Annotated in this window: 123 protein-coding genes (2 of these 123 cut by a window edge); 32 read left to right on the top strand and 91 right to left on the bottom strand. The window is 35.3% G+C overall.

Features of this window, described 5'->3' with window-relative positions:
- From JM79_RS10275 to JM79_RS10250, 6 genes are all read right to left on the bottom strand, one after another.
- Positions 1 to 63, bottom strand: partial view of a carboxypeptidase-like regulatory domain-containing protein gene (locus JM79_RS10275; protein ID WP_141878064.1) — the 5' end (the start) only. 777 nt of this gene lie to the left of the window's left edge; only the first 63 of its 840 coding nucleotides appear in the window; it begins with the start codon at positions 61 to 63; its stop codon lies off the left edge, out of view.
- 179 nt (positions 64 to 242) lie between these two features.
- Entirely contained in the window at positions 243 to 977 is a 735-nt protein-coding gene (locus JM79_RS10270; RefSeq protein WP_141878063.1) for a TraB/GumN family protein, read from the bottom strand.
- Between the two features lie 145 nt (positions 978 to 1,122).
- Positions 1,123 to 1,662 (bottom strand): hypothetical protein, encoded by a 540-nt coding sequence (locus tag JM79_RS10265; protein ID WP_141878062.1) that lies wholly within the window; start codon positions 1,660 to 1,662, stop codon positions 1,123 to 1,125.
- A 219-nt stretch (positions 1,663 to 1,881) separates the two neighbouring features.
- Positions 1,882 to 2,415 carry a hypothetical protein gene (locus JM79_RS10260; RefSeq protein ID WP_141878061.1) on the bottom strand — a complete coding sequence of 178 codons (534 nt, stop codon included), beginning with the start codon at positions 2,413 to 2,415 and terminating at the stop codon, positions 1,882 to 1,884.
- A 149-nt stretch (positions 2,416 to 2,564) separates the two neighbouring features.
- Positions 2,565 to 3,242: a hypothetical protein gene (locus JM79_RS10255; RefSeq protein WP_221625449.1), complete on the bottom strand. Its 678-nt coding sequence runs from the start codon at positions 3,240 to 3,242 to the stop codon at positions 2,565 to 2,567.
- 141 nt (positions 3,243 to 3,383) lie between these two features.
- Positions 3,384 to 4,148, bottom strand: coding sequence for an HNH endonuclease (locus tag JM79_RS10250; protein WP_141878059.1), 765 nt, complete (start codon positions 4,146 to 4,148; stop codon positions 3,384 to 3,386).
- Positions 4,149 to 4,389: 241 nt separating this feature from the next.
- Here JM79_RS10250 and JM79_RS10245 point away from each other — a divergent pair, with 241 nt between their 5' ends.
- Entirely contained in the window at positions 4,390 to 5,376 is a 987-nt protein-coding gene (locus tag JM79_RS10245; RefSeq protein ID WP_141878058.1) for an IS110 family transposase, read from the top strand.
- A 167-nt stretch (positions 5,377 to 5,543) separates the two neighbouring features.
- Here JM79_RS10245 and JM79_RS10240 read toward each other — a convergent pair whose 3' ends face one another.
- Positions 5,544 to 6,263 (bottom strand): hypothetical protein, encoded by a 720-nt coding sequence (locus JM79_RS10240; protein ID WP_141878057.1) that lies wholly within the window; start codon positions 6,261 to 6,263, stop codon positions 5,544 to 5,546.
- Positions 6,264 to 6,564: 301 nt separating this feature from the next.
- Between JM79_RS10240 and JM79_RS10235 the strand changes: the two genes are divergently transcribed.
- Complete coding sequence (locus JM79_RS10235; protein WP_141878056.1) at positions 6,565 to 7,023, top strand: hypothetical protein; 459 nt, start codon at positions 6,565 to 6,567, stop codon at positions 7,021 to 7,023.
- A 194-nt stretch (positions 7,024 to 7,217) separates the two neighbouring features.
- On the opposite strand, the gene JM79_RS10230 is transcribed toward JM79_RS10235, so the two are convergent.
- The 51 genes from JM79_RS10230 to JM79_RS09975 form a co-directional block, all read right to left on the bottom strand.
- Positions 7,218 to 8,090: a hypothetical protein gene (locus JM79_RS10230; RefSeq protein ID WP_141878055.1), complete on the bottom strand. Its 873-nt coding sequence runs from the start codon at positions 8,088 to 8,090 to the stop codon at positions 7,218 to 7,220.
- Between the two features lie 158 nt (positions 8,091 to 8,248).
- Positions 8,249 to 8,728, bottom strand: a complete 480-nt coding sequence (locus JM79_RS10225; RefSeq protein WP_141878054.1) for a hypothetical protein — start codon at positions 8,726 to 8,728, stop codon at positions 8,249 to 8,251.
- Positions 8,729 to 8,974: 246 nt separating this feature from the next.
- Positions 8,975 to 10,213 (bottom strand): MFS transporter, encoded by a 1,239-nt coding sequence (locus JM79_RS10220; RefSeq protein WP_141878053.1) that lies wholly within the window; start codon positions 10,211 to 10,213, stop codon positions 8,975 to 8,977.
- A 246-nt stretch (positions 10,214 to 10,459) separates the two neighbouring features.
- Positions 10,460 to 11,062 (bottom strand): short chain dehydrogenase, encoded by a 603-nt coding sequence (locus JM79_RS10210; protein WP_141878052.1) that lies wholly within the window; start codon positions 11,060 to 11,062, stop codon positions 10,460 to 10,462.
- Positions 11,063 to 11,114: 52 nt separating this feature from the next.
- On the bottom strand, positions 11,115 to 11,903 hold the full coding sequence (locus tag JM79_RS10205; RefSeq protein WP_141878051.1) for a PhzF family phenazine biosynthesis protein: 789 nt from the start codon (positions 11,901 to 11,903) through the stop codon (positions 11,115 to 11,117).
- 101 nt (positions 11,904 to 12,004) lie between these two features.
- Complete coding sequence (locus tag JM79_RS10200; RefSeq protein WP_141878050.1) at positions 12,005 to 12,307, bottom strand: ArsR family transcriptional regulator; 303 nt, start codon at positions 12,305 to 12,307, stop codon at positions 12,005 to 12,007.
- A gap of 259 nt (positions 12,308 to 12,566) precedes the next feature.
- Positions 12,567 to 13,256 (bottom strand): DUF4145 domain-containing protein, encoded by a 690-nt coding sequence (locus tag JM79_RS10195; RefSeq protein ID WP_221625448.1) that lies wholly within the window; start codon positions 13,254 to 13,256, stop codon positions 12,567 to 12,569.
- Between the two features lie 170 nt (positions 13,257 to 13,426).
- Positions 13,427 to 14,380, bottom strand: coding sequence for a DUF4062 domain-containing protein (locus JM79_RS10190; RefSeq protein WP_141878049.1), 954 nt, complete (start codon positions 14,378 to 14,380; stop codon positions 13,427 to 13,429).
- 135 nt (positions 14,381 to 14,515) lie between these two features.
- A complete protein-coding gene (locus tag JM79_RS10185) occupies positions 14,516 to 16,174 on the bottom strand; it encodes a DNA mismatch repair protein MutS (RefSeq protein ID WP_141878048.1) in 1,659 nt (552 codons plus the stop codon).
- Between the two features lie 178 nt (positions 16,175 to 16,352).
- Positions 16,353 to 17,180 (bottom strand): VOC family protein, encoded by an 828-nt coding sequence (locus JM79_RS10180; RefSeq protein WP_141878047.1) that lies wholly within the window; start codon positions 17,178 to 17,180, stop codon positions 16,353 to 16,355.
- 97 nt (positions 17,181 to 17,277) lie between these two features.
- Entirely contained in the window at positions 17,278 to 18,105 is an 828-nt protein-coding gene (locus JM79_RS10175; RefSeq protein ID WP_141878046.1) for a type II CAAX endopeptidase family protein, read from the bottom strand.
- A gap of 152 nt (positions 18,106 to 18,257) precedes the next feature.
- Positions 18,258 to 19,553 (bottom strand): erythromycin esterase family protein, encoded by a 1,296-nt coding sequence (locus JM79_RS10170; RefSeq protein ID WP_141878045.1) that lies wholly within the window; start codon positions 19,551 to 19,553, stop codon positions 18,258 to 18,260.
- A 737-nt stretch (positions 19,554 to 20,290) separates the two neighbouring features.
- Positions 20,291 to 20,818, bottom strand: a complete 528-nt coding sequence (locus tag JM79_RS10165; RefSeq protein ID WP_141878044.1) for a hypothetical protein — start codon at positions 20,816 to 20,818, stop codon at positions 20,291 to 20,293.
- A gap of 435 nt (positions 20,819 to 21,253) precedes the next feature.
- Entirely contained in the window at positions 21,254 to 21,694 is a 441-nt protein-coding gene (locus JM79_RS10160; RefSeq protein ID WP_141878043.1) for a hypothetical protein, read from the bottom strand.
- A gap of 156 nt (positions 21,695 to 21,850) precedes the next feature.
- The gene (locus JM79_RS10155; RefSeq protein WP_141878042.1) at positions 21,851 to 22,537 is read right to left on the bottom strand and encodes a hypothetical protein; all 687 of its coding nucleotides are present in this window, start codon (positions 22,535 to 22,537) and stop codon (positions 21,851 to 21,853) included.
- A gap of 163 nt (positions 22,538 to 22,700) precedes the next feature.
- The gene (locus JM79_RS10150; RefSeq protein WP_141878041.1) at positions 22,701 to 23,372 is read right to left on the bottom strand and encodes a hypothetical protein; all 672 of its coding nucleotides are present in this window, start codon (positions 23,370 to 23,372) and stop codon (positions 22,701 to 22,703) included.
- A 155-nt stretch (positions 23,373 to 23,527) separates the two neighbouring features.
- Positions 23,528 to 24,127, bottom strand: coding sequence for a hypothetical protein (locus JM79_RS10145; protein WP_141878040.1), 600 nt, complete (start codon positions 24,125 to 24,127; stop codon positions 23,528 to 23,530).
- A gap of 279 nt (positions 24,128 to 24,406) precedes the next feature.
- Positions 24,407 to 25,210, bottom strand: a complete 804-nt coding sequence (locus JM79_RS10140) for a DUF2971 domain-containing protein (protein ID WP_141878039.1) — start codon at positions 25,208 to 25,210, stop codon at positions 24,407 to 24,409.
- A 103-nt stretch (positions 25,211 to 25,313) separates the two neighbouring features.
- Entirely contained in the window at positions 25,314 to 26,357 is a 1,044-nt protein-coding gene (locus JM79_RS10135) for a hypothetical protein (protein WP_141878038.1), read from the bottom strand.
- Between the two features lie 175 nt (positions 26,358 to 26,532).
- Positions 26,533 to 27,231 carry a barstar family protein gene (locus JM79_RS10130; protein WP_141878037.1) on the bottom strand — a complete coding sequence of 233 codons (699 nt, stop codon included), beginning with the start codon at positions 27,229 to 27,231 and terminating at the stop codon, positions 26,533 to 26,535.
- Positions 27,232 to 27,401: 170 nt separating this feature from the next.
- A complete protein-coding gene (locus tag JM79_RS10125; protein ID WP_141878036.1) occupies positions 27,402 to 28,493 on the bottom strand; it encodes a serine hydrolase domain-containing protein in 1,092 nt (363 codons plus the stop codon).
- A 180-nt stretch (positions 28,494 to 28,673) separates the two neighbouring features.
- Positions 28,674 to 29,417 (bottom strand): hypothetical protein, encoded by a 744-nt coding sequence (locus JM79_RS10120; RefSeq protein ID WP_141878035.1) that lies wholly within the window; start codon positions 29,415 to 29,417, stop codon positions 28,674 to 28,676.
- Between the two features lie 162 nt (positions 29,418 to 29,579).
- The gene (locus JM79_RS10115; RefSeq protein ID WP_185739482.1) at positions 29,580 to 30,416 is read right to left on the bottom strand and encodes a tetratricopeptide repeat protein; all 837 of its coding nucleotides are present in this window, start codon (positions 30,414 to 30,416) and stop codon (positions 29,580 to 29,582) included.
- A 163-nt stretch (positions 30,417 to 30,579) separates the two neighbouring features.
- A complete protein-coding gene (locus JM79_RS10110) occupies positions 30,580 to 31,254 on the bottom strand; it encodes a hypothetical protein (protein WP_141878034.1) in 675 nt (224 codons plus the stop codon).
- 142 nt (positions 31,255 to 31,396) lie between these two features.
- Complete coding sequence (locus tag JM79_RS10105) at positions 31,397 to 32,206, bottom strand: DUF4393 domain-containing protein (RefSeq protein WP_141878033.1); 810 nt, start codon at positions 32,204 to 32,206, stop codon at positions 31,397 to 31,399.
- Between the two features lie 174 nt (positions 32,207 to 32,380).
- Entirely contained in the window at positions 32,381 to 32,884 is a 504-nt protein-coding gene (locus JM79_RS10100; protein ID WP_141878032.1) for a DUF2306 domain-containing protein, read from the bottom strand.
- A 335-nt stretch (positions 32,885 to 33,219) separates the two neighbouring features.
- Entirely contained in the window at positions 33,220 to 34,323 is a 1,104-nt protein-coding gene (locus JM79_RS10095) for a hypothetical protein (RefSeq protein ID WP_141878031.1), read from the bottom strand.
- On the bottom strand, positions 34,323 to 35,258 hold the full coding sequence (locus JM79_RS10090; RefSeq protein ID WP_141878030.1) for a hypothetical protein: 936 nt from the start codon (positions 35,256 to 35,258) through the stop codon (positions 34,323 to 34,325). Before JM79_RS10090 ends, JM79_RS10095 begins: the two co-directional genes overlap by 1 nt.
- Before the next feature lie 790 nt (positions 35,259 to 36,048).
- The gene (locus tag JM79_RS10085; protein ID WP_185739481.1) at positions 36,049 to 36,582 is read right to left on the bottom strand and encodes a hypothetical protein; all 534 of its coding nucleotides are present in this window, start codon (positions 36,580 to 36,582) and stop codon (positions 36,049 to 36,051) included.
- A 172-nt stretch (positions 36,583 to 36,754) separates the two neighbouring features.
- Positions 36,755 to 37,666 (bottom strand): DUF6438 domain-containing protein, encoded by a 912-nt coding sequence (locus JM79_RS10080; RefSeq protein ID WP_141878028.1) that lies wholly within the window; start codon positions 37,664 to 37,666, stop codon positions 36,755 to 36,757.
- 150 nt (positions 37,667 to 37,816) lie between these two features.
- Positions 37,817 to 38,629, bottom strand: a complete 813-nt coding sequence (locus JM79_RS10075; protein WP_185739479.1) for a tetratricopeptide repeat protein — start codon at positions 38,627 to 38,629, stop codon at positions 37,817 to 37,819.
- 17 nt (positions 38,630 to 38,646) lie between these two features.
- Complete coding sequence (locus JM79_RS10070; RefSeq protein ID WP_141878026.1) at positions 38,647 to 39,771, bottom strand: hypothetical protein; 1,125 nt, start codon at positions 39,769 to 39,771, stop codon at positions 38,647 to 38,649.
- A gap of 218 nt (positions 39,772 to 39,989) precedes the next feature.
- A complete protein-coding gene (locus JM79_RS10065) occupies positions 39,990 to 40,490 on the bottom strand; it encodes a DUF1648 domain-containing protein (protein ID WP_141878025.1) in 501 nt (166 codons plus the stop codon).
- 175 nt (positions 40,491 to 40,665) lie between these two features.
- Positions 40,666 to 41,103: a hypothetical protein gene (locus JM79_RS10060; RefSeq protein WP_141878024.1), complete on the bottom strand. Its 438-nt coding sequence runs from the start codon at positions 41,101 to 41,103 to the stop codon at positions 40,666 to 40,668.
- Between the two features lie 166 nt (positions 41,104 to 41,269).
- Positions 41,270 to 43,180, bottom strand: a complete 1,911-nt coding sequence (locus JM79_RS10055) for an ATP-binding protein (RefSeq protein WP_141878023.1) — start codon at positions 43,178 to 43,180, stop codon at positions 41,270 to 41,272.
- Between the two features lie 163 nt (positions 43,181 to 43,343).
- Positions 43,344 to 43,805, bottom strand: a complete 462-nt coding sequence (locus tag JM79_RS10050) for a hypothetical protein (protein WP_141878022.1) — start codon at positions 43,803 to 43,805, stop codon at positions 43,344 to 43,346.
- Between the two features lie 177 nt (positions 43,806 to 43,982).
- Positions 43,983 to 44,546 (bottom strand): DUF4240 domain-containing protein, encoded by a 564-nt coding sequence (locus JM79_RS10045; protein ID WP_141878021.1) that lies wholly within the window; start codon positions 44,544 to 44,546, stop codon positions 43,983 to 43,985.
- Positions 44,547 to 44,772: 226 nt separating this feature from the next.
- Positions 44,773 to 45,528 (bottom strand): DUF2321 domain-containing protein, encoded by a 756-nt coding sequence (locus JM79_RS10040; protein ID WP_141878020.1) that lies wholly within the window; start codon positions 45,526 to 45,528, stop codon positions 44,773 to 44,775.
- Between the two features lie 155 nt (positions 45,529 to 45,683).
- Positions 45,684 to 47,855 (bottom strand): hypothetical protein, encoded by a 2,172-nt coding sequence (locus JM79_RS10035; protein WP_141878019.1) that lies wholly within the window; start codon positions 47,853 to 47,855, stop codon positions 45,684 to 45,686.
- Positions 47,856 to 48,019: 164 nt separating this feature from the next.
- Positions 48,020 to 48,706: a hypothetical protein gene (locus tag JM79_RS10030; RefSeq protein ID WP_141878018.1), complete on the bottom strand. Its 687-nt coding sequence runs from the start codon at positions 48,704 to 48,706 to the stop codon at positions 48,020 to 48,022.
- A 154-nt stretch (positions 48,707 to 48,860) separates the two neighbouring features.
- Positions 48,861 to 49,760 (bottom strand): tetratricopeptide repeat protein, encoded by a 900-nt coding sequence (locus JM79_RS10025; RefSeq protein WP_141878017.1) that lies wholly within the window; start codon positions 49,758 to 49,760, stop codon positions 48,861 to 48,863.
- Between the two features lie 666 nt (positions 49,761 to 50,426).
- A complete protein-coding gene (locus JM79_RS10020; RefSeq protein WP_141878016.1) occupies positions 50,427 to 51,368 on the bottom strand; it encodes a retropepsin-like aspartic protease in 942 nt (313 codons plus the stop codon).
- A 181-nt stretch (positions 51,369 to 51,549) separates the two neighbouring features.
- Positions 51,550 to 52,215: a hypothetical protein gene (locus tag JM79_RS10015; protein WP_141878015.1), complete on the bottom strand. Its 666-nt coding sequence runs from the start codon at positions 52,213 to 52,215 to the stop codon at positions 51,550 to 51,552.
- Between the two features lie 435 nt (positions 52,216 to 52,650).
- On the bottom strand, positions 52,651 to 52,995 hold the full coding sequence (locus JM79_RS10010) for a hypothetical protein (protein ID WP_141878014.1): 345 nt from the start codon (positions 52,993 to 52,995) through the stop codon (positions 52,651 to 52,653).
- Between the two features lie 150 nt (positions 52,996 to 53,145).
- The gene (locus JM79_RS10005; RefSeq protein ID WP_141878013.1) at positions 53,146 to 53,397 is read right to left on the bottom strand and encodes a hypothetical protein; all 252 of its coding nucleotides are present in this window, start codon (positions 53,395 to 53,397) and stop codon (positions 53,146 to 53,148) included.
- A gap of 22 nt (positions 53,398 to 53,419) precedes the next feature.
- On the bottom strand, positions 53,420 to 53,647 hold the full coding sequence (locus JM79_RS10000) for a PLD nuclease N-terminal domain-containing protein (protein WP_141878012.1): 228 nt from the start codon (positions 53,645 to 53,647) through the stop codon (positions 53,420 to 53,422).
- Between the two features lie 175 nt (positions 53,648 to 53,822).
- On the bottom strand, positions 53,823 to 56,990 hold the full coding sequence (locus tag JM79_RS09995) for an SIR2 family protein (RefSeq protein WP_141878011.1): 3,168 nt from the start codon (positions 56,988 to 56,990) through the stop codon (positions 53,823 to 53,825).
- 255 nt (positions 56,991 to 57,245) lie between these two features.
- A complete protein-coding gene (locus JM79_RS09990) occupies positions 57,246 to 57,944 on the bottom strand; it encodes a hypothetical protein (protein ID WP_141878010.1) in 699 nt (232 codons plus the stop codon).
- A 145-nt stretch (positions 57,945 to 58,089) separates the two neighbouring features.
- Positions 58,090 to 58,617, bottom strand: coding sequence for a hypothetical protein (locus tag JM79_RS09985; protein ID WP_141878009.1), 528 nt, complete (start codon positions 58,615 to 58,617; stop codon positions 58,090 to 58,092).
- Positions 58,618 to 58,627: 10 nt separating this feature from the next.
- Positions 58,628 to 59,785 (bottom strand): site-specific tyrosine recombinase/integron integrase, encoded by a 1,158-nt coding sequence (xerA, locus tag JM79_RS09980; protein ID WP_141878008.1) that lies wholly within the window; start codon positions 59,783 to 59,785, stop codon positions 58,628 to 58,630.
- Positions 59,786 to 59,953: 168 nt separating this feature from the next.
- Positions 59,954 to 61,336, bottom strand: coding sequence for an NAD-dependent succinate-semialdehyde dehydrogenase (locus tag JM79_RS09975; protein ID WP_141878007.1), 1,383 nt, complete (start codon positions 61,334 to 61,336; stop codon positions 59,954 to 59,956).
- A 246-nt stretch (positions 61,337 to 61,582) separates the two neighbouring features.
- Between JM79_RS09975 and JM79_RS09970 the strand changes: the two genes are divergently transcribed.
- The 10 genes from JM79_RS09970 to JM79_RS09925 all read left to right on the top strand — a co-directional run bounded on the left by JM79_RS09970 (position 61,583) and on the right by JM79_RS09925 (position 69,854).
- Positions 61,583 to 62,215 carry a Crp/Fnr family transcriptional regulator gene (locus JM79_RS09970; RefSeq protein ID WP_141878006.1) on the top strand — a complete coding sequence of 211 codons (633 nt, stop codon included), beginning with the start codon at positions 61,583 to 61,585 and terminating at the stop codon, positions 62,213 to 62,215.
- Between the two features lie 69 nt (positions 62,216 to 62,284).
- Positions 62,285 to 63,085, top strand: coding sequence for a sulfite exporter TauE/SafE family protein (locus JM79_RS09965; protein WP_141878005.1), 801 nt, complete (start codon positions 62,285 to 62,287; stop codon positions 63,083 to 63,085).
- Between the two features lie 197 nt (positions 63,086 to 63,282).
- A complete protein-coding gene (locus JM79_RS09960) occupies positions 63,283 to 64,584 on the top strand; it encodes a cytochrome ubiquinol oxidase subunit I (protein WP_141878004.1) in 1,302 nt (433 codons plus the stop codon).
- Between the two features lie 2 nt (positions 64,585 to 64,586).
- The gene (locus tag JM79_RS09955) at positions 64,587 to 65,630 is read left to right on the top strand and encodes a cytochrome d ubiquinol oxidase subunit II (RefSeq protein ID WP_141878003.1); all 1,044 of its coding nucleotides are present in this window, start codon (positions 64,587 to 64,589) and stop codon (positions 65,628 to 65,630) included.
- A 77-nt stretch (positions 65,631 to 65,707) separates the two neighbouring features.
- Entirely contained in the window at positions 65,708 to 66,022 is a 315-nt protein-coding gene (locus JM79_RS09950; protein WP_141878002.1) for a hypothetical protein, read from the top strand.
- Positions 66,022 to 66,510 (top strand): DUF2231 domain-containing protein, encoded by a 489-nt coding sequence (locus JM79_RS09945; RefSeq protein ID WP_141878001.1) that lies wholly within the window; start codon positions 66,022 to 66,024, stop codon positions 66,508 to 66,510. The genes JM79_RS09950 and JM79_RS09945 overlap by 1 nt, the downstream gene beginning before the upstream one ends.
- 2 nt (positions 66,511 to 66,512) lie before the next feature.
- Positions 66,513 to 67,124, top strand: a complete 612-nt coding sequence (locus JM79_RS09940; RefSeq protein ID WP_141878000.1) for a class I SAM-dependent methyltransferase — start codon at positions 66,513 to 66,515, stop codon at positions 67,122 to 67,124.
- Positions 67,125 to 67,196: 72 nt separating this feature from the next.
- Positions 67,197 to 68,603, top strand: a complete 1,407-nt coding sequence (locus JM79_RS09935; RefSeq protein ID WP_141877999.1) for a coniferyl aldehyde dehydrogenase — start codon at positions 67,197 to 67,199, stop codon at positions 68,601 to 68,603.
- Between the two features lie 7 nt (positions 68,604 to 68,610).
- Positions 68,611 to 69,312, top strand: a complete 702-nt coding sequence (locus tag JM79_RS09930) for a nitroreductase family protein (RefSeq protein WP_141877998.1) — start codon at positions 68,611 to 68,613, stop codon at positions 69,310 to 69,312.
- 131 nt (positions 69,313 to 69,443) lie between these two features.
- The gene (locus JM79_RS09925; RefSeq protein WP_141877997.1) at positions 69,444 to 69,854 is read left to right on the top strand and encodes a hypothetical protein; all 411 of its coding nucleotides are present in this window, start codon (positions 69,444 to 69,446) and stop codon (positions 69,852 to 69,854) included.
- A 30-nt stretch (positions 69,855 to 69,884) separates the two neighbouring features.
- On the opposite strand, the gene JM79_RS09920 is transcribed toward JM79_RS09925, so the two are convergent.
- Positions 69,885 to 70,883, bottom strand: coding sequence for an aldo/keto reductase (locus tag JM79_RS09920; RefSeq protein ID WP_260443416.1), 999 nt, complete (start codon positions 70,881 to 70,883; stop codon positions 69,885 to 69,887).
- 168 nt (positions 70,884 to 71,051) lie between these two features.
- Here JM79_RS09920 and JM79_RS09915 point away from each other — a divergent pair, with 168 nt between their 5' ends.
- The 8 genes from JM79_RS09915 to JM79_RS09880 all read left to right on the top strand — a co-directional run bounded on the left by JM79_RS09915 (position 71,052) and on the right by JM79_RS09880 (position 79,043).
- On the top strand, positions 71,052 to 71,924 hold the full coding sequence (locus JM79_RS09915) for a sterol desaturase family protein (RefSeq protein ID WP_141879224.1): 873 nt from the start codon (positions 71,052 to 71,054) through the stop codon (positions 71,922 to 71,924).
- 30 nt (positions 71,925 to 71,954) lie between these two features.
- Entirely contained in the window at positions 71,955 to 73,295 is a 1,341-nt protein-coding gene (locus JM79_RS09910; protein ID WP_141877995.1) for an MBL fold metallo-hydrolase, read from the top strand.
- 211 nt (positions 73,296 to 73,506) lie between these two features.
- Positions 73,507 to 73,992 (top strand): acetyl-CoA carboxylase biotin carboxyl carrier protein subunit, encoded by a 486-nt coding sequence (locus JM79_RS09905; protein ID WP_141877994.1) that lies wholly within the window; start codon positions 73,507 to 73,509, stop codon positions 73,990 to 73,992.
- Between the two features lie 31 nt (positions 73,993 to 74,023).
- The gene (gene accC / locus JM79_RS09900; protein ID WP_141877993.1) at positions 74,024 to 75,466 is read left to right on the top strand and encodes an acetyl-CoA carboxylase biotin carboxylase subunit; all 1,443 of its coding nucleotides are present in this window, start codon (positions 74,024 to 74,026) and stop codon (positions 75,464 to 75,466) included.
- Between the two features lie 25 nt (positions 75,467 to 75,491).
- On the top strand, positions 75,492 to 77,033 hold the full coding sequence (locus tag JM79_RS09895) for an acyl-CoA carboxylase subunit beta (protein ID WP_141877992.1): 1,542 nt from the start codon (positions 75,492 to 75,494) through the stop codon (positions 77,031 to 77,033).
- 68 nt (positions 77,034 to 77,101) lie between these two features.
- Complete coding sequence (locus JM79_RS09890; RefSeq protein ID WP_141877991.1) at positions 77,102 to 78,004, top strand: NAD(P)-dependent oxidoreductase; 903 nt, start codon at positions 77,102 to 77,104, stop codon at positions 78,002 to 78,004.
- A 64-nt stretch (positions 78,005 to 78,068) separates the two neighbouring features.
- Complete coding sequence (locus tag JM79_RS09885; protein WP_141877990.1) at positions 78,069 to 78,626, top strand: YeeE/YedE thiosulfate transporter family protein; 558 nt, start codon at positions 78,069 to 78,071, stop codon at positions 78,624 to 78,626.
- Between the two features lie 3 nt (positions 78,627 to 78,629).
- Positions 78,630 to 79,043, top strand: a complete 414-nt coding sequence (locus JM79_RS09880; RefSeq protein ID WP_141877989.1) for a DUF6691 family protein — start codon at positions 78,630 to 78,632, stop codon at positions 79,041 to 79,043.
- Positions 79,044 to 79,182: 139 nt separating this feature from the next.
- On the opposite strand, the gene JM79_RS09875 is transcribed toward JM79_RS09880, so the two are convergent.
- The 4 genes from JM79_RS09875 to JM79_RS09860 all read right to left on the bottom strand — a co-directional run bounded on the left by JM79_RS09875 (position 79,183) and on the right by JM79_RS09860 (position 82,027).
- Entirely contained in the window at positions 79,183 to 79,707 is a 525-nt protein-coding gene (locus JM79_RS09875; protein WP_141877988.1) for a nuclear transport factor 2 family protein, read from the bottom strand.
- A 4-nt stretch (positions 79,708 to 79,711) separates the two neighbouring features.
- Complete coding sequence (locus JM79_RS09870) at positions 79,712 to 80,479, bottom strand: hypothetical protein (protein WP_141877987.1); 768 nt, start codon at positions 80,477 to 80,479, stop codon at positions 79,712 to 79,714.
- A 155-nt stretch (positions 80,480 to 80,634) separates the two neighbouring features.
- Positions 80,635 to 81,327 (bottom strand): response regulator transcription factor, encoded by a 693-nt coding sequence (locus tag JM79_RS09865; protein WP_141877986.1) that lies wholly within the window; start codon positions 81,325 to 81,327, stop codon positions 80,635 to 80,637.
- 61 nt (positions 81,328 to 81,388) lie between these two features.
- Positions 81,389 to 82,027 (bottom strand): trimeric intracellular cation channel family protein, encoded by a 639-nt coding sequence (locus JM79_RS09860; protein WP_141877985.1) that lies wholly within the window; start codon positions 82,025 to 82,027, stop codon positions 81,389 to 81,391.
- Positions 82,028 to 82,182: 155 nt separating this feature from the next.
- On the opposite strand from JM79_RS09860, the gene trxB reads away from it, so the two are divergent.
- The gene (gene trxB / locus JM79_RS09855; protein ID WP_141877984.1) at positions 82,183 to 83,175 is read left to right on the top strand and encodes a thioredoxin-disulfide reductase; all 993 of its coding nucleotides are present in this window, start codon (positions 82,183 to 82,185) and stop codon (positions 83,173 to 83,175) included.
- Between the two features lie 68 nt (positions 83,176 to 83,243).
- Here trxB and JM79_RS09850 read toward each other — a convergent pair whose 3' ends face one another.
- The 7 genes from JM79_RS09850 to JM79_RS16235 all read right to left on the bottom strand — a co-directional run bounded on the left by JM79_RS09850 (position 83,244) and on the right by JM79_RS16235 (position 87,624).
- Entirely contained in the window at positions 83,244 to 83,546 is a 303-nt protein-coding gene (locus tag JM79_RS09850) for a hypothetical protein (protein WP_141877983.1), read from the bottom strand.
- Positions 83,547 to 83,623: 77 nt separating this feature from the next.
- Positions 83,624 to 84,466: a DUF2807 domain-containing protein gene (locus tag JM79_RS09845; protein ID WP_141877982.1), complete on the bottom strand. Its 843-nt coding sequence runs from the start codon at positions 84,464 to 84,466 to the stop codon at positions 83,624 to 83,626.
- A gap of 213 nt (positions 84,467 to 84,679) precedes the next feature.
- A complete protein-coding gene (locus JM79_RS16135) occupies positions 84,680 to 84,835 on the bottom strand; it encodes a hypothetical protein (RefSeq protein WP_185739478.1) in 156 nt (51 codons plus the stop codon).
- 1 nt (position 84,836) lies between these two features.
- Positions 84,837 to 86,609: a PspC domain-containing protein gene (locus JM79_RS09840; protein ID WP_141877981.1), complete on the bottom strand. Its 1,773-nt coding sequence runs from the start codon at positions 86,607 to 86,609 to the stop codon at positions 84,837 to 84,839.
- Positions 86,602 to 86,946 (bottom strand): PadR family transcriptional regulator, encoded by a 345-nt coding sequence (locus tag JM79_RS09835; RefSeq protein WP_026915958.1) that lies wholly within the window; start codon positions 86,944 to 86,946, stop codon positions 86,602 to 86,604. Before JM79_RS09835 ends, JM79_RS09840 begins: the two co-directional genes overlap by 8 nt.
- Positions 86,943 to 87,479 carry a DUF4870 domain-containing protein gene (locus JM79_RS09830; RefSeq protein ID WP_141877980.1) on the bottom strand — a complete coding sequence of 179 codons (537 nt, stop codon included), beginning with the start codon at positions 87,477 to 87,479 and terminating at the stop codon, positions 86,943 to 86,945. The genes JM79_RS09835 and JM79_RS09830 overlap by 4 nt, the downstream gene beginning before the upstream one ends.
- Positions 87,480 to 87,498: 19 nt before the next feature.
- A complete protein-coding gene (locus JM79_RS16235) occupies positions 87,499 to 87,624 on the bottom strand; it encodes a hypothetical protein (protein ID WP_260443415.1) in 126 nt (41 codons plus the stop codon).
- Between the two features lie 165 nt (positions 87,625 to 87,789).
- Between JM79_RS16235 and JM79_RS09825 the strand changes: the two genes are divergently transcribed.
- The 3 genes from JM79_RS09825 to JM79_RS09815 all read left to right on the top strand — a co-directional run bounded on the left by JM79_RS09825 (position 87,790) and on the right by JM79_RS09815 (position 89,444).
- The gene (locus JM79_RS09825) at positions 87,790 to 88,251 is read left to right on the top strand and encodes a DUF4442 domain-containing protein (protein ID WP_141877979.1); all 462 of its coding nucleotides are present in this window, start codon (positions 87,790 to 87,792) and stop codon (positions 88,249 to 88,251) included.
- 60 nt (positions 88,252 to 88,311) lie between these two features.
- Positions 88,312 to 89,112, top strand: coding sequence for a TIGR00266 family protein (locus JM79_RS09820; RefSeq protein WP_141877978.1), 801 nt, complete (start codon positions 88,312 to 88,314; stop codon positions 89,110 to 89,112).
- A gap of 134 nt (positions 89,113 to 89,246) precedes the next feature.
- The gene (locus JM79_RS09815; protein WP_141877977.1) at positions 89,247 to 89,444 is read left to right on the top strand and encodes a hypothetical protein; all 198 of its coding nucleotides are present in this window, start codon (positions 89,247 to 89,249) and stop codon (positions 89,442 to 89,444) included.
- A 27-nt stretch (positions 89,445 to 89,471) separates the two neighbouring features.
- Here JM79_RS09815 and JM79_RS09810 read toward each other — a convergent pair whose 3' ends face one another.
- The 8 genes from JM79_RS09810 to JM79_RS09775 form a co-directional block, all read right to left on the bottom strand.
- On the bottom strand, positions 89,472 to 90,431 hold the full coding sequence (locus tag JM79_RS09810) for a hydrogen peroxide-inducible genes activator (RefSeq protein ID WP_141877976.1): 960 nt from the start codon (positions 90,429 to 90,431) through the stop codon (positions 89,472 to 89,474).
- A gap of 117 nt (positions 90,432 to 90,548) precedes the next feature.
- Positions 90,549 to 90,962, bottom strand: coding sequence for a DUF2141 domain-containing protein (locus tag JM79_RS09805; RefSeq protein ID WP_141877975.1), 414 nt, complete (start codon positions 90,960 to 90,962; stop codon positions 90,549 to 90,551).
- 94 nt (positions 90,963 to 91,056) lie between these two features.
- The gene (locus JM79_RS09800) at positions 91,057 to 92,391 is read right to left on the bottom strand and encodes a DUF58 domain-containing protein (protein ID WP_141877974.1); all 1,335 of its coding nucleotides are present in this window, start codon (positions 92,389 to 92,391) and stop codon (positions 91,057 to 91,059) included.
- Positions 92,391 to 93,395: a MoxR family ATPase gene (locus JM79_RS09795; protein ID WP_141877973.1), complete on the bottom strand. Its 1,005-nt coding sequence runs from the start codon at positions 93,393 to 93,395 to the stop codon at positions 92,391 to 92,393. The genes JM79_RS09800 and JM79_RS09795 overlap by 1 nt, the downstream gene beginning before the upstream one ends.
- The gene (locus JM79_RS09790) at positions 93,373 to 94,578 is read right to left on the bottom strand and encodes a DUF4350 domain-containing protein (protein ID WP_141877972.1); all 1,206 of its coding nucleotides are present in this window, start codon (positions 94,576 to 94,578) and stop codon (positions 93,373 to 93,375) included. Before JM79_RS09790 ends, JM79_RS09795 begins: the two co-directional genes overlap by 23 nt.
- Positions 94,571 to 95,392 (bottom strand): DUF4129 domain-containing protein, encoded by an 822-nt coding sequence (locus JM79_RS09785; RefSeq protein WP_141877971.1) that lies wholly within the window; start codon positions 95,390 to 95,392, stop codon positions 94,571 to 94,573. Before JM79_RS09785 ends, JM79_RS09790 begins: the two co-directional genes overlap by 8 nt.
- Entirely contained in the window at positions 95,331 to 96,191 is an 861-nt protein-coding gene (locus JM79_RS09780; protein ID WP_141877970.1) for a hypothetical protein, read from the bottom strand. The genes JM79_RS09785 and JM79_RS09780 overlap by 62 nt, the downstream gene beginning before the upstream one ends.
- Positions 96,184 to 97,146 (bottom strand): stage II sporulation protein M, encoded by a 963-nt coding sequence (locus JM79_RS09775; protein ID WP_141877969.1) that lies wholly within the window; start codon positions 97,144 to 97,146, stop codon positions 96,184 to 96,186. Before JM79_RS09775 ends, JM79_RS09780 begins: the two co-directional genes overlap by 8 nt.
- A 34-nt stretch (positions 97,147 to 97,180) precedes the next feature.
- Between JM79_RS09775 and JM79_RS09770 the strand changes: the two genes are divergently transcribed.
- Complete coding sequence (locus JM79_RS09770) at positions 97,181 to 97,894, top strand: RDD family protein (protein WP_141877968.1); 714 nt, start codon at positions 97,181 to 97,183, stop codon at positions 97,892 to 97,894.
- Here the strand turns inward: JM79_RS09770 and JM79_RS09765 are convergent, their stop codons facing one another.
- A complete protein-coding gene (locus JM79_RS09765) occupies positions 97,895 to 98,668 on the bottom strand; it encodes a peptidylprolyl isomerase (RefSeq protein WP_141877967.1) in 774 nt (257 codons plus the stop codon). It abuts the gene before it with no gap.
- On the opposite strand from JM79_RS09765, the gene JM79_RS09760 reads away from it, so the two are divergent.
- Entirely contained in the window at positions 98,667 to 99,305 is a 639-nt protein-coding gene (locus tag JM79_RS09760) for a CoA pyrophosphatase (RefSeq protein ID WP_141877966.1), read from the top strand. The genes JM79_RS09765 and JM79_RS09760 overlap by 2 nt on opposite strands.
- 73 nt (positions 99,306 to 99,378) lie before the next feature.
- On the top strand, positions 99,379 to 100,182 hold the full coding sequence (locus JM79_RS09755; RefSeq protein ID WP_141877965.1) for a lysophospholipid acyltransferase family protein: 804 nt from the start codon (positions 99,379 to 99,381) through the stop codon (positions 100,180 to 100,182).
- 34 nt (positions 100,183 to 100,216) lie between these two features.
- On the opposite strand, the gene JM79_RS09750 is transcribed toward JM79_RS09755, so the two are convergent.
- Both JM79_RS09750 and JM79_RS09745 read right to left on the bottom strand, forming a co-directional pair.
- Positions 100,217 to 100,852 (bottom strand): hypothetical protein, encoded by a 636-nt coding sequence (locus JM79_RS09750; protein ID WP_141877964.1) that lies wholly within the window; start codon positions 100,850 to 100,852, stop codon positions 100,217 to 100,219.
- 6 nt (positions 100,853 to 100,858) lie between these two features.
- Positions 100,859 to 101,353, bottom strand: coding sequence for a sigma-70 family RNA polymerase sigma factor (locus JM79_RS09745; protein WP_141877963.1), 495 nt, complete (start codon positions 101,351 to 101,353; stop codon positions 100,859 to 100,861).
- A gap of 125 nt (positions 101,354 to 101,478) precedes the next feature.
- On the opposite strand from JM79_RS09745, the gene JM79_RS09740 reads away from it, so the two are divergent.
- Positions 101,479 to 102,786 (top strand): NAD(P)/FAD-dependent oxidoreductase, encoded by a 1,308-nt coding sequence (locus JM79_RS09740; protein WP_141877962.1) that lies wholly within the window; start codon positions 101,479 to 101,481, stop codon positions 102,784 to 102,786.
- 34 nt (positions 102,787 to 102,820) lie between these two features.
- On the opposite strand, the gene JM79_RS09735 is transcribed toward JM79_RS09740, so the two are convergent.
- On the bottom strand, positions 102,821 to 103,255 hold the full coding sequence (locus tag JM79_RS09735; RefSeq protein WP_141877961.1) for a hemerythrin domain-containing protein: 435 nt from the start codon (positions 103,253 to 103,255) through the stop codon (positions 102,821 to 102,823).
- A gap of 174 nt (positions 103,256 to 103,429) precedes the next feature.
- Here JM79_RS09735 and JM79_RS09730 point away from each other — a divergent pair, with 174 nt between their 5' ends.
- From JM79_RS09730 to JM79_RS09720, 3 genes are read left to right on the top strand one after another with little or no spacing between them, the layout of a single operon-like run.
- The gene (locus JM79_RS09730; RefSeq protein ID WP_141877960.1) at positions 103,430 to 104,755 is read left to right on the top strand and encodes a 2TM domain-containing protein; all 1,326 of its coding nucleotides are present in this window, start codon (positions 103,430 to 103,432) and stop codon (positions 104,753 to 104,755) included.
- Positions 104,755 to 105,069 (top strand): 2TM domain-containing protein, encoded by a 315-nt coding sequence (locus JM79_RS09725; protein ID WP_141877959.1) that lies wholly within the window; start codon positions 104,755 to 104,757, stop codon positions 105,067 to 105,069. The genes JM79_RS09730 and JM79_RS09725 overlap by 1 nt, the downstream gene beginning before the upstream one ends.
- 9 nt (positions 105,070 to 105,078) lie before the next feature.
- Positions 105,079 to 105,834, top strand: coding sequence for a LytTR family DNA-binding domain-containing protein (locus tag JM79_RS09720; protein WP_260443414.1), 756 nt, complete (start codon positions 105,079 to 105,081; stop codon positions 105,832 to 105,834).
- A gap of 312 nt (positions 105,835 to 106,146) precedes the next feature.
- Here JM79_RS09720 and JM79_RS09715 read toward each other — a convergent pair whose 3' ends face one another.
- From JM79_RS09715 to JM79_RS09675, 9 genes are all read right to left on the bottom strand, one after another.
- Positions 106,147 to 106,950 (bottom strand): anti-sigma factor, encoded by an 804-nt coding sequence (locus tag JM79_RS09715; protein WP_141877958.1) that lies wholly within the window; start codon positions 106,948 to 106,950, stop codon positions 106,147 to 106,149.
- Between the two features lie 2 nt (positions 106,951 to 106,952).
- Positions 106,953 to 107,483 carry a sigma-70 family RNA polymerase sigma factor gene (locus tag JM79_RS09710; RefSeq protein WP_141877957.1) on the bottom strand — a complete coding sequence of 177 codons (531 nt, stop codon included), beginning with the start codon at positions 107,481 to 107,483 and terminating at the stop codon, positions 106,953 to 106,955.
- Positions 107,484 to 107,572: 89 nt separating this feature from the next.
- Entirely contained in the window at positions 107,573 to 108,166 is a 594-nt protein-coding gene (locus JM79_RS09705) for a superoxide dismutase family protein (protein WP_141877956.1), read from the bottom strand.
- 102 nt (positions 108,167 to 108,268) lie between these two features.
- Complete coding sequence (locus JM79_RS09700) at positions 108,269 to 109,480, bottom strand: bifunctional alpha/beta hydrolase/OsmC family protein (protein ID WP_141877955.1); 1,212 nt, start codon at positions 109,478 to 109,480, stop codon at positions 108,269 to 108,271.
- Between the two features lie 80 nt (positions 109,481 to 109,560).
- Complete coding sequence (locus tag JM79_RS09695; protein ID WP_141877954.1) at positions 109,561 to 110,325, bottom strand: DUF1080 domain-containing protein; 765 nt, start codon at positions 110,323 to 110,325, stop codon at positions 109,561 to 109,563.
- 10 nt (positions 110,326 to 110,335) lie between these two features.
- Positions 110,336 to 111,388 (bottom strand): sugar phosphate isomerase/epimerase, encoded by a 1,053-nt coding sequence (locus tag JM79_RS09690; RefSeq protein WP_141879223.1) that lies wholly within the window; start codon positions 111,386 to 111,388, stop codon positions 110,336 to 110,338.
- A 4-nt stretch (positions 111,389 to 111,392) separates the two neighbouring features.
- The gene (locus tag JM79_RS09685) at positions 111,393 to 112,535 is read right to left on the bottom strand and encodes a Gfo/Idh/MocA family oxidoreductase (protein WP_221625457.1); all 1,143 of its coding nucleotides are present in this window, start codon (positions 112,533 to 112,535) and stop codon (positions 111,393 to 111,395) included.
- A 7-nt stretch (positions 112,536 to 112,542) separates the two neighbouring features.
- Positions 112,543 to 113,781 carry a nucleoside permease gene (locus JM79_RS09680; protein ID WP_141877952.1) on the bottom strand — a complete coding sequence of 413 codons (1,239 nt, stop codon included), beginning with the start codon at positions 113,779 to 113,781 and terminating at the stop codon, positions 112,543 to 112,545.
- 23 nt (positions 113,782 to 113,804) lie between these two features.
- Complete coding sequence (locus tag JM79_RS09675; protein WP_141877951.1) at positions 113,805 to 114,803, bottom strand: sugar phosphate isomerase/epimerase family protein; 999 nt, start codon at positions 114,801 to 114,803, stop codon at positions 113,805 to 113,807.
- 148 nt (positions 114,804 to 114,951) lie between these two features.
- Here JM79_RS09675 and JM79_RS09670 point away from each other — a divergent pair, with 148 nt between their 5' ends.
- On the top strand, positions 114,952 to 115,343 hold the start of the coding sequence (locus JM79_RS09670) for a GMC family oxidoreductase (protein ID WP_141877950.1). Its footprint extends 1,309 nt past the window's final position; 392 of the gene's 1,701 nt are visible here — the first part of the coding sequence; it begins with the start codon at positions 114,952 to 114,954; its stop codon lies off the right edge, out of view.

Here is a 115,343-nt window from a genome sequence, read left to right as displayed (position 1 = left end):
AGTTACGTACGAAATTAGAAATACGAAATAATATACGGATTTGATAAGTAGATTTTTCTTCATCTATTTGATAACTGCGTTTTCTAGTAAATTATTGCCAACGGTTACGGTTATCGCAAGTTGCGGGAGTAGGGACGCGGACTTGTCGGATTAAATATTTTCTTTCCTGGTTTCTAAAATTACACTTTTTCGACTAAACCCGTTATTTGCGATGAACCGATGTTAGGCATCGTATGTCTCACTTAAATTCGTTTTAATTTATAACCTTCTTTCTGAAGTAAATGTAAAACTCCTTTTTTTCCTGCTAAATGTCCAGCTCCAACGGCGATAAATGTTCTGTCTTTTTCAATAAGTGTTGCTATATTATCTATCCAATTTTCATTTCTATCATCCACCAATAATTTTGTGGTTTTATCTCCTGATTGAATTTTCATCTCTTCATATAATTTCTGAATTGATTCTGCTTCGTAAAGTTTTGACATTTTTTGATAATTATCTAGAATTTGTTCATCGGTTAAGTTTTTTTCATGGATTTTGACTCCTGAATTTTCTTTCATTATCAAATAAATCTCTTTGTTGGATTCCAAACCTGTCAAATGCATATTTGATTCTTTGGATATTTCAGTCAGTTCGTGTTCCATAAATGCAAGTTCATCTCCGTAATTTTCATTAATAACTCTATACCAATTTAATAAAGAATTCGGCGTTGTAATCTCATTAAACCTTTTTCGATCTGAATCGTTCATTATATCAGTTTCCAAAGCAAGCACGTTACATTTTTTTAGTTTTGAAATAACATTTTCTGAAATTTGGATATCACTACTTGAATACAAGTGAGCAGTTCCAAATATGAATGATACAATTCCACTTTTGGATTCGATTCTCCATAAATTTCCATATTCAAAATCTGTCTTTGAGTTTTGGCTACAAGAAAGAAATAGAAGTAAGATTATTATTGGAAGCAGGATTTTTTTCATATGATGCCTAACGTTCTCGGTTATCGCCAGTTGGCGGAGTAGGGGACGCGGATTTGTCGGCTTAGTATTGTTTTGTTGGTCAAGTTAATTATTTTCCTTCTAACGCTGCCGTCTATTGGCGATGAACCGTTGTTGGCAACTGGCTTTACCACTTTATAGTCAGATAATATTCAAATATTCTTAACCCAACAAAGATTCCAAATGCAATAAGAAATTTTAAAAATAGTTTTGTTTTAGTTTGTTTTATTTTTTTCTTTTCTAATAAAACCTTTAGAACTTTTTTAATTCTTTCTCTATTTAGCCATAAGATAATCAAGATAATTAATTGATACAAAATTGCCGCTCTTAAAGCTCCGATAGGTATTTCAAATATTATATCTTGAATTATAACATTGATAAGGATTGTAGAAGTAAATAGACATCCAATAAGTCTAGTTCGTCTAAATAAGATAAGTATTCCTCCAACTATTTCAAAAACTCCTAGAGTTAAAGCGAATGCTTTTGAATATCCATAAAAGGCCCACATTAGTTCCATTCCTTTTAATTCAGCAACAGTTTTATCAATTTCAGCAGCTCCATCAAATTGAAGTATTTTACCAAATCCATAAATAAACATTCCTAGTACAACTATCCAACTTATTGCGTTTTCAAAAATTACTACTTGATCTTTTTTATTAAAATTCATTTATTCAAAATTTTTCTGAAGCTTGTTGCCAACGGTTACGGTTATCGCAAGTTGCGGGAGTAGGGACGCGGACTTGTCGGATTAACTCTTTTTTTTCTTGGTTTCTAAAATTACACTTTTTCGACAATACCCGTTATTTGCGATTAACCGATGTTGCCTGCAGTTCTTTAGGATACTAAATATTATTAAAAAACTTAATAGTTAACTAGCCTTTACTTTTTACCAAAACTTCCACCAGGCTTTGTGATTTTTCTGTTCAAAGTCCTCACTTGGATGTATATCAATTATATGATTATAATTTTCAATATCTGTAGCGATCAATTCAAATTTTTCCTCAATTGAATCAAGGGCTTTTACTGAGCCTCCAAAATCAAAGACGTAGTTTCGATTAGAGCTATTCGTAATATGAACATTGTCATACTCTTTATCAGTCTTAGAAATGAAAACCATTATCCAATCGCCAATTTTAAAGTCGTAATCTTCATCAATCTGATCAGTTCTATAAAAACCCCGAGTAAATGGTGAGTGATTTTCAAGCCCTATTGGATATTCAATATAATTTACGAAGTAATTGAATCTTTCAATGTCAGGAGTATTGGTGAATAAGATTAAGAATGAATCAGTAGAACCTTTTTTTCTGAATAGCTCAATTCCTCTGACAAACTCTGTACTAGCATACAGATTTGCTAAATTCATCAACACTTTTTCAATGACGTCAGTTTGGATATTCTCCACTATTATATAACATTTCATTTTTCTTCGTTGTAATACTATTGGTGAATTGCAGGCAACGGTTACGGTTATCGCAAGTTGCGGGAGTAGGGACGCGGACTTGTCGGCTTAACCATTTTCTTTATTGGTTTCTAAAATTACACTTTTTCTACAATACCCGTTATTTGCGATTAACCGATGTTGGCAATAGTACTTTTTATTGTATTTCTAATTTTAGTAATTTTCTGTTTATTCTCATCCAATTCTTTAATACTAGATTCATATGTTTTAATTTTCTTCAAGTCTGGAAAGGATAATTTTTTATGAGAGAAAGATTTTGTGAAAATCAGGTTTGGATAATTTAGAAGCAGGATAATTAATTGAATTGTATCCATTTTTTGAACTTTGAAACCGATTTTATTCGCCGTTCTTTCGTTCAAAATATATGTAGTTCCTGTAATTTTTAAGTTTGGTTTTTCTATGTTTGATTCAATTATTTCGAGGATACCATTTAAATATTCTAAGAGAATTATATTTCTTCTTTTACTTCCCTTATCTTGATCGTTTAAAACAAAGTAATAGTCAAATAGCGATCCTCCGTGTATTTTTATTTGGTTGTTTTTTTCTTTTTCTGAAATTAAAAGCGATGATTCGTATTTCAATTTTCCATTTTTAATCATTGATGGTATATCGAAAAATGGAGCTGTAATTGAAAGTAGGATCCAGAAAATTAATGGTGCTAGAAAATAGATTTTGAAATAAAAAGAGAGTGCAAAAACGGGAATGAGAATCACTAAAATAATAGTAGTCAGATTTAGATAGAACTTCCTTTTTTCCTTTTGAGATAATTGGTAAAATCTATTTTGCAATTCAATTCGCTGTTTAAGTATTATTGCCAACGGTTACGGTTATCGCAAGTTGCGGGATTAATGACGCGGACTTGTCGGCTTAACTATTTTCTTTCTTGGTTTCTAAAATTACACTTTTTTGACAATACCCGTTATTTGCGATTAACCGATGTTGGTTGCTGTTTTTTTTCTAAAATGCTCTGGGTAAATTGTCTTTTCGTCAAATCTTTCTAGCCATTTCAAATTTCTATTTAACAGATTAATAATCATGGATATCCCTCCTAAATCATAATTGAATAATAAAATATCATCTGAAACCTCTTTAAATCTCAGTTTACACTTTATCTTTTTTAATCTGTATTTATCTAAAAATGTGGGAATACTTTTTGAACCTTCTAAAGATTTATCGGCGGTTATAAATACCCAATCCTTTGTATTTTGATTAGTAAGATATTCTTTTAACTCCTTGAAATCATATCTATAAAAAAGTTTCTTTTGAGATTTGTATATTGATTCAATTGCTACCATCAATAGAAATTTTGATACAGCATTTTCACTTTGGTCAAATGCTTTAACGTAAACTTGACCAATTCTGGTTTTAGGATTATAATTTTTAAAGTTTTCTTTATCTAATCCTTTAATGTCAACATGGTCTTTCTTGAAATCTTTATTTCCTTCTATTTCTAATTTGTCAACTTTTCCCTTAGCAGTTTTGCCTTTCTTAGTTTTTATTCCCAGTCGAGCTCTTTCCATAGCAAATACCGAATTTGACAATGCTTTATTCTCAAATTTGGAGAATAAATTATTGCACTTATCACAAAGTTCTCCTCTTTCTAGAGTATAATGTTGATTTCCTAGACTTTCTGGGATAATATGTTCAATCGAATTTGAATCATTTTTAGAATCACAAATAATACAATTAGTCATTAAATATTTATCTGTTTAAAAATTGCAACCAACGGTCTCCTTTACTTCGCTTATTAATAAATATACCTTTGAGATGAAGAAGGAGGAGAACTAAAACGGTCTCGAGATTACAGATCCAATAGCCGTAAGAGTCCTCCATTCTTCATACGGGCAGCAAGAACCATTTGGAATACCAGGTCTTATTATGGACCCGTTAAAGGAGTTAGTTAATGCGCCCTTCAAATAATAATTTTTTAAAAATATGAAAAATTACCAAGAAGTAATCGGAATTGATGTTTCAAAAAACAAGTTAGATGCCTATGCTTACAATCGTAGTTCCCATCGGGAGTTCAGTAATGATGTGAAGGGTTATAAAGCCTTGTTGCAATGGGCTAACGGTAAGGAACAAAAAGTGTTTTTCTGTTTTGAGAATACCGGTCATTATTCCTTGAAGTTAGCGTTGTATTTATCTTCAAAGAAGCAGGTATATGTACAGGAAAATCCTGTAGTAATCAAACGTTCTTCCGGAGTGATCAGAGAGAAGAATGACGTGGTAGATGCCATGATGATCGCCAGGTATGGCTGGCTTCACCGTGAGGAACTTTCACCGAGTGAGCTGAAAGATAATGAACTATTAGAAGTAGGCAGGTTGCTGGCTTTGCGTGATCAGCTGGTTCGTAGTCGTACGGGATTGAAGAATACCCTTTCAGAGCTGAAAAAGTTGCTCAGCAGCAGTTCTACAGATACCTGTTGTAAAACGCTTGTAAGCTCTATTACTCACCTGACTTCTCAAATAAATAAAATAGAGAAGCAACTAAAATCACTGATAAAGACTTCTGAGGCATTATCGCAAAATTATAAGTTGATCACTTCTTTAAAAGGTGTTGGTTTAGTTGTAGGCGCCCAGTTGCTTTATCACACCAATAATTTTGAACGCTTTAATAGCTGGCGCCAATTCTCCAGTTATTGTGGGACGGCTCCCTTTGGTCATAGTTCGGGAAGCAGTATTCACAAAAAGCGAAAATGCCACCCGATGGGAGATCGGCAAATGAAGAGCCTGCTTAGCATGGCGGCCTGTACAGCCATTCAATATGACAGTGAATTACGGCAATATTATAAGAAAAAGCGGGAGGAAGGTAAGTTAAAGATGATTGCGCTAAACAATGTCCGCAATAAACTGTTATCCAGAGTGTTTGCAGTGGTGAAGAGAGGAACGCCTTATGTGGAATTACAAAGATTTGCAGCCTGAAAAAATTAGCACAAAAGGCTTGGATTTAACCTTGGAATACGGTTATCGCCAGTTGGCGGAGTAAGGGACGCGGATTTGTCGGCTTAGTATTGTTTCGTTGGTCAAGATAATTATTTTCTTTCTTAACGCTGCCGCTTATTGGCGATTAACCGTTGTTGTGTGCAGTTTTACATTTCTATATTCTTTTTGAAAGAACTAATCAAAAAATCAAATTTGTCTGTATAATCACTGTCTTCAAATAATTCTGATGTCAAAATTGAGTGTAAAATTTTGCAAACTAATTGATATTGTGAATCATTGAAATTGTTCCAGTCAGTATCTAAATAATGCTCTGAATCATGAATATGTATTTTATTTCTTAATTTTCTAAGAGCATTTATACTACTGTAGTGTTGATAATTTTCTCCTAGTAGTTTTTTCTTCTCTACCTTTTTTGCCATTTGGTCAAATGACATTTGCATATCTTTTTCTGAATCAAGTTTTTCGTGAATAATAACCTCGTTTTTAAACTTCTTATTTTCTATTTGATATTCAGATGTATTTAATGCTCTGACCTTAGACCATTCAGTTTTGTTGGCTAGACCATTACACTTAACTAAATAATCAAATATTGATTCAATTACAGAAGCTCCTTGAATGACCAAAGCTTTTACATTTTGTGTCCATAAAACGGAGGTCAGATTAATATCTGAAATAACCTTTTTTATAAACTGAATATATTGAAGGGAGTACGATAAATTCTTAATTCTTGGATATAACTCATCATTTTTGACATTATCATTTTTCTTGATAAGGACCATAAAATGTTTATCTAAAAACTGAATACTATTTGGGTACCACTGGAAACCTTCCTCAGTTAATAAGAATAATTTGCTTTGATCTTTCATTTGTAAAATTGCATACAACGGTCTCGGTTATCGCCAGTTGGCGGAGTAGGGGACGCGGATTTGTCGGCTTAGTATTGGTTTGTTGGTCAAGATAAATATTTTCCTTCTAATGGTGCCGCTTATTGGCGATTAACCGTTGTTGTTGCCAGTTTTATCAACTACTAATATGAATTTACCTGATCATTAATTAAATTGAAATGTACTATTTTTAGACCATAACAGTTATAGTAATAGTTACTTTAGAAAGTTTTCTAGTAAACTCCGTTTTTAAGACGGGTATGAACCGATTTATTCCTCAAATATGAAGAGTCTAAAACCAATATTATTTATTTCATTTCTTATGTTTAGTATATCTATTCATGCTCAAATTAAAGACTCAGCTTTAAATACCAGTAATTTAAGTTCTGACATTTCTACTTCAAGTCCAACTTATTTCGCAAATAATCAAGATCTTTATAAGAGCAAGTATACTTTAGTATTATATAATAGTACAAAAAATTTATACGACACATATTCCGCGACTAGTGATGTATATAATTATAGTGGTTCTACTAATATATATAAACCAGAAACGAACTTTCTCACTACACTATTTTTGGAAGATGATTCTATCGGGGAAAGTGAAATGGTTTTGGAACATAGAAGCATGTTATTAGACGATGACGTTAGTTATAGAATACGTGACTCTTTTAATCCACATGGAGCTTCCAATATGTCCGAAGCTTTAGTCGGTGGAGTATTTGGTTTGCTATTCAATTAGCAACATTTGAAGCTTTATTCTTCTTGAGTTTTTCAAGTTACAATCCTGAATCCAAATATAAAATTGGCTACAACGGTCTCGGTTATCGCCAGTTGGCGGAGTAAGGGACGCGGATTTGTCGGCTTAGTATTAGTATGTTTGTCAAGTTAATTATTTTCTTACTAACGGTGCCGCTTATTGGCGATGAACCGATGTTAGAGGCTGTAATTTTTGTCGTAATTATCAGGTAAAGGCCAATCATAAATCTTGTTCATTACCCATAATGGTTGTAAACCTAAAGAATCTCTTCTTTTGTCAACGTTTTTCGGATCTTTCAAAGGAAACATATCATAGTTATGAGGGTACATTCCATAAAGCTGATATTTCTCATTGATAACATTTTCAAACTCTTCATATTGAACCCAGAAGCTTTTTCTGATTTTTCCTTTTTCAATTTCCTTATTTATGAAAGGCTTGAAATAATTCCAAACCCAATTTTGTTCCTTATAGGTTCCTCTTTGGTGCCATAGCAATAATTGTCCTTTATCTTGCCACCCATATTTTTTAGTGATTTCTATTAGACGAACAATGTTAGTTGAATCAGTTTTAACCATTTTTTCTGTAGAACTACCATCCGTGCGAACTTTTTGATCAGCATCTAGTAAACTATCAAGTTCTTTAAAAATTTCTGGGTGTTCTAAATTGGCATAAAATGTTTGAGTGTGTTTGGAAAAATTCTCATCTAATTCATTAAATATCGTTTTGTTTTTAAAAGGAACAAATTCTTTAAAATTGTTGAAATAATCTTGGTTTACATATGTATTTTCTAAAGCTGACCTGAGTATATTTTTGGCTTTTTTATCTTGGTTTAAATGAAAAGCAGCTGCGGCAGCATAGAAATATGATTTTTCATCTTCTTTAGGTAAAATATCTATGGCTTGTTCTAAATGATCTAAAGCACTTTTATATTCTTGATCTTTATATTCAATCAGTCCTTTATATAGTAAATCATCATATTCTACAAATCCTTTTTTTTGAGTTGAACAACTAATTATAAGGAACGCAATAAAAAAATATGTAATTCTCATCTGTGTAAAATTATTGCCTCTAACGGTTACGGTTATCGCAAGTTGCGGGATTAGGGACGCGGACTTGTCGGCTTAGTTGTTTTCTTTCCTGGTTTCTAAAATTACACTTTTTCGGCAATACCCGTTATTTGCGATGAACCGATGTTGGCAACTGGCGTTTAACCCCTAACATCTAAATATCTTAAATTAAAAAGTGCTTGTGGATCTTTTTCATTTGTTTTAAAAATAACATTGATTATATTCTTCATTTCCAAGCCTAGTTTAATCGGATCGTTTGTCTGCTTAATAAATTTCACAAATGTTTTTATTGGAGTGTTTTCAAACATTTCATCATGTTCCAGAAGTTCTAAATCTGACTTTTTTAATTCGATATATTTTCGGTTTTTTTCTAATTCTTCCTGATCTATAATAAAGAATATTGCATATCCATTTTTAAATTCTTCTTGATCTATTTTGAAAATTTTAAACCATGAGGGAGTATATCGGAGTGAATCCACTTGAAGTAGAACCTGGTCTTCTCTAATTATTTCTAATTGAACACGGCTCTTTTTACAATCATGAATAAATCTTTGGACAAATTCAGTCGGATTGTTTGGTTTCCTTTTTAAAGTAAAATTTAGATTTTTCCAAAATGCCATTATTCTTTGTTCAATTTATGTCAAGCTTGTTGCCAACGGTCTCGGTTATCGCCAGTTGGCGGAGTAAGGAACGCGGATTTGTCGGCTTAAAATTTTCTTACTTAAGAGCAAATTAAGCAGCGTTTAGAAAAATTATTTGAAATAACAGGAAATTAAGATAAAAAGAAATTTGACTCTGAGCAGGTGATTAATCCTGCTTTTTTTATAAATATTTCTTTTATATTCAATTACTTTAGTAATTAAATCTTATTCAATCTGAGTAGCTTTTCCGGCTATAATTCCCGTGAAACATAGTATAAAACACATTACTAATAGCAGAACAAGCGAAAATATCCAAGATTGGGTGATATCAAAAGAAGCACCAAACAGCGGTGGACCGCAAGCTGCTATAAGATATCCAAATCCTTGTGCCATACCGGACATTTCAGTTGCCTGTGTTGTATTTTTGGTACGAAGAACTAAATATAACATCGATAAGCTATAAGCCAAACCACTTGCCAGACCAATCAATATACTCCATAAAACAATATACTCTGTTTTAAAAAAAAGAATTCCTACTATTCCTGTCGCATACAAAACTCCTATTATCACAGCAAGTAGTTTTTGGTTCTTCATTTTTCCGGCTATAATAGCGCCAAAAAGTGCCATTGGAAGTTGTGCAAAATGAACATAAGATAATATCCATCCAGAATCTCCTTCCGCCATACCCCAGGTTTGCATAATTTTAGGAAGCCAGGCCGCAAGGCAATAATACATCAGGGATTGTACGCCCATAAAAACAGTAATTGCCCAGGCCAGCCTAGATTTATATAGATTTGTGACAGATCTTTCTGTTGACACCTTGAGTTTTGTAGCCTTTCGATTTTCTTTCACCTGAGGTAACCATATAGGAATACATATAAGTGATAGTACAAGCCATATTCCAATGGAGCCTTTCCAGCCTAAACCAGAAATGTTACCCAAGGTAATACTAAAGCCTGCAGCCAGGGCAGCAGTCAAGTTCATCATAACCGAATAAACCCCCATCATAGCACCTATGTGATTGGGAAATTTATTTTTTATAAAAGCAGGCATTAATACATTACCCACAGTAATAGCCGCTCCTACCAAACCGGCTCCCAAAAATAGGGTGACGATACTACCCAGGGAACGAAAAGTAAGCCCGATGCTCAATAATATTAAAGACCATAATAAAACGAGTTCCATTCCATATTTCTTTGAAAACTTAGGGATGATCCCTGATAATAAGGAAAATGCGATTAACGGTATGGTCGTGATTAATCCCGCCGCCGTATTGGAAAGCGATAAAGCTTTGCTTATTTCATCTACAACCGGACCAACAGAAGTGAGTGGAGCCCTTAAATTAGATGCCATAAAAATCACCCCCAATAATAATAGTAAACCTTTAGAATTAATGCTCCAGGGAATACTTTTGCTGCTTTTGTCCTTTTTAATTTTTCGAGAATATTGAAATGATAACCTCATAGCAATAATTTTTTATAGATTTTGGTATTCGTTGTTGGCGTAAGCTCTTGTGTTTGTTAACACCAGCGTACTAACAGGTGAGTTCATGACCTGAACATAAACTTGAAAATGACTTATGAATAAATAGGTAGGGAATTAGTTTTTAAATAAGATTTTACTCCACTTCAAAAATAGCTTGTATCTCCACTGACGAATTTATCGGAATAAACGATGCTTCATAGGTTCCCCTGGCGTGCTTATGGCTTTTTATGCACTAACCCGAATAATTTTTCCGTTTACTTTTCCCATAATACCTTTTACATAAGCATTAATGACTTTGCTCATCGGTACAGGGTTATGGCCCGGAAAAACATCCTTATATTTTTCATAAGCGTCTTCTACCATATCTGGAGAAACTACATTGACTCTCAAATTATTCTCCATTTCCAAAACTACTGCTTTTACAAAACTGTGAATAGCACCATTTACCATTGCAGCACTTGTTGTCTGCACTACTGGTTCATCAGCCAAAATACCTGTTGTAAGCGTAATTGAGCCTTTGGGGTTTAAAAACTCTTTGCCAATTCTCACAAGATTTACCTGACCCATTAGTTTACTTTTTAAACCAATATAGTAATCTTCCTCGGTCAGTTCGTTGAAATTAGCCCATTTTGCTTCTCCTGCAATGCAAATAATTGCATCCAACTTTCCAGTTTTCTCGAACATTTCCCTAATCGATTTACTGTCGGCAATCTCCACAGTTAACTCTCTATTTTTGCGCCCTGCGATTAAAACCTCATTATCTTTTTCAAAATGAGAAACTACTTTTTTTCCTATGGTTCCGTTTCCTCCTATTATTAAAATTTTCATATCTTAAGTTATTGGTTTTTATTGTGTCTTTAAACGTTAGCAACTGTTGTTTTTATTCTAGATATATTTTACCGGTTAAATACAATCTTCCCCGACCTTTTATTTCAACTCGGTCGTTCAAATATTTACACTGTAAATATCCTTTACGAGCTGAAAGTTGTCTTGCTGTTAGAACATTTTTATTGAGCTGTTTTGCCCAGTAGGGGATTAAAGTAGTATGTGCCGAACCCGTTGCCGGATCTTCGTTAATGCCAGATTGTGGAGCAAAAAAACGAGATACGAAATCAACCTTATCACCTTTAGCAGTTACTATAACACCCCGGCCTTTTAGTTCTGAAATAGCACTGAGTACAGGAATTATTCCTCTTATTTCATCTTCATTTTCAAATTCCAGCAGGAAGTCTGTTTTACCTTTATAGGCAGCTTTGGGCCTTATATTAAATCCAGCTTTTATCTCCTCTGAAATTTTAATTTTTTCAACATTCCTGGCTGGAAAATTCAAGGATATCAATTCCCTTTCCAAAGTCACCGTTAAGGACCCACTTCTTTTTGAATAAAAATTAATCGTATTTCCGTCGTGCTTTTCATAGTTAAATAATACAAAAGCTGCTGCCAAAGTGCCGTGTCCGCAAAGTTCAAGTTCAGCAGTGGGGGTAAACCATCTTATTTCATATTCTTCATTTTGTTTTATAAAAAAAGCGGTTGCAGCCAAATTATTTTCCATTGCTATTTTTTGCAATATGTCATCACTCAACCACTGGTCAAGTGGACAGACCGCTGCCGGATTTCCTGAAAAAACCTTATCAGCGAATGCGTCTATTTGAAATATTTTATGTTCCATAATTATCAAATTTTGTGATGAATAGGTCACTTTTATGTAAGCATCCTTAGTTTTATACTTCCTTACTTCTAGAAATGTAGATATGTTATTTTATTTTTTTTTTATTTTATAAAGTCTAAATATTGTTTGATTACATCCTCATTTCTTTTTAGATAGGACCATTTTCCGTGTCTTGAAGAAATTAAAAGCCCACATTTTTCCATATTTGTTAAGTAAGTGGAAATTGTGGATTGAGACAGTCCCGATTTTTCTTTTATGTAAGTTACACAAACACCATCGTTAAAATGTTTTAATGTTTCGTGCGGCGGAAAATTTTTTTCGGGTTCTTTCAACCATTCCATTATTTGAACCCTAGTTTCATTAGACAAACATTTTCCTATTTCAGTTGCTGACTTTAAATCCATATTACAAATATATCTATAAATCTAGATATATAAAAATAAATTTATTTTTTTGAAGTTCAATTATTTTCAGCTTGTTGCCAACTGTCTCGGTTATCGCCAGTTGGCGGAGTAAGGGACGCGGATTTGTCGGCTTAGTATTGGTTTCTTGGTCAAGATAAATATTTTCTTCCTAACGCTACCGTCTATTGGCGATTAACCGTTGTTGTGTGCTGTTAAAATCCCGTGATTTTCTTAGTACGTTGAATTAAAATTCTAGATTTTATTTCATGTCAAATTTCCCTGTATCTCCTAATTTTTGATTCAAAGCCTCTCTTCGTTGCTTTATTTTTTCAGGTTGTACATAATAGAAGTCGAACAACATTTCTAATACTTCAAGATTCCATTCAGCTTCTCCGGGTTCAACTTCTACAATTTTTCCAGTCGATTCACTTTTCGACGGATGGGCAGCAAAATTTCCTATATTTCTTATAGCATCGATACTTTCTGACAAGTAAGATGGTAAATTGTTACTATCTAAAACTTGTTTAATTTCATTTGCTAAATTTCCGTTTTTTATATCTGCTGCATCTCTCAATAAATGTTGTAATGCCCTTCTACTTAATGCAGCACTTGCTTTAGGGCTATCAGGTAGTACTAAGCAAGCCTCATCATAATCTTTAGCAATATCTTCCGGAACCTCAATTGGTACTGGTGGTCTACTAGACCCTTTTGGTCTAATTAAATTCCTAGATGTTATTTTTTCAAACCCGTGTTCATCTTTACTTATGAAATACATGAAATTATTTCTATTATGATGGAACTCTCCGTTTAAAAGAAAATATATATCTTTTTTACATTTAGGATTTGGACATTCAAATTTTTCAATTGCCCATTCTCCTTTTGAATCTTTTCCCAGGAAAATTATTTCTTTTTTATCGTGAAATTCTACTAAACAATGAGGACAGTTCATTTATTGGATTTTTATTTTTTAATTGCACACAACGGTTACGGTTATCGCAAGTTGCGGGTGTAGGGACGCGGACTTGTCGGATTAACTATTTTCTTTCTTGGTTTCTAAAATTACACTTTTTCGACTATACCCGTTATTTGCGATGAACCGATGTTGTGCAAAGTAATTTTCTAGAATTCCTTTAAACCTAAAATTCTTCTTGACTCATTTAAATCGTTCATAGCTCGTGGTTCACTTTGTAAAATGAAGTCAACATATTGTTTTCTATCATCATCTTTAATCTGTTTCATAAATTGACTCCATGTTTTGGACTTTATCATCATTTCGATAAACTCATCAATTTCAATTCCGGTTTCTGTATTTATAAATTTAAACCACTTGTTATTTTTGAGTTCTAAACGTATTGTAGCATCCTCTAATCTTTTCTTCTCAGACTCAATAAGTTTACTAGAATTATCTGGTGATGACCCTGATAAAACTGCCTCTAGATATGTTTTTAAGGTTTTATTAATTTCTTGTAATTCACTAATTTCTGTACTGAGTGTTTTAATTTCATTTTGTCGCACTTTAGTAGACAATAATTCTTTAAAACTTCCAGCCCATTGTTCTTTTAGCCATTTTTCAATTTGCTCAAATTTTTCAAAGTGATGAATTGGATTATTCCTAGGTTTAGATAAAATTTCTTCAATAAAGTGAAAAATATTCACTGAGTCTACATGGGCATAGTTAATCGCCTTGTTGGATTTATTTTGAAGAAATGTTCTATATTCCGAGTGCACATTTGTTTCAATTAAAATATAAATAGGTATATCTTTTTTGAAAGCTGTATCATATTCTTTTTTAGTTATACTTTCATATCTATCAAAGAATTTTTTATCAGGTTTTTTATCTCCTTTACTTATTTCTGATCCGTATCTACCTCCAATTATTAATACAAATATATCTATGTTTTGGATTTCCCTATAACATGATTCGTCTAAAGGAACGTCAAAGGAGTAAGCGATATCACCTTTCTCTGATAAGATTGATTCATATCCAAGACCATCAATAAAATTATCCATGGATGATCGAATATGTTTTAAATCATAAAATGTAGAACTTACGAATATTCTTGGCTTGGCCATATCTTTCTAAATTATTTTGCACAACGGTCTCGGTTATCGCCAGTTGGCGGAGTAAGGGACGCGGGTGTGTCGGCTTAGTATTAGTTTGTTGATCAAGTTAATTGTTTTCTTTCTAACGCTGCCGCTTATTGGCGATTAACCGTTGTTAGCCAAAGTTATTTTACTCATACTTACTGAGTCTTCTATAATTTCTTTAGGATAATCATATAGCTCTAAAATTTTGATTGCATTGCCATTTTCTGGTTTACCTGGTTTGATCTTATGATCAAAATATAGTTTATCATTTTCAATTTTTTCTGCAAAGTGATACAAAGCATATCCTCTATTTTTAAGTATGTCAGTAAGCTCCAAATCGTGCGTTGAAACCATAACGATATGTTTGTCCCTATTTAAATATGATAAAATTGATTGTCCAGCGGCTATTCTTTCTAACGTATTTGTGCCTTTAAATAATTCGTCTAAAATAAAAAGATGGTGATCATCACTATGGGAAGCATCGACTAGTTCTTTTATTCTTACCACCTCTTCCAAGTAGTAACTGGTATTATTAATTAGATCATCTGCAATTCGAATAGAAGAATAGATCTTAAAGAATGGAGATTCAAACTTTTTCGCAAAACAGAAATTTAATGTTTGTGCTAGAATAGCATTAATACTAAACGTTCTAATAAATGTCGTCTTACCCGACATATTTGAACCTGTTAATAATAAACTTGTGCCATCTAATACAAGATTATTAGGAACGCAATTTTCAATAAGTGGGTGATACATTTGATCTGTGATGACGAGCTTATCTTTGAAAAATTTAGGTTCGCAATATTTATCAAAACCGGTCTGTACTGATGCACAAGAAATAGCTGAATCTATTTCTCCAATGAATATAAATAGTTCCTTAAGGTCTTCTTTTTTATTCTCCAATGATTTTTGAAAACTATAAAAAAGAATGGGTTCTAAAATAAATGTGATCTTTATAATTTCTGATATAAACCAGAATAATAAAGCGTATTCGTTATCTAACTTTTTTTCCCACTCAATGAATCTTATATTAGATAAAATAGACTTTACGTTCTTTAGGTATTTGAAATCATTGTAAAAAGATTTGATCTCTTCGGAAGACTTAAGTTCACTAGCAACCCGATAACTCGTAGCTAATTGGCCTACGCCACTCAAATACATCTGTATCGATGATTTGTTTTTGTAATGAAAGATTAGATTGATAAAGAATAATGGAATAAGGGCAAGAAACCAGGTGGAGTTCAAGAAGCTGAGGATAATGATTGCAATTGCTGAAATCGATAAAAATCGGAATAACCAAATTTTTTGAGATTTCTGTACTTCCTTATCACGAAATATTTCTTCGAAGAAGTATGCTTTATTATTTGATAGAGACGTTAATTGTAATTGACATGCATTTCGCAATTGCTCATTTAACCTGAAGACCTCCGTCAACCTTCCAAACCTTTTCAAGTCAGAACTATGTGTGATTGTTCTGATTTTAAAGTACAAATATTGTTGTCCAATCTTAGAGCTAGTTCTATCTAAGAATTTGAACACTTCGTTCATGTCTAAGTCTAACCAAGTATGATCAGAAATTACCTGATATGCTGTTTTCTTTAATTTATGGTTTTTAAAAAATAATTCAATTAACTTGAAATCGAAGTATTTCTCTGTTTTGGGTTTTCCCCATTTCTCAATCAACGATTTACTAATAGATTTATTCCGCGCTTTTCTCAATCTATTACTGAATAGATAGATTAGAATGAAAACTATAATAGTTCCTAGAATCCAATTCATGTAATAACGATTCTCATAATAAATAATTTTGGCTAACGGTTACGGTTATCGCAAGTTGCGGGAGTAGGGACGCGGACTTGTCGGATTAACTCTTTTGTTTCCTGGTTTCTAAAATTACACTTTTTTTGCAATACCCGTTATTTGCGATCAACCGATGTTGGCAAACGTTTGTTGTACGTCATAAGTTTATAATCAGAGGTATTTCAGGTCTTAAATCAAATGTTTTTCCCTGAATATGATTATCGAAATAAAGTTCCATTAAATGTTCTTGACCATTTTTCACAGTTAAATTTGTTATTGCATTAACCGCTTTTATTGTCTTTGTTTTTAAATCTAAATCAGTTGATGTGATTATAATATTTGTAATCTTTTCCGCTCCATTCGGATGCTTATAAAAATCTCTTGCAAATGCATAATCGTCTGGAATAATACTTAGCTCTGACATATTTTCAAAGCTGTCCGACTCAATTTCTGGATAGACTATGAAAATTGAAGGTTCTTGAAGAAGTTTTTTTGAATTCCTAGCTGCGTATATATTTGCATTATCGTCCATCCAATCTTGATGATATCTTACTTTTTCAAATGGAATTTTTTCTGGATTGTAATTTTTCATTTTAAGCGCAATGCTAAACGGTAAAGCACCATTTTTCCCAAAGTCGGCTCTTTTTATAAAATCTAGATTTTTATTTTTCTGAATGTTTTCATCCAGCTCGTTTTTATCATAAACAAAAATCAGTTCTAGGTAGCCATTCAAAAAATTGAAGTACTTTCCTGCTGTTCCTTGACCTTCATGTACTGCTGAGAGTGAATCTGGAACCGAAGTAAATCCAATATTAATTAATCGCTCTTTAGCAATGTTTGGGTTTTTAACCCAAATATTTAAATGATCAACCTCTAAATTCGAAGAAGCACTTTCTTTTAATTCAATGGTACCCTTTCCTTCTTTTGCATCCTTACAAGAGGAAAAAAATATGATCAATAATAGAAATATTGTGTAATTTCTCATCTCTACAAATGATTGCCAACGGTTACGGTTATCGCAAGTTGCGGGAATAGGGACGCGGACTTGTCGGATTAACCTTTTTCTTTCCTGGTTTCTAAAATTACACTTTTTCTTCAATACCCGTTATTTGCGATGAACCGATGTTGGCTGAAGTTATTTTCTTCATACCCACAAATACTAATACTAAACCAATTAGCACTAAACTCCAGTAGACATAATTAAAATTAAAACCGTAGATCCAACTATCATAAATCTCTGCATTCAATAGAATTATAAAGTAAAAGCTATTCCTTAAAGCATGGAAAACTATTGAATAGATGATTTTACCAGTATTTAGAAATATTATGCTACTCAGAATTCCAAAAATTAAAGAGGGAATCAAATTATTAGGAGTTTCAATGTGGATTAATGAAAAACACAAACTTGATATTATAACAGATATAGAGATGTTGTATTTGATTAAGAGTTTTGATAACAAAAACTTTCTAAAGAACAATTCTTCTAAAATTGGAGATACTATTAAGATTGCTGCGAATTGGTAAACTAAGTCAATTGAATTTTGTGAGTAATGAAAATTTTGAATAGCTGGTATACCCGTTTTATAAAATTCAACCATTTTACTGATATCGTATAAGGGTTGATTTATTAATTCTAATCCTATCGAAATAATTATAATAAAAGTCAGAATTTTAAAACTAAAATCACTTCTTAACTCATCTTTATTCGAAATCTTCACTTTCCAAAAAATTTTAAATAGAACTAGGTAGCTTAGAATTGGAGCTACAGTTTTACTCAGTCCTTTGAGATGTAAATTAGATAAAGTTATTGGTTGATCATATAATTCGAATAATGCAATTACTCCCAGTTGAACCAGTAAATATGCTATCATTAATAGCAAAGTCAGAAAAAATGCTTTAGTTACACTCACTCTAAATAATTACAGCCAACTGTTACGGTTATCGCAAGTTGCGGGAGTAGGGACGCGGACTTGTCGGCTTAGTTTTATTCTTTCTTGGTTTCTAAAATTATACTTTTTCGGTAATACCCGTTATTTGCGATTAACCGATGTTGTGCAAAGTTTTATAGATTCTCTAGATTATAATCTGGCACAGAAATCTTTTTTACAAAAATTAATCCATCATACATTTCTGAAATCTTTTTCGGTATTAAATGAAAATCTTTAGGATTATATCCTGGCCCTCCTAAAATTAATTGTTTCTCTTTTTTATTAAAGAAATCAATTTCATCGTCTTGCGAAAGTTTATTTATATCTAGAAAAAAGATATTCGCATTCGCTTCAAATAGCGTTTTTGAATATGTTCTTTTGAAAGGTTTATCGACGGTAAAAATTTCCCAATGATGTGGTTTGTTTTTTTCTGCTACATATCCTAACAAATTGCCTACTCCGAAATCGAATCCTACGCTGTAGTAATCATTTTGATACCGTTCATTTAAATGTGCTCCTAGACTAGTCCAACCGCTTCCGTATGAAATTCTTTCAAGATTGTTTATATGTTCATTATGTGCCCAAATGAAAGCTTTCCCGTTTTTAGTAAGGCTATCAATAATATGTTCAGCATTTTCAAACATTTTCAAATCTCGAACATTACTACCATTATTTTGAACATAATAGGTGTAGTCCATTAAATAGTCTAAAGATCTAAGAACATCCCTAGTTTCTTGATGTGAATTACTTGAAGATTTTATCTGAGAATCTAGAATTATATTTTTAATTTTTTGAAGTTCTGGGTTATGTTTATCCGCCCAATCGGATGTAGCGTTGTAGTTAACTTTTTTATTTACACATTTATCTAATACCGAAAGTAAATTTTCATCAATTAAAATATTTTGCGCTTTTGCAAACTCACGGATTTTAATATTAATGCCTTGAACATTTTGAATATCAATACCATAAAAACGAATTTGTTCTTCTCTAGGTTTATTCAAATTATAACTTCTCATCCATTTTAGAAGATTCGCAACTTCTTGTGTCCGCCATGGGAGAATGCTGAAATTTTCTGCGATAGAATTTATATCTCCTTTTCCTCCACTTATCCACTCATTAATTCCCGACTCTGCTGGATAAGATTCTTCCATCAAAAAAGCCCTTACATTTTTATTGACGACTAAGTATTTAAAGAATTTTGCCTTTATATTAAAAAATTCCTTACCGTGATGAGTTGCTTCTCCAAATCCGAATATTTTCGCGTTTTCAAATTTGTTAGGAATATTATCAATGAAATTTTCTGGAGAAGAATCCGGATTTGAATCTTCAATTTTTATCAAATTGTTGTTTATCCAATTAACTGTTTTTTTGTTTTGAGAATAACTTCTTGTAATTGTTAGAAGTAAAAATACAATTAATAAATATCTCATTATTAGTTCGGCTTTTCATTAAAATTTTGCACAACGGTTTCGAATAATCGTCAGTTGTGGTTGTACGTCTACGGATTTGTCGGCTTAGGTTTTTGTTTGTTGGATTCTAAAAATACTATTTTATTTCAAATGGCCACAATTGCGAATATTCGTTGTTATACACTGGTGCGACAGAGCAGAGTGAGAACCTCAGATAGACCACTGTCGGGAATACTCTGACTTTTATAAAAAATCTTGCTCATTTGGTTACAATTATTGCGTCCGAGTAAGCGTCCGTTTCTTGGTGCTAAGCTTCTTTTTGAGGAAGTTCTTAGTAGCTAATTTGTTTTTGAGCAGCTACCAAAAGCTTTTTTACTTATTAAATCTTTCCTGAACGATTTTTTAGAATTTTCGGTTGAACAAGGATTTTCTAAGTTTACGATAAACGAAAGATTCTTAGTTGACAATTATCAATTGAAGCTTTTAAAATTCGAATTTTTCAGATTGGATTCTTATTGTTTTTAGTAGCTAAAATCGTTGCGGAGCACTTGTGTATAACGGTCTCGGTTATCGCCAGTTGGCGGAGTAAGGAACGCGGATTTGTCGGCTTAGTAATGGTTTGTTGGTCAAGCTAATTATTTTCTTACTAACGGTGCCGCTTATTGGCGATGAACCGTTGTTATTTAAAGTTGCACATTACGAAATCCTGATTTGAAATAATTTTGACAATTAGACCCTGATCTATATTCAAATTATCTTCATATAGCAATCTTCGAGTAACGTTCTATCTTAAGTACGTTTTCAAGATTTTGTCCAAAATCAATTACAGTCAGTGGAAAGATCGGTTTGCTTTCGACTTGATATTTGTAATTCTCTTTTTCTTTTTGGGACTTAATGGTAATGACATCTCCCCAGGATTTTCCTGTAAAACCAGTTTTTATTTTAATAATTTGATTCGATTCATGAAAATTGACTTTACGGAATTGAGATCTTCTTTCTATAGTATTATAAATCTGTTCTGGAGTTTTATCTGAAAAGAATACTTTTTTTTGGCTTACTTCATAATCTGGATTTTTCAATCCAAATTCTTTAGCAGTATTATTGACTTGATATTTATGAAAGGAAACTAAAGGTAATGTCATACCAACTCCAAATATTAATATTCTTATAACTATATCGTAGAAAATTATTTCTCGACCAGTTACTAAGTCTAATCCAATCATAAGAACTGAATAAGTTAAAGCAACTACAATGAAATACTTTATATACAATGTGTTTAGTTTCATATTTTAAATTATCAGAATTTTTCAAATATAAAGATTAAAAGATAAAATCTTCAATGTGCAATTTTATATAACGGTCCCGGTTATCGCCAGTTGGCGGAGTAAGAGACGCGGATTTGTCGGCTTAGTTTTGGTTTGTTGGTCAAGATAATTATTTTCTTACTAAAGCTGCCGTCTATTGGCGATTAACCGTTGTTATGTGGCGTTTTTTTTAACGAGAAAATATGTCAAAACTATAATTATAAATATTCCTGTCAGGAGTAATCCATATTCTATTAAACCTGAAACTAAAAAGATAAAAAATCCGTTCGTTCTGAAATCTTTAGCTTTTTCAATTAAAGAAGATAAATATTTTGAATTATGAAGGATGAAAAATGTGAAAATACAGATTAAGCTTAGTAAGTATAATCCAATAATTTTAAACCTCTTCATTACAATTTATCTCTTTAATTTTTTCCACTCATTTAATCCTACAACATCATCTCTAACTTCTTTAATCCATTTTTTGCCATACTGGTCTGTCAAATAACTGAATATTATTTTGTTGTAATCTTCTATTAAACTTTGATCAGGACCTGTACAACCATATTCGTAAAAATATATTTTATACTTATCCTCAAATTGTGGATCAGTAGCTATTATTACTGGTGCAATTCCTCCTTGTAGAAGCAAAAATGGATTTCCATTTTCTAAATCCTGTTTTGCTAAGTTTCTTATTTCTGACTTTTTAGCAAATAATAATTTTGCTGGACCGCTCGAATTAATTTGTTCGTCAGTTAAATTTCCAATTCTTGAAAAAACAATTTCTTCTTGTCCATTTTCTTGAGCAAATGAAGAATTAGAAAATATTAAAGTCAGAATTATAATTACTTTTTTCATCGAATCATCATATAAAAAATGCCATATAACGGTCCCGGTTATCGCCAGTTGGCGGATTAGGGGACGCGGATTTGTCGGCTTAGTATTGGTTTGTTGGTCAAGATAATTATTCTCCTATTAATGCTGCCGCTTATTGGCGATTAACCGTTGTTAGCTTTAGTTTTTTTCCCTAATCATTGATTTTTGTATAACCGCTAATAAATCTGGTTCCAATTTCGAAATGAGTTGTTTAATCATTTCTATTTGCCAATTTTGACAAAACGGTGATATCATTATTCCTTCTACGAAATTCTTTAGATCAACTTTTTTTGATATGATTTCAGGGGGATTATGAAAGACTGGTTTTTTCAAATCATCATCAAATGTCATCGCTACAAAATTTGAAAAAACTCTTAATTCTTCTTCATCTTCGTAAGCTATACTCTTAGTGTGCAAAAGTCTACCAGTTTCAATATCATTAAATCCAATCTGTTTCTTATATATAACTTCTTGAATTGAAAAAGTAGATTCATTCCAATCTATATATTGATAAAGATTACCAATCTTTGATTTTATTGCGACTCCGATGCCATCTTTACCTAGATAATGTCGCCATAACGAAATTTTCTCATTTGGATTTTTTGTCCAAGAACTAATGAAATTATTTTTAAGATGTAACTCTACGAATTTTTCTGCACCGGCTCGATGTTGCTCATTTTCATCCTCTATTGTATCTAATATCCATCTAACCTCATTTTGGTCCGACATTGAAGAAAGTGGAGTGAAAACTATTTTTTTATTTAATAATAAATCAATGAATTTATCTAAGCTTATATATCTCCAAATTATTAGATTTTCATCCATATTTCAATCTTAAAAATTAAAGCTAACGGTCCCGGTTATCGCCAGTTGGCGGAGTAAGGTACGCGGATTTGTCGGCTTAGTATTGGTTCGTTGGTCAAGTTAATTATTTTCATACTAACGCTGCCGCTTATTGGCGATTAACCGTTGTTGCCTAGCGTTTTGTTTACTGATTTTTTATTGAACTTTCTACTGGTAAAGGAGGAGGTGGTGGTGGAGGCGGAAAATTCGTTCTATCAAAATCTTCAAATAGTATATTGTATTCGAAAAAGTTAGACTTTTGATTCGAATTTATTTTTTGAAAATTTTCTATAATTTCTTTTAAAACTTTTTTGGTCTGATTTATATTTTGATTTTCATCAATATACAGATGAATTAATGCAGGTTTTAAAACCTGTTTATTATATTTAAAATTATGTGGTTTAGAAATGATATCATTCAATTCGGTTCCTAATTCTTCAATTGGGACTTTCTTTTTATTAAATAGATCTGTAACAATTGAATCATTTTTTATCATTATGGTGTTTCTTCTAAAATAACACGCAACTCCATTAAATGTTGGGCACTCCGAGAATCCGGTCAAAAAGAACTTTTTATCATTAACTGTAAAACTTAGTCCGGACATTAAATCTTGACATGTGCATTCCCCCATTTTTGAAGTCAATTCCTTAAAATTCTGAAAAGAATCGATATTTATAATTTTGAAATTTTCTTCATTTCTTAATTCTGTAAAATGGTCAGAATAAACTTTTTGAATTTCAGGTTCTTTTTGCTCTAGGTATGATTCACAACTACTAAAAGTCAGAATAGGCATTAATATGTATAGGATTTTTCTCATCAAAATGCTTGGCAACGGTCTCGGTTATCGCCAGTTGGCGGAGTAAGGCACGCGGATTTGTCGGCTTAGTGTTGGTTTGTTGGTCAAGATAATTATTTTCTTTCTAACGGTGCCGCTTATTGGCGATGAACCGATGTTAGCAATAGTTATTTGCGTTACTTACTTTCTAGTATAACTATATATTCTTGGCTTGCTTCATAAATCTTTTGTATCAAATCTAGACGCCTTGTTGGGCCTAATAACTCATAATTTAATGATTTAGATTCTAAATAATCCAAAAATATATTACATCCGTTTTCGGGAATCCCAAAAGAATTTTTTAAATACTCACAATTTAAAGTATCGTCCGACGCAAATAATTCTACATAATCATTTAAGCGAATAATTCGTATCTCAGATTTTTTAGGAACTGACTTCTTGTTACCTGGTATAATACTAGCTAATAGATTTCCTTTAGGATTTGGTGGATAGTATATAAACCAATTCTTTTCTAGATCCGTTTGAATTGTTTTTTTTAATTCTCTATTTGCCGTTTTCACATTAAATTCCTCTGAAGACGAACTAATATTTACTTCATCTAATAAGTTAACTATCTTCTTAAGTTCAATTACTAAAGTTGTTTGTAAATGATTTTCATCAACTATCAGTATTTGTTGTTCAAATTGAATCGATTTAAATACTAAAGTGTCTCCTAAGTCACTTGATATAGAAAAATATCCTTCTTGATTCGTAGTAGAAGAAATTCCGCTATTCATATTTACAATTTCAAAATCCGATACTCTTTCATCTGATTCGTAAACGATACCTCTGATTTCCTGAGCTGTTAGACTTTGAACACAAATTAGAATTAAGATTATAAATATTCTCAAGCAGTTTCTCGGTTAAATAATTATTGCTAACGGTCCCGGTTATCGCCAGTTGGCGGAGTAAGGGACGCGGATTAGTCGGCTTAGTTTTGGTATTTTGGTCAAGTCAATTATCTTCTTACTATCGGTGCCGCTTATTGGCGATTAACCGTTGTTGCCCACAGTTTATTAAATGATTCTTTCTCTTTTCAATTCAAATTTCCAATCTGCTTTTTTAGCCTTAAAGAGCGCAATTTTTTTTGCTTTAGCAATATCAATTATTTTTTGGATTTCATTATTAGGGAATTCTGCACCAATTATTATCTCCTTAAAAAAGGAATCAGGAATTTTGAATTTTCTCTGTTCCGAAAAAGGTTCTATATCCTGATCATATATTTTTACTAATCTATACTCTTTTTCATATTTCCATTTTTTAGCTTTATAATGGGTTTGAAGTTTATATGTTTCTGGTAGAATTGCATCTATCGGATCTATCAAAGGATATGTATTTGTGTATTTAACAGAACCACCGTAGTGAAAGTTTTTTGAATTAGTTATGGATTTAAAATCAAAACCATAACAAATTCCTTGATGATTTTGTCCATAATGACTCCACATTAATATATCATTCCATTTTTTAGTCAAACAGAGTATTCCTAAAATTTTACTTTGTGTATCAATACTAACTTCACTTATATTTTTTTGAATAATTTCAGGATTTTTCCACATAGAGTTTTTGTAGTTTTCCGAAACTTTTTCGAAATCTTGTCCATCCAATAAAATTTTTAGTTTTTGATTAGATAATATTCTTTCTGCATATTCAAATGCTCTTTCTTTTGTTTCTAAAAGTTCTAGACAAGGTGGAATCTTGCAGTCAAATGGATCATTAAAACTTATTAAACTTGATAGGAATAGCTCATTTTCAAGTAATATTTTTTTACTGTATTCTTCCTTAAAATCTTTGTATTTATAAATGATTTCTGATTCTTCCATATAAATTGTGGGCAACGGTCCCGGTTATCGCCAGTTGGCGGAGTAAGGAACGCGGATTTGTCGGCTTAGTATTGGTTCGTTGGGCAAGTTAATTATTTTCTTACTAACGCTGCCGCTTATTGGCGATGAACCGTTGTTGTAAAGCGTTAATTACTAGATCTTTAAATTTAATTTTATCGTCCACGTGAAATGTTAGATTCTTAAATTTTCTTTTCATTCCGTATAATCCAATTAATGTATTTTCTTTTTTTAACCTAATAATTAAGTTATGACTTTCTAATTCTCCTAAAAAAGATAGATTCCGAGTTTCCTTATTTAGCTCTACATCTTTTGATGATACTTCTATACTTTCGATATCTTCTATATTAATGGTGGCCTCCTTCATAATTCCATATCTAAGAAATAGTTTGTTATTTTCTATTGATATTGGTCTTTTAAACATTGATTTTAAGAATCCGAAAATTTGAATTCCAGTGTAAATACTTAAAAATGTCAAAATCCAAGCAGCAGTATTGCTCCATTTTGCTAATAAAATGTGTATTACAGCCGTTTCAATTGCTACTAAAAATATGATTACAATCATTAATGCGATTGTGCCGCTTTCTTTGTGGTAAGAAAACTCATTTTCTTTTAAATCTCTTTTTTTCCAATAAATAAACCCATAATAAAAAACCGCAATTTCTGTAACAAAAGGGATTACAAATCCTTTGGGAAGTATTTCATAACAAGTGTTCTTTAATGTGGTAAAAAAATCAAACGATTCGGTTTTGTTTAAGTTGTAGTGTTTTATTCCTTTTCTGACATTGTATATTACAAATGATAGAATTGATATTTCAACGATAGGGAGTACCCAAGTTTTAAAAAGATTTAAATAATACTGATTTTCTGATGGGAGAATAATTGAACTTATTACGATTCCGAGTATTAAAAATGGAATTACCGTTGTTTTAGGAATATTTGTTTTTCTAATTAGCAAAAAATATATAAACGGCACTGTCAATAATAAGTCAAACGTTATTCCTGTGGCTAGATTATTTGAGTTATTTATAAATAGTTGTGATTTCGCAATGAAAATCATCAATCCAATAATCAGAAATGGTATTCCAAATATGATTAGGTTTTTCTGAAGATTTATTGTTTTGTTCATATTTTCATTTTAATGCTTTACAACGGTCTCGGTTATCGCCAGTTGGCGGAGTAAGGAACGCGGATTTGTCGGCTTAGTATTGGTCAGTTGGTCAAGTTAATTATTTTCGTTCTAATGCTACCGCTTATTGGCGATGAACCGTTGTTGTGAGCCGTTTTGCTATTCAATTTTATTATTATTCTAAATTCAAAATCACCCTGTTCTTTTCTCCTTGATCAATTTTTCTTGTATTTACAAATTGAGAACATTCTATCAAGCTTTTTAAAATTTCAGGATTTTTATTTTTCAGATTTCGGCTGTTTTTTATTCTAATTACGACATCTGATTTTTCGGATATGTCATCTATGCAGTCAATCCACGCATCCATATTTTCCCCATAATAATCTGGAAATTTTAGCTCATTTCTAAACTCCTTATGGAATGATTTCCAATCCACAATATTATTTGCGTCAACTTGGAATTTATTTTCTGATTTCTTTTCGCGAACTAAATTCTCTAGTTTTTTAACTTTTTCAAAGTTTATTTCTTCCGAAGAATTATTGATACTTGTTAGTTTTTTGATTCCTCGATAAATTGGCAAAATAATCTTCTCAAAGTTTCCAGATTTCGAAAATATTGAATTATCCTTTTTTGGATTAAAAATTTCTAAATAATATTGATTTTGATTTATTTTCAATTTTAATATATATACCTGTGGTTCCAAGTTAAATCTGCTTGTTGTATCAAATCCATTGATAGTAAGGATCAAGTTTTGACAGAGATTATTTATTGGGTTTTCAGGAATACCTGAAGCATAAAATTCGAATACAAAACTTTCATCTTCAATTTTAATTGAATACCAATTATTATCAAGTTTAGTTATATGAAATTTCATTCACGAAAATTTTCTTGCAAAATTGCTCACAACGGTTACGGTTATCGCAAGTTGCGGGAATAAGGACGCGGATTTGTCGGATTAGTTGTTTTAATAATTGGTCTCTAAAATAACAATTTTCAGCTAACTACCCGTTATTTGCGATGAACCGATGTTGTACCAAGTTATTTCTACTCAATCTTTCCTGCTAATAGAGATTTGAAAAAGTCCGAAACCATCGCTTTTCCAGAATCCATATTTGAATCTACATTTGATAAAATTGTTATTGTATAATCCGATTTTGGAAGATAGATTATTTCTCCACTAATTCCATACCAGCCCCCGCTGTGACCTAAGATAATTTCATTATATCGCTTATCTACATCAATACCATATCCTAAATGAGTATTGTAACCTTTAACTCTGGGTTCGATCATCAAATCCAACGTCTTCTGGTTAATCAACTTGTTATTAAATAACGCTTTATTGAAGTTGAAAAGATCTTCAACTGTTGAATAATGGAATCCTCCGGGCGAGGCTTTTGATAAGTAGAATATATTGTTCTTTAAAGGTTTGGTGGTATCTCCGGCAAAAGTGTAACCATTCGCTTTATTTTCAATTGTGGCATCTACATTAAAGGCTGCAGTGTTTGACATTTTAGCTTCTTGGAAGATATTTTCTTTCACATAGTCATAATAACTTGAACCAGTAACTTCTTCTATAATTAAACCAAGTAAAACATAACCTGCAGCATCATAATTATATTCTTCTCCTGGTTCTGCTAGTAATGGTTCATTTTCAAATAGAGGTAAAAAGTCTTTAACTTCTTTAAAATCAAACTTACATTTATCTAAGAAGTTAGTTACATAAAAGTTCGGGAGTCCTGCAGTATGAGTCAATAATTGAGAAATTGTTGCAGACTTTCTGATTTTCTCGTTAGGATAATCTTTTAAATACTTTCCTATTGGTGTGTTTAAATCAATCTTTCCTTCCTCGTATAATTGTAGTATTGCAACTGCAGTAAAAGTTTTAGTAATCGATGCTATATTGAATTTCGTATCAATTTCGTTTTTAACTTTTAATTCTTTACTGGATAGGCCATAAGCTCTCTTCTGTATAACACTATCATTCTTAGCAACTAATATTGTTCCTGAAAAGTCTTCTCCTGATAAATCATTCAAAAATGAATCTATCTTTTCTTCTACGTTGGAATTACTTTGAGAATAATTAATTGAAGTTGAAAATATTATGATAAGAATAATTAAGATTTTTGGAGCTTGCATAGTTGGATTTTTCTTTAAAATAATTTGGTACAACTGTTACGGTTATCGCAAGTTACGGGAGTAGGGACGCGGACTTGTCGGATTAACTCTTTTAATTCTTGGTTTCTAAAATTACTCTTTTTCGGTAAAACCCGTTATTGGCGATGAACCGATGTTGCAAACAGTTTTAGATATCAATCATTAATAATAAGTATATTCCCAATTTTGATCATTTCCAGTTCTCTTTATTGGAAAATTTAAAATGTTGTATTCATAGCTTAAATTTATTTGGTTAATTATTTCGGTACTTTCTCCATTAATCTTTTCTATAGAAATAGGATTGTTTACAAAGCCTGTGAAATCATCTATCAAAACGATGTTGGGTTCAAAGTTTAAGAATGGACTTTTCTGATGATCGTATGAGTAATTGGTAATGATATTAGATTGTAAATTTTCTCTAGAAATAATTCTTCCTTCTGAATCATATTCAATTTTTTCTAATGGTGATAATTCAGTTTGGTTGAAACCTTTATAATTTATTGTTTCAAGTAGATTTTCATTGTAAGTATATTGGTATATTTCATCAACTTCACCACTGGATAAATAATCTTGTCTTTCTATTATCTGATTGTTTTCGTATACATAAACTTCTTTACTTCCAGTTGGATTTCCATTTTCGTCAAAGTATTCAGCACGTTTTATTTTACCATTTTCGTAATAGAATTTTTTAGTGAAATCATTTTGAGTACCCTCTAATTCTACGTAATCAACACTGTTTTCATTGTTATAATAAAAATTGTAAAATGCAGAACTACCCAGATCAATTGATTTTAAGTATACTTTTTCTTCTTGGTTACTTTCTTCTTTTATTTCATTATCAGATTCAGAGCACGAAAGGATTAAAAATGTGAATAGAAGTAATAAAAGAGAATTGTTTTTTGACATGAATTTTGGTTTAAAATTGTTTGCAACGGTCCCGGTTATCGCCAGTTGGCGGAGTAGGGGACGCGGATTTGTCGGATTAGTATTGCTTCGTTGATCAAGTTAATTATTTTCTTACTAACGTTGCCGCTTATTGGCGATTAACCGTTGTTGTGCTTAGTTTTATTACCACCTCATTTGATATGGATATATTTCATAAATGGCATTATCTTCATTAATTGTATATCCTTTATCTGCATTTTTGATGGCTTCTTGGTAAACTTTAGTAGCCTCTTCTTTTTCACCTAATTTTAAAAGTGTTACCGCCTTGTAATATTGAACATCTGAAAACTGAGGATAAATATCTAGAGCCTGATTGAATAAATCTAAAGCTTGTTTATTCTTTTTTTGTTCATATTTGCTGATTCCATAGTAGAAAAGATCTAAGTGATGTAACCAACCTCTTCCATCTTTTTCTATAGTTCTCTTATAATCTTTTTCAAATAATTTTTCTGCTTTTTCAAATTCATTGAGTTGCAGGTAACTTAATGCTATATAAAAATCATAGGAATGATCCATTACAAAACCATATCCAAATTCTTCTTGATAATCTTTAAAGTCGGCAATTGCTTCTCTGTATTGTTTACTGAAAATACACTTTATAAATGCTCTATAATCTTGATATCTTTTTCTATCATATTTTACAGCTTCATCAATAAAGTCCATTCCTATTTCATATTTTCTTTGCTTGAAAAGTGGCATGGCTTTCTGTTGCCAAAAATAGGCTATAGTGGAATCTACCTTTAGTCCTTCATCTATTGCAGCTTGTCTTTCTTGGGAATACAAAGGAAAGTTTTTAGCTTTATTTTTAACGTAAAGATCTTTTAAAGAATCTTGTTGTTTAGCACTGAAATTTGATATAGGAACTTCATCTTTTGTATTCTTTTTATTATCTGCTTTTTTACAACTGAACAATGTTATTATTGTAAAAGTTAATAGGAAAATTCTTTTGTAGTACTTCAAATCTCAAATATAAAATTATGCACAACGGTCCCGGTTATCGCCAGTTGGCGGAGTAAGGGACGCGGATTTGTCGGCTTAGTATTAGTTTGTTGGTCAAGATAATTATTTTCTTTCTAACGGTGCCGCTTATTGGCGATGAACCGTTGTTGTTGCAAGTATGTTGCTACGCTACCGCTGTTAGTACGATTTTATCTATTATCCAACGATTATTTTCTTTCTTTATAAAAATTCTATATCTACCTCCACTTAAAGGGCCACTGGTATATCTAGTTGTTAGAACACCAAAAGAAAGTGTTTTGTCAAATTGGATTCTACCATAACTGACTACAGCATTTAAAAAGAATTGATAATCAGATTTCCAAGTTTTGGATCCTTCTGGAAATTCTGAAGAATATTTAAATCTGATTTTATCGTCGGCCTTAAGCTTTTCTAACTTTATTTTATATCTGCTATCAATATTGGTGGTGTCCAACGAATTCTCATCTAAATCAAAATGTTTTAAAAGATAATTTTTGTCATTTTGCTCAAGTATTAATGTAGAATCAGAAATTGCAATAACTAATTTTACAGAATCTTGATATAGTTCTCTTTCTTGTCGTTCTATATCTTTTTGAAATTGTTCCCAGGAGATAGTATCAATTATTGGACTTTCGTTATCATCTATTGGTGGAGGAGGTGGAGTCGGTAATTTTATTCTTGAATCTGAATGAATTGAATCCATTAATTGTGGGAAAATTTCATATGCTACTTCCTTTTCGAACTTTAAATGATCGAATTTTTCATTGCAACTAGAAAGCAATGTTAGGACGGTTATGAAAACGAAAATTTTCTTTAACATATTTGCTACAACGGTTACGGTTATCGCAAGTTGCGGGAGTAGGGACGCGGACTTGTCGGATTTACAATTTTCTTTCTTGGTTTCTAAAATTACACTTTTTCGACAAAACCCGTTATTTGCGATGAACCGATGTTAGGCACAGTTAACCTTGGATACAAGCTCTTATGAACATATTACCGAAATTAGTTTTTTCATACATTCCTTTATCTTCTTTTTTTGCTTTCTTCAATTCATTATCGTCATATTTTTCAAAAACAGATTTTATAATTGGTTCAATGTTTTTCATTATTTCATCAAATTCAGATTCTAAATAAGTCAAATAATAAGATCTTTTAGCTATTAAACCTAAAGATTCTAGATTATTTAAATATGTGACTATATTCTCAGGGAAATTTAAATCCAATTTTTGATTCAGGCCTGTTTCCTCTTTAATAGCAAGTTGATATTGACTAGGTTTTTCCGGAACATTATGATGTTTAATATCAACAATCGGAATCGCACTATTATTAGACAAATATTTTAAAATTTTAGCTTCATCTGGGGAAATACGATCAATGATTTGAATAAAACCAGGATGAGCATCTTTTGCATTTTTTGTAGATGATGCACTTGCTAATAGCTTGACGAATGCGTCACTTAGTTCTTCATTAGAAACATATGAAAACCTGTCTAAAATAGGATTTGAAATTTCAGTTGGTACTTCAGAAATCTCTTCTTCAGGAATTTCTTCTAGTTTCTTTTCGTATTTTTCTAAATTATTTTCAAAGTATAATCGAGTTCTTTCATTAAACCATTTTACAGGCCACAATGCTGTATTTCCAATATTTACAATTGTACTAAGAGCTTGACCAGCTTTTTTACTCGGCTCACTTAGTAGGTCTTCATATACTTTCTGAACTACTTTACCTTGCCCTAAATTAATTAAAGCGTTTACATTTGACTCATCACTCATAAAAATTCTATTTTTTGTTGGTTAATTGTGCCTAACGGTCTCGAATAATCGTCAGTTGTGGTTGAAGGTATTCGGATTAGTCGGCTTAGGATTTAAATTCTTGGTTACTAAAAATACTATTTTATTTGAAATGGCCACAATTGCGAATATTCGTTGTTAGCCACAGTTACATTTCTAGTTATTTCTAGGTTTACTATACTTTATTTCCCAAGTGTTTTTTTTCTTTTTAAAATACCAGCTTCCAGTCATCCCGACAATTCCAGTAGATAGACCGATTAAGAGATAAAAAATTCCATAGCTGTTTTTGAGATTGAGAATAAGTGGCAAGCGCGTAAAAATTTCTGCTGCAAAAGCACAATATAGTCCAATAATCGACCAATACATCCAAGATAAATGTGATACAATTGGTTGTTTAAAACCCTTTTTGTATAATGGAATCATTCCCAGAATGAGTGTAACTGTGCTAATAATTGCGAAAAAATGTAGCACTCCGAATGCATTGTGCACACGATATATTGAGAACGCTGATGCGCAAACTATAAGCATCGAAACACCATAAATTCTTCCTGTTCTTACATGAAATTCAGTTCCCTTTCGGTTGATCAAAATTAAACTTCCAGTTATTAATGCGATGATGGCGAAAATAGTATGTATCCATCCAATTGAATCGTGTGGCATCTTAGATAGGTTTTTATCAAAGATGAATATAAATTCAGATTGATTAATTTTTCTTCTACTGTACTGTAGAATTTAATAGATGAATTGTAAAAGTAATTGAGAATTAAAATTTACAATATGATATAAGCTTCCATAATGAAGCATTTCACAGATCAAAAGAGGAAATTGGATCAACGAATCGCAATATTGTAATTGTGGCTAACGGTTACGGTTATCGCAAGTCGCGGGAGTAGGCCTGCGGATTTGTCGGCTTATCCATTTTCTTTCTTGGTTTCTAAAATTACACTTTTTCGGTTATACCCGTTATTTGCGATTAACCGATGTTGGCTAAAGTTTTATTGTGATTTTTGCTTATTGTAACTGTCGAATTTATTTCTTTCGACAAATTTGTAGAGTTTCTTACGTAATTGTGTTTCAGTAGCAATTTTTCTGTGTTCCCGATCAATGTTGAAATTTATAGAAATTTGAAGTTCTGAATTTTCATCTCTTCTACTTATGTATTCTGGAAATGATATATCAATTGTACAAACTCCTTTCACGCCATCGATATTAAATTTATATCTTAATAAAATTGCTGCAAATATTAATTTGGGGTGGTAAGAATTATTCTTGAGAAGAATATGATTTTGTAGCACTTTCCCATTCAATTTTAAAGAATCTATTTCGTCTAAAAATAACTTTACATCTTTGTGGGACTCTTCGTTTTCATCCAACATTACGTTAATATCAGTAATGGATTTAAAGTCTAAATAGATACAAAAATCTCGTGCGAAGGAATATAAAAATTGAATTCTTGAACTATTGTCGAAATCATTAAATTTTATTCTTATAAAATCATCATCTTCTGCAATTAATTTTTTACTTTCAAGAATATTTCTTATTTCCTTAGTCAAAAGTTCATTTATAATGTGAGTTTCCTTTGAAGTTGAGTTTTGCTCAACTGTTAATTCCAAATTGCCACTATCAGATTTGCTCACTATAACAGCACCTTTATGGTATGACTTATTGTTTGTCCAATCTTGAAGTAAATTATCTCGTTCAATTTTATATTCATAAAAAACTTTGTCATCCTCAAAATATGGGTGTGGATTTATATCCAGTTTAAAGTTTGGCTGATATTCATAAATTTCTTCAATTTTCTGTTTTATGTTAATGTCCTCTGCAAAAACACTGGTTAAGTCAATCCCTTTTTTGCATTTTATAGTTGCAGTACGAAGTTTTATAGAGTCCTCTTTATTTTTTTGAGTGTCGTATAGCTCTCTAAATTCATTAGGACTCACAATGGTCTTCATTAAATTTGGAATAGAATCATTCTTTTCATTATTACCTAGAAAAACACCTTTTTCCCTCAATAATGTATTGATGTTAGTGTTGGTAATATTTGATTTAGTTAATAATTGCCTTATTCTATCACCTTGAGGTAAAATCTTAATATTCATTAGGAGAGATTTTTAAAATTGGATAAATGCGTTCTTACAAATAGATTCTTATTTAATTTATAATGATTAAAATCAGAAAGTACTGAACTGATTCCTGGGGTGTCTATTAGTTCGTTGAATTCGGGGTAGGATATTATTACTCTTTGTGTAGAATCTAAATGATCAAAATTTTTGGCAAAGGCAAGAAGCTGTGAAAAATTTTCTATATCAAAATTATCTTTAGAAAATAAAACAAGATCTATGTTATTGCCATTTTCTATTCTCAATGGAATTAGATTTGAAAATATGTAATTTATCGGCAAAAATTTACCGTAACTATTTGTTGGCAGACTGGAATTATTCAAATTAGTATTGTGATAGATAAACTGAACATTATTTTCTCCAAATTTTTCCTTTGCATTTAAAACTGTTTCAACATAAAAATTTATTCTATCATTGTCTATAACAATTATTTTTTCAAAAATTAAGTCATTATCTAATAAAGAATTTGAAACCTTTGGAATTATTGATTCTGTTTCTGGACTACCATTTGAAGTCCAAACCAAAATTCCTGTAATATTCGTTCTATCAATTTGTGTGTATTTTTTATTAGTTTCTGCATATAGTTTTGAAAATTTAAAGCACTCTAAAGTGTGCGCTAAATCCACTATATGTTCTTTAAATTTCGACTTCGGAGAATTTGGATATTCCTTAGATGTGAATTTTGATGATATAACTCCTATATCTAATATATTATCTTCCAAAGGACTTTTAGCACTTATTAAACCATCAATTCCGTGAGTAGTTTTATCGCTTTTGCTAACCTTATGTTTTTCTCCTTTAATACACTTAATACTTTCTCCGGCTAGTACTGAATTGTATCCTAATATTTCTTTAAAAAAATAGTCGACAATTTCTTCTCCCTTTTCTCCTATTTTTTTTGACCATTCACCCATAATATTTGTTATTTATTGAATCTTAATTTAAAATTTTTGCCAACGGTTGCGGTTATCGCAAGTTGCGGGAGTAGGGACGCGGACTTGTCGGATTAACCAATTTCTTTCCTGGTTACTAAAATTACACTTTTTTGGTTAAACCCGTTATTTGCGATCAACCGCTGTTATTTAAAGTTGCACAAACTAAAAACATGTTTAGAGTTCATATTAATTGAAATATGATTCTATTATATTCTTCCAGTTAAATGCTAATAGGAAAGCCATCGTAAATAGTACAAATGGTATAGAGCTTAATACAATCCATTTCACATTTTTTGACGCATCTTTTCTTCTCAGGAGTTTCAGAGAGTTTACAAATGACATAACTACAACTCCTACAGTGAGTAGCACGAGAAATAATCTGCTATTTTTAAATAGCCATTCATTCAAAACTCCTCTCAGAAATTCCGTTATACAGAATATTAGTAAAAGCGAGATACAGAAAATTGAGAAGATCCAAACAGAAAGCTCTTTATAGTCAGTTTTCTTAGAAATGTTGTTATTCATTCTTATTCAAAATCAAAAAATTATTAAACTAAAACTCAAATGTGCAATTTTATATAACGGTCTCGGTTATCGCAAGTTGCGGGAGTAAGGACGCGGACTTGTCGGATTAGATGTTTTCTCTCCTGGTTTCTAAAATTACACTTTTTCGACAAAACCCGTTATTTGCGATCAACCGATGTTGCCTGCAGTTCTTTAGGATACTAAATATTATTAAAAAACTTAATAGTTAACTAGCCTTTACTTTTTACCAAAACTTCCACCAGGTTTTGTGATTTTTCTGTTCAAAGTCCTCACTTGGATAAATATCAATTATATGATTATAATTTTCAATATCTGTAGCGATCAATTCAAATTTTTCCTCAATTGAATCAAGGGCTTTTACTGAGCCTCCAAAATCAAAGACGTAGTTTCGATTAGAGCTATTCGTAATATGAACATTGTCATATTCTTTATCAGTCTTAGAAATGAAAACCATTATCCAATCGCCGTTTTTAAAGTCGTAATCTTCATCAATCTGATCAGTTCTATAAAAACCCCGAGTAAATGGTGAGTGATTTTCAAGCCCTATTGGATATTCAATATAATTTACGAAGTAATTGAATCTTTCAATGTCAGGAGTATTGGTGAATAAGATTAAGAATGAATCAGTAGAACCTTTTTTTCTGAATAGCTCAATTCCTCTGACAAACTCTGTACTAGCATACAGATTTGCTAAATTCATCAACACTTTTTCAATGATGTCAGTTTGGATATTCTCCACTATTATATAACATTTCATTTTTCTTCTTTGTAATACTATTGGTGAATTGCAGGCAACTGTCTCGGTTATCGCCAGTTGGTGGATTAAGGGACGCGGGTTTGTCGGCTTAGTGTTGGTTCGTTGGTCAAGTTAATTATTTTCTATCTTATGCTGCCGCTTATTGGCGATTAACCGTTGTTGCCAACAGTATTTAATCCCAATTAGTAGTTAAAGCAATATTTTTTAATCTATCGTACAATGTGGCTAATCCAAATGTACCCTGTAATCCATAATCTCTAATTTTTTTTATTTGACCATCTTTAAAGTGAATTTCTAAAAGTGAAGTTTGGTCATCAGTCCACGAAACTGAGTAGTTGTTTTCTAATTCCTTAACTTTGATAGAGTTTAGTATGTCTTTTATTAGTTGAAATTCCCGTTTCCCATTTGCTACAGTTCTTTTACCTTCCTCTTCTACATACCATTCACCTTTGTAAAAAATCTCTCCTTTTGCCGTGATTGTTATATTGAAAATTGGGCAACTACCCAAGCAGCTACTCGTACTATACTTAATAGTATCTATTTGGTAATTTGCAGGCTCATCTTGTATTTCCACGAAATTATCATATTTATATTCTAAAGTATCAATACGTATAACTTCTTCGTATTCAAATGAAGTAATTGCCTTATGTTTTATAATATATGATTGTAGGTAATTTTTATTGTCAATTTTAACTGGCTTGAAAAGCTCACAATTTTCGAATACGTTTCTCGAAAGACGTACATTTTTATATTTGTAGAAACCATTATCCAAAATTAAATAGGAATCAAAGCTGTTGTCAGATTCAATGATGTATATTAAATCTGTATTACCGTCATTATTTATGTCAACTTTTTCCCAGTTTCTAATTCCCCATTTACGAAATATTCCATGACAATTTAGTTTTTGAGTGAGTTTATCAGTCGATAGTAATTCGTAATTCAAATATTTATATTTTGTAAAAATTGGCTCAATTTTTTTTACAAATTCTTCGACGTCTTCAGTTGTTTTCAATCGGTCTATTTTATTTGCAAAAGCAATAGTAGAATATAATAGCAGGAATAATATTGTAGCGAAATCTTTCATAAATATTGTTGGCAACGGTCTCGGTTATCGCCAGTTGGCGGAGTAAAGGACGCTGATTTGTCGGCTTAGTATTGGTTTGTGGTCAAGTTAATTATTTTCTTACTAATCGTGCCACCTATTGGCGATTAACCGTTGTTGGCTTTTAGTGCTTTATTTCCCAATCTCCTTATCTATCATAAATGGAAAAACTTCATCAATTCGTTCTACGTACGGTTCACCCATGCTGTACTTAATATTGGTTTTTGCAAGTTTGAAATTTTTGTCCGCCTTAGCTTTTTGATTTAATTTCTTATAAACTAAACCTAACTGATAATAGGCCTCTGGAAATTTCTCTACGGAAGCGAGGGATTTTCTGTAATACTTTATTGCCATCTCATAATTTTTCAACTCTGTATAAGATCTACCTATGTAAAAGAATATCAAATGGTTGTCATTCGTGTCAAAACCAAGTTTTTCTTCTTCAGCATTAACCTTTTCAAACGTTTCGATTGCCTGTTCAAAATTTTCAAGCTTATACAAAGCTTGCCCTTTATGAAAACCACAAGGTTCACCCCAACACGAATTATATGCGCTTCCTGTTATCTTTTCTATTTGGTCAACATCTCTAATAGTGCCTTCATAATCCTTGTAATAGTACAACAGAGTCCAGGCTCTATATTCTAAAGCTCCTGAATTTCCATTTGCAATGTCTATTTCGACAGCTCTGTTAAGAATTTCCATGGCTTTGATATGTTCTCCTACTTTCTTGTAGGAATACGAAAGTCTTTGTAATAAGTCAACATTGTTAGGTTGTACCTTTAAAGCTGAATCTTTATACGTTCTATATAATTCTGATGGTTGTAAAAAGTAGTCTGATGATTTGTGATACCAATCAGCTAATTCTTTCTTTTCGTTTTCGCTAAGAGTTGAATAATCTTTAGCCTTTTCTTCATTGCAGCTAAAGAGGAAAACTGCTATTGTCAAACCAAGGATTTTTCGTTTTATGGGCATATATCAACTATTTTACCTTCATCTATTTTGAACATTAAGAACGCATGTACGTCTTTATAATTTAGCCAATTCTTCCGGGAGTAGGAGGAAGGAAAATCCTTTAATTCACTCACTTTATTTATTAGATGTTTTATAATTTCTCTTGAATAAGAGGCTTCTTTGAATTCTCTGTTCATTTGAATTAGACCAAATCGACCAATATCTCCACTGCAATTAATATTAAAGTGAACTATGATATATCCAGATTTAAGTTGGATCTCTGGTATATTATCGTTTACATGATCTAGAATGAATTCATTACCCTTTTTGAAGGTTACATTATTACCAAAATAGTACTCCCCCTGGTAGCCATCAAAACAATTTGAATATTGAGAAGTATTCATAACTAATTCTTTGAAGTCCTCTTGGCTAATTTGATCCTTTACAAAAGAAATATCCTTGATATCTCTGGAAGAAAAATCTATTAACTCTATAGTTTCTGGATCGAATGATTTTATTTGAAATATAGGTTGGGGATTGTCATCTTCTTTTTGGAGTGAAAGGAAACTAGCGTTATCAATTTGAAAAATTTGATATGCTTTTTTTTCAAACTCTGAATAGGTTTTTGAGTTTTTATAATAATAATTTGTGACTATAGTCAAGCTATCATTTTCAAAGCTTAATACTTGTCGAATTTTTAAATCCTTATTTGGGTTACTATTTTCATCTTCTATAACCTCATATTTCCAAATAATATCTTTAATCTCTTCTTTGATTTTTTGAATATTTAGCTTTTTACTAGCTTTAATTTTCTCAAATCTAGCGCCATATTTTGCAATCGGTTGACCATTTTTATATAATCGGAAGTTTGTAGTATCTATTAAATCAAAAGCAAAAAAATTATCATCTTGTTTTTTTAGAACTTTTAGTTTTTTGTTTTTGAACTGGATTTCTTTATTAGAATCTATTCCTTTTTCCTTAATCTTATCAATGGTATCGCCATTATGATTTAAAAGATAAATGGAATCTTTTTTCTCTTTAATTAAATATGGATAAGGAACTAATTGATCTATTATTCTATACCTTCCAATGAATAGTTCGGAATCAATACTCTCTTTCTGTTTACAGCTACTCAATATGATTAGTATTGAAAGACAAATTATTTTTAATCTCATATAAATTTAAAGTACTAAACCTGATTAAAGCATTAAAGCCAACGGTTACGGTTATCGCAAGTTGCGGGAGTAGGGACGCGGACTTGTCGGATTAACTCTTATATTTCCTGGTTTCTAAAATTACACTTTTTCGGCAATACCCGTTATTTGCGATTAACCGATGTTGTTGCCAGTGCTTTCTACTTAATTTTATTTTTTTTAATTATCGAAATAATTATGTAGTATAAATTCGGAATATTAATAATTATGATAGTCAAAATTAATAACCAATAACCTAAACCGTTTGATTTGTTTTTCGCAATTTCAATAGTATGATATATTATTAACCCAAAGATTAAAGGAATTGCGACTTTAAAAAACCTTATAATTTTATTTATAACTTTTGAATCTTGAAAATCTTTTCTTTTGTTTAAAAAGTTAGATGAGTTCAAAAATTTACTTAAGAATGTCAAAGCAATATTGAGTACAGTAGCAAGAATAGGAAGGATAAAAATTTCTTTTCTATTTCCGAAATTGTCAGCCATTCCTTGGTAGTTAAAATGAGTAGGAATCTCGTTGGGAAGATTTTGATAGAAAATCACAGTTATTAACCAAATTATTAATAGAAATAACCAAGATGTAATATCCAGTATTTTATCTGTTTTTATGAATTCCATTCCTTTTACCAAGCTCACTTTCATTAATTATATCTTCTTTACTGAATTTTTGTGCATTGGCTACAACGGTTACGGTTATCGCAAGTTGCGGGAGTAGGGACGCGCACTTGTCGGATTAACTATTTTCTTTTCTGGTTTCTAAAATTACACTTTTTTGACAATACCCGTTATTTGCGATGAACCGATGTTAGGTGCAGTGCTAAGCTATAATTTTCTTCTTTAGTTTTAGTTCTTTGTTCATTACTTTAAATAGGACTATTACCGATAAGATTAATGATATTGAACTTGTCATCATCGGTAAATTAGATAAAGAATCTTTATCCGGGTTTTTAGTCAGAATGAATGTTGCTAACCATAGAATTAAAACTCCAGTAATAGTAAATAAATTTTTAAGTTTTGAGTTCTTTAGTATCAGACTTGATATAAGGATTATTTTACTCAGGAGTGATACCAATCCTACAAACATTAATCTATCTTGAAAGTCCGCGTTGAAATCAAATAAAATTCCGTCCTGGAATATTCTGATTGGACTTATAATTTCAAAAAGAAGTAAAATTCCAAATCCGTGTCCAGCGGCAATTGGTATCAATGAATGAGAAATGATTAATAGAAGTTTTAATTGCTTAAGTTCTTTCATCTAACTCTGTTGCATTGCATCCTAACGGTCTCGTATATCGACAAGTGGCGCGGAATAATGAATGCGGATTTGTCGGCTTTACGGTTTTGTTTATTATGGAATCTAATTTAGTTCTTTTCAAATAAACCCGCCATTTGCGATATACGTTGTTGGGCACTGGCTTATTCTAGAATAACTCTATTTGTTCCTTTTCCCTTAAATATTCCTTGATTCGAGTATTTTCTAGGTAAGGTGCATTTTTAACTTTATCAAAAAGATTCAATAAACGGCTCTTTGCTCTTTTCATTACAATATCGTAGTCCATTGGCTGTATAATAACAGAACCGTCCATCTTTGTTGTTCTCTCAGCTTCATATGGTACAAGTTCTGAACCCAGAACGAAACACGTAACTTTTGAATATGATTTTAAAAGTCCTTTATCTAAAAGTTCTTTTACATATTTCCATGATTGATTAACTTCCTCATTTCCCAATGGAACACCAGGTCTCTTTAATTCAACTATTGTTAATCTGTCTATTCCAACCTCACCACCTTGTTCATCATATTTAGGATAACTGTATAGACCTACTGTACTCTCTTCCAGAATTGCAAAATCAGGTCTTTTAGTGCTACCTTTCATTTCAACTCCAAAAATAGTTTGAATTACTTTTGTCATTCCTTGATTCGATGTGAATTGTATGGTTTCATACTCTGGTCCAAAAATCCATAAACCACGATGAAATAATGGCTGTAAATCTTGAACTTCGTCTGAATTCGGAGTTAGAACTCTACTTTGAAGTTTTTCGATTAATGTCATTCTATATTCAACTTCATCTAAAACTAGCTTTGCGAAATTTATATCCCATTTTTTAAGAACCTTATTAAGCCCTTCTAATTCTTCTACTGAAGATGAAGAAAGAATCGAAATAAGATCATATTTAGATTCTGTTCTTTCCAATGTTGCTAATAACTTTCCAACTTTTTCCAAATCGTTTTGAGAAATTGAAGGACATTCTTCTTGAACATTTGTCATGAATGTTTCCCATTTTTCACGACTTACTAAACCAATTCTTTTTAATAGAGGTCGAGTTGATTCCTCTATTTCTCTAAAGGTTTCCTGCCTGTTTTCTTTATTAAGTTCTAATAGATAATCTCTTATCTTTTCTTGAACTGCTGGAAATACTTGTTTGTACTTATCATCAGTTTGGAAAAAACTAGTCCAATCTGGAGTAACTGCATCTTCTAAGCAATCTGCTTCAACGATGAAAATATACCTTTTAGCAGCAATTCTTCTTCCATCAATTAAATGTTCGTTGCTGCTTCCTTTCCACGTACATTCTCCTACTAATCTATTTTTTACATGCCAAGCAATTCCGTGTTGCTGAGTTGATCTATCGGTATCTTTTACGTCGATTACTGTTATTTCAATTGTACCTATTCCTTCTACTGTAACTTCTAGTTTTTCTATATTTTCCTCTGGTATATCAAGAAATGTAATTTTTTCTCCATTTATAATTACTTCAAAATGTGGATCTGTCATGAACCTCATTCCAATTTCCATTTTTACATTTTCAAAACTTAAATTTGGTCTTAATGCATTTTTCACGAAAACTTCTGTACCATGACCATTCTTAGGTCTATTATCCAATTTTCTAAATGCTAGAAAATTTGAATTGTCAGAAAAGACTTTGTACAAAATTTCTTCTCCATCTTTCCAGGTTCTTACTTGAAAAAATTCACCAAACGCAAATCCTGATAATCTACCTTTACCGTTTCTCCCAAAGGTTGGCCGCTTACTAATTAACTCTTTATGGTCAACTGGAATTTGAGCATAAGAACCTTGTTCTCTGTTTCTATTATATGCTAATGTTCGAAAGCGAGAACTAAACTCGTTTTCAGTCATTCCATGCCCATTATCTTGTATAGAAAAATTATCACCATCTTCTATTGGCCACGTTATATCAACTTTTGTTGCCCCGGCATCCCAAGCATTTGCAATTAATTCAATAATTGCAATTTTTGAATCTGAGATAATTCCTTTCCCTGCAAATGATTCTAGAAATCTATCATCAAATAATGCTATTTGTTTTTGACTCATAATTATTATTTAAGCTTGTGCCCAACGTTTACGGTTATCGCAAGTTGCGGGAGTAGGGACGCGGACTTGTCGGATTAGTTCTTTTCTTTTCTGGTTTATAAAATTACACTTTTTCGGCAATACCCGTTATTTGCGATGAACCGATGTTAGCACCAGTACTTTTTTATCCATCTATTAATATTTCAGTGGCATTCAAGTCATTCATTGTTAGCGTAAACGTGTGGTTTAAGTCGTGTTCACTTTCAAATGCTATTTCCCAAACTTTTGGTTCTTTTACACAGCGAGGTAAATACAAGTAGACAGCTTTAAATTCCTTATTAAAGTCAACTATTTCAAAATCTTCTTTCCAATTCCGAAATTCATTTTCAATCATTGGTTTTATTGAAGAAGTGATTTTATCATATTCAGATTCTATTTTTCGAAAAAAGTTCTTTTGGACTTCAGTCGGTCCAGTTACATTTCCCTCAATTCCGATTTCTATTATTTCGTTAGTCGGTTTGAAATGTCTTCTGCATTCAAAATAATTCTTTTCAGGATTTTTCTTGAATTCAGAGAATACCATTTTTCCAAAGAATTCATCTTCTATTTTAATGGTTTTTCCAAATATAAAATCAAATATTCCCATTCTGTTTTTCGTATTGGTGCTAACGGTCTCGGTTATCGCCAGTTGGCGGAGTAGGGGACGCGGATTTGTCGGCTTAGTATTGGTTTGTTGGTCAAATTAATTATTTTCTTTCTAACGCTGCCGCTTATTGGCGATTAACCGTTGTTACCCATAGTTTTTATGCACAATTTTTCTTAATTATTCTATTCCCCATTTTGCGTAAAGTTTTGGAAATTTAGAACTCAATTCCGCATCGTCTTCTTCCCATTCTTCGCCCGTTATTTCAAAATTTTCTTGAATTCCCTCAGGCATCTCATTTCGAGTCTTTTTTTCGTAAACGGCTCTTGGTACATAACTCAAACCTTCCCAATCGTCACTGTCCATATCGTATTCAAGTTCGACCAGTGTTTCGACGTCTCTAATTGCATCTCCGTAAACTTCCTTTCCTTGTCCGATTAACCAATCTCTAAAATCAGAGAAACAATCGTCTGAGCATCCGCCATTCATAATATATGCTCCAGCCCACAGTTCGCATTTGTAGGCCTGTCCGCGCAATGTTCTAAATTTATTATCAAATTCAAGAATTTTGATTGCGGTTAATTTTGAAAGATTTTTATTTAATTCCGTTTGTTGCTTTTCGTAATTTCCGTTTCCGTCAAATTTGGTTTTTTCTATTATTTTCCAGAATTGATTTTCATCCATCAATCTTACTGAATTTTGTACTGGCTCTTTGTTGCCGAAAAATTTATCAAATATTCCCATTTCTTGTATTATTGGTTGATGATCAGTATCATTTATATTGAAAATCGTAAATATAGTAGTAGTAATATTTTCATGTTGAAAATTATGGGTAACGGTCTCGGTTATCGCCAGTTGGCGGATTAAGGGACGCGGATTTGTCGGCTTAGTATTGGTTTGTTGATCAAGATAATTATTTTCTTACTAGCGCTGCCGCTTATTGGCGATTAACCGTTGTTGGCAACTGATTTTAATGTCCCTTAGGCACAATTTTTACCTTTACTTTCATTTCCGAAATCTCGTCATTCAAATCGTTTTCTATTCCTTTAGGATTACTGATGTAACCTTCAGGATCATAGACGAAACAATATAAAATTTTGCAATTAGGATGTGTTTTATATTTTGCTATATCGATTATCAGTTGTTCTCCAATTTGCTTTGCTTTTAAATTAGATCTTGTCTTTTTTATCTCAATGACAATCTCTTCTTTTTTTAATAGAAAATCTGAACGTGTTGAGCTTCCTGCATAACTTGGATTCCATTCTTCTGTCCTTATATCTTCAAAATAAATTCTAAGTAATGAATGGAGTAAATCTTGTGTATCATATTCATCTTTTACATCAAGGGTTTCTCGGTCATTATAGCGTTGTCTTATTTGCTTAGCAACTAAATGAAATCTATCAAATACGGTTTCTAAAAGAAGTACATCATCTCTATTAACCTTTTCAATGTTTTTTGTAATCTCTTTCTTTTTAGATTTCCATGGAAAATCTTCTCCACAGTATTTGCAAATGTCTGGAACTGGAGTTATTCCTCCGGATAAATCAATAAAATTTTCAAAGTGAATTTCGCCTTCTATATCATTACCACAATTAGGACAATCTTTCCTTGTTTTAGCTCCACAGGTAGTACAGAACTTTTTATTGAATTCTGGATTTGAATAAAATGAACTATTAATTCCATGTCCATTTTCACATACTAAATAAGCGTCATGTTTTCCTGCCATTCTTTAAAATTTGTTGCCAACGGTTACGGTTATCGCAAGTTGCGGGAGTAGGGACGCGGACTTGTCGGATTAACTATTTTCTTTCCTGGTTTCTAAAATTACACTTTTTCGACAAAACCCGTTATTTGCGATGAACCGATGTTAGCGGTAGTTTCTTAGTTCAAATTATTTACTGCTCTATATAGTAGAGTTAAATGGTTTATTGACATATCTATTAATGGTTCAAACATAAAAGCATTTATGTGAATGTTTTCTGGAGTCATCAAATTCACTTTATCTAAGGTGATTTTAGCTTCACTATTAGGGTGATTTGTACAATACTCTTTATAAAGAATTTGAGTTTGATTTTTCGTGATTGTGGATAAGTCGATATCAGGAAGTTTGCCAATTAAATATTTCTCAGCTTGCAGTCTAATTGCTATTGCAAGACAAATTTTATTTTCCAGAGCTATTTCATCCGTATTTTCCTCTGCTATTGAATCTGCTGTTTCAATAATAAAATCAATCAACTTACTATCTCCAAAATCTATAGTCTTATCTTCTAGTTTAACTAATTTATTTTTAAAAATATTAAAGATTTGATCCACTTTCAAATTGTCCGATTCTTCCTTTCTATGTAGGCAACTTGTAAGAGTTAAATAGTCGGCGTTACTCTTAGATTCGCTGTATTCAATTAGATTCCTAACAAAGGCTATTAGACTAATAAAGAACTTTGGATTTTGGTAATTTCTTATGAGATAACTAAAGACGTCATTTATATATTGACCTTTATGAAAAGTTATTTCATTTTGAACGTCTTTGGTGGTCATATAAATCACATCCCTGTCTAGATGTAATCTTGAAGCAACAGTTCTATAAAAATCAAAATTATGAGTGAGTACAATTGTTTTGAAATGATCTTGTTCGTGAATTTCTTTTATGTACTCGATTATTGCGAACTTATTTTTATAATCAAATGAGTCTGCAACATCATCAAAAATTAATAGATTCTTATCAGGCTTTAATTTTCTTGCTTCAATCTCGAATAAAAAATGAAGTATAAAATAAGCTCTTTGCTCACCTTTACTTAAAATATTTAGTAAATTTTCTCGATTTTGTTTGACAGCTTCTGCACCTCTGTCGGCATAATCGAAAGTCAGATTGGCTGTTTCTTCCTTTAATATTATATCTTCTTGGTTTACTATATTGACTTTAAAAGGAACGTGGAATCTAGAATTGAATGTTCTTATGATTTTGGTCCACAGTTCAAACTCTTTTTTTGATTCACCAATAATTTCTTCTAATCTGGTTTTTTTGCCTTTGTAATAATTTGCTAATTTTTCAGCTTCTTCTTTAATTTCGGAAAAGTAATTAATCCAAACCTCTCTTTTAAATTTGTCGTAGTCTTTCAATTTGACCAGAATCAAATTATTTTTTTCGATAACATTTTTAAAAGACCTTAGTTCTGCATTAGAACCAATCGCCTTGTCAACTTTCTCAAATGATTTTTTTAGCTTTTCATCGCTTAAAATATTCTGGATTTCTTCTTCAACTATTGTTTTTAAATTTTCAGCGTTGTCAACTTCTGTTCCGTCTTCTAAGACGAATTTATGACCTGCTTCAAAAAAACTATTGTCTTCAATTGACTTTATAATAGTATTTGCTTGATATGTGCCGAAAGTGTTAGTTGTAGATTCTTTAAAAAATCTGGACTTCGATATAATGTTTTTGTAATCACTAACGTATTGATCTAAAATAGCTTCATTCTTATCAAGAAATTTCTTGACATTACCTTTTTTATCAAAAATATCGTTATACCGAAAATCATATTTTTCATATTCAGTTTTTAGATTATCAACTTGATCAATAAGAACCTCAAAAAATTCAGAATTTTCATCTTCTGAAAATGTATTTATAAATTCAGTTTCGCAATCAGTACTTTGCGAAATAATTTTTAATTTTTTGATAAACTCAACTTTTAAGTCATTTAATTCTTGATATATATTATCATATTCATCTTTAAGTTCTTTGCTTGCAAGAAAACTACTAATCTTATTTGATGCATCAAAGCTATCGTCCTCAGCATTTATAACTAATATATCACTTGGATTAACGGTTGAATCTTCATTTAGAAGTTCATATTTAGAAACTCTCGATTTATATATTCTATCACATGGTTTGTTCCTAGGATCATCTTTTGAAATGAGTTCAAAAGTTTTTGCAAAAGAAGTTTTCATTGTTCCATTGGGAGCATAAACTAAATGTGTATTGCTCTTCTCAAAATCGAATTGATGATGTAATTTTCCAATTCCAAAGCAATTCTCAAATTGAATATTAAGTTTTTTCATACTATTTTTTTGATAGAAATTACCGCTAACGGTCTCGGTTATCGCCAGTTGGCGGAATAGGGGACGCGGATTTGTCGGCTTAGTATTAGTTTGTTGGTCAAGTTAATTATTTTCTTTCTAACGCTGCCGTCTATTGGCGATTAACCGTTGTTACCTGCTGGCTGTTATTCGTTAATAGTTTGTTCAATTTTGTCGTGTAAATTTTCTTTAATCCATTTGTTCAATCCTTCCTTTCCATCTCCTTCTGCTTGATGCCAAGGACTTTCTTCATTAATCAGAACCTTTTGGTTTTTCAAATCATATAATGAATGATAAAGATTTCCACGTTCCATTATCAAATAGTCGTCTTTAATGAAAATTTGGATATTTTCTGTGTTTTTAGCTCCTTCGTCATAGTTAAAAAGGACTTTTTCTATTGATTTATCTTTTTCTACTATTTCTCTGCTTAATCTTTCCTTTCCATTCCAACTATCTTTTGGCATTTTGATAATATCCCATTGCATATCGTCAAATCCTGCCATTGTAAAGTAGAGAACATAATACTCGTTGTTATATTCAACTTTTTGTTGGTATAAATAATCTTTAAAGAAGGACATATAAATGTTTGCTTTTATGTCAGCATATTTCAAAAATCCATCTTGATTCAATCCGTTTGAGGCTGAATCCTTGTATTTTGGTGTAATAGTCAAACTATCAATTAATATTTTTTGATTTATCAGTTCGTCTATTTCTAATTCCGCTATTTGTCCGAAATAATAGTCAATTGTTTTGTCTTCAATTTCATTCGTTTGAGATTGACAACTAACAGTCAAAAAAGTTAGAATTACTATTAATGTATATTTTATGTTCATAGGTTTCTTCAGCTTGCAGGTAACGGTCTCGGTTATCGCCAGTTGGCGGAGTAGGGGACGCGGATTTGTCGGCTTAGTATTGGTTTGTTGGTCAAGTTAATTATATTCTTTCTAACGCTACCGCTTATTGGCGATTAACCGTTGTTATGCTTTGTTAATTGTTCGCAATGATAATTGCTCTTGCATTTTCATTTTCAGGGTTTAACTCTAATGATTTTCGATATGCTTCTAATGCTTCATCTTTTTTTCCAACAGCTAAAAAGCATTCACCAAGACTATCCCAAGTATTAAAACCATTTGGGTATAATTGTGTATTAAGTTTAAAGATTTTTAGAGCATCTTCGCTTTTACCTTCTCCCATTAATCGATATCCAAAACTATTAATTTCATTTTCGGAAATGTCATACTCAGGATCACTTTTATCTTGGGACTTAACGATTTTAATAATTTCACCAATAGATTTACCGTCTAGCTTTAGATTTGACAACTTTTTTTGGTTCAATCGCTTTACTTTCTCTTTCTGTTCGGCTAAAGTTTCTACACCATATTCAATTCTTTCTTCATCAGAAATTTTTGTAGTATCCATTTTTCCGATCACCCATGGTGAGTCATGTCCAAATTTCTGATACTGAGTTCCATAAATTTGAGGTTCATTCTTGCTTAGCAAGTATCGGTCAATGGCGGCAGCTAGAAGCCATTTGTCAGCCGTAGAATCTAATTCAATAGATTTACGCATTAATTTAACTGCCATTCCATAAGCAATTGAATCACCACCATGTTGAAATATCATCGCGGCGTGACGGTAATCTTTCGAAGTTTGAACTTTATTAGAATCTAACAGTTCATAAAGTCGTTCTTCTCTTATGCTATCTCGTTTTGAAACTAAACTCCAGTCAATATTATCTACAGATCTGTCTGCTTGATCATTTCGATAAATCTCAATAAGCTCTACATTGTCTCTTACAGGTTCTTTAGTATCTACTATGATTTCTTTCTTTTGTTCTTTACAAGATAGAAATATAAGGACTGAAAAAATTGAAATTATCTTATTCATGTCATTGTTATTAATAAAGCATAACGGTTTCGAATAATCGTCAGTTGTGGTTGTACGTATTCGGATTTGTCGGCTTAGGTTTTTGTTTCTTGGTTTCTAAAAATACTATTTTATTTCAAATGGCCACAATTGCGAATATTCGTTGTTATACACTGGTGCGACAGAGCCGAGTGAGAACGGCAGATATGCCACTGTCGGGAATACTCTGACTTTTATGAAAAATCTTGCTCGTTTTGTAATAATTATTGCGACCGAGTAAGCGTCCGTTTCTTGGTACTAGGTTTCTTTTTATTGAAGTTCTTAGTAGCTAATTTGTTTTTGAGCAGCTACCAAAAGCTTCTTTACTTATTAAATCTTTCCTGAACGATCTTTTAGAATTTTCGATAGAACCAGGATTTTATAGGTTTACGATTCACAAAAGCTTCTTAGTTGAAAATTATCAATTGAAGCTTTTAAAATTCGAATTTTTCAGTTTGGATTCTTATTGTTTTTAGTAGCTAAAATCGTTGCGGAGCACTTGTGTATAACGGTTACGGTTATCGCAAGTTGCGGGAGTAGGGACGCGGACTTGTCGGATTTACAATTTTATTTCTTGGTTTCTAAAATTACACTTTTTCGACAAAACCCGTTATTTGCGATGAACCGATGTTGTGCGTTGGCCGGTTACTAAGAATTTGTAGTTTCTTTATTTTCTATCAACTTTATTTTTTTACTGTTCCAATTTAGGATTACACGATAATTTTTAAAGAAATCCAAGCCAAATATCTTACTTAAATATTGCTCTGAATATACCTTTTCATTTTTTATAGTAAAATTTCCAAATTCTATTTCATCAATTATTCCAGTATAAGATTCTCTGGAAGAATTTTGTTTTCCATAAACACCAATAATGCCTTGAGTATCTGATTTTTTAAAATCTGAAATTTGACCATTTTCTATTTGCTTTTCAAAATCAGAAAATGGCATAACTATTCCTCCATTATAACCTAAATCTACAGGGAAGTTCCAAATTCTTTCTCCATTTATTTTACAAGCAATGGAAGGTAAACCTGCAACTCCAATAAACATTTTATTCTCAATTAAATCATCTGGTAGGTCTAAGTTTGATTCATTATCAGTAATGGTGATTTGTTTTTGTTTAAAATCAATATCCCAAATAGCGTGTTGCATTAAATTTGAACCTATAAATCCGTCAACATTTAAAGAAGCCCAAATTGCAGTAGCGTTGAAATCATTAATTAATGCTGCTGTTCCAACAAAATCTGTCTTTCCAATTTTAATATTTTCAATTCTTGTGTATTTATTTTTTTGACCTTTATTATAAACATCATAAGCATCTACTGAATCGATAGCTTTCATATTTAGACTTTGAGCAAGTTCTTTTGATACAAGGGTTGGTGTTCCAGTGTCTAGGATAAATCTATAAGTCTTATTTTCTATTTCTACAGGAACAATTATCCATCCTTTTTTTAAATCAAAAGGAAGAGTATTTGTGAAGTTTTCTTGTTCTGTTTTACCTTCCTTTAAATATTTAGCGGCTTTGTTTAGAGAACAGCTATTTAATAGAATAAATATTATCAAGTAAATAGATACTTTGGTAAATTTCATTTTATGGATTTTGTTATTTGATTGAAGAATTTCTTGCGGCTTACGCACAACGGTTACGGTTATCGCAAGTTGCGGGAGTAGGGACGCGGTCTTGTCGGCTTAAACATTTTCTTTCCTGGTTTCTAAAATTACACTTTTTCCGCAATACCCGTTATTTGCGATTAACCGATGTTGTACACAGTTAAAACTGTTCTACTTTTATTGGGTACGATTCTATCTTTTCTTGAATAATATTATCAAGATCAAATTCATAATTTTTCTCAATTTTTGTTGCAGTACCGATAACTTTAAAAGAACTATCTCCAATTTCAAACTTGATTGGAATTGAATTCATTCTCCCATAAATAATATTGGCAAAGCTTTTTTCAATTTTCTCAAATAGAGAACCGTCTATTAAAATTTTATTAGTGTAATACATCTTTAAAAAACGTTTTTTATTAATAGGATCAATTTGGGCGTTGAGTTTAAAATAGCTGCAATCGTAACCCAATACTTTCTCGTCGCTTTCACCTTCTTCTGTGTTAATTAGTGAATAATTGCCCTTTTTCGTTGGATCGGATATAAATAACGTATCATTATCAGAAAGTTTTCGATAGTATTTTCCAGATTTGGAATCCATGAAATCAAAATCAGTTGATCCATTATTATATGATTGGAAATATCTACCGTCCTTGTACAAAAAGGTTGATCCTGTTCCGAATGTTTTAGTCAACATTTCTTTAGAAATATCAGTATTGTATATTTCAAATTCTAATTTGTAAATAATCTTTCCCTTGAAATTATCTTGAGCATGTGCACCAATAGATAGTGTAAACATTACAAATAATAGAAATTTAATTTTCATCATATTGATGTTTTTATTGTGTACAACGGTCCCGGTTATCGCAAGTTGGCGGAGTAACGGACGCGGATTTGTCGGCTTAGTATTAGTTTGTTGGTCAAGATAATTATTTTCTTACTAACGGTACCGCTTATTGGCGATTAACCGTTGTTGCCCACTGTATGCGTTAGTTCCATGCATTCAATTGAAGTTCTATTAATAAAACTATTGAAAAGCTAATTATTATTACAACATCAATTAAGGTTAAAAGTTTTTTATCATTCACTAATTTTCTTAGTAGATAATCGATTATTAATCCTAATACTCCAAATAACATTAGTCCGATCATATAAACTACACCCCAACCTTCTTCATAAGACAGTGTCTGCCAATTGAAAATAGTAAAGATTGAGCAGCAGATTAAATAGATGGAAAAATATATGTTGAGAATAGTCCAATTTTTCACTCTCCACAGAATTTGTCTGTTATTTTTAATGTTTTAGGGTCGAAAATTAATCGCATATTATCAGAACCTGCAAATATCAAATCATATTCTAAAGAGTATTCTAATTCGCCATTTCTTTCATAGATAATAATTTCTCCAGACTTAGAATCTTGGGTCCAATATTGATATTTTAGATCCCCAATAATTTCTCTTGCTTCATTTAGTTTCATTCCAATTTCAACCTTTTCACATTTATTCCAATAAGACTGAGTCCGATTTTCTTCTATGAAAAATTGAACTATTTGAATACAAATACTTAAAAATCCGATAGTAGCGAATATGTATAGTAGATTTTTGAGCATATTGTGGGCAACGGTTTCGGTTATCGCCAGTTGGCGGAGTAAGGGACGCGTATTTGTCGGCTTAGTATTGGTTTGTTGGTCAAGTTAATTAATTTCTTTCTAAGCCTGCCGCTTATTGGCGATTAACCGTTGTTAGCTGCTGGCATTTAACTATAATCTTTCTACTAAAACCACTACTAATATGATGACTATTGTTGAAACTACTCCAATAATAACATTATTTGTTTCGTGGGCTTGATTGTCAAAATGATCTGGATTTTTCGGTGCGTTTAAATACTCTGAAAATTTAAATTTTCGTTTATTTTTAATTGTTCTCCAAATATTTCCAAATAACCATCTTATTACTGCACCTATAAAATTGAATATAATTTCTATTAAAACAAATCCTATGAATTCACTCATTTTTGAATACTTAGCTTTTATTTTATTGGTTTCTGAAATTTGGTTGAAATTTTCTTCTTTGTCTGCTAGTCATTTTATTTTTAAACTGGAAATATATTATAGAACCTAAAATCGGAAAAATTATCACTGCAATAAACCATATAATTTTGAAGATTCCATTTTTGAAATGTGACCTATAAATATCGATTAATGCCCATATCCAAAGAATTATTGTTAGTGTAAATAGTATAATTATAAATATTTCAGTCATTTTTCTTTCATTTGAATTTTTCTGATGCTTGCAGCTAACGGTTACGGTTATCGCAAGTTGCGGGAGTAGGGACGCGGACTTGTCGGATTAACTATTTTCTTTCCTGGTTTCTAAAATTATACATTTTCCGCTAAACCCGTTATTTGCGATGAACCGATGTTGTGGCAAGTTAAATTTACTTTTCCTTGTTTGATACAATTTCAGCCTTAATACCATTTAAGTAAAAATGAAGTTTTACTAATACAGGCTCATTAATTTTTAAATCGCTATAATCACCCTTCACAAGTGGAATGAATTGTTGGAACTGGGTTATTTTCACACATTTATACTTTGTTTTAAACCACATTCTAATTTGTCCATCGAATAAAACTTCTTCTCCATTATTATCTGACCATATATAGTGAAATGCCGGGTTTAAACCATGAAATTTTAATTTGATACTTTTTAGCATTTTTCTACCCTCAGAAAAGTGTTTGTTATAAGACTCTGCTATAAAGTTGAAGTAGTAAAACCTAAGTGGAATTTCATCCTCAAGAAATGAATGTTTTCTTGTTAGATTGAAGAGTTTAACGCGATAATTGGGATTAAATAATCTTCTACCATAGTATTTAAAGAGAAATTTCACTATTTCATTGTTTTCTAAATAATGTTCCATTTCAACTATTAACTCATCTAATAATTCGGAGTTTTCATTATCGTTTAGGCTTTCTAAATAATTGTATTTGAGAATACAGGCGTAGGGCCTAAGATTTGCATCCTCGTATAATTCATCTAAATAATTTAAATATTCCTTATCTGATGTTTCATTTTGTAAAAATTCAGTGTATTCGGCTTTTAGATTGAAAATTCGATTTATATCATCTGTTACAGTTTTTTGTGCTAAATCGAATAATTCCTCAATTTTGATACTGTGAGCTATCTTTTCTTCTTTCTCAAAATCTAGTTTTTTTAATTCCCACATTAGCAATTTTATGTAATCTACATAGCCATAGGCAGAAAAGGGATCCATTAATTGTTTTACTTGAAATAACTCTTTCGCTTCTGTAAGGAATAAATTAATTACAGTTAGTTTCTGCTTATTTTCTTTCCAAGTAGCTCTTGCGATACTATAATTTAAAACAGCTCTTCTATGAATAAAGCGGTGATTTCTACGATCTAAAAATGATTCGGCATATACAAGATGGTCAATAGCCTTTTTTAAGTTATTAATTCCTCCTCTATATTGTAGATTCATGGAGTACCTCAGTAAAAAGTAAGGATCATCTGAGAAATTATTATAAGCAAGATCAAAAAGTCTTTCTATTTTTGATTTGGAATAATTATCTAATCTTTCAATAGTCTTAAGCAGATTATTAATGAGATAAGAGTTATTTTCACTATATGATATCTTGTTAATCATTGTTTCAAATAACCGGAATTGCTTATCCTTATTAGGAACAATTTTGTTAATTAGATTTTTTGCTATAACAGGATGTTTAGTCTTAAAGAATAAATCTGGTTCAGTACCATAAGAATTTATATGTTCTTGAATTAATATACCTTTTCCTTCTCCTTTTACTACTTTATCTACAAATTGCTCCCAATCCATTGAAACAATTTGTTTTAACCATCCAGCAGGCATTTTTAATTTAAATTGATGCAACAATGCCGTATAGAGAAATGCGGATTGCATTTCCTTAGAAAGCTCTTCATAAGCTGACAGTAAATTTCTTACATGATTACCGTTTGTAACTATTTCCAATAATGAAATGAATGAATCATTACCGTATTGAGTCTTTATTTTGTCTTGTAATCTTCTCTTACTTGCCTCATCTTTAAAATCTACTAATCCACAAGACTTAAGTTTATCTAATAACTCTGAGACCTCTAAATTATTGAAGCTTCCATTTATATTAACTTCATAACTTTTCTGAAGTTGCCTCTGTTGCTTGTACTTTTCGTATATATTCTCTCTTATTGGGACGAGAAAAAAAAGGTTGAAGTCATTAAATTGCTCAATGCTAAGTTCTCTCCTTAATTCGATTAAGGATTTAAAGGATGATTCAATTTCAATTTCATCACAAAAAAGTATTATATTTTTAGCACTGCAATACTGAAATAATTCAACTAAGTATTCTTTCTTAAGTTTGATGAAGTCCAAAATTTCAAATGAAACAACATCAAAATTTCTGTCTTTTGAAAATTCATTGATTAACCTTAAAGTAAAAGTTGTTTTCCCTATTCCGAAATCACCTTTTAGAAAGAAAATCGGTAAAAATGGATCATGATTTTCTTTCAATTCTTTGATTATAAAACTGTTTACTTTATCGTAAATGTCTTTTTTTACAACATCTACATTTCGTTTAATTATGCCATAATTTGGTTCTTCTCCTTTATAAAATTCTTCTTCTTTTATATAAGTTTCCCTGCTATCTTCATTCAATTGCTTCAGAACGTTATCAAGATTTACAGCTAATTTGTTGGGAAGGTTTATGTGTTGATTTCTACTGTTATGGAATGCTATTTTCTTTCTTTTGACAACATTTCCATATTCACCTTCCTGCCATTCTTTATATTTTTCAAAAAACTCTTGGAAGGTACATTTTACAATACAAATTCTATTTTTGGAGTAATAGGGTAGAATTTTTTCATTCGGATAAGGATCTATATTAAATATCCATTTCCTATCTCGATAATTATAGGAGTCAAATTTTTCTAGGAGTTCCTTACCAAATTCATCTTGAAATGAATATCCAAAAGAAAACAATGAAACATTATCCGATAAATCTTTCAGACTATTAAGAACTTTTTTATAGAACTTATTTAATTTTTTAAAGTCCTCACTGGAGAAAGCTAATGGAAACTTTCTTTTATCTGAAACACATCCATTTAATTTTATTAATCTTACTTCTGAATTACTTTTTCCGTAGTGAAAATCGTTTGGTCTTCTTACAGGGTATAAATCAAAAACCTGATTTGAGGTTGACTTTACTTCATCATATGCTCTTTCTACAAGGAGGTCATAATTAGTTGTAATAATTTCTCTCCACGGTATTGATGCGAAAATTTTATGGCCGTTAGTAACCTCATATTTTTCAATCATTTTTGCTACTTCCGCATCGAAATGAGCTCTATCAAATTTAGGATCTGCTGATAACATATCAACAAATTTTGTTATATCGGATATACCTAAAGATTCACCAAGGTAATCTTCATAATACTCTATGACTTCCTTACTCAAATATCGCCTTTCACCTACTGATGCACCGGCACCTAAGAAGGCAATTGAATTTCCTTCAGCAATTTTTTCAAATAATTTATGTAATTCTTTTTTCTGGTCAATGAGGTCTAATATGTGATCCATTAAAATTTAATTCTTCGATTGAAATAGTGTTAGTAATACGAATATAAAAATATGAAGATAATAAACGGTTACGTCTATTCTTTAAATATTAAAAACTTACTATTTAATTTGCCACAACGGTCCCGGTTATCGCCAGTTGGCGGAGTAAGGGACGCGGATTTGTCGGCTTAGTATTGGTTTGTTAGTCAAGATAATTATTTTCTTTCTAACGGTGCCGCTTATTGGCGATTAACCGTTGTTGTTGCAAGTATGTTATTACGAAATATATGTTGTTTGAATTTTATCAATTACCCATTTACCTTCATTATTTTTTCTTATAAAAATTCTAAATGCAACACCATTCATAAATCCCATCGAATAACCCGCAGTCATCACACCAAATTTTCTATTTCTATCAAATTGTATTCTGCTTATTGATACAATGGAGTTCAAATAAAATCCATGATCAGTGTTCCATATTTCTCTTCCTCCAGGTAATTTTGATCGATAGATAAAATTAATCTTTGGATCAGCGTTTAGTCTACGGATGTCAATTTTATATTTCTTATTTATGCTAACAGTGTCTATATCTTTAATATTAAGACTATAAAAGTTTAAGAAATCTCTTTTATCTTCTTCATCGAGTAATAATGTTGAATCCCTAATTGCAGTCATTAATTTTACTGAGTCATTATACAATTCAATTTTTTGTTTTTCGTAACTCTTAATTCGTTTCTCTAAATCTGCTGAATCAATTTTATATTTCTCGAAATTTTTATCTTGTTCGTTTGGTTCACTAGGAGGTGGAGGAGGAGGTATTGGAAACTTTAACCGTTGATCAAAATGCAAAGAATCCATCAATTGAGGAAAAATTTCGTGCGATACTTGTTTTTCGAACGTTGGATGATCGAATTTATCAATGCAACTTAATTGCAATGTTAGTACTGTTATAAATACGAAAATCTTCTTTAACATATTTGCTACAACGGTTACGGTTATCGCAAGTTGCGGGAGTAGGAACGCGGACTTGTCGGATTAATTGTTTTCTCACCTGGTTTCTAAAATTACACTTTTTCGAAAATACCCGTTATTTGCGATGAACCGATGTTGGCAACTGACCTTAGTTGGTCCAATCTACAATCCTATTTTTCATGTTTTCATATTTAATTCGATAATTTATATAGAATAGGCAAGTCCATACTGCAGCCACTACTATACAAGTAATTGAAATTAGAACAGTGGTGTTTTCAATTTCATTTTCAACCATTCCTAATGAAAACATAGTAATCAAAATCATTAGAATCAACATTATCGATATATAGCTTGCAACTTTCTCAAATCTCATTTCTAAGAAACCTGTCAGAAAATTCCAGCCTTTCAGTTTAGCAGAAATATCAGTTTTATTATTTGAAAAATCTACTTGAAATATGAGAGGTTTTGTAGTTGTTATTATAATATTATTCTCAATCTCAGAGTAAGATTCGCAGTATTTTTCTAAATGCTCAGTTAGTTGTGATTTTTTATTCATTTTGTATATCGGGTTATTTGTCTTTTTTGGACTGATCTGATTTGTTAAGAAGCAATTTTTAATTTTTTCTTTAAGTTCAAATTTCTTTTGGTTTGTTGCCAACTCGTTATATCCACCCAAATATACATTTTTATCCGAGTATGTTTCGGGATAAACGCAGATCCGACTGTTCTTTATCTCCCTTCTCCAGTAGCTTTTTGATGGTGGAATCAAGCGGACTCTCAATTTTCAACAGATCTTTTTTGGTGACATGAGTATAGATCATCGTAGTTTCCGGTTTAGCGTGGCCAAGCAGTTCCTGAATATATCTAAGATCTGTTCCGTTCTCCAGCATATGAGTAGCAAAACTATGTCGCAACGTATGCGGAGTAACCCTTTTTCTGATCTTTGCTCTTTCGCAGGAATCCTTAAGAAATCTGCGAATTGCGGAACTGGAGTATTTTCCGCCGTTACCTTCAGCGAAGTAACGCTTAGGCTCATAAGTTTGTAAATAATTTAGCAATAATGGAAGAAAACTTTCGGCCATCATCACATAACGGTCTTTCCTACCTTTTGCCTGTCTAACCAGAATTTGCCTTCTGTCAATATCTAAGTCCCGCAACTCAAGATTGATCAGCTCACCAATTCGTAAGCCTGAAGAATATATAAGCGCCAGGATACTACGATGCTTTAAATTTCGGGTAAGTCTCAATAGATCGATTAGCTCTTCCTTGCTTAGAACCGTAGGTAAATAACTGCTTTTCTTGGGACGCTTCAAGGCATTCAGATCAAATAACGCGTTCTCGTTAAATTCAAAATATTGTTTTAATGCGCTAATACATTGCCTGTGTGTACTTATAGAATAGCGTTTCAAAGCAACTTCAGATTCTATAAACCTGGCGACATCCTTATGTGTGTAATTCTCTTTCTCATGATGAAATTTCAGAAATGAGTAAACAAAAGAAGAATAGGTTTTGATCGTACTTGGGCTGTGTCTGAGTCCCTTTAAATACTGTACGAACTTTCGCATGGCCTGTCTTACTTCAACAGTTTCCACAATGGCGATATCCGGAATTCTGGAGAAATCCAGTAAAGCAGTATTCATCTCTACTTCAATAGTTTTGAAGTGGGAGCTAAGTTTTTCCAGATATTGTCTGCCCGATGGTATATAGAAACAGGAATGGGTTCGACTCCATCTCACTTCCTTCAGCATTTTTAAATGTGCTTTTAGTTCCATGTCGAACCTAAAGTCTATACCAATCTGTTCAGCATTTTTATGTCTGAATAGAAACAAATTTAATTGCTTCATAAGAATTTAATTAACCTTCAAACATAAATTAAAATCCGATTCGTAAAACCGTATTACTTGTGAAAACGTTTAAAAACAGAAAGTGCTGGTTAAGAGGTTTATATTTAAAATGGGTACAAAAAAAGGGAGCCGAAGCTCCCTTAATAAATATGATTATTGAACAATGACTTATGCCATCATTACAGACTTCGCATTTACGAATTCATGCAATCCAAATCCACCATGTTCTCTACCATAACCTGAATCTTTCACACCACCAAATGGCATGTTAGGCTTGGCAAGTCCAAAGGAGTTGATAAATACCATTCCGGTATCAAAATGTTTCTGTGCTAATTCCTTAGCCTTAGCTTCGTCTTTAGAGAAGATTCCTCCACCAAGACCAAATCTACTGTCATTCGCAATTCTCATTGCATCATCAGTATCTTTAGCTTTGATTAGAGAAGCTACCGGTCCAAAAAGCTCATCATCATAAGCAGGTTGACCTGGCTCAAGATTTTCTAGCACAGTCGCTGGATAATAGAAACCATCGCCTTCTGGCAGTTTTCCTCCACATAGGATCTTAGCACCTTTTTTCACGCTCTCTTCAACCTGCTCATGAAGTTCTTCACGTAAATCCTTTCTGGCCATTGGTCCAAGATCGCTATCTTCACTTGTAGGATCTCCAGCCTTCATATTCTTCATTTGCTCTACAAAGGCATCTCTAAATTTGTCATAGACCGCATCTACTACAATAAATCTTTTCGCAGCAACACAGGTTTCTCCATTGTTATAAAGACGTCCCTGTACACAGGTTTTTACAGCAAGATCAAGATCTGCATCATCAAGTACGATATAAGCATCGTTACTTCCCAGTTCCAATACCGTTTTCTTAAGCGCTTTTCCTGCTTTTTCACCAATAATTCTTCCGGCGCTTGGGCTACCTGTAAGAGTAACTCCGCGCACTCGCTTGTTCTCGATCACCTCATCACTCTGGTCATGAGAAATCACCAGTGTTTTGAATAAATTTTCTGGTAAACCAGCGTCCTTATAAATTTGCTCCAGTAAAATTCCTGTTCCGGTTACGTTTTCAGCATGCTTCAGCAATACTCCATTTCCAGCCATAAGATTGGCGATAGAATAACGTACTACCTGGTAAGTCGGGAAGTTCCATGGTTGGATTCCGTAGATTACGCCCATTGGAGAGTAGGTGATAAAACCTTTTCCACCTTCTGGCAATTCTCTTTCTTCATCCTGCAGACTTTTTGGTCCGTTTTCGGCAGTATAGTCACATATAGCTGAACAGAGTTCGATTTCCTGGTGTCCCTGCTTTTCCAGTTTCCCCATTTCCTCTGTCATTAATTTGGCAAGTTTGTCTTTATTCTTGTCAAGCTCTTTTCCAATATTAACAATAATTTTTGCGCGCTCTTCAGCAGGCTTCATTTTCCATTCCAGGAACGCTTCATGACAGGACTCGATCGCCTTGTTCATTTCGTCATTGGTCATCGTATCATAAGATTGGATTTCCTTCCCGGTTGCTGGGTTAATAGTGGTCATTTTTGAATCCTTAGACATAATTTTCTTTCTTTTTGTTTAGCAATTTTTCTTGAACACTAAGTTACGCCTTAAGAGAGCCGAAGCTTAATAAGACTTCGTTAAATGAATTCTTCGGAAGGCCCCATAACTTTAAAATTTTTATAAAACTTTCATCTGAAGTACCAATATTTTCCGATTTCAGCGAAGCTTCCGAAGTATCCTACCAAATCGCTGGGAATTGTTCTCGATAATCTTGCTAATTTTAAAGGGTAAAAATCCTAACCCATGATGACCGAATTACAGGAGGCCTATGGCTTTCTATTTGAAAAAGAATTGCTCGAAGAGATCGCCGAATGTGGATCTATTCGTAAGATCGATGCAGGGGAGCGAATTATTGAGTTTGGCGATTATGTTACCGGGATGCCGCTGTTGCTCAATGGCGCTATTAAAATTTTACGTGAAGACGGTGATGGCGATGAATTGCTGCTTTACTTTATAGAAAGAGGGGATACCTGTGCCATGACTCTTAATTGCTGCATGGGCCAGACCAAAAGTGAAATTCGTGCTGTAGCCGAAACCGATACTACCATGATCATGGTTCCAATCGCTAAAATGGAAGAATGGACCGCGAGATTTAAAAGCTGGAGAAATTTTGTTTTTGAAAGTTATCACTCCCGTCTCTCTGAAATGCTGGATACCATAGACACCATCGCGTTCCTTAATATGGATCAGCGTATTATGAAATACCTGCGGGACAAGGCTAAGATCAATGGTGATGAGAATGTTCAAAGTACCCATCAGCAAATCGCATACGATCTTCATACGTCCAGGGTGGTAGTTTCCAGGTTATTAAAGAAACTCGAACTGGATGGAAAGATCAAATTACAAAGAAACCAGATCAAGGTCATCGACCTTTAATGCTTCTGTAACACTTGTTACTGCACGTACTCTATGAACCCGATACATTTGTTCCGAAATTAAATTACTATGGATATTCTTGAAATTCTCGGTTATTTTGGAGCTTTACTTATAGGAGTAGTGCTTGGACTCATAGGTGGTGGAGGTTCCATACTTACGGTGCCGGTGCTGGTTTACCTAATGGCGATCAACCCTGTGACCGCGACTGCTTATTCACTTTTTGTAGTGGGAACTTCAGCTTTAGTAGGCGCGCTTAGAAACCTTCCGAAGAAATTAATAGATTTCAGAACCGCGATCGTTTTTGCGATTCCCGCATTTATCGCTGTATACCTTACCAGGATGTACCTTGTCCCGGCAATTCCTGAAGAGATCTTTAGTATTGGCGGACTCATGATTACAAAGAATATCGGGATCATGTTGTTTTTTGCCATCATTATGGTGATTGCTTCAATTTCGATGATCACTCAAAAACGTACTGTGGATACGGGTGAAGAACAGGAAGTTCAGTACAATTATCCTTTGATTATTTTAGAAGGTATCGTGGTTGGACTACTCACCGGGATCGTTGGAGCTGGTGGTGGTTTCCTTATCATTCCGGCATTAGTCTTACTCGCCAAACTTCCTATGAAAAAAGCGGTGGCGACTTCCTTACTCATAATCGCATTTAAAAGTTTGATCGGTTTTATTGGAGATGTTCAAAATCTTGAGATCGACTGGCCGTTTCTACTCATATTTACTGCGATCTCCATTGGCGGAATCTGGCTGGGAGTGTATCTGAATAAATTTATAGATGGGAAGAAGTTGAAAAAAGGCTTCGGTTGGTTCGTTCTAGTGATGGGTATCTACATTATTCTAAGTGAACTGTTATAATCTCTTCTGAAGTTTTTCTTCGGAAAATTCTAAAGTTTTTTGATCCTTCTGAAGACTTCATGGAACATGCGTTAAATTCAGAAATTAAAGTGTTTCTGAAGGGATCAAGCCTATAAAATTCAGTAAATTTACAAGCCGAAAGAACAGGTGTTCCAACCTTCTTTTTGAGGTCGGAATATCATCCAAATCATTCCGTTATGGAAAACCTCGATTACGCCAGACTTCAAATGGCTTTTACCCTCGGATTTCATATTATTTTTGCATGTATTGGTATGGTAATGCCCTTTTTTATGGTCGTTTCCCATAAAAAGTGGCTGAATACCCGAAAGCCTATCTATTTAAAACTTACCAAAGCCTGGCAACGCGGAGTTGCCATTTTTTTTGTCACCGGTGCAGTTTCGGGAACCGCACTGTCCTTTGAACTGGGAATGCTCTGGCCAGAATTTATGAAACATGCCGGTCCTGTAATAGGAATGCCGTTTTCCCTGGAAGGTGCGGCCTTCTTTGTAGAAGCGATCGCACTTGGCTTTTACCTGTATGGTTGGAAAAAACTTCCGGAAACTTTTCACTGGATCACCGGTATTATTGTAGGAATTTCGGGAGTGATTTCAGGAATTCTCGTAGTATCTGCAAATGCCTGGATGAATTCCCCAACTGGTTTTGATGTGGTCAATGGCGCGTATGTTAATATAGATCCGGTCAAGGCTTTTCTCAACGACGCATGGTTTACCCAGGCTCTGCATATGACCCTGGCCGCTTTCGCCGCTACTGGCTTTGCCGTTGCCGGTCTGCATGCCATACAAATATTACGTAACAAACGCCCAGATCTTCACAAGGCTGCCTTTAAGATAGCCATAGTTTTTGGAGCGGTCGCAGCGCTTTTGCAACCTATAAGTGGTGATATTTCGGCTAAGGATGTCGCACAAAGACAACCGGTAAAATTGGCGGCGATGGAAGCGCACTATGAAACCCAGAAAGGCGCTCCGCTCTATATCGGCGGAATCGTGGATGCGGAAAATAAAACTGTGAGCAATAAGTTAGAAATTCCAAAAGCATTATCCTTTCTGGCCTTTGGAGATTTTGATGCTGAGGTAAAAGGACTGAATGATTTTCCTGAAGAAGATCTTCCACCGGTTCCTGTTGTACATTATGCCTTCCAGACCATGGTGGGAATTGGTAGTTTGCTAATGCTGGCTGCTTTGATCTATTTTATTAGTTTAAAGAAGAAAAGCTGGCTGAATAATAAGAAATACTGGTGGCTGTTCTCGATACTAACTCCTTTAGGATTTGTAGCCGTAGAAGCAGGTTGGGTAGTTACCGAAGTGGGAAGACAACCCTGGATCGTGTACAATATCATGCGTACTTCTGATGCGGTTACACCAATGCCCGGATTGAAATTCAGCTTTTACCTGTACGTAACAGTTTACGCCATCCTTGCGGCGATGGTAACCTGGCTAATGCACAGGCAGATCAAAGTTCTTAATAACTCAATCGGGTAGGTATGTTATACGTGGTACTGTTTTTTACGTTTTTCTCTCTATTTCTATATGTTCTGTTGGGTGGTGCCGACTTTGGGGCTGGCATCGTAGAGCTTTTTTCATCCCGCGAGAACAAGGAATTAAATAAACTCACGGTCTATAAGGTCATGGGACCTGTCTGGGAAGCAAATCATATCTGGCTTATTATCCTGATCGTTATTCTGTGGATCGCTTTTCCGGCATATTTCAATATCTTTATTATCTATCTCCATATTCCGCTTACGCTGGTTTTACTGGGAATTACCATGCGTGGTGTTGCTTTTATCTTTAGGCATTATGATGCGGTAATTGATGGGACACAGGTATGGTATAATCGAATGTTCAGGATCTCCAGTCTTATTACGCCAATTTTCCTCGGAATGTCCTTTGGAGCATTAGTGAGCGGTAAGATCGTAGTTACAGATGATTACTCTAATACTACCTTCGCTGAAATTTTTATGTACCCGTGGTTCAATACCTTTACGGTTCTAACTGGATTATTCTACGCCGCACTTTGTGCATTCCTTGCTTCAACTTTATTAATTGGAGAAACTGAAGGTGATATCAGGAAAATGTATAGTCGGAAATCGGCAATCTTTACAGTAGTGCTGGTATTGGTGGGTGGTGCAGTGCTGTTCTATGGGTACTGGTATGATTTGGTTTTTATTAAAGAATTTCTTCAGAATAAAATATCTCTTATAGCGATCGCATTATCAGCCTTATTCCTTATTCCTCTATGGTTTGCCATTGGTAAGCAAAATAGAATACAAACCAGGATCTATGCAGGCTTACAGATTCTATTAGTCATTTTTGCTGCAGTACACACTCATTTTCCTCGCCTTATCATTACCAGTACTTCGGAAGTAAATATGCTCGAAAACACTGCTCCGGAATCTGTAATGTATGTTCTGGGTATTTCTTTGATCATTGGAGGCGGGATCATATTGCCGGGATTATTTCATTTGATGAAATCGTTTAATATGATCAGGATTCCGACCAGATCAGGAAAACATACAGCTGAAGACTAAATAATACGGAACTCTATTTATGAGCTAATAGATTTTCATTAATTTCATCCTTTACAATCTAATTTAAATTTAAGACTATGAAATCAACAATTTTAAAAGGTATGTTTATGAGTGCGATCCTTTTGTTCGTCGCTTGTGGTGAAAGTACAGATGCTGTGGAATCTGGAACTTACCAGGGAACAGTAAAGGAAGTAGAAGCAGATAAGACAGAGATCTACGTTACTACAGATGATGACAAGACTTTGGAGCTATATTTTACTGAAACTACCAGCCTTACCAGAAACGGAAGTGACGTAGAATTTTTTGAACTTGAAGAAGGACAGAAAGTAGAAGTGGAAGTGGAAAAGAATGGAAAAAGACTGGATCCTATTTCAGTAAAAATCATGGAATAATGGAAACTCAAATTCCAGAATTTTGGCGGACAGAGGTTTTTCATCCTCTGTCCGTTCATTTTCCAATAGTTTTATTGTTACTGGCCACTCTTTTTAAGATCATGAGTCTATGGTCTGGAAGGGAAACCTGGCATTTTGGTGGCCGACTTTTACTAATCCTCGGGGTTATTGGGATCTGGATTTCTATTTATACCGGTGATCTGGCAGATGGGATCGTTTCCCGTAAATTATGTGATCCAACTATTTTAAAAGATCACGAGAACTTTGCCTATACCACTGCCTGGTTATTTAGTATTGGGCTTTTACTGGAGATAGTATTTTATTACTTCAAAAGCTTCAGGAATAAACTGATCAATCTTGTGGTTGTCCTGCTTTTAGTCGCGGGTTCTGTTTGCCTGGCCTATGTAGGTCATCTGGGTGCAAGCCTGGTTTATCAGCAAGCCGCAGGGGTGAATATTCCTTCTGAAAATTGTGCAGAATTTAATTGAAAATGGATTTAAAAGAACACTGGGAAAAGATTTATAATACCAAACAGTTTGAAGAAACGAGCTGGTACCAGCCAAAGCCGGAATATAGCCTTGAGATCATCAGGTCTCTTGGTCTTTCACCTGAAGCGAATATTATTGATATTGGCGGAGGGAATAGTTTTCTGACAGATAATTTATTGGAATTGGGATATATTAACATTCATGTTTTGGATATTTCAGCAAAATCACTGCAGGATTCACAGACCAGATTAGCAGAGAATGCTGAAAAAATTAAATGGATAGAGTCTGATATAACTAGCTTTAAACCAGATACATCATTTGACCTGTGGCATGATCGTGCGGCCCTGCATTTTCTTACCGAAGATAAGCAGGTAGAGGATTACTTATCAGTATTAAAAAATTCTTTAAAAAAGGGCGCTTATTGTCTCCTATCCGTTTTTTCTGAAAACGGACCCGATAAATGTAGTGGAATCACCATCAGAAAATACACAACTTCAGATCTGGAGGAATTATTGGAATCAGATTTTGATACGGTGAGGCTCGAGAATAGGGATCATACAACTCCTTGGGGAGCGAAACAGAACTTCTCGACAGGGCTCTTCAGAAGAAAATAAAGAGCGAACTCATTCACATTTTCATAGAAAACTTTAAATTTAGAATGTTCCTTCAATTTTAAAGGCTACTCTATGACTTCACAAGAACTATCAGATCTACTAAAAATTCAGCAAAAGGCATTTACAAAATCCCCTCCGGAATACGAACAGAGAATGGAGGCTTTGGCCAGTCTTTCAGAAATGGTAGAGAAAAATCAGGAACGATTGATCGCTGCCGTTTCTCAGGATTTTGGACATCATAGCTCTGAAGAAACGACCATCCTCGAACTTTTTCCTTTACATGATGAGATCAAACATGCCCGGCGACATCTTAAAAGCTGGATTAAAAGAAAATCGGTTCGCAGTTCATGGTTTCTATTACCATCTATGGCGTACTATCAATTCCAGCCATTAGGTTCTGTGGGCATTATGGGCGCATGGAATTACCAGATCTTATTAACGCTAAGTCCATTGGTGGACGCCATAGCCGCGGGAAATCATGCAATCATCAAACCTTCTGAAATTGCTCCGGCATCGGCAGAAGTGATCAAGGATTTGATAAACAAGACATTCGACAGATCTTATATTCACTGTGTTACTGGCGATGCAGAGCTTGCCAAGAATTTTTCATCGCTCTCATTTGATCATCTATTCTTTACAGGTTCTACCCGCGTGGGAAAATTGATCATGGCAGCAGCTGCACCCAATCTTACACCTGTCACGCTGGAACTTGGTGGTAAATCTCCTGCGATCATTCATGAATCCTACGATCTCGAACTGGCTGCAAAGAGGATTCTGGCTGGTAAACTTTTTAATGCGGGGCAGACCTGTGTTGCACCAGATTACCTGGTAATGTCGGTGGATCTGAACGATCAGTTTGTAGAATACAGCAAACAGGTAGTAGAAAAGTTCTATCCAGATATCTCGAATAACAAACAGTATTCCTATATCATTAGCGATAAACATTTTAAACGTTTGACATCTTTACTGGAAGACGCTAAACAAAAAGGTGCTAAAATTATTGAAATATGCGAAACCAATGAGTTGCCTGAAGGAATGATGACTCCAAAATTGGTCTTTGACGTTAGCAGCGATATGGAGATCATGCAGGAAGAGATCTTTGGTCCGCTATTGCCCGTTTTAAACCTTGATTCCGTTGAGGAGGCAATCGATCATATAAACGCGAATGCGAAACCTCTGGCACTTTATTATTTTGATGATAACCAGGATCGTATAGATCATCTTTTAAAATTTACGCTTTCAGGTGGAGTGACCATTAATGATACTATTTACCATTTAGCGCAGCATAGACTACCTTTTGGCGGAGTGGGAGCAAGCGGAATGGGCCACTATCACGGTTTTGACGGTTTCAAAACCTTTTCGAAAAAGCGAGCGGTCATGCAGCAGAAGAAATTCGCTGCCACAGATATTCTGCATCCGCCTTATACCGATATTAAAAAGAAACTAATTGGCGTAATGGGAGATATTAGCAAAGTTTAGAATTTTTATGGAAGGAAAATTAGAAAAGAAAATAGTTGAGGTAAACGGATTCCCGCACATTCCCTTTTATTCTGAAGAGTTTACCGAGGCCGAAATGCTGTTGAGAGCCAGAAAGTATTATTCAGAACTTTCTGCTCGAAGATCGGTTAGACACTTTTCAAATCGACCTGTAGCGAAAGAAATTATTGAGCAATTGATTCTTTCTGCTGGAACGGCGCCTTCAGGAGCACATAAACAGCCCTGGAAATTTTGCGCGATCTCTTCCGAAGAAATCAAACGGAAAATTAGAATCGCTGCAGAAGAGGAAGAGCGGGCAAATTATAACAGCAGAATGAGCGAACAATGGCTGAAGGATCTTGCCCCACTGGGAACCGATACCAATAAGGAGTTTCTGGAGATCGCCCCGTGGATCATTGTAGTTTTCAAAGAAGCCTATGAAATTGGAACTAAAGAAAAAAAACTTACGAACTACTACGTAAATGAGTCGGTTGGGATCGCCTGCGGAATGCTAATCTCTGCTATTCATAATGCCGGACTTGTGACTTTAACGCACACTCCCAGTCCTATGAACTTTCTTTCAAACATACTCCAGCGGCCAAAGAATGAAAGGCCTTATTTATTATTGCCGGTAGGTTATGCTGCAAAAGATGCGCTGGTACCAGATATCGAGCGAAAAAAGCTATCACAGATCACAGAGTTTTACGAATAAAAAAACGCCGCATCTGTAGGGTGATACGGCGTTCAATTTTAAAAACCTGTAAAATCTAACCGCTTGCAATGTAGATGAAATCTCAAAAACCGAAAGTAACATTTGTTACAAAACCTAAACTAATCAATTAAATGCCAGTTATATACATACAGCGTGATTCAGAATGGGCGAATAAGATGAGAAATTTTGAGCTTTATCTTAATGGAACAAAGATTGGTGATATAGGCGATCATGAAACAAAGAAGTATTCGGTCCCGCCAGGTGTTTATAGTCTGGAAGCAAAAATAGACTGGTGTGGGAGTCAGCCGCTTGCTTTCACACTAGGGAAGGATGAAAGTATCCATGTTCAGGTTTCAGGATTTGTGATGTCAAAGTATTTTATGCCCTCTGCGATCCTTATCGCTTTATTATATTTCTTTCTGTATTTAAAATATGATTATAACAGCCTTGTTCTTGGAGTGATTTTAATGGTATTGCTGGGTTACTTGATATTCTTCCTTAGCTTTGGTAGGAACTATTACTTAAGACTGGAACTAAAATAAAAAACCCCGGTCGATGCCGGGGTTTGAGTTTTACTCTGGAGTCTCACATCTGCTATCGATGAGATTCCTTTCTTTTAGCTCCTGCCAGAAACCTGATGGGATCTTCGCATCAAAAGCTTTCATGTTTTCTTCTACCTGCTCCGGCTTACTGGCACCTGCCAGCACCGTATTTACAACTTTAGGAGCATAAGAGAATTGAATGGAAGCCCTACTTAGATCCACGTCATATTTCTCTGCAACCTCTTTCATTCCGTTTAACTGCTTTACTTTATCATCAGGCATTTCTCCACCATAATTATAGCGCTTCTGTCCTGATAACAGCCCAGCACTAAATGGTGCAGCAGCAATAAGTCCCACATCGTGTTTTTCGATCACCGGAAATAATTCATCCAGCGATTTTTTATGATCGATCATGGAATACTGAATAGCAGAAAGGAAAATATCAGGATTTGCATCTGTCTCTTCCAGGGTCTTTACAATAGGTTCTATGGTATTTACTCCAAGACCCCAGCCTTTGATAATTCCCTCTTCACGCATTCTGGTAAGTTCTGGCATCGCACCAGTTCTTGCTACTTCAAAATGATCCAGCCACGTCGTACCATCTTTATATTCATCGTTATGATCTGGAGAAAGATCATGGATAAATACATAATCTATGCTTTCGACTCCCAGTCTTTGTAAACTGTCTTCTACTGATCTTCTTACAGCTTCCGCCGAATAGTCATATTCATAATCGAAAGGAGCAGGTTCATTCCACATCGTTTCCGGCTTATTTCCATTAGCCTTTAATAATCTACCTGCTTTGGTCGTCAGGATATAATCTTCACGTTTTTTGTTATGCAGAAAATGTCCAAACCTTCTTTCACTTAATCCCAATCCATACCATGGAGAGGTATCATAATATCGTACACCTGCATTCCATGCTCCTTCAAGGGTTTGTCCTGCTTCTTTATCGCTAAGTACTTTGAAACCGTTTCCAATGGCTACACCACCTAGTCCAAACTTCTGTTTTAAAACTTCTCTACTCATAATTCATTTTTTTAGCAGCATAAAATTAAGCAAAAGCTATAGCCTGAAAGGGATGTTTAACGCACTCTAACATACAAGGTTTTCGTAAGTTAAGGTTCTCAAAAAACAACTGTAACCAATGTTACTTCCTATCCCACAAGATATTTCTATTTTTGTAAGGCAATGAAAGTGGAGAAATATCTAGAGATCATCCAGAGTTCTTTTTCAGGGTACGCAAATTACCTCTGGAACGAGATCACCAGTCCTACCTGGACCAGTTATTTTTACTGGCTTATAGGTTTGTCTCTTTTGGTTTGGACGTTAGAGGTATTGATCCCCTGGAGAAAAGAGCAGAAACCAATACGTAAAGGATTCTGGCTCGATTCTTTTTATATAGTATTCAATTTTTTCCTGTTTTCGCTTATTGGGTATAATGCGCTAAGTAATGTGGCTGTGGAGATCTTCAATGATTTTCTCGGACTTTTCGGGATCAGTAATATTGTAGCTTTTCAAATAGATCAACTACCAGCCTGGACTCAACTACTTATCATGTTCGTGATCGCCGATTTTATTCAGTGGAACGTTCACAGGCAGTTACATCGCAGAACATGGTTATGGGAGTTTCATAAGGTACATCATAGTGTAAAGCAAATGGGTTTTGCGGCACAGTTCCGGTTTCATTTTATGGAAACCATCATCTATAAAACTGTACAATATATTCCGCTGGCCATGATTGGTTTTGGGATTCAGGAATTTTTCGTGGTACATATGTTCGCGGTGCTCGTAGGTCATTTAAATCATGCGAACTTAGGCTGGAGCTATGGGCCGCTAGGATATATTTTTAATAATCCAAAAATGCATATCTGGCATCATAGTAAAGAATTACCAAAGGACAGACCTTTCGGAATGAACTTCGGGCTAAGTCTTAGTATCTGGGATTATCTTTTTGGTACCGCCTATATTCCGAAGAATGGAAAACAAATAGAATTAGGATTTCATGGGGATGAGAATTTTCCGGAGACATTTAAGAGTCAGACCCTTTATCCCTTCAGAAGAAAATAAAATTTAAGAACAATAAATAAAGATCATATTATGGATATAAAGCAATTTAAAGACGAACCACTGGCACATTACTCTTACGCTATTGTGAGTGAAGGTAAAATGGCGCTGGTAGATCCATCCAGAAACCCGATGCAGTATTATTCTTATGCTGAATCCAAGAATGCCAAGATCGTGGCAATTTTTGAAACACATCCACATGCCGATTTTATTAGCGGACATATGCAAATTCTCCAGGAAACGGGAGCGACGATATATACCAGTGAGATGGTAGGAGCAGATTATCCTCATAAGGGATTTGATGATGGTGACAGTTTTGAAATGGGAAAGATCACCTTTAGCGCGATCAATACCCCAGGGCATTCTCCAGACAGTATTACGGTAGTGGCAAAGGAAGATAAAGACACTGCACTTTTTACTGGAGATACTTTGTTCATTGGAAATGTAGGTAGACCAGACCTTCGGGAAAAGGCCGGGAATATGACCGCTAAACGTAAGGAACTGGCGAGTGATATGTATCATACGATCAAGAATAAATTTACAGATCTTCCAGATGATGCGTTAGTATATCCTGCTCACGGTGCAGGTTCTCTCTGCGGAAAGAACATGAGCGATGATTCTTCCAGTACGCTTGGAAATGAAAGACAGGGTAACTGGGCATTTAAAGAACAGACAGAAGAAGAGTTTATTGAGGAAATACTGAAGGATCAGCCATTCATTCCTAGTTATTTTGGTTTTGATGTAGACGTAAACAAAACCGGACCAGAGAATGTACAGCGTACAAAATGGGCTAACGAAGTACGTCTTTATGTGACTGAAAAAGAAGATGAAGATATGCTGGTAGTAGATACCAGGGACGAAGAAGCTTTTAAGAACGGTCATCTTTCCAATAGTATTAACATCATGTGCCGTTCAGAAAAAGATAAGTTCGAAACCTGGTTAGGTGCGATCGTAAAACCGGAAGAAGCATTTTACCTGGTGATCGAATCTGTAGACCAACTGGAAGAAGTACTGGAAAGAGCCGCCAAGATCGGTTATGAAAAACAAATTAAAGGAGTTTATACGCTTGGAGAAGATCTTCCTGTAGAAAGCAGGGAATTTGATCTCGAAGATTTTAAAAACAACCAGAATAACTACACGATCGTGGATATTAGAAATACCAGTGAAGTGAATGAAGGTAAGTTCTTTGAGGACGCTATCGCAGTTCCATTAAACGAACTTCGTGATGAGGTTACAGAGATCCCTTCTCACAAACCAGTAGTAGTTCACTGTGCCGGAGGTTATAGATCTGCTGCAGGTAGCAGCATTCTTGAAAATATCTTTGAAGCCACCAGGGTGTATGACCTTAGTGATGATATCAAGGAATTTAAATAATAGTAGCTAAATTCAAAATTAGAGCCTGGGAAATTCCCGGGCTTTTTTTATGGAAAGCTGTGAAATTTTTAATGATCGGCTTTAAATCGAGAAACCTTTAGATAGAAGTTTAAGAATTTTGGGCTTTTTTTGATATTTCAGCAATAGAAATTGCTTTGTAATTTTTCTATATTTACGCTCCTACGGTTAAAATCAATACATAAACGTATTTATGGATAAAAAATACAAGGTTAAAGTAAATGAAGATTTTGAGTTCGAGTTCAGCCAGGAAGAGATCGCTGCACTGGATACCCAGAAAACTTCAGAAGCACATTATCATATCTTAAAAGATAATCGTTCCTTTTCCGCAGAAGTCTTTAAACCAGATTTCCTTCACAGAAAATATGACATTAAGATCAACTCCAATATCTATTCGGTAAGGATCAATAACGATCTGGACCAGTTGATAGAGGAGATGGGACTTTCATTAGGTAGCTCTCAGCAAGTAAATGATATCAAGGCACCTATGCCGGGACTGATTCTGGAAGTTAATGTAAAAGAAGGCGACGAGGTCAAAGAAGGTGATTACCTGCTGGTTCTAGAGGCCATGAAAATGGAAAATACACTTACGGCACCCAGAGATGGTGTGGTAAAATCTGTTAGCGTGAGCAAAGCAGATACTGTTGAAAAGAATCAGTTATTGATCGAAATGGAATAATGATAATATTCAAAATTTCAGGATTAGAAATATGAAGAAAATATTAGTAGCAAATAGAGGCGAGATCGCGCTTAGAGTAATGAAAACTGTAAAACGTATGGGTATAGATACGGTTGCAGTTTATTCTGAAGCAGATAGAAATGCACCTCATGTTCGGTTTGCAGATGAAGCGGTTTGCATTGGACCTGCGGCATCCAGCGAATCTTACCTTAAAGGAGATAAGATCATTGAAGTTGCTAAACAACTCGGTGTGGACGGGATTCACCCTGGTTATGGTTTCCTTAGTGAAAATGCAGGTTTTGCAGAAGCTGTGGAAGACAATGGCATTACCTGGATTGGTCCTGGTAGTAAGGCGATCAAGGTGATGGGAAGTAAGCTTGCTGCGAAAGATGCGGTAAAAGCCTACGATATTCCTATGGTTCCCGGGATCGATGAGGCGATCACCGATACTGAAAAAGCAAAGGCAATTGGAAGAGACATTGGCTTTCCAATTCTTATCAAAGCCTCTGCCGGTGGTGGTGGAAAAGGAATGCGTGTTGTTGAGAAAGAAGAAAACCTGGAAGACCAGATGAAGAGAGCGATTAGCGAAGCTGAATCTGCTTTTGGTGATGGTTCGGTTTTTATTGAGAAATACGTTTCTTCTCCAAGACATATTGAGATACAGGTATTATCAGATACTCATGGTAATTATTTACACTTGTTTGAAAGAGAATGTAGTGTACAGCGTAGACACCAAAAGGTTGTAGAAGAAGCACCTTCTGTAGTTCTTGATGATGAGTTGCGTACAAAAATGGGTGAGGCAGCCGTAAAAGTGGCGAAGGCCTGTGATTATGTGGGTGCTGGAACTGTAGAATTCTTGTTCGATGAAAACAGGAATTTTTATTTCCTTGAAATGAATACAAGATTGCAGGTAGAACATCCTGTAACCGAATACATAACGGGTGTGGATCTTGTTGAACAGCAGATCAGGATCGCTCGTGGTGAGGCAATTGCTTTTAGCCAGGATGACTTAAAGATCAAAGGACACGCTATGGAACTCCGCGTTTATGCTGAAGATCCTTTAGAAGATTTTATGCCAAGTACGGGAACCCTTGAAAAATATCAGATTCCGCAAGGCGAAGGAATCAGAATGGACAATGGTTTCGAAGAAGGAATGGAAGTACCGATCTATTATGATCCTATGCTCGCAAAACTGGTCACCTACGGTAAAACCCGGGAAGAAGCGATCGAGGTAATGATCAAAGCGATCGATAATTATATCGTGGAAGGTGTTTCAACGACACTTGCCTTCGGAAAATTTGTTTTCCAGCATGATGCCTTTAGAAGCGGTGATTTTGATACACATTTCGTTAAGAAATATTATTCTCCGGAAGCGCTGAAAGAGGAAACAGAACAGGAAGCCAGACTGGCAGCATTACTGGCGCTGAAACAATACTTAAATGACAAGGAACAGCTAAGGCTGCCTTCAAACTAATTCTATATAATTCAGAATCATACGAATGAGTCAGAATCTAGAAAAATTAAAAGAAAAAATTGCTGAAGCCCACAAAGGTGGAGGTGAGCAAAGAATAGCCAAGCAACACGAAAAAAAGAAGCTTACTGCGAGAGAACGGGTAGATTATCTTCTGGATGAAAATTCCTTTGAGGAAATCGGTATTTTGGTAACCCACCGTACGACCGACTTCGGAATGGAAAAGCAGAAATTCTATGGTGATGGGGTTGTAACTGGTTATGGAACAATTCATGGCAGGCTTGTGTATGTATTTGCACAGGATTTCACGGTTTTTGGAGGTTCACTTTCAGAAACCCATGCCGAGAAGATCTGTAAGATCATGGACATGGCTGTAAAAGTTGGAGCACCGCTTATTGGACTAAACGATTCCGGAGGAGCAAGAATCCAGGAAGGGGTTAAATCTCTGGGAGGTTATGCAGATATCTTTCACAGGAACGTAAAAGCTTCGGGCGTAGTTCCTCAAATTTCAGCTATAATGGGACCTTGTGCCGGTGGAGCTGTATATTCTCCTGCGATGACCGACTTCACCCTGATGGTTGAGGATACCTCTTATATGTTTGTTACCGGTCCAAATGTTGTGAAAACGGTAACCAATGAAGAGGTGACTTCCGAAGAACTTGGAGGAGCCAGCACACATTCTACAAAATCTGGGGTAACTCACGTGACTGCTGCAAACGATATTATTTGTCTTGAAAATATCAAGCAATTGATAAGTTATATGCCGCAGAATAACAAGACTGCACCAGAAAAACTAGAATTTAAATTAGGCGATGAACACAGAGAAATACTGGAAAGTATTGTGCCTGATAGTTCCAATAAGCCTTATGATATGCATGAAGTGATTCATGGTATCATAGATACAGATTCTTTTTTCGAAATTCATAAAGATTACGCCGAGAATATTATTGTTGGTTTTTCACGAATTGGAGGACGTAGTGTCGGGATCATTGCGAACCAGCCTATGAGTCTTGCGGGAGTTCTGGATGTAGACGCTTCCAAAAAAGCAGCGAGGTTCACCAGGTTCTGTGATTGCTTTAATATTCCGCTATTGGTGCTGGTTGATGTACCAGGTTTCCTTCCGGGAACAGATCAGGAATGGAACGGGATCATCCTACATGGTGCAAAATTATTATATGCACTGAGTGAGGCGACAGTTCCAAAAGTAACGGTGATCACCAGGAAAGCTTATGGAGGCGCTTACGACGTAATGAATTCCAAGCATATAGGAGCCGATCTCAACTTTGCCTGGCCAACTGCGGAAATTGCGGTAATGGGCGCAAAGGGAGCTTCGGAAATTATTTTTAGAAAAGAGATCTCACAAGCAGAGGATCCGGAAAAGAAACTGGCAGAAAAGGAAGCTGAATATGCTGAAAAATTCGCCACTCCTTTTGAAGCTGCACAGCGTGGCTTTATCGATGAGGTGATCATGCCTAAAGATACCAGAAGAAAGCTGATTCGAGCATTTAGTGCACTTGAAAACAAAGCGGTTCTAAGACCGGATAGAAAACATGGCAATATTCCATTGTAGGAATGTCAAATTACTTGTAAATGCTGAATGAGAATTCAGCATTTATTTTTTACTGAAAATTGAAGATTATGAAATTCAATAAGATCGTTTTAGTGGACTATACAAAGATGAACGAGGAGTCCATAAATAAACTGAAGGAATATTCAGAAGACGGAGTAAAGGTATATGATGATTACCCGGAAGATGAGCAGACAATTATTGAAAGGATTGGTGGTGCAGAAGCGATTATCGTATCCTGGCATACCCAGATTACCGAAAATATCATAGAGTGCTGTTCCAGCTTAAAGTATATAGGAATGGCCTGTAGCCTGTACGACGATGAATCGGCGAATGTGGCGGTAAAGTTCGCCCGGGATCGTGGGATCGAAGTACGAGGGATTCGCGATTATGGAGATCCAGGGGTAGCTGAATTTATAATTTCTGAATTGATTCAGTTACTTAATGGTTATTCGGGTAAACAATGGAAAGACATGCCCAGGGAGCTAACCGATCTTAAAATTGGGATCATAGGTTTGGGAACTACCGGAAAGTTGCTGGCAGATTGTTTAAAGCCATTTGGAGCAGATCTTTACTATCATAGCAATTCCAGGAAACAGGATTATGAGGAGAAAGGTTTGACTTATCTCGAATTACCGGAATTAGCAGAAACCTGTGATATTCTAAGCTTCCATTTACCAAAAAATACTCAGGTAATGACTTCGGAATATTTTCAGAAGTTTGGAAATTCTAAAATTATTATCAATACCAGCCTGGGTCTTCCTTTTGAAATTGATAGCTTCAGTAACTGGATAGCGCAGGATTCCAATTTTGGGATCTTCGATGGTGATGGAGGGAAAGAGCTTTCCGAAGAAATAAAGAAAAGAGATAATGTGATCGCCCACGATAAAAGTGCAGGCTGGTCGTCCCAAACTCTTGTAAGGCTTTCTGAAAAAACACTACAAAACCTGGCAGACTTTTGCGAAGACAGATAGTGTAACCATTGTTACTTAAATATTGGAGCACTTCTCGCATCTTTGCAATCAATAAAAAATAATTATGGATCTAATTTTTCAGGGATGGCCCTGGTATGTGGCTGGACCGCTTATCGCACTCATTATGTTCCTCCTCATTTTTATGGGGAAGCAGTTTGGAATGTCTTCAAACCTTCGAACTTTATGTACCATGTGTGGAGCAGATAAATCTGCAGGCTTTTTTGATTTCAACTGGAGAGCTCAAAAGTGGAATCTTGTAGTGATCGTTGGAGCCGCCATTGGTGGTTTTATTGCGATGAACTTTTTAACGGTAGATCCTGCAGTGACAATTAATCCAGATACGGTCGCAAATCTTAATGAACTCGGTTTTTCCAGTGCAGGTGAAGCATATCTTCCAGATGAATTATATGGCATAGATGCTCTTACAGACTGGAAAGCGCTTAGCATCCTGATCATTGGAGGATTTTTGATAGGTTTTGGTGCTAGATGGGCTGGTGGATGTACTTCTGGACACGCGATTTCAGGACTTAGTAATTTACAGTTGCCTTCGTTGATCGCTGTTGTTGGATTTTTTATAGGTGGATTATTTATGATCCATGTGTTGTTCCCTTTAATTTTTTAAGAGATGAGAGTAATAGGATATTTAGTAATAGGAATCATGTTCGGTATTGTAATGTTTAAGTCTGAAGCAGCTTCCTGGTTCAGGATCTACGAGATGTTCAGGTTCGAGTCATTCCATATGTATGGTATCATAGGTTCTGCTTTGGTCATTGGCGTTCTTGGAACTTTATTTATCAAGAAAAAAGGTATGAAGGATGTACAGGGTGAACCAATCACCTTTCAGCCAAAGGAAAAAAGCTTCAGTAGATATATGTATGGCGGAATTATTTTTGGATTGGGTTGGGCGCTAGCAGGAGCCTGCCCAGGACCAATTTATACGCTCATTGGTGCAGGTTATGTAGCTGTGATCGTACTTTTCCTGGCAGCAATGCTTGGAACCTTTGTTTACGGACTTTTACGTGATAAACTTCCGCATTAGTCATTAGACTATAACAAGAAAAAGCTTGCTGAAATTTAAAATTTCAGCAAGCTCTTTCAATTTGAATTTCGGTCAACGATGGAAAGAAGACTTTGCTAAAGTACTCCATTAGAACTTTGAAGTTCCTGCCTACAAATTACTACTCGATGGAATCCTGCATGCTACGTGTTTCTTCCAGCAATCTAAGAGCATCATTCATCCCGGAATTATCAAAATAGAGATATTCCTTTAAGATCTTTCCATCCTCAAATCTGGCGGTTATATGAACCGGGATTACGATCATTGAATCGTTTTCTGCGATTGTACCTTCCCATTCTCCCCAGAAATTAACCCAGGTTTCACCGGCGTCTGTCACAACCATTTCAAATTCATTTTCAGAATCCACGAAATCATAGGAAGAAAGTGCCGAGTTATTCTGCTTGTGCATTGCTATGGCGGTAGATACATCTATTGATTCCCGACTATTATAAAAAAGTTCTACACTGTCTGCGAAATGAGATTTATACTCATCCCACTCTCCGTTCTCATAATTCTTTAGAACAGTTTTAAAAGTATTGATATGTTCTGAATCCTGAGTATACCGAATCTTTTCTTCCTCCTTATTATTCTGATCACAGGAAATAAGTAGAAATATGCATGAAAATAAAATGAATAGATTTTTCATAATTTTAATTTTCAGACGTGTAAGAAATCTCAGGCTTTACATGTCCTGTAACAACTTCACGTTTAGAGAAAACTTTCTGTATTTCTGAAGATAGCTTTTCACCTTCTTCGCCAAGTAACTCCCCATTCTCTTTTCTCATACTTTCTACTGAAGCAGCATCCTTACCAGATACAGCTACCATAAAATAGGAATCCATAGTTCCGAAGCCACTTCTATAAAGTCGGTAGTAAGCTTTTGAATCTTTATCTTCATACAATTTCTTGGCAGCTTTAGCCATTTCTACAGCTTTATCCATTTTTCCTGGTGGGATGTGATAAAACACAAGCTCTCTGTAATTCATTCCTTCCATACTTTGATCCATACCTTCAGGCATATAGGAATGCTCTTTATCAAGATTTAGAATATAGTCTCCGTGTTTGGTGAAAGTTTCAGCAAAAGGTTCAAATAGCTTTTCAAAAGCTTCCTCGCCCATTTTTTCCTGCAGGTCTTGGAATGGATTCTTATCCAACTCAGCAAAATTGTCAATTTCCGTGAGGTACATTACGCGATTATCATCTGCCTGAAACGCCAGCCATTCCATGCCCTCCATATTGTGCTCTTTAGCAGCTTTCAGTAAGGCTTTATCGGCTTCAATATGCTTGTCCATCATGCCGTCTTTAACGTGATCTTCGTGAACAACATACATTTGATAGTTATCACTTTGCGCGGTCAATAGACTTGTTGAACATAGCGCAAGAGTCAGGAGAATCGAAAAGGATCGTAGTAATTTCATTTGGTCTGGTTTTTATGGTTAATAACCTTGAATTTAGTAAGTAATCCATTGTATATGAGCAGGTTTTGGACGTAACCAGGTTAAAAATGTCCGGGAGTAGCTAAAAAGTTTCCGAAGAGAAAAAATTTGAAGATAAGGAGGATGAAGCTACAACGCTATATGACCTGTAAATGTTGAAATAGCTCTAGTCTCATGTTTTTACTAAGTGGAAGTGTATGAGAAGCGATGAGGACATGATTGCTTCCTATCTCATCGATATGGGAGAGATTGGCAATATACGATCGATGAATTCTTAAAAAACGTTTATCGGTAATTTTGTCGTTGACTTCCTTCAGGGAACAAACCAGAAGAAATTTCTTATTCCTGGAATATACTTTGCAATAATTACGGTCTGCTTCGATGTAGTGGATATCATCAAGCGAAATTCTTACCATGGTATCCTGGCAGCGAACAAAAATGCGGTCTTTCAGAATAAGTTGACAGTCTGATTTCGCTGGCTTCTTTCTTAGTCTCTCAAGCGATTCTGAAATCTCCTCTTTGAAGAATTGTTTCTTATCTTTCAGTTTATTGAAAATTAACTTCTGAAGAGACTTCGTTTTACTTCCGTTGAAATACAAGACTGAATGATCTTTTTTTGACGGATTAGATTCAAACCCATTCAACTGACCTTTAAGATGATCTTCCATGAGGATTAGATCTGGGACATCCTGTTCTATAAAATGGAGTGCATCTTTTGCTCTTGAGAATATACCTGTAATTTGATAGCCCAGTTTGTCAAGCCGTAAAGATAACTTTGCAGCCATGGGAATGTTGTTTTCAACGATAATGATCTTCGCTTGCCTGGTCATTCATCAAAAGTATACTATAAATATACTGAAACTATTGATAACCAGAGGTCTATGAGAGATCTTATCTTATTCTGGAACTTCCGGGAGAAGTAGGATAGAAGGAGGGAAGTGTGATTTTATATTTTACAACAACAAGTCTTATGCTAATTACTGTTAGCGCCGTAGCGAGGTAAATTACGTCCGCGTTCATTCCCAGGTCGTAAAGGGTGACATAGGCAAGCGCTCCAATAAGGCAGGCGGTTGCATAGATCTCTTTTCGAAAGATCACCGGAATTTCATTACAGAGAATGTCCCGTAGAACACCACCAAACGTTCCAGTCATGGCGCCAAGTGCTACAGAAATTATTGGATCAAGACCGTTCTGTATTCCGGTTTCCACTCCGGTAATAGTGAAAACACCAAGTCCTATGGTATCAAATAGAAAAAGTGATTTCTTTAAATAATTCAGTTTATTTCTGAAGACGATCGCGAGAATTGTTACGATACCAATAAGGTATATGTACATAATGTTTTCCATCCAGGTAACTGGTGTATCACCAATTAGAATATCTCGCACAGTTCCACCGCCAATCGCTGTAACGAAGGCAATAATAAAGATACCGAAGAGATCAAGTCTACGGTTCATGGCAGATAATGCCCCGGAAATCGCGAATGCGATCGTACCAAGGATATCCAGGATGCTGAACAAACTTATTTCCATACTTGGCAAAGGTAGTTTTATCTTTTAAATTTGCCTGATTGTGTGATAGTTTCGTGCTTATTTTAGCTTCCTATTAGATATAGATTAAGTTAATATCTATTTTTGTAAGTTTTAGTGCAAACTACCTACTTTTATAACATAGAAAATCAAAAGACATGAGTGATACTATCGAGAGAATAAAATGCCTTATCATAGGTTCAGGTCCTGCAGGTTATACCGCAGCGATCTATGCCGCAAGGGCAGATATGAAACCAGTTATGTATACCGGAATGGAACCAGGCGGACAGTTAACTACCACTACGGAAGTTGACAATTTCCCGGGTTATCCTGAAGGTATCGATGGTCCAAAGATGATGATGGATCTGCAACAGCAGGCTGAACGTTTTGGCACGAAGGTGAGAATTGGAATGATCACTGAAGTTGACTTTTCTAAAGAAGTAGGAGGGATCCACAAAGCTCTTGTAGATAATAAGACCTGGATCGAGGCTGAAAGTGTAATCATATCTACCGGGGCAACTGCCAAGTATTTAGGTTTGCCTAGTGAGCAAAAATTACGAGGTGGAGGAGTATCTGCATGTGCAGTTTGTGACGGATTCTTTTATAAAGGACAGGATGTTGCTATTGTAGGTGGTGGTGATACCGCTGCGGAAGAAGCTACTTACTTATCTAATATTTGTAATAAAGTGACTATGCTGGTTCGTAAGGACTATATGAAAGCTTCTAAAGCAATGCAGCATCGTGTGGAAACTACCAAGAACATTGATCTTCGTTACAATACAGAAGTTGATGAGATCCTTGGAGAGCAGGTAGTCGAAGGACTTAGAATGGTGAATAACCAGACTGGAGAGAAGGAAGAAATCGATATTACAGGATTCTTTGTTGCTATAGGGCATAAGCCGAACACCGATATTTTCAAAGGTTGGTTAGATATGGACGAAACTGGTTACGTGATTACCGAGAGCAAGACCACGAGAACTAATATCCCTGGTGTTTTTGCTTCCGGAGATGTTCAGGATAAAGTTTACAGACAGGCGATTACCGCTGCTGGTACAGGCTGTATGGCAGCATTGGACGCTGAAAGATATCTTGCGGAAATTGAGGTTGAAGAAGATATTCAAAAACCACAAACAAGACCTGAGACAGTTTAATTCAGGTAGTATATAAAAGAAAAAAGTCCCGTAATTGCGGGACTTTTTTTTGATATTAACTTAAGATCTTAATTGTCGGTCTTCACCTTTACTTCTCCATCGTCAACCTTGATCTTGGTTTCTGAACCATCGGCTCTGTCAACTTTTTTCTTATACTCGCCGTCATCCTTTTTGATCTTGATCTCGTCTCCTTCTGGAGTTTCGATCTTGATCTTATCTCCGCCATCTTTAACTTCAACTTTATTATCAGGATCCTCCATCATTCTTTCAACTTCAGATTTTTCTTCTTCTGTATCCTCATTTTCTCTACAGGACACTAAAGCCAGAGATAGTAGCAATACAAGGACAATATTTTTGGTAATAATTTTCATTTTTCTATTAGTTTATTTTGGCTGCAAATGTATTCAATCCACTTATTCATAATGAATTAAGGATCAAAATTTAGCATTTATTTAAACAGGCCTTTGCTGAATTCTTTTTTGGACAAACTTGCTTCATCTGAAAATTGTAAGAGTTTGATCACCGGTGTATTATATACTTCGATCTCACTTTTTCCTGAAGCAGTTAAATTCAAAGTATCACTCACGTTTACCTTGGAAGATGAACCTCCCTGTGCCAGCACTTCAGTTTTAAAGCTGCTAAAATTTTCACCGTCAAATTTAGATGATTGGTCTGCTCTTAAATTGAAAATTTGAGTTTCACCGTCTATTCTGGCAGATGCTTTTTCGTAAATATCGATCTCAACATTGGGAGCATTCAAGAGCGCTTCAACCTTTGAAGACTGATTTAGCTGACAAACAATTTCCTGGGCTGTGACATTCAGTTCAGCTTCTGCATCATCCTTGTGGATGAAATTGAATTTACTGGCCGTAAGTGTTAAAAAAGCTTTCGCGTCCTTGCCTGTTTCAAGCTTGAAATCATTTACGTAAAGATCCTGGAGAGATTCGAGTTCCACGTCACCACCTATAAGTATACTTTTTAAGGTATCAGAAAAAGTAATTCTTAATTCCTGTTTCTTGGTACGGGAAAGTTTTTTGATGGGTTTAATATAAAGTGTTCCGTCAAGAACTTCAGTCATAATGAGATCATGAATATTATCATCGGCTTCTATCTCGATCATGGATCTTCTCCCCTTTAGGATTCCGACTTCAAATTCTCCTTTGATCTGGATTGAGTGAAATTTTTCAAGATCATATTGTTCGGTTTTTACGTTTCGGCTACCTTTTACCTTGTCCTGGGCATTGCAACTGCATAAAACGATTAATAGTAATAATGGGATTTTTTTTAGCATAACATTTTTTCTTGATAGATCTTTCGGTTTTAGCCGATCAGATACTTTTTTGCAAAAGATAGGACTAATTATTTCAAAGCCTGTAAAGCAGAGAGAAAAATCACGGTAATTGGCGGTTAGAACTGCTTTTCTTCGTTAGATCCTGTATTTCGTAACAGAAGAGTTTTCAGAAGAATTAAAGAAAAAAGCCTCCACATGGGAGGCTTTAATTCTTCAACTATCCAGAATCTTCTGATAATTTTCCAGCTTCTGAAATATTTCAGTACTGTTAAGTGGTTCTTCAATATCCACAGTTTCCTTGTTTACGGGCTGAATATATAATACCAGTCCTACAAAAAAGCTGATGACGAGGTTGATTAGTGAGCTCATACTAGTTTTGTATTTGTACTCCGTTACTGTCTATTCTTACACGGTCGCCATCCTTATCCTGGATTTCCACGCCGTTATCATTCAGTCTGATATTAACTTCTTCACTATTTACATCCACTCTTGCATTAAAGTCATCTGAAGTGTCATAATCATCTTCCCAAGTATCTTCGCTATCCCAGTCACCACTATCGTCATCCCATACATCTTCTACAGGACAATCTTCACAGCTGGTGCCGCCGTCGATGATATTCAAAAAATGTTCTTCTTCGCCATTATGCAAAATATCTTCGTAAGAATCGGTATTTCGGTGAAATGTAGAAGTATTATCATCAGCATAAAGAGTGGTGCCTTCAGGAAGATATAACGTGATTTGTACTTCCTGATCTCTGTAACCAGACTTTGCTTCTGTAATAAAATAACTATCCAGCAAAAGTTCATTTCCTACCAGGCTGCGACCGTAACGTATCGCCTTGGCTCGATCTCTGGCTTCATTATAATTTTTACCTTCAGCCGACTTCAATATCTCCATTTTTCCTACGGAATCTCTGGTAGATCTCACGATAAGCCTGATATCATTTCCAACGATCATTTTAGTGTCTTCCTCATATACAATTCTGAAGTCTGATGATCTTCTGGTTCTGTTACTCATTTCAGGATTATGCTTCATACGCAGGTAGATAGTATCTGCTGAAGTTACCTTCAAAGTTTCTGTTGTGGCAACTTCACCGTCAAAAGCACGATTTGTTGCCTGGCTAATACCAATTACAGAAAGTCCAATGATCGAAATTAACCAGACTCCAAGTAATGTTAGCAGGGCAATTCTACCCACAGATCTTAGGTTTCTTACCAGTATCTTCAATCCAAGAACGAACAGGAAGAAGAAAGGGATCCCAACTGCGAAAAATACAAGCAGTGAAGTAAGCCATATAGGAGCGCCACTATTCACCACATCTATATATTCAGTCCAGGGTGCATCAACGATTCCGAAAGTGCCTACTGCAAACAATCCAACGAATAGTGCAATAAGAGTGGAACCGGCGAAAAGGATTAGGATGATCCCGATGAATTTAACAAATAGTTTCAGACAGAACTTGATAATATTCCCTAGCGTGGTTGCCGCAGAACTTGCTCCAGCAGACGCTCTTTTCCCGAACTTATCATAGTCAACATTCTTTATACTGTCTGAAACATCATGAAAACCCTCACGTATCTTCTTTTCGATGTTACTAACCGTTACTTCTTCACCGCGCATGGCAAGTTTATCTGCCGTGGTTTTTGCTTCCGGAACAAAAATCCAGAAAGCAATGTATATCAATAGAAAACCACCACTGGAAAAGATCGTAAGCAATACCCAAAGCAATCTTACCCAGATCGCATCGATCGCCAGGTAATGACCAAGTCCTGAAGACACACCACCTACGAATCCATTTTCAGTATCACGGTATAATTGTTTTCCACGAGTTCTTGCAGACCTGTGCGTGGTTGTTGGTTCATCTTCGAAGATCTCCTCATCGACCATATAATCTTCAGGTTGCCCCATGATCGTGATAACTTCTTCTACTTCTTTTATGCTGATAACCTGCCTGTCATTCTTCACTTTATCATTGAACAATTCAGCAATACGAGCTTCGATATCTGAGATGATCTCATCACGACCCTGCGTATTTGAAAACGAATGCCTGATAGTCTCCAAATATCTTTGAAGTCTGGCATAGGCATCCTCATCTATGTGAAAGAAAACGCCGGCAAGATTTATGTTAACTGTCTTATTCATGATTGTTCTTTTTTTGAGTGGTTACGATGTTAACGGCAGTTTGTAATTCGTTCCAGGTACCCGTTAATTCCCTGAGAAATATTTTTCCTGTTTCGGTAAGTCCGTAATATTTACGGGGCGGCCCGCTTGTAGATTCTTCCCAACGATAATTGAGAAGTCCCGCATTTTTCAACCTGGTTAATAAAGGATAGATCGTACCCTCAACTACCAGCAGTTTTGCGTCTTTCAATGTGTCCAGAATTTCAGCCACATAGGCATCTTCGTCTCTTAGAACCGAGAGAATGCAATATTCCAATACACCCTTACGCATCTGGGCTTTGGTATTTTCAATCTTCATAGTGTTTGTTTTTGGGTGTCATTAAACTGTTCATTTTTTGATTGATGATTTTGATGATTTGTTTCATCCGGTTTGTCCGAACTTAAAAAATTAATGGTTAGAGGGTAACTGTAATCTTTTCCTTCGTTTGCTGAAAGACTTGCAGAGATGACTGCAAAGATTTCCAGAACAAATAGTCCAAGTAATAATATTCCCAGAATACCCATGATGATGATAAAGGGTAATGCTTCTGAAAACTGGTTGACTTCAAAAGAGTCGTTAGTCATTAAAGGTTCTACTAAATTGAATTTTAGTGCAAAATATAGGAAAGTGGCACCTCCAATAGCTACCAGTAATACCGTATACAGAAAAGTGCTGATTTGAAAATTCAAAGCATTTCTTCCATGACGATCCACAAATGCATCTTCTTTCTGGCTTAACCAGAGTAGCATTGGGAATATGAAATTACCCAGTGGTATGAAATACTTCGTAAATACCGATAGATGAAGTACAGTAGTTAGAGTACGGTTTTTATGAGCGCTAGTGTCCTGCATGATTAATGATTTAATACTATTAAAAAATGATCGTGCTGAAAACGTACACGTAGATGGCGAAGATGGTGATATAGATCTTGATTCTATCTGCTAATGTTCCGGGTAAAACGCTGGTGACTGACTGTTTTTTGATTGATCTTTTCATGATGTTTTGATTTTGATGATTTTATACCTATTAGGTTCTTATGCAAATATATATCTAAAAGAAGGTATTATGCAAAGCAAAGTACTAAAAGTTAACAAATATTTAAGAATTATGGTCTCATTCTTATTTCATATTTTTATGAAAATTTGATAATAAACTCTGCTCATGAAGCTAAATCCCTCAAAATTGAATTCTTTTCTAATGCTTAAACTTCCAAGTGCCTGGTTGTGTGGTGTTAGAGTAAAACATATAGATGAAACTGAATGTGCCGTTGGTGTTACCCATCGATGGATTAATCAAAATCCTTTTAATTCCATGTATTTCGCTGTGCAGGCTATGGCTGCAGAGCTTAGTACAGGAGCTCTTGTTATGGGGAAAATTCAGGATTCCGGTAAAAAGATCTCAATGCTGGTGGCACAGAACAAATCGGTATTCTCGAAGAAGGCTACTGGAAAAATAAGATTCACCTGTCATGATGGACAAAAAGTGAAGGAGGCCATTGAGCGCACAATTGCTACCGGAGAAGGACAAACCATGTGGATGAAAGCCATTGGTCTTAATGAGGAAGGCGTGGAAGTATCGGTTTTTGAGTTTGAATGGACTGTTAAACTTAAACAAAGAAAGTAACACTCATCTCAAAATCCCTACTCATCATATAGAATAAACATCAATCAAAATATAAACATTATGAATGCACATGAAATAGATTACCAGATTTTCGGAGAAGAAATGCAATACGTTGAGCTTGAACTCGACCCACAGGAAGCGGTCATTGCCGAGGCTGGAAACTTTATGATGATGGACGATGGCATTCGAATGGATACCATCTTTGGTGACGGGTCGAAGCAGAATGAAGGTTTCCTTGGAAAAGTCCTTGGCGCTGGAAAGAGATTGCTTACCGGGGAAAGTCTGTTTATGACGATCTTCTCCAACGAGATCCAGGGAAAGAAGCGTATAAGCTTTGCCTCACCATATCCTGGGAAGATCATTCCTATAGATCTAACCCAGTTCAATGGAAAATTTATTTGTCAGAAAGACGCTTTTCTATGTGCAGCAAAGGGCGTAGCCATTGGTATAGAATTCAGTAAAAAGCTTGGCCGTGGATTTTTTGGCGGTGAAGGTTTTATCATGCAGAAAATTGAAGGCGACGGGATGGCATTTGTTCATTCTGGTGGTACAATGGCTAGAAAAGAACTAGGTCCAGGTGAGAAGCTTAAGATCGATACTGGTTGTATCATAGGTTTTACTCAAACCATAGATTATGATATAGAATTTGTAGGCGGTATAAGAAACACCATTTTTGGAGGAGAAGGTTTATTCTTCGCTTCACTTACTGGTCCGGGTACGGTTTATATCCAGTCATTACCATTTAGTAGGCTGGCGAATCGTGTATTGCAGGCAGCGCCACAAATGGGTGGAAAGGATAAAGGAGAAGGTAGTTTACTTGGAGGAATTGGTGATGTTCTAAGCGGTGATAACAGGTTTTAATTTGTTAAAAAATTAACACTTTTGATTCAGTTATTCTTTTAATACCTATATTGTTATATCCAAAAATCTAAATGCTTATAAGAATATCTCTACTCTTATTTTAAACCTAATCTTTAACCTAAATCCTTCAAAGTATGGCGAGAGCGATGTTTGAATACACCAAAACGATACTTGATAAAGTAAGTTTTGATACAAACTTGTTCTGTAGAGAAGTTAAGAAAGCGATCGACAGATTGCTTCCACATGAGATCGAAGAGTTACGACTCTGGATTCTTGCACTAACCAAACAGAACCCTGAATTAAATCAATGTTTAATTTATTTGAACACTTAAATAAAAAGCGGCTATTAGCCGCTTTTTTTAGTTCTTCTGAAAATCCTTTTTATGATTTAAAGGACTTATGATTTTTACATTCTGATAGGTAATTGCTCCTTTTACCACGCTGGCGATAGTGCTGCGTAGTGCTTCTATGATCTGCATTTTTAATTCACTACGATTATAGATCAAGCTTACTTCCCGGGCAGGAACGGGATCGTTGAACATCCTTAAGTTCTTTTTTTCATAATCCTTAAGTTCTAGAGTGTGCAGATAGGGAAGTAGCGTCATCCCCAGACCTTCATTGGCCAGTTTTATAAGGGTTTCGAAACTGCCGCTTTCCAGTTGTAGCTGATCGCCATCATATTCCCGGTTCGCTTTGCAAAGATTGATAATCCCATCCTTAAAACAGTGACCATCTTCCAGTAGTAAAATTTTATTGATATCTAGACTATCTATATCGATCTTATCATTGGAATGCATGTCCATTTCCTTCGGAATATAGGGAACAAAGGGCTCGTAATAAAGCACATTCTCCTTGATTCCATCAATTTGAAGTGGAGTAGCAGCGATTGCCGCATCCAGATGTCCTTCCTTTAGTTTTTCAATGATCGCTTCCGTATGCAGCTCTTCTATTTTCAATTTTACCTTCGGAAATTTCTTCATAAAATTACCTATGAACATAGGTAACAATGTAGGCATGATCGTAGGAATAACTCCTAATCTGAAGATTCCACCAATAAATCCTTTTTGCTGATCTACTATATCCTTGATCCGATCGCTTTCGTTAACAATGTTACGAGCCTGTTGAACGATTTTCTGCCCAACTTCAGTCAGCTGGATCGGCTTTTTGGTTCGGTCAAAAATAGTAATATCCAGTTCTTCTTCCAGCTTCTGGATTTGCATACTCAGCGTTGGCTGGGTTACGAAAACTTTTTGAGCGGCCTTGGTAAAATTCTTATGTTCAGCAACAGCTAAGACATAATGCAACTGGGTAATTGTCATGTGAATAGATTTGAACTACAAAGGTATAAGATTTTCCTATTCCAGATAGTCTTTAACTTTGTTTTATCTATACAAAAAACCCACTAATTAGCGGGTTTTGTACGGTTCTATAAGGTCTTAGAACCTCAGACTTAATTTTTTTGTGGAATCATCAAGCTTGAATTTAGTATCACTCCACATTGGTGGTCCCATGAATTTACTTTCACCGCTGGTTGCATAACTTTCCGTAGGCATTCCATTAGTTTCGAAATCCATTCTTCCATTGCTATTCTCGTCGTGCATCACGACCAGTGCATAATCTCCTTCTGGCAGATCTTCAAATTTTACCGTTGCTTTCCCATCTTTAATAGCAGATTTTTGAGAAAAGGTAGGTTCTCTCATAAAGTTTTCCTCCTTGTAAAGTGCGAATAGCACTTCGCCATTGTCGCTAGTGACATTAGGGATTGTAACTTCAAGTTCGTGAGTAGTTGCAGTCTGAGCATTCAATAGACTACCAATAAATAATGCGAGTAATAATAATACAGTTTTCATAAGGATTGGTTTTAATTACATTTCAAATGTAGATCATAACCTCCTTGTTTATAAGTAATTATATCTGAACTGTCGAATTTTGAGGCTGAATTGTTTATATGAGTCCGCGAGCTTTTACTTCTAGGTATTTGTTGATCGTATTAATACTTAGATCCTTTGGAGGAGTAAGTATGGTCTGGATGCCAAATTTTTCCAGCTCTTTGACCATTATGATCTTGTCATTTTGAAAAGACTCAGCAATCGTCTGGTGCGCCATCGTAGAAATATCCTTTTCTGCGGATTGTTCGGTAAGTCCGGTAATTTCAGTATTTTCGAAGAATATGACTACCAGTAAATGCTTTTTACTGATCGCTTTTAAATAAGGTAGCTGCCTTTGAAGCGCACTCATATGTTCGAAATTGGTATACAACATTATAAGACTACGATGGGTAATACTTTTTTGAACTCTCGAGTATAGCATGCTAAAATCACTGTCCAGGTAGCCTGTATCTACACGATATAAGGACTCCAGGATCTGTTGCAGCTGGCCAAGTCTTGAGCTGGCTTTCAGAATAGCATGCACTTTATTACTAAAACTTAGCAAGCCAACCTTGTCTTTTTTGCGCAGTGCAATATTCGAAAATGCCAGAGAACTATTAATCGCATAATCCAGTAAGGATAGGCCCTCAAAAGGCATCCTCATGACCCTTCCGGTATCAATGATAATATAAACCGGTTGGGAACGCTCATCCTGGAATTGATTAACCATCAAGGCATTTTGTTTTGCTGTCGCCTTCCAGTTGATAGTTCGTACATCATCCCCACGAACATATTCTTTGATCTGTTCGAATTCCATCGTATGTCCAATCCGCCTAATACGTTTCATTCCCTGCAAATTGATCTTTTGGTCCAAGGCTAGAAAATCCAGTTTTTTCATCTGAACAAAAGAAGGATAGACTTTTACAGATTGCTCTTTTCCAGTTATATATCTTCTTCTTACAAGCCCAAGCTTGCTGGAAATATAGATATTCAGGTTGCCGAAAATGTATTCTCCACGTTCCAGCGGGATTAGTTGATATTCTAATTTTTCTTCGGAACGGGAGCCGAGCTTTTTACTTTTTAAAAAATCTCTTTTCTGAAATTGTAGAGGTACTTCATCGATCACTTCAGCTGTCACTGGAAACCTGTAGTTATTCCGAAGTTTAAGAATTACCTGATTAGGATCTGAATTGGAAAATTTCTCTGGCAGTATGCGTTCTGCTAACACTGCTTTTCCAGAATATAACGCGATTATATCCAGCAAAGTTGCTATTGCCAGTATCATGCTGATGATCCAGGTAATGCTGTAGAGCCAGTCCACCCAGAACGAGATCAGGAATAAGACCGCGATCCCTATCAGGCAATAGAAGAACAGTTCTTTAAAATATAGACTTTTCAGAAACTTCAGCACTATCGGGGAATTTCTACAGATTGAGTGATCATATCTACGACGTCATCAGCTTTCATTCCTTCCATTTCTCTGTCTGGAGAAAGTATAAGCCTGTGACTTAGTACAGGTTTCAGTACGTTCTTAATATCTTCAGGAATTACAAAATCTCTACCGTTAATGGCGGCGTATGCTTTAGAAGCATTCATGATCGCTATGGAAGCTCTTGGACTTGCGCCAAGATATAGATGAGAATGATTTCTCGTTTTCATCACCAGTTCTGCGATATAATTCATCAGTTTGTCTTCTAGCACGATCTCATGGATCTGGGAGCGTAACTTAGCAATCTCATTTGGATCGAGAACGGGTGAAATTTCAGCTTCCGGCAAATTGCCTTTTCTAAGATGGTGACCCTTTAAAATCTCGATCTCTTCTTCCAGTTTCGGGTAATCTACCTTGATCTTAAATAAAAATCTATCCAGCTGAGCTTCCGGCAGGGCATAGGTTCCTTCCTGTTCTATGGGGTTCTGCGTGGCCAGCACCATAAAAGGTGGTTGCAGAGGATACAGATTCCCATCAATCGTCACCTGCCTTTCTTCCATTACTTCGAACAAAGCAGACTGTGTTTTTGCCGGAGCTCTGTTGATTTCATCGATAAGGACTACGTTCGAAAAAATAGGCCCTTTCTTAAATTCAAATTCTGAAGTTTTTACATTGAAGATCGAAGTTCCCAATACGTCGCTAGGCATAAGATCTGGCGTAAATTGAATTCTACTGAAGTCGGTTTTAAGGCTTTTAGCGAATAACTTCGCGGTAACCGTTTTGGCAACTCCGGGAACACCTTCTATAAGAACATGTCCATTTGCAAGTAAGCCTACGATCAAGAGTTCTACGAAATTCTCCTGGCCCACGATCACTTTGCCAAGCTGTGATTTTAGCTTATCCACAGAAGATTTCAGGCCTTCCAGTGGAATCCTGTTCTCAAACTTTAATTCGTCTTGTGGCTTATGTTGTTCCTGATTTTCCATCGGTAAATTTGTAATGATTAATAAAATTACTTAGCTCCAGAAACTCCTGTTTTGAGCTGTTCTTATTCTTTTGAAATGATTCTATTTTGTTGAAAAGTTCGTTAGTTGCTTCAAGTGAATTTGAGCTCTTTGCAGCCAGATCCTGCTTAAATCCGGCATCTATCTTTGAAGTTTTCAGACGATATTCGCGACGGATAAACTCCAGGAATAACGCGATCTTTTTATCTCCCAGTTCCTGAAATCGATTTTGTTCGAGGTATAAGCTCGAAATGATTCCGGTATACTCATAAGATCGGTTCTTAGGTGGATCTATAACCGGAATTGCACGTTGCTTTCTTTTGCCTTCAAAAATGATATACAGTACGATGCATAAAAGCAGGGCATAATAAGCCCATTTCAGGGATCTATTATTGAGTAAAATATAGAGCGAAGAACTGTAGAAAGATTTTCCGGATTTATAATACGCATCCCAGTAGACTTTACCAGTAGGTAGATACGCCAGAAGATTACCGGTATATTTATAATTATCATCCTTTAGCATGAAGTAATTACTAAAAACCTGAGGTGCTGTATGTAGCAAAATCGCTCCTTCTCCAAAGTCTGCTCTTATAAAATTGACCTTAGGCAACAGTTTGTCTTTGCGCGTAAATCCTAGTGCTGTATGATTTAAGGTATCAATTTCAGTAAAAAAAGATTTCGTTACCTGCTTATCGAATACGGCATCATCTTTCAGTTTAATATTCGGATTGTAAAAGTTCAGGTCCTGAGCTTCAGTAAAACCATCTACATCAATTTCAGAACCTGTTTCGATCTTTAAAGTATCCTTCAGATTCTGACTGTAATCATGTGCTGAAATAAATACAGTATTTCCTTCAGCAACCCAGTTCAGCAAATGATCCAGCTCATCATCATCAAACCCTACACCTTTATTAAAAAAGAAATAAGTGCCTTTAGCCTCTTCAGAATTTAAAAATTCATAAGGCGGGATTTTGAGCATTTCCAGGCTATCTCCCGAAGTTCGTTTCCAGCTTTCATAAAAAACCTTCGAGCCAAGCGGGATTTCATCGGAATGAGTATAACTCGGATTCCAGTTGATCTCTTCTTTTACCGATGTTTCCAGCCAGGTTAATACAATGACCACTAGTACGAAAAGTGCGATCGCAAACTTGTAGGTTCTATGCATTTTTGACCGGTTTTAATTCATTTTCGATCTTGCTGAATCCATTTGCGGCTATCTTATAATCTGCGGAAGAAACCTTGAAATTACCATACCAGATAAACTCATAGAACTTGGTGACCTCTGCAAACAGCTGTTGTAATCGTTTCTCTTGGATCTCCTGTAAATATTCTTTATTAGTCTTCTGAAATTCATACTGAATAAGATCATTTTCATCCAGCAATTTTAAACTCCGCAGGTATTGATAACGCACAGCAAACCTGTAATTTTCTTCTGAAACTGCTTTACTAATGAGACTGCTTAGATCTTCATTTTTTACCAGTTCCTCTTCCTCGCTAAGAATGACTTTACTCTTTCCGGGTTCTGCCAGTATCTTAGCCCCTGGATTGAGTCGGGTGAATAACCAGACAATCAAAGCCAGAACGGCGAAAATAATCACGTATGGGAAGATCCTTATAAAGAATGCCAGGATTCCGTTTGCATCATAACTTCCAAAAAGCCAGTTTATAAACTGATTATACTTGAGGTTCAGCCATTTTTTAAATCGAACCCACCAACTATCTTCCTCTGTACTCTCAAGATAATTGTAGGCATCCTGCTTTTTGTACTCTTCAATTTCAGTAGCATCGAATTCGACCGGAACAAGATTTTCAGACTTTTCCACCTGAATTTCTCTCCTTAAAATTGAATCCTCTTGAGCACGCATATCCTGAGCGGGACTCAGAAGAATTAAAAAATACAGCAGGTATAACTTCAAACTATCGGTTGTTTCCCAGGTTTTGAATTGTTTCGTAGGTACCGGTGAAATTTTTCTTTTCATTCAGATGAAAGTACACAAAGGCAACCCCAATTACGGTCATACTATAAATGATATATTGTATTGCTGAAGAAATCGCGTTGATGATAACATATCCAGTTCCAAACATATCCTGAGGTTCTGCTGCAGAAGATTCTGAAGCTACCGTAAAAGCTCGAACGAATATATAAATAAGTGCAGGTAGCTGGAAGATAAGTCCAATAACATAAATCACCAGGTATATACAAAGAAGCGTGGCGAAGGTCATCCACCAGTTGTCTTTGACCAGCTGAAAACTTTCAGATATACTGTCGGTTACTCCATTTCTACGGAAGACGAGGATTGCAGTTACCAGTGACAATGGAACAAATACATAAATCCCCGGGATCACAAAGAACATAAACGCGGCGAAAGTAATAATGCCTGTAAGTATAGATAATAGCAGGATCTTTCCGAAGTCCTGTTTCAAACCATTTTTGACCTCCTCATATTTTATGTGTCCGTCATTATTTATATACGACAGGATCATATGATTCATAGTCCCGGTCATAGAACTGAAATACGCTAGGTAGGCGATCATAAGTAGTGCCAGCGCAATGATCACGTTGGAAGCGTCCAGGTTTCCGCTGGTAAATAAACTACTTCCAAGGGTGGTGTAGGTGTAAAAGGTAATGGCAGCAACCAGTAGAATAAATGAGGGCCCTACGAGTTTAAAGAATAATCGCAGTCCGGTTTTATAATTCTCTCTAATAAATTTGAAAGTAGCACTCAGGATCTCCCCAAGTTCTCGCTGTTGTTTAAAATTAATGTGGTTGTTATGCATTGTTGGTTTTGTTAGATAATAGGATCGGGTAAATAACGTAGTAGAATATGATTAGTAGTAATGATAAGCTTATGATAGTGATGGCAAGCCAGTCCTGCATTTGAGTGATCCTGGTCACAAATCCCTCCAGGAATCCGGCTATAATGAAAAAAGGTACTGTACTAATCACAATTTTGAGTCCGTCCTTAATTCCCATGGTAAAGGATTTCAGCCGGCTGTAAGTTCCCGGGAAAAGGATACTTTTTCCAACCACCAGGCCTGCGCAGCCAGCTACAATAATTACCGAAATTTCTATCGTTCCATGGATCCAGATCGTTCTGGCAGATTCCCAGAGCAAACCCTGTTCATAAAAGAAATATTGAAAACTACCGAGCATAACTCCGTTTTGCATCATTACGAAAACAGTTCCAATCCCGGCGAGCACTCCTAAGGAAAATGCTGTTAAGGCTACGCGAATATTGTTAATGGTGATACCCAGGAACATATTTGTTTCTGAAGCCTGTTTATAAACAGCCATTGGATCTTTGTTTGCAATATTTTCAAGCGTCATATTCACATAGGCATCGCCTAGAATAGATCTTAGAAATGAACCATCTGTAGCCGCACTATAAGCGCCAACCAGGCTAAAACCTGCAAATATTAGAAAGCTCCATAAAAGTTGCTTTTGGTGCCTATGAAATTCCCTCGGGAATTCTTTAGTAAAAAATGTGATGAACCTGCTTTTAGATTCTTTTTTTGCTTTATAGATCTTCTGGTGGGCAGTAGTTGCTAGTCCGTTTAAGTACTGAACGGTATTGGAGTCAGGATAAAATGTTGAAGCGTAACTCAGGTCATCGCTAAGCTCCACGTAAAGATTGGAAAGTTGATCTGGATTCAGCGATTTATATTTCTGAAGCAGACTTTCATACTTGACCCATTTATCTTTATTTTGCCTTACAAAAGCTGCCTCGCGCATTCTTAGATTTAATTGAACCAAAGTAACATATTTAATGGATAATTTTCAAATCGAAACTGCCCAAAATATCAATATTCAGCACAATATTGCGGGAGTGGGTGAGAGGATCCTTGCTTTTTTTATTGATCTCGCTATTATCGTGATCTATATGATCCTTTCTGGTCTGCTCATCGCAGGAGCGACCAATGGAGCTGGAGACCAGTGGATGTATTATACAGTTCTTGGGCTTCCCACCATGTTGTACTATTTATTATGGGAAACTTTCTGGAACGGGCAGACTCCGGGAAAGGCGATTCTTGATATCCGCGTGGTACGCAAGGATGGTAGTCGTCCTACCTTTTCTAATTATCTAACCCGCTGGTTGCTTCGATTGATTGATATCTCGGCAAGTAGTGGTGGTGTTGCGGTAGTAACAATCTTATTTACTGGAAAAGGGCAGCGACTGGGAGATCTTGCGGCGGGTACAACGGTTATTACTGAAAAAAAGAAATTCGGTATTGAGCATACGCTGGGTGCTAGTTTTTCAGAAGATTATACTCCTAAATATCCGCAGGTCACCGTACTTTCAGATAAAGATGTGCAGGAGATAAAGAATTTGTACCAAAATGCTAAAGCTGAAGGGCATCACCATATCATTCTGAACCTGAGTAAAAAAGTAGCTGAATTACTGGATGTAAAATTTGAAGAAAGACCTATGGAATTCCTCGATAGAGTGGTGACGGACTATAATTACTACACCAGTCGATAGTTATTCCATAACTTCAATATCCATTTCTATATTATTAACAGGCCATTCAGATTCTCCGGTTTCAACCTGGGAAATCTTTTCAGCTACATCCATACCACTTATTACGCGACCAAAAACCGTATGATCATTGTTTAGATGCGGAGTTCCATTTTTGTTCATAACGATAAAGAACTCAAATGGGGAAGAGGCTTTGCTAACGTTCTGCTCGGCATATTTCGCTGCTGAAAATGCTCCGTAGCTATGTTGATGGCCTGCTTCGTACTCGCTTGGGATCAAATAACCTCCCACGTCACCACGATTATCTGCGGTGATCTGATTGTCTGCATTACCACCTTGGATCACGAAACCCGGTGCAACCCTATGGAAAAAGGTATTATCGAAATAGTCATTTTTAGCAAGCATGATAAAGTTTGCCCGATGCAACGGAGTATCGCGGTATAACTGAACATCTATGTTACCGAATTTTGTTTTGATCCTTATCCTAGTTTCAGGATGCTCATTACCATACTTGCGTAAGACTGGCATCAATTCTTCCTGCGCGATAGGATACATGTCATTCTTCTCGAATTCGGTTTTAGTGTTTGCTTTTTTAATTTCTGCTTTACGAACCTTCAAGATACTATCTCTGGCCTGCTGTGTGGAGTCTTTTTTTCTTTGAAGCTGAAGCTCTTCTGCAGTAGGTTTAGCCGACTTTTCTGAGGAACTTTGCTTATCTTCACAACTTGCGAAAAAGAGAACTGAAAAAATTGTTAGTAAAAGAGACTTTCTAAACATGGAATTCAAAGATTTTAAAAACAGGATTTCAAAGTTAAAAAAAATGCCGTTGCCGGGAGAGGAGGCGCATCGAAAACTGGCTCCAATAATAAGAATAAAAGAATTGGAAGAGCTGGATATGGAGCAGCTAAATCCTCAGGAAGCAGGAGTGATGGCTTTATTCTATCCAGACCTGCAGCAAAAAACCCGGATGGTATTGATCCTTAGAAAAACCTATAAGGGAGTGCACTCCAACCAGGTAGGATTTCCAGGTGGTCGGGTAGAACCAGAAGACAGAAATATGGAACATACCGCCTTGAGAGAAACTGAAGAAGAGGTAGGAGTTCCACAAAATTCAGTAGAAGTGATCGCAAAATTGTCCAGGTTATACATTCCGCCTTCCAATTTCTGGGTTCATCCATTCATAGGAATGCTGGATCATACTCCAGAACTTATTCCGCAGGAATCTGAAGTAGAAGAAATTATGGAGGTGCTTTTAAGCGAATTCCTAAACGATAATAATCTTATAAATGAAACCCTGAGTACCTCTTATGCCACTGAAATTGAAGTGCCAGCCTATAAATTGAATGATAAAATAGTATGGGGCGCCACCGGAATGATCCTGGCCGAAGTTCGAGAAATGTTGCTAAAGATTTAATTTGAGAGATATTACTATATTTGCCCGGTTTGTTAAGGAAATCTAAAAATTTCAACAGGAAAAAATAAGTAGCATGGGATTGTTTAAGAAAAATCCGTTTGGACATTATCAGTTCTTGAAGAAGTGGCTTATTCGCATTTTCGGTGTTTTAACTCACCGACGCTATCGTGGATATAATGAATTGCAGATAGAAGGCTCTGAGATCATCAAGAATCTACCAGATACCAACGTGCTTTTTGTTTCCAATCATCAAACATATTTTGCAGATGTTACGGCAATGTTCCATGTCTTCAACGCAAGTTTAAGCGGGCGGGTAGATAGCATTAAAAATGTCGGGTATATCTGGCAGCCCAAAATGAATATATATTATGTAGCTGCTAAGGAAACCATGCGAGCGGGACTTCTCGCTAGAATTATGGCTTATGCCGGAGCGATCACTGTGGAACGAACCTGGAGAGCAAAAGGGCAGGAGGTAAAAAGAGATGTCAATCCCAACGATACTCAGAATATTGGTACGGCACTCGATGATGGGTGGGTGATCACATTTCCGCAGGGAACGACGAAACCTTTTAAACCTATCCGTAAAGGAACGGCTCATATCATTAAGAATCATAAACCTATCGTGATCCCGATTGTGATCGATGGCTTCCGAAGATCATTTGATAAAAAAGGACTTAGAATCAAAAAACGTGGGATACTGCAAACATTTCAGATTAAGGAACCTCTGGAATTTGATTATGAGAATGACAGTATTGAAGAGATTGTAAAGAAACTGGAATATGCGATTGAACAACATCCTTCATTCCTGAAAGTAATTCCTTCAGAAGAAATACAGGCGATGGAAGACCTGAACGAACAAAGACGTTTCGGATATTAATAAAAAAAGCCGGAATTGATTCCGGCTTTTACATTTACATTTCTAACTTTTTCAATTCCTTGTAATTTCGGTGCAATCTTCGAAGCAGGATTCCGTACACCAGCGTGTAGATCAACCAGATCACTCCGAGTATGACTGCAAGTAGGAGTAAAATCCCTCCAATAAATAGTACCCAATTCTTCCAATCGAAAGCCATATCTGGATCTGCAATTTCTGGGGTCATTGCATGAGTTCTAAAAACGATTATAATGGAAAATATAAAAACAAAAGCACTGGAAATTAGTATGAAGCCTATATAATATTTTACGGTTTTCCTAACTTTTAAAATGGTCTTCATTAAAACTGCAGCACTATCTGTAGCATTAATCGCGCGGTAATTTTTATAGAATTTATAGATAAAATAAAATGTGATTAGGTAAGAAACCACATACGTTATAATTGAGAATAATGTAAGATTATATTTTTCCAGTTTAGCCCAGTATTCATCATCTGTGACAAATATATTCAATGCTGCTCCAAGTCCAAACTCGATAATACTTATAAAGAATATCCATTTCACGATCGAAGAAGAACGCTTCCAGATAAGCTTATATATCTCGTCGTAAGACAGCTGGGGAATAGACTTCTCCTGCTTCTTCCAATCCTTTTTTAATAGATCTAAATTATCCATACGCAATCAAGGATTTATAATGTTTTGTAATTTCGTTTTCACTCTATTCATTTTTACACGTGCATTAACTTCGGTGATCCCAAGAGTTTCAGAGATCTCGGCATAATTTTTATCTTCAAGATAAAGAAAGACCAGTGCCTTGTCGATATCGTTCAATTGTTTGATGGCATCATACATTAGTTTCAAATGTTGTTCCGCAGTATCATCATAAGCTTCGGTTTTTATTTTAAAGTGTACACTATCATAATCCTGGGTTCGTATACTTTTCTTCTTTTTTCGGTAGAGCGTGATCGCTGTATTCAAAGCAACCCTGTACATCCAGGTACTAAACTTTGAATCTCCCCTGAACTTGGGGTAAGCTTTCCATAACTGTATCGTAATTTCCTGAAAAAGATCATTATGTGATTCCTGATCATTGGTATAGATACGGCAGATTTTGTGTGCAATGTTCTGGTTTTGCTCCAGGTTTGTTACAAACTGATGTTCTAGGTCTTTGTTCACGAATCTTCTTGGTTAGCATTAATAGGTAGATAAAAAGCCTGTAGCGTTACAAAAATCTTTAATTTATAGTTAATCCATCTTTCTTTGCTTCTAAGAATCTTAAATTTGAATAAAACCAACCGAAAATGATTATTCCAAAGTCTGATTTACCTAGAGTTGTAGTAGTTGGCGGTGGCTTCGCCGGGCTGGCACTGGCAAGAAATTTATTGAAGCAAGACGTGCAAATGGTCTTGTTAGATCGCCATAATTATCACACCTTTCAGCCATTGCTTTACCAGGTTTCCACTTCGGGACTGGAACCAGATTCGATTGCTTATCCATTAAGAAAAATTACGCGTTCCAGTGATCGCTGTTTTTTCAGACTTACGGAGGTAAAATCAATTTCTGCGGAAAAAAATACCGTTCATACAAGTATTGGTGATATTATCTACGATTATCTGGTCATCGCGACAGGTTCAAAAACTAATTTCTTCGGAAATGATAGTATTGAAGAACATGGGATGTGGATGAAAACTGTACCGCAGGCCCTGAATATCCGTAGTCTTATCCTGGAAAATCTTGAGCAGGCTACCATCACAGATGATCCTGAAAAACGTAAATCATTACTGAATTTTGTGCTTGCCGGAGCAGGACCTACAGGTGTAGAGCTTAGCGGTGCGATTGCAGAACTTCGAAATCATATAGTTCCCAAAGATTATCCTGATCTGGATCCAAACGAAATGAACATTCATCTTCTGGAAGGAATGGGACGCGTATTACCTCCTATGAGTGAACATGCTTCTGAAAAGGCTCAGGAAATGCTGGAAGAACTTGGTGTGAAAGTACACCTGAATACGATGGTTGAAAACTATGACGGTCATTTGGTAACAACCAATACTGAACTGGCTCTTAAGACGGAAACTTTTATCTGGTCTGCCGGAGTGACAGGAGCACCTGTAGAAGGTTTGAATGCTTCAGCCATGGTCGAAAAAGCGAACCGTTACGAGGTTAATGCCTTTAACCAGATCAATGGTTATGAGAATATCTTCGCCATTGGTGATATTGCTTTAATGGCAACCGAAGACTTCCCGAGAGGTCATCCTATGGTGGCTCAACCTGCTATACAGCAAGGGAAACATCTAGCTAAAAACATAAAAAGATTAATCAAAGGAGAGCCTCTGGAAGCTTTTGATTATTTTGATAAGGGAACTATGGCTACTGTTGGTAGAAACAGGGCAGTAGTAGACCTGCATAAATGGAAATTTTCAGGCTTCTTTGCCTGGTTCGTCTGGATGTTCGTGCACCTTTGGTTTCTGGTAGGTTTCCGTAACCGAGCCGTTACTTTCTTTAACTGGCTATATAATTACGTGAATTTTGACAAGGCTGCGAGATTGATCATAAGACCTTTTAAAGGTCATGAAGAACGAATGTCTATGGATAAGGATAAAGCATAAAAAAAAGGCCGTCGTATGACGGCCTTTTTTTAATTTATCTTCTTTCCTTAATTTCCTTATTATAATCTGAAGCTAACGAAGTTTTTTGATTATCGGTAAGTACTTTACCTGCTAACTGAAAAACTTCCTGCTCTTCTTCATCAAGATGGTGGATCAATTGATGTTCCAGATCTTTGGCGATCTTCAGCCAATTGGAAGCATCCATCTCGGTATCTTCAAGTTGTTCCACTAGTTCATCCATCTCGTGATGCTCTGCAACACTATGTCTTGCCTTTTCCTGGGTCATGTCCTTTTCCATTAGCGGAATATAAAAATGGCGCTCTTCAGCATCCTCATGAATTTTTAATTCATGTTTAAGATCTTCAAAGATCTTTTTTCTTTCTTCAGTTTTTCCTTCGGTTTTTATAAGCTTGTCGATCAGGTCACGCTGTATTTCGTGCTCCTGTCTTAATGCTTCAAAAATTGTCATGTGTTTGAATTTTATGATTTGTTTCCAAGATATTCATTTTTATGTTAAAGATTTTCTAATTTACCGAATACATTGGGTATGCAACTAACAGTTCAGCTAGAAGAAATGACAGTTCAGTTACAAAACTTTCAGGAAAAGACAGAAAGAGTACATCTTTGACATAGAATTACACAAATGAAGAACTTATTAAAAATATTAAAGATCAGTGTTATTGTGAGTTTAGTCATTGCTCTACTGGATGCTACATTTAATGGATTTAACTTTATAGCACTTGCCGACTGGGAGAACCTGGCCACGTATTTCTTCTATTCATTTGTTCTTACTTCAATTAATATACTTTACTTCTATTACTTTAATAAAAAGGTAGGTTGGAAAGACGCCGGACTCAAAAGGGCTTTTATAGCTTCTTCCGGTTCGATTATATTGACCTTACTGGGATATTTTCTATGCAGACTAATTGATAAAACAGTTTTTGGAAAACAGCCAATACCGGAGTTTCTCGAGAATGAAAGTCTGAGCTATTATTTCTTTCCGCTACTATTCACCACCATTGTTACCCTCGTTTTTCATCTTATCTATTTTTATAAAGCACTTCAGGAGAAGAGAGTAAAGGAGCAAAAGATCATAGCAGGAACAGCTTCAGCTAAATTTGATGCATTAAAGAATCAATTAGATCCACATTTTCTCTTTAATAGTCTGAATGTGCTTGCTTCCCTAATAGATGAAAACCCATACCAGGCACAACGTTTTACTACCTCACTTTCGAAAGTCTACCGATATGTGCTGGAACAGAAGGATAAAGATCTGGTGCCACTTTCAGAAGAACTGAAATTTGCCAGGACCTATATGAAATTGCTAGAAATGCGTTTTGAAGACAGTATCTTCTTTGAATTTCCTGAGCAATTATCTTCAGAAGAAGCAAAAGTTGTCCCATTATCATTACAGCTGCTACTAGAGAATACCATCAAACATAACGTGGTAAGTGACAGCAGGCCTCTACATATTAAAATTACTGAAGAAAACGGCTACCTAATTGTACAGAACAACTTTCAGAAAAAAGAAGTTCTGGGCGATCGAAAAGGCGTAGGGCTTCAGAATATCGTGAACCGCTATGATGTAGTGACCGAACGAAAAGTATTAATCGAACAAAATGAAGATCACTTCAAGGTGAAACTTCCAATACTAACTAAACAAATATCAATTATGGATTCGACCACTATCAACGAACAAAATGCGTATTTCAAGGCAAAACAGAGAGTAAAGGAGATCAAGGAATTTTATGGAAACCTTATATCTTACTGCGTTGTAATCCCTTTTCTAATATTTATAAATTATTTTACCTACTGGGGTTTCCAGTGGTTCTGGTTTCCATTATTTGGATGGGGAATTGGATTGACCATTCACGGTTTTTCAGTATTTGGCTATGGATCTGACTGGGAAGAGCGTAAGATCAGGGAATTAATGAAAAAGGATCAACAACAGAATAAAAGCTGGAACTAATGGAAATCGATTATAGAAAAGATATGCGCTACAGGCAGGCACAGAAAAGGATCAAAGATATTAAAGGTTTTTACGTCCACCTTATCGTGTATGTATTCGTGAACATAGCCATTTTTGTGGTAAGTACACGCCAGACAGGTTTAGAAGAGGGACTTACCAGGTGGCAGAACTATTCTACACTATTCTTTTGGGGGATAGGTTTATTCGCTCATTGGGCGAGCGTTTTCGGACCAAATTTTATCTTCGGAAAATCATGGGAAGAGCGTAAGATCAAAGAGATCATGGAAAAAGATAAAAAGCAACTTTGGAAATAAACCTGGACTGTGACGAAAGTAGTAATTATTGAAGACGAAAAACCTGCCGCACGACGCTTGCAGAGAATGTTGACTAATTTGGGAATGACTACGGAAGTGATGCTACATTCGGTTAGTGATGCTGTTAAGTGGTTCCAGAATAATCCGGATCCTGAGCTTATATTTCTGGACATCCAGTTAAGCGACGGACTCTCCTTTGAGATCTTTGAACAGGTTTCTCCGAAAAGTGCCATTATCTTCACGACGGCCTACGATGAATATGCTTTGAAAGCCTTCAAATTAAATAGTATCGATTACCTGCTGAAGCCAATTGACGACGAGGAACTGGAAGCAGCAATCACAAAATTTGAAAGTACGAGAAAGAAGGAAGGACTAGATCTCCAGGAAATTAGAAGCATGCTTACCGGACAATCTTCTTTGAAAACTTATAAATCCCGATTTACAGCTCAGGTTGGCCAGCATTTAAAACTGGTTGAAGCCAGCGATATCGCCTGCTTTTATTCTGAAAACAAAGCAACCTATATACATTGTTATTCCGGGAGAAATTATCCGGTTGATATTCCTCTGGAACAACTGGAGGATGAATTAGATCCTGAAAGGTTTTACCGGGTGAATCGAAAATGTATCCTTAATATCAAAGCGATCAAAGACATACTAACCTATTCCAATTCAAGACTTGAAGTGAAGATCGAAAACTTTACTGAATTCCAGATCATAGTAAGCCGGGAACGAGTTAAAGACTTTAAATCATGGCTAAACAATTGATGTTGAAATGTTAAAGTTGATTATTTGAAAACCGCAAGGAAGAAGCTTCCGTATATCTTGATATATAAACTCGGTTTGTTTGAATAATTTTTGGTCGAATTATGTCGATTTGAGTTTTTGATTTTTTTGGTTGGTTAGATGTTAGGAGTGAGGACCCTCGGAAATCCTTCTAACGTTTACAAAGTAAGCCCCACGCATTCGCTTGGGGCTTATTAATTTATATAAGGTGTAATTTGTTTTTATTGATCTAGAAAAACAAAACCCTGCGTTATAACGCAGGGTTCTTAAAATCTATTGGAGTTGTTTTATTTGTTAGGGAGCAGATACTGCACCAAGTACATAGAGTTGTTCCATGGTTGGTGATTCACTACCACCTTCAGGCTCCAGTGTTATACCGAATGCTTCAGACTGGTTTGCATTCTCAAGCTCGAATATTTTGTTGTCGTCTACTTCGTAAGAATCCAGAAGACCTATACTCGTTGGTGTTAAAGGATCCATTTTTAGAGACCATACCTGGTAGACCTTACCTCTAGGAGGTTCAGGTAATTCCTTTGCATCAATGTATGCTTTATTATCTTCTTGGTTCCAGTAAACCGCTGCATATGCTTCAGGAGCTACGTTCTGACCTTTTAGGCTTACCCTGGAAATGTTCTTGCTTCGGAGTATAGCCAAAAGATCTTCGCTTTTTTCTGCGTCTTCACGAATATCAACAATTTGCTGTTCCATTCTGGCGCTGCGTACTTTTTCAGAATTTAGTTGCTCTCTTAGATCATTGTTATCTTCAAACAGGAAGAATAAACCAACTAGTAATAAGATGCTGGCTGCCCATCCAATGTAAGATACCCATGGTGTTCTACTTTCAGTTTCCATAGTAACCACTTCACGATCACCTTTTCCAGAGAGCTTGGTTTTTATACTGGCTAGCAAGGCTTCTGGATTGTAAGGAGCTGTCGCTGCCGAAAGTTTAAGCAATGCTGCCTCAATCTCTTCAACTTCCTTTTCGACTTCAGGATGTTTCTTGAGTACTGCAGATACTTCCCTGCTTTCAGTTTCGGTTAAAGCTCCATAAACATAAAGCTCTAAAATTCCTGATTCTATGTATTCTTTGATTTCCATTCTTATTCAGCTAACATATTCCGAAGGGAATTAATACATGCTCTGTTACGGGTTTTAACCGTGCCCAGTGGCATATCCAGCTCTTCTGCTGTTTCCTTCTGTGTAAATCCTTTAAAGAACAGCAGGTCTATCAATTTCTTACAAACGGGCTTTAAAACATCAATATATTTCTGAATCCCAATTGCATCTGCCTGAGCAGAAAAGTTAGACTTGCTTTCCAGAATATCTACGAAATTATCTGCTGTCAGGTTTTTCTGGCTGTTCTTGTGTCTCTTGGAGCGAAGCTGATCTATAGAAGCATTTCGGGCGATATTTAAGATCCAGGTAAAAAACCTGCCTTTGCTTGAATTGTATGATGAAGCGTTATTCCAGATCTTTAAAAAGACATCCTGTAATATTTCCTCTGCAATATCCTGATCGTTCACTATACTGAATATAATACCGTAAACACTTTCAGAATAAAGCTCATAGATTCTTTCGAAAGCTCTTTGATTACCATTCTGAAGTTCATGGATTAAACCGTCCTGCTGCATAAATAATGTTTAGAAAAAATAAATATAGTTCATAATATGGTATAAAAAAAGCGGCTATTTAGCCGCTTTCAAATAATATTTAATGCTTATTACATTTCAATAACTCCGCAACCAACTCTGGTTCCGGCTGCTCCTGAAGGTTGAGATGTGTAATCATCTACACCATCATGAACGATTACTGCTTTTCCAGCAAGATCTTTATTCTTGTCACCACAATCAAGACACCACTCATCGGTTGTAAGATTAACGGTTCCATTTCCATTCTCGTCAACTTCGAAGTTTCCTATATCACCTTTGTGGAAACCTTCTGAATCACCCCATTTTCCATGGTCTTCACCAGTTGGGTTCCAGTGTCCACCGGCAGATTTTCCATCTGCTGCAGAACAGTCTCCTTTTTCGTGAATGTGAATAGCGTGAGTTCCTTCAGCAAGACCACTAATAATTGCAGTCATAGAAACTTCACCATCTTCCTGGGTAAATACTACATTACCATTAAGATCTGAATTGCTGACAGATTGCAAAGTAACTTTTGCTTTCTTCTTTTCATCATTTTTCTGGCTGTCCATTTCAGAAGACATTTCGGTCTCATTCTGGTCATCCATTTCTTTTTCTTTCTTGTCGTTCTTACATCCTGTGAAAACTAATCCGGCGCAAAGAACTAGAGATAAACTAATACGTTTCATACTGTATCGATTGGTTAAAATTCGGTTTACAGGTCTAAATTAGTCCTAATGTCATGTGCAGCCAAAAGTTTAAGGAGAGCTTAACAATAGAACCATACCCGTTTAATCACGCAATTTGGAATTTATTTTACCGGTAGTGGATAAGGTTTTATGGACCGGGCATTTATCTGCGATCTGCAGCGCACGTTCCAGTTGCTTTTCATCAAGATCACCTTTGATCGAGATCTCTCTTTCGAATGTATCAATTTTAGCACCGGCATCTTCACAATTTTCACAGTCATCAGCATGCTTTTTCGAATAACTAACATGTGTTTCTACATTCTGAATACTCCAGTTCTTCCGGCGCGCATACATTTGAATGGTCATGGAAGTACAGGCGGCAAGTCCCGCGGATACTAACTCGTAAGGAGTAGGACCAAGATCTGCACCACCAACTTTGGCAGGTTCATCTGCTATAAAACTATGATTGCCTGTTCTAATCTGGGTAGTATAGCCATGTTCACCAAGATTTGCGACCACCTCATGATCTGTACTTAGCTCTTCCTTTTCTTCCGAATCTATATAACGTGCAGCCCAGGTAGCGATCAGGTTTCCTGTATATAATGAGTCACTTTTATCACTCAGCATATGGTCTGCTCCGTCAAGGCTAACGAAGCTTTTTGGATGCCACGCAGATCTATACAAATCTTCAGCATGATCTATGGATACAATATTATCTTGTGGAGAATGTAATATTAGCAAAGCTTTTCTAATCTCCTGTAGCGCTGTTGCATCCTCATTATCATCCAGGTCCTTTACAAATTGCTGTTTGATCCTGAATTCTCTACCGCCAATATTTACTTCGGCATAACCCTGTTCTTCGATCTCCTTCATATTGGATTTAAAGTGAGATTTTACGTGGGTAAGATTGGAAGGTGCATTAATGGTAACCATACAACGAATACTTTCCAGCTGTTTCGAGGCAAATAAGGCTGCCGCTCCTCCCAGTGAATGACCAATCATGATGCTTGGCGCATGGTAATTTTCCTCCAGGTACTTAGCTGCAGAAATAAGATCTTCTACATTTCCTGAAAAGTTGGTGTCTTCAAAATCTCCTTCACTATCTCCCAGGCCCGTAAAATCGAATCTTAGCACACCGTAGCCATGTGATGCCAGCGTCCGGCTAATGTTTGTGGGAGCGTGAAAATTTTTATTACAGGTAAAACAATGGGCAAAGATCGCGAAGTTTGTAGGGGTTTCATTAAGTGGTAATTCAAGAACTCCCTTCAGTTCTTTGCCGTCTGCATTTATAAAGCTTATATCCTTCTTATTCATGTATCAATTTTATTTTTTTAAGATACTTTATTTTGTAGAGTATGGGGTATAAAAAAAGCTGCATCAAGCAGCTTTAATTATTATTTAGCAGAATTTGATAATTCCTTGATCTTTATGTTACGATACCAAACCTTGTCATCATGATCCTGTAAGGCAATATGGCCGCTACGATTTGTTCCGAAGCCTTCCCATTCACCAAACTTCGAATTCTTCACCATTTCTTCCCATTCTTCACCATGTACAGGAAATTCAGTAACACGAGTTCCATTTAGTTCTACCCAACCTTTATTCTCTTCGTGATTGATATAGATTGTCTCTTTGTTCCATTCCCCGGCAGGTTTGGTGGCATCTTCACTTGGAGGAACCATATCATATAGAGCTCCTGCAGTTCGGTTTGGACCATTTTTAGCATCTGGGTGCTTTTGATTGTCCAGTACCTGAATTTCTGGTCCGGTTAAATAAGGCTCAGCATATTGTTCCTCTTCCTGAACTGCCCACATCACCCCGCTATTTCCACCTTCGGAAATTTTCCATTCAAAACTCATTTCAAAGTTTTCGAATTCATCTTCAGTAATAAGATTTTCAGAAGATTCTCTTTCTTCAGCTGAAGGAGCAAAGGCGATCACACCATCTTCAACTTTCCACTGGGAGGAGATACTATCTTTATTATATGCTTTCCAACCCTGAAGATCTTCACCATTAAATAGTTCCTGCCATTCCTGCTCTTCTTCCTGCATGGCAACCGACTCCTGAGTGTCCATATTCTCAGCTTCGGTTTCTTTATTTTCGTTCTTACACGCAGTAAGCGCTAATATTGAACAGCCTATAATTGCTAATCTTTTCATTGTTGAGTGTTTAAATTCCTAAAATATTCTTGAGTTTATTTTCATCGATTTCTGAACCTGCAAAATCATCAAAACGCTTTTGAGTTGCTTCAATAATATGCTTCTGAATAAATGGTGCACCTTCTCTGGCACCCTGTTCAGGGCTTTTGATACAGCATTCCCATTCCAACACTGCCCACACGTTACAACCGTATTCAGTAAGCTTAGAAAAAGCATTTTTAAAATCTACCTGACCGTCGCCGGGATGTCTATATCTACCAGCGCGGTCTTTCCAGTCCCCATAGCCACCAAACATTCCTTTTTTGCCCGTAGGTTTGAATTCGGCATCTTTGACATGGAACATTTTTATGAATTCATGATAGTGATCGATGTACTCCAGGTAATCCAATTGCTGTAATACGAAATGGCTTGGGTCATAAAGAATATTCACTCGTTTGTGATTATTGGTAGCCTCAAGAAAACGTTCAAAGGTCACTCCATCATGCAGATCTTCTCCTGGATGTATCTCATAACAAACGTCAACTCCCTGTTCATCAAAAGTGTTCAGGATTGGCATCCATCTGTTTGCAAGTTCTTTAAAACCCATTTCCACAAGTCCTTCAGGTCGCTGAGGCCAGGGGTGAAAAGTATGCCATAACAAAGCGCCACTAAAGGTGCCATGAACATCATTTCCTAAATTTCTACTGGCCTTAGCCGCATATTTTAATTGATCGACCGCCCATTCAGTTCTTGCTTTCGGATTATTTTTATAATCATCTGGAGCAAAATTATCGAACATTAGGTCGTAAGCAGGATGTACAGCAACTAGCTGTCCCTGCAGGTGTGTGCTTAGTTCGGTGATCTCAAGTCCGTAAGAACCTACGGTTCCAGCAAGTTCATCGCAATACGTTTTACTTTCTGCAGCCTTTTTAAGATCTATAAGCCTAGTCTCCCAGGTTGGGATCTGAATTCCTTTATAGCCTAAGTTTGAAGCCCATTTGCACAAACCTTCCAGGGAATTGAAAGGCGCATGATCATCCATAAACTGAGCCAGAAAAACTGCCGGTCCTTTTATTGTCTTCATCATATTATTCTTCTTCCATGCTTACCCAAACATTACCTTGTTTGTGGGAAGCTACTGTTTGTTCTATAAAATGCATTCCTCTATAGCCATCGTGCAATTTGGGATATGAACCTTCAAATTTGCTGTTATCTTTTATTGCCTGCGCTACTCCATAATAGATATTCCCCATAGAATCAAAAATCCCTTCAGGATGTCCTGCAGGAAGTTTAGTTCCCTCAAGGGCGAAGTCGCTGTTATAAGCATGACCTGGTTTAAGGACTTGCAGTGGTTGATCCTCTTTCAATAAATAAAGATAATTCGGGTTTTCCTGTTCCCATTTTAAACCGCCTTTATCTCCATATATCTTGACTGAAAAATTATTTTCTTCACCTGTAGCGATCTGACTTGCTCGTAGTACCCCTTTGATCTTTTCAGAAAAGCGTAAAAGAACGGTGCCGTCAATATCCATAGGATTATCTTCATACAGATAATTAAGATCTGACAGGATATTTTTTACCTGCATTCCGGTAACATACTCCGCCATATTGAAAGCATGCGTTCCAATATCACCAATACAACAGCTAATTCCAGACTTTTCCGGGTCGAGTCTCCATGTGGACGCACGTTTCTCCTTATCATGAATTAACGGATTGATCCAGCCCTGATAGTATTGTACATCTACTTTCTGAATTTCACCTATTTCACCATTTGCGATCATGGTCTTCATCTGCCTGATCATAGGATATCCAGTGTAGGTGTAAGTTACCGCGAAAATCTTGTTGTTTTTTTTCTGAAGTTGATTTAGAATATTCGCTTCTTCGAAAGTGGTGGTCAATGGCTTTTCGCAAATCACATTATATCCATTCTCAAGCAACTGTTTTGCCATTGGAAAATGAAGAAAATTAGGAGTGAGTACCGAAACCACCTGCATTCTATCTTCTTCTGAAAGCTTTGCTTCTTCATCTACAAGATGATCTAGATCACGATAGACTCTTGATGGATCAAGCTGAAGTTTCTTACCAAAATCAAGACTTTTTTGATGATTGGTATCAAATACACCACCTACAATTTCAAACTGGTCGAACATATTTGCCGCGACTCTGTGCAGAATTCCTATTAGAGATTCTTCACCGCCGCCTAATATTCCGAGTTTGATCTTACTCATAATTCATTGTTTAAATTTCAATATCTTTTTTGTCGATCTTTTCGTTCCTGAAAAATAAGGCAAAAAGGAGCAGGACTCCAAATGCAAATGCCGCCGGATATACCCAAATAGTTTCCCATTCGTGCATCTTGTCTCCGGTAACGTACGCATTGGTGATCAAACCAGCGACATAGAAACCTATCAGCATTCCCACGCCATAGGTGGCGAGAGTGATTAATCCCTGTGCAGAACTTTTATACTTTGAGCCGGCTTTAAAATCTGTATAGATCTGTCCAGAAACGAAGAAGAAATCATAGCAGATCCCGTGTAAGGCGATTCCAGTAATAAGCATAAATATTAACTCTCCGGAATTTCCATAAGCGAATAGCAGGTAACGTAAGGTCCAGGCCAGCATTCCAGCGATAATTGTCAATTTAAAACCAAATCTTTTAAAGAAGAAGGGTAGTAGTAATAGGAACAAAACCTCAGAAGCCTGTCCTATAGTCATTAAACCGGTTGGGTTTTCTACTCCAACTTCAGAAAGGAATGGATTTGTATTTTGATAATAAAAAGCCAGCGGAATACAAATAAGTACAGATGCCAGGAAGAACATTAGAAAGTTTCTGTCTTTCAGTAATCCCAGCGCATCCAGACCTAGTGTTTCTACTATACTTACTTTTTTAGATTTATCTGCTGATGGTGGAGTTTTAGGAAGCGTAAAGCTGAAAATTCCTAAAAATGCTGAAGCAATACTTACCATTATAAAGGTGTTTTTCAGCATTCCTTCCTGTCTTGATTCCGGAGAATCCCAGAAGAAAATATAACTGATCACCAGTCCGGCTATGATCCATCCAATTGTCCCGAAAACGCGAATAAATGAAAATTCTTTTGCAGGATCTTTCATCTGGTTAAAGCTTACCGAATTGACAAGAGCCAGGGTTGGCATATAGGCGATCATGTAAGCAAGTACTAACGGATAGAATTCAGCAAAATCTGTGCTTTGATACATAAAGTACATCAAAATTGCACCTGTAAGATGTAAAATTCCAAGGATCTTTTCAGCATTAAAAAACCTGTCGGCGATCATTCCTACAATAAAAGGTGCGATGATAGCTCCCCAGGATTGTGTAGAAAAAGCGGTTGAGATCTGAACGTCTGTTGCATCTAAATTGTAACCGAGATAGGTTCCCAGTGTTACGAACCAGCCACCCCAAATGAAGAATTCTAAGAACATCATTAAGGATAATTGGAAGCGGACTAATTTGCTCATAAAAAGGAATTGTTGGAATTGATTTAAATTTGCTTTCCTGCTTTGATAAGTAGATCTCTGGTGGCATTGATACCTTTTTCAGGATCCATGTCTGTTCCTTCATATTCGATACCGATAAAGCCGGTATAACCAACATCTTTAACGATCTTTAGCATCTTTTTATAATCGATGACTTCTTCGTTGCCTTCCATGTCGAAGGTGTAAGATTTCGCACTAACCGCTTTTGCATGTTTCATCAATTTCTCCACGCCTTCATATTTTGGAAACTCTTCGATACATTCTGCCTGCCATCTGGCACCACCTTCACGTTTCAAACAGAAATTCCCGAAATCTGGCAGGGTTCCGCAGTTTTCCATATTAACGGCATCCATTACACTAACCAGAAGATCTGCATCTGAAGATAAATAACCGTGATTTTCTACTAATACATTGATGTCTTTAGTTGCGGCATATTCAGATAGCTTTTTGAGGGCATCTATAGAATTGTTTTTCCAGTTCTCTCTTTCCTCGTCACCAAACAGATTCACTCTTATGGAATGGCAACCAAGAAATTGAGCGGCATCTACCCATTTTTTATGATTTTCTACTGCCTGGTTTCTTGCTACAGAATCGGTGGTTGCAAGATCTCCTTCGCCATCGATCATAAGGAGTAAATTCTTCACTCCAAATTCTTCACTTCTGGTTTTAAGTGTGTCCAGTACTTTTTGTAGATCCTCTTCAGGAGTTTTAGAATCTTTTACTTTTTCAGCATAAAAACTTGTAACATATTCTACTCCTTCAAAACCCATTTCACTGGATTTTTCAGCAAAATCCATCGGGTCCAGGCTACCTTCAAAAATTGGGCGGTGTAGGGACCATTGTGCTAGTGAAATTTTGAAGAATAAGGAATCATTTGTTTTTTCTGCAATTTCCTGTGATTCATTCTCGTTACTGGAATCAGTTTGATTCTTACAAGAAATAGTAGACAGGGAAAGGCTAATAGCAAGAAAGAGACTGCAGGCTCTAAGTGATCTGAAATTCATTTTTTGGTATGCTTAGGTTGTATGGCTTAAAGCCATTGAAAGATTGAAAATTAAATGTAGTCTTTTTTTTAAAGAAGTAAAATTATAGCCATAAATTTATATATTTGGTAGACTTCGAACTATTTTTTCAACGATAAATCAATGTATTGTGAATAACTATTATGAAAATGACAGCTATGATGCTATAGTTGTTGGAACAGGTATTAGTGGTGGCTGGGCAGCAAAAGAGCTTACCGAAAAAGGTTTTAAAACACTTGTTTTGGAACGTGGTCGTATGGTAGAGCATGTCAAGGACTATCCAACAATGAACGATGATCCATGGGATTACAAATTCAAAGGGCAGGTTCCACTAGACGAAAAGAAACGACAGCTGAAGCAGGCAAGAACCGGCTATACTGTTTCTGAACCTAGCAAACACTGGTTTGTAGATGATATTAAGCATCCTTATAACGAAACAAAAAGATTTGACTGGATGCGTGGATACCACGTTGGAGGTAGATCGATTATGTGGGGAAGACATAGTTACAGATTAAGCGATCT

The sequence above is a fragment of the Gramella sp. Hel_I_59 genome (genome assembly GCF_006714895.1).
Classification (GTDB): domain Bacteria; phylum Bacteroidota; class Bacteroidia; order Flavobacteriales; family Flavobacteriaceae; genus Christiangramia.
This window is presented reverse-complemented; position numbering and strand designations above follow the sequence as displayed.

Excerpts from the sequence above, each read along its gene's own strand:
- JM79_RS09920 (WP_260443416.1), bottom strand. The coding sequence starts at position 70,883 with ATGAGTAGAGAAGTTTTAAAACAGAAGTTTGGACTAGGTGGTGTAGCC.
- JM79_RS10120 (WP_141878035.1), bottom strand. The coding sequence starts at position 29,417 with ATGTCAAAAAACAATTCTCTTTTATTACTTCTATTCACATTTTTAATC.
- JM79_RS10185 (WP_141878048.1), bottom strand. The coding sequence starts at position 16,174 with ATGAATTGGATTCTAGGAACTATTATAGTTTTCATTCTAATCTATCTA.
- JM79_RS09785 (WP_141877971.1), bottom strand. The coding sequence starts at position 95,392 with ATGAAAAGAAAAATTTCACCGGTACCTACGAAACAATTCAAAACCTGG.
- JM79_RS10155 (WP_141878042.1), bottom strand. The coding sequence starts at position 22,537 with ATGGATGAAAATCTAATAATTTGGAGATATATAAGCTTAGATAAATTC.
- JM79_RS09865 (WP_141877986.1), bottom strand. The coding sequence starts at position 81,327 with ATGACCAGGCAAGCGAAGATCATTATCGTTGAAAACAACATTCCCATG.
- JM79_RS09870 (WP_141877987.1), bottom strand. The coding sequence starts at position 80,479 with ATGAAATTACTACGATCCTTTTCGATTCTCCTGACTCTTGCGCTATGT.
- JM79_RS09705 (WP_141877956.1), bottom strand. The coding sequence starts at position 108,166 with ATGAAACGTATTAGTTTATCTCTAGTTCTTTGCGCCGGATTAGTTTTC.
- JM79_RS10035 (WP_141878019.1), bottom strand. The coding sequence starts at position 47,855 with ATGAAAAAACTTAATATTCAATTTGAGAATTGCTTTGGAATTGGAAAA.
- JM79_RS09695 (WP_141877954.1), bottom strand. The coding sequence starts at position 110,325 with ATGAAAAGATTAGCAATTATAGGCTGTTCAATATTAGCGCTTACTGCG.
- JM79_RS09935 (WP_141877999.1), top strand. The coding sequence starts at position 67,197 with ATGACTTCACAAGAACTATCAGATCTACTAAAAATTCAGCAAAAGGCA.
- JM79_RS10090 (WP_141878030.1), bottom strand. The coding sequence starts at position 35,258 with ATGGGTGAATGGTCAAAAAAAATAGGAGAAAAGGGAGAAGAAATTGTC.
- JM79_RS09840 (WP_141877981.1), bottom strand. The coding sequence starts at position 86,609 with ATGAATAAGACAGTTAACATAAATCTTGCCGGCGTTTTCTTTCACATA.
- JM79_RS09780 (WP_141877970.1), bottom strand. The coding sequence starts at position 96,191 with ATGCATAACAACCACATTAATTTTAAACAACAGCGAGAACTTGGGGAG.
- JM79_RS09860 (WP_141877985.1), bottom strand. The coding sequence starts at position 82,027 with ATGGAAATAAGTTTGTTCAGCATCCTGGATATCCTTGGTACGATCGCA.
- JM79_RS09770 (WP_141877968.1), top strand. The coding sequence starts at position 97,181 with ATGGATAATTTTCAAATCGAAACTGCCCAAAATATCAATATTCAGCAC.
- JM79_RS09940 (WP_141878000.1), top strand. The coding sequence starts at position 66,513 with ATGGATTTAAAAGAACACTGGGAAAAGATTTATAATACCAAACAGTTT.
- JM79_RS09725 (WP_141877959.1), top strand. The coding sequence starts at position 104,755 with ATGGAAATCGATTATAGAAAAGATATGCGCTACAGGCAGGCACAGAAA.
- JM79_RS10040 (WP_141878020.1), bottom strand. The coding sequence starts at position 45,528 with ATGGCAGGAAAACATGACGCTTATTTAGTATGTGAAAATGGACATGGA.
- JM79_RS09805 (WP_141877975.1), bottom strand. The coding sequence starts at position 90,962 with ATGAAAACTGTATTATTATTACTCGCATTATTTATTGGTAGTCTATTG.
- JM79_RS10160 (WP_141878043.1), bottom strand. The coding sequence starts at position 21,694 with ATGAAAAAAGTAATTATAATTCTGACTTTAATATTTTCTAATTCTTCA.
- JM79_RS09775 (WP_141877969.1), bottom strand. The coding sequence starts at position 97,146 with ATGCGCGAGGCAGCTTTTGTAAGGCAAAATAAAGATAAATGGGTCAAG.
- JM79_RS10140 (WP_141878039.1), bottom strand. The coding sequence starts at position 25,210 with ATGGAAGAATCAGAAATCATTTATAAATACAAAGATTTTAAGGAAGAA.
- JM79_RS10265 (WP_141878062.1), bottom strand. The coding sequence starts at position 1,662 with ATGAATTTTAATAAAAAAGATCAAGTAGTAATTTTTGAAAACGCAATA.
- JM79_RS10110 (WP_141878034.1), bottom strand. The coding sequence starts at position 31,254 with ATGTTAAAGAAAATTTTCGTTTTCATAACCGTCCTAACATTGCTTTCT.
- JM79_RS10240 (WP_141878057.1), bottom strand. The coding sequence starts at position 6,263 with ATGAAAGATCAAAGCAAATTATTCTTATTAACTGAGGAAGGTTTCCAG.
- JM79_RS09960 (WP_141878004.1), top strand. The coding sequence starts at position 63,283 with ATGGAAAACCTCGATTACGCCAGACTTCAAATGGCTTTTACCCTCGGA.
- JM79_RS09755 (WP_141877965.1), top strand. The coding sequence starts at position 99,379 with ATGGGATTGTTTAAGAAAAATCCGTTTGGACATTATCAGTTCTTGAAG.
- JM79_RS10270 (WP_141878063.1), bottom strand. The coding sequence starts at position 977 with ATGAAAAAAATCCTGCTTCCAATAATAATCTTACTTCTATTTCTTTCT.
- JM79_RS09995 (WP_141878011.1), bottom strand. The coding sequence starts at position 56,990 with ATGGATCACATATTAGACCTCATTGACCAGAAAAAAGAATTACATAAA.
- JM79_RS09795 (WP_141877973.1), bottom strand. The coding sequence starts at position 93,395 with ATGGAAAATCAGGAACAACATAAGCCACAAGACGAATTAAAGTTTGAG.
- JM79_RS09790 (WP_141877972.1), bottom strand. The coding sequence starts at position 94,578 with ATGCATAGAACCTACAAGTTTGCGATCGCACTTTTCGTACTAGTGGTC.
- JM79_RS10095 (WP_141878031.1), bottom strand. The coding sequence starts at position 34,323 with ATGAATATTAAGATTTTACCTCAAGGTGATAGAATAAGGCAATTATTA.
- JM79_RS09965 (WP_141878005.1), top strand. The coding sequence starts at position 62,285 with ATGGATATTCTTGAAATTCTCGGTTATTTTGGAGCTTTACTTATAGGA.
- JM79_RS10220 (WP_141878053.1), bottom strand. The coding sequence starts at position 10,213 with ATGAGGTTATCATTTCAATATTCTCGAAAAATTAAAAAGGACAAAAGC.
- JM79_RS10030 (WP_141878018.1), bottom strand. The coding sequence starts at position 48,706 with ATGAACATAAAATATACATTAATAGTAATTCTAACTTTTTTGACTGTT.
- JM79_RS09890 (WP_141877991.1), top strand. The coding sequence starts at position 77,102 with ATGAAATTCAATAAGATCGTTTTAGTGGACTATACAAAGATGAACGAG.
- JM79_RS16235 (WP_260443415.1), bottom strand. The coding sequence starts at position 87,624 with ATGAAAAGATCAATCAAAAAACAGTCAGTCACCAGCGTTTTACCCGGA.
- JM79_RS10230 (WP_141878055.1), bottom strand. The coding sequence starts at position 8,090 with ATGAGAATTACATATTTTTTTATTGCGTTCCTTATAATTAGTTGTTCA.
- JM79_RS09990 (WP_141878010.1), bottom strand. The coding sequence starts at position 57,944 with ATGTTAAAGAAGATTTTCGTATTTATAACAGTACTAACATTGCAATTA.
- JM79_RS09760 (WP_141877966.1), top strand. The coding sequence starts at position 98,667 with ATGGAATTCAAAGATTTTAAAAACAGGATTTCAAAGTTAAAAAAAATG.
- JM79_RS10130 (WP_141878037.1), bottom strand. The coding sequence starts at position 27,231 with ATGAAATTTCATATAACTAAACTTGATAATAATTGGTATTCAATTAAA.
- JM79_RS09970 (WP_141878006.1), top strand. The coding sequence starts at position 61,583 with ATGATGACCGAATTACAGGAGGCCTATGGCTTTCTATTTGAAAAAGAA.
- JM79_RS09910 (WP_141877995.1), top strand. The coding sequence starts at position 71,955 with ATGGATATAAAGCAATTTAAAGACGAACCACTGGCACATTACTCTTAC.
- JM79_RS09835 (WP_026915958.1), bottom strand. The coding sequence starts at position 86,946 with ATGAAGATTGAAAATACCAAAGCCCAGATGCGTAAGGGTGTATTGGAA.
- JM79_RS10260 (WP_141878061.1), bottom strand. The coding sequence starts at position 2,415 with ATGAAATGTTATATAATAGTGGAGAATATCCAAACTGACGTCATTGAA.
- xerA (WP_141878008.1), bottom strand. The coding sequence starts at position 59,785 with ATGAAGCAATTAAATTTGTTTCTATTCAGACATAAAAATGCTGAACAG.
- JM79_RS10225 (WP_141878054.1), bottom strand. The coding sequence starts at position 8,728 with ATGGCATTTTGGAAAAATCTAAATTTTACTTTAAAAAGGAAACCAAAC.
- JM79_RS09735 (WP_141877961.1), bottom strand. The coding sequence starts at position 103,255 with ATGACAATTTTTGAAGCATTAAGACAGGAGCACGAAATACAGCGTGAC.
- JM79_RS09750 (WP_141877964.1), bottom strand. The coding sequence starts at position 100,852 with ATGGATAATTTAGATCTATTAAAAAAGGATTGGAAGAAGCAGGAGAAG.
- JM79_RS10150 (WP_141878041.1), bottom strand. The coding sequence starts at position 23,372 with ATGAGAAAAATCCTATACATATTAATGCCTATTCTGACTTTTAGTAGT.
- JM79_RS10195 (WP_221625448.1), bottom strand. The coding sequence starts at position 13,256 with ATGAACTGTCCTCATTGTTTAGTAGAATTTCACGATAAAAAAGAAATA.
- JM79_RS09690 (WP_141879223.1), bottom strand. The coding sequence starts at position 111,388 with ATGAAGACAATAAAAGGACCGGCAGTTTTTCTGGCTCAGTTTATGGAT.
- JM79_RS10085 (WP_185739481.1), bottom strand. The coding sequence starts at position 36,582 with ATGAAATGTTATATAATAGTGGAGAATATCCAAACTGACATCATTGAA.
- JM79_RS10080 (WP_141878028.1), bottom strand. The coding sequence starts at position 37,666 with ATGAAAGATTTCGCTACAATATTATTCCTGCTATTATATTCTACTATT.
- JM79_RS09730 (WP_141877960.1), top strand. The coding sequence starts at position 103,430 with ATGAAGAACTTATTAAAAATATTAAAGATCAGTGTTATTGTGAGTTTA.
- JM79_RS10005 (WP_141878013.1), bottom strand. The coding sequence starts at position 53,397 with ATGAGTGAATTCATAGGATTTGTTTTAATAGAAATTATATTCAATTTT.
- JM79_RS09845 (WP_141877982.1), bottom strand. The coding sequence starts at position 84,466 with ATGCTAAAAAAAATCCCATTATTACTATTAATCGTTTTATGCAGTTGC.
- JM79_RS09680 (WP_141877952.1), bottom strand. The coding sequence starts at position 113,781 with ATGAGCAAATTAGTCCGCTTCCAATTATCCTTAATGATGTTCTTAGAA.
- JM79_RS10015 (WP_141878015.1), bottom strand. The coding sequence starts at position 52,215 with ATGATGAAAATTAAATTTCTATTATTTGTAATGTTTACACTATCTATT.
- JM79_RS09885 (WP_141877990.1), top strand. The coding sequence starts at position 78,069 with ATGGATCTAATTTTTCAGGGATGGCCCTGGTATGTGGCTGGACCGCTT.
- JM79_RS10235 (WP_141878056.1), top strand. The coding sequence starts at position 6,565 with ATGAAGAGTCTAAAACCAATATTATTTATTTCATTTCTTATGTTTAGT.
- JM79_RS09825 (WP_141877979.1), top strand. The coding sequence starts at position 87,790 with ATGAAGCTAAATCCCTCAAAATTGAATTCTTTTCTAATGCTTAAACTT.
- JM79_RS09820 (WP_141877978.1), top strand. The coding sequence starts at position 88,312 with ATGAATGCACATGAAATAGATTACCAGATTTTCGGAGAAGAAATGCAA.
- JM79_RS10010 (WP_141878014.1), bottom strand. The coding sequence starts at position 52,995 with ATGCTCAAAAATCTACTATACATATTCGCTACTATCGGATTTTTAAGT.
- JM79_RS09850 (WP_141877983.1), bottom strand. The coding sequence starts at position 83,546 with ATGAAAATTATTACCAAAAATATTGTCCTTGTATTGCTACTATCTCTG.
- JM79_RS16135 (WP_185739478.1), bottom strand. The coding sequence starts at position 84,835 with ATGAGCTCACTAATCAACCTCGTCATCAGCTTTTTTGTAGGACTGGTA.
- JM79_RS09875 (WP_141877988.1), bottom strand. The coding sequence starts at position 79,707 with ATGAAAAATCTATTCATTTTATTTTCATGCATATTTCTACTTATTTCC.
- JM79_RS10245 (WP_141878058.1), top strand. The coding sequence starts at position 4,390 with ATGAAAAATTACCAAGAAGTAATCGGAATTGATGTTTCAAAAAACAAG.
- JM79_RS09905 (WP_141877994.1), top strand. The coding sequence starts at position 73,507 with ATGGATAAAAAATACAAGGTTAAAGTAAATGAAGATTTTGAGTTCGAG.
- JM79_RS10065 (WP_141878025.1), bottom strand. The coding sequence starts at position 40,490 with ATGAAAGTGAGCTTGGTAAAAGGAATGGAATTCATAAAAACAGATAAA.
- JM79_RS10020 (WP_141878016.1), bottom strand. The coding sequence starts at position 51,368 with ATGAAATTTACCAAAGTATCTATTTACTTGATAATATTTATTCTATTA.
- JM79_RS10190 (WP_141878049.1), bottom strand. The coding sequence starts at position 14,380 with ATGGCCAAGCCAAGAATATTCGTAAGTTCTACATTTTATGATTTAAAA.
- JM79_RS09895 (WP_141877992.1), top strand. The coding sequence starts at position 75,492 with ATGAGTCAGAATCTAGAAAAATTAAAAGAAAAAATTGCTGAAGCCCAC.
- JM79_RS09975 (WP_141878007.1), bottom strand. The coding sequence starts at position 61,336 with ATGTCTAAGGATTCAAAAATGACCACTATTAACCCAGCAACCGGGAAG.
- JM79_RS09675 (WP_141877951.1), bottom strand. The coding sequence starts at position 114,803 with ATGAATTTCAGATCACTTAGAGCCTGCAGTCTCTTTCTTGCTATTAGC.
- JM79_RS10135 (WP_141878038.1), bottom strand. The coding sequence starts at position 26,357 with ATGAACAAAACAATAAATCTTCAGAAAAACCTAATCATATTTGGAATA.
- JM79_RS10060 (WP_141878024.1), bottom strand. The coding sequence starts at position 41,103 with ATGAAAGAACTTAAGCAATTAAAACTTCTATTAATCATTTCTCATTCA.
- JM79_RS09945 (WP_141878001.1), top strand. The coding sequence starts at position 66,022 with ATGGAAACTCAAATTCCAGAATTTTGGCGGACAGAGGTTTTTCATCCT.
- trxB (WP_141877984.1), top strand. The coding sequence starts at position 82,183 with ATGAGTGATACTATCGAGAGAATAAAATGCCTTATCATAGGTTCAGGT.
- JM79_RS10165 (WP_141878044.1), bottom strand. The coding sequence starts at position 20,818 with ATGAAACTAAACACATTGTATATAAAGTATTTCATTGTAGTTGCTTTA.
- JM79_RS09740 (WP_141877962.1), top strand. The coding sequence starts at position 101,479 with ATGATTATTCCAAAGTCTGATTTACCTAGAGTTGTAGTAGTTGGCGGT.
- JM79_RS10100 (WP_141878032.1), bottom strand. The coding sequence starts at position 32,884 with ATGCCACACGATTCAATTGGATGGATACATACTATTTTCGCCATCATC.
- JM79_RS09710 (WP_141877957.1), bottom strand. The coding sequence starts at position 107,483 with ATGCAGCAGGACGGTTTAATCCATGAACTTCAGAATGGTAATCAAAGA.
- JM79_RS10180 (WP_141878047.1), bottom strand. The coding sequence starts at position 17,180 with ATGAGAAATTACACAATATTTCTATTATTGATCATATTTTTTTCCTCT.
- JM79_RS10125 (WP_141878036.1), bottom strand. The coding sequence starts at position 28,493 with ATGCAAGCTCCAAAAATCTTAATTATTCTTATCATAATATTTTCAACT.
- JM79_RS10205 (WP_141878051.1), bottom strand. The coding sequence starts at position 11,903 with ATGGAACATAAAATATTTCAAATAGACGCATTCGCTGATAAGGTTTTT.
- JM79_RS10055 (WP_141878023.1), bottom strand. The coding sequence starts at position 43,180 with ATGAGTCAAAAACAAATAGCATTATTTGATGATAGATTTCTAGAATCA.
- JM79_RS10025 (WP_141878017.1), bottom strand. The coding sequence starts at position 49,760 with ATGAATAAGATAATTTCAATTTTTTCAGTCCTTATATTTCTATCTTGT.
- JM79_RS09955 (WP_141878003.1), top strand. The coding sequence starts at position 64,587 with ATGTTATACGTGGTACTGTTTTTTACGTTTTTCTCTCTATTTCTATAT.
- JM79_RS09815 (WP_141877977.1), top strand. The coding sequence starts at position 89,247 with ATGGCGAGAGCGATGTTTGAATACACCAAAACGATACTTGATAAAGTA.
- JM79_RS10200 (WP_141878050.1), bottom strand. The coding sequence starts at position 12,307 with ATGGATTTAAAGTCAGCAACTGAAATAGGAAAATGTTTGTCTAATGAA.
- JM79_RS09765 (WP_141877967.1), bottom strand. The coding sequence starts at position 98,668 with ATGTTTAGAAAGTCTCTTTTACTAACAATTTTTTCAGTTCTCTTTTTC.
- JM79_RS09880 (WP_141877989.1), top strand. The coding sequence starts at position 78,630 with ATGAGAGTAATAGGATATTTAGTAATAGGAATCATGTTCGGTATTGTA.
- JM79_RS10210 (WP_141878052.1), bottom strand. The coding sequence starts at position 11,062 with ATGAAAATTTTAATAATAGGAGGAAACGGAACCATAGGAAAAAAAGTA.
- JM79_RS09715 (WP_141877958.1), bottom strand. The coding sequence starts at position 106,950 with ATGGAAATCAAAGAATACATAGAATCAGGAATTTTAGAGCTTTATGTT.
- JM79_RS10250 (WP_141878059.1), bottom strand. The coding sequence starts at position 4,148 with ATGACTAATTGTATTATTTGTGATTCTAAAAATGATTCAAATTCGATT.
- JM79_RS09810 (WP_141877976.1), bottom strand. The coding sequence starts at position 90,431 with ATGACAATTACCCAGTTGCATTATGTCTTAGCTGTTGCTGAACATAAG.
- JM79_RS09925 (WP_141877997.1), top strand. The coding sequence starts at position 69,444 with ATGCCAGTTATATACATACAGCGTGATTCAGAATGGGCGAATAAGATG.
- JM79_RS10170 (WP_141878045.1), bottom strand. The coding sequence starts at position 19,553 with ATGAGATATTTATTAATTGTATTTTTACTTCTAACAATTACAAGAAGT.
- accC (WP_141877993.1), top strand. The coding sequence starts at position 74,024 with ATGAAGAAAATATTAGTAGCAAATAGAGGCGAGATCGCGCTTAGAGTA.
- JM79_RS10000 (WP_141878012.1), bottom strand. The coding sequence starts at position 53,647 with ATGACTGAAATATTTATAATTATACTATTTACACTAACAATAATTCTT.
- JM79_RS09930 (WP_141877998.1), top strand. The coding sequence starts at position 68,611 with ATGGAAGGAAAATTAGAAAAGAAAATAGTTGAGGTAAACGGATTCCCG.
- JM79_RS09700 (WP_141877955.1), bottom strand. The coding sequence starts at position 109,480 with ATGAATAAGAAGGATATAAGCTTTATAAATGCAGACGGCAAAGAACTG.
- JM79_RS10105 (WP_141878033.1), bottom strand. The coding sequence starts at position 32,206 with ATGAGTGATGAGTCAAATGTAAACGCTTTAATTAATTTAGGGCAAGGT.
- JM79_RS09830 (WP_141877980.1), bottom strand. The coding sequence starts at position 87,479 with ATGCAGGACACTAGCGCTCATAAAAACCGTACTCTAACTACTGTACTT.
- JM79_RS10145 (WP_141878040.1), bottom strand. The coding sequence starts at position 24,127 with ATGAATAGCGGAATTTCTTCTACTACGAATCAAGAAGGATATTTTTCT.
- JM79_RS09950 (WP_141878002.1), top strand. The coding sequence starts at position 65,708 with ATGAAATCAACAATTTTAAAAGGTATGTTTATGAGTGCGATCCTTTTG.
- JM79_RS10045 (WP_141878021.1), bottom strand. The coding sequence starts at position 44,546 with ATGGGAATATTTGATAAATTTTTCGGCAACAAAGAGCCAGTACAAAAT.
- JM79_RS10050 (WP_141878022.1), bottom strand. The coding sequence starts at position 43,805 with ATGGGAATATTTGATTTTATATTTGGAAAAACCATTAAAATAGAAGAT.